Source organism: Roseateles violae (genome assembly GCF_030410485.1).
GTDB lineage: Bacteria > Pseudomonadota > Gammaproteobacteria > Burkholderiales > Burkholderiaceae_C > Roseateles_D > Roseateles_D violae.
Map to the genome: position 1 here is coordinate 221516 of NZ_JAUHHC010000004.1, position 100512 is coordinate 322027.

Sequence of the window (100512 nt, forward strand, 5' to 3'; positions counted from 1 at the left end):
CGCCGAGCGTGCGCGTCAGCGTGAACTGGGTGCTGCCGCTCTTGTTGAAGAAGGCGCAAGTACCGCCACAAAGCGTCGCATTCGAGAGCGGCGTCGTCGGTCGTTGCGACAGCGTGTAAGCGGTGGCCGTAGGCGTTCCTGTCACCTTGGTGGCCGTGGCGCCGGCGCCGGTGGCGAAGGCGCCCGTACCCGTGCTCGCCTTCAAGGCCAGCGTCGTGCCGGTGACCGGCGCCGTTGCGCTGGTAGCCGTGTTCACGTTGACGCCGTCGGACTGGAGGCTCGACGAGGCCAGGTATTGCGCAGTGTCGATCGTGTAGGTGCCGGTCCCTCCGGTGCCCGTACCCAGGGCCGTGATCGTTCCCTTGGCGGTGGCGCTGGTTCCCGCGATGACGAAGATCTTGTCGCCGAGGGCCAGGCCCGGGGTAGGCGCGGCCGTGACCGTGAGCGAGGTGCTCGGCACACCCATGGCGACCGAGGTGCTCTTGCCGTTCGCGCCGGCGGCCGGCGAACAGGATGCAGTGCTGGAGACCGTGTAGCTCGATCCAGCCGCGACGATGGTGCAGACCTTGAAGGTCGGCGTCGAGCCGATGTAGATCGTGTCGCCCACATTGAGCGATCCCGTCAGGCCCGTGATCGACAGCGAGGTGCTGTTGTTGTTGATGCTCCCTGTGAACGCCGTGCCGATATAGCCGGTCACTCGCGCACCCGAATACACGTCGGCAGCCGACAGATAGTCGCTGTTGCGCGCGTACCAGATCGACGAATAGACATTCGTCGGCGGGCCGGGCGAGGTCGTGCTCGGGTACTTGTGCTGGCCGTCGACATTGAGCAGGCTGCTCATGGCGATGTTGTTGCCGCTGCTGCTGTTGAAGGTCACCGCCGTCGTGTCCTCGCTGAGGGCCGTGGCGGCGCTGGCCAGGCCCAGCACCAGGATGTCTCCGCCATAGCACCAGGACGTGCAGCTCTGCGAACTGGCCGTGGCCGGATCGCTGCAGACCTCGGCATTCGAGTTGGTGGCCGTGCCGTCGTTGGTCGTGCCGGTGGATCCGGCCGGCTGTTTCTGCTGGGTGCCGCCAGCCCAGTACGCGGCTCCATTGAGCGTGCCGGCGGCGGTGGTGCGCCGCCCGGTCACCGTCGGCGCGGCGCTGTTGCCGCGGAACAGCACGCCGACCTGGGCCAGGTTCTCGGTGACCTGGGTCTGGTAGATCGCATAGCTGCCGTTGGCCGGGATCGTGACGATATTGCCCATGCTCTCGATGGAGTTCTGACCATTCATCGAGTTGTCCCAGGCCAGTGCGCAGGCCGAGCCGGCCGAGCACACGGCGCCGCTGGACTGCCCCTGGTGCAGGGCCGCCAGATTGAACAGCGCCACCGCCGGCACGGCAAAGGGGTTGCGCAGGTTCAGCTTCCAGTTGACGGTGGGCGTGTTGTCGCAATCGGTCGTGGCCGCGTCGCAGGTCGCGCCGCTCAGGGTATTGAGCGAAAGCCCCGAACTCAGGATGCGAGTGGCGCTGCCCACCGTGCCCGTCGATGTGAGCTGGCAGGCCGTGCAAGGCGTTCCGCCGCCGCTGTTGCAGCTCGCCGGCGTCGACACGGCGCTCAGCGTCACCGTGCCGCGTCCCAGCGAATAGCTGCCGGCCATGCCGGTGCAGACCGAGTCGGTCAGCACATTGGCCGCATTCAGAATGCCCCGGCCCTTCTCCAGGCCGCTCTCGGCCAGAAACAAGGCCGCCGTGCTGTCCGACTGCCGCACCGTGTCCACCGTGTTGGCACCTGCGATGTTATGCATCTGCGCCAGCACGAAGATCACCGTGGCGATCAGGAAGATCAGCGCCAGCACCGTGGCCAGGCCACGCTGGCCGCCGGCCGTCATCCTGAGCGAGGACATCGACGCCGGCTTCATCGTCATGAGTTCCGCAAGGCAACCAGCGTGCGCAGCGCGGTGCTCGGTCCGCTCGGATTCACCGTCAGCGTCAGTTCGACGAAACGGAGGTCGCCGGTGCCGGTCGCCACCGTCGTCGCATCGGACTGCAGATAACGCATGCTCAGCGTGGCCGGATTCGCCAGCGCAGCGCTGGCCGCCGTGGAATAGCCGAGCATCACGGCGCCGCTGCTGGGCCAGACGGTCACCGTCATGTCGCCCGTGGCGCAGCTCGAGTTGTAGCTGCTGCCGCTGGGCGTCTTCCTGAACGCCAGCGTCGTGGCGCTGAAGGGTGTGCTGACGCAGTAGACGCCGCCGGCGGTGTCGTATTTGACTTCGCGGATCTCGCGTGCCAGCCGCTCCAGCGCATAGCGCGCCTGGGCGATGCCGGCGTTGTCCGCGTCGACCAGGCGCATGGTCGCGAAGCTGTCCACCCAGATGCGCGAACCGGCACCGGCCAGCAGCCCGAGCAGCGCCACCGAGATGATCAGCTCGACCAGGGTGTAGCCGCGGATCCGCTCGCGCTGGCGTGCCATCTCAGTAGTTCGACAGTTGCAGGGTCAGCGCCGGCAGGCTGCTGCTTCCCTTGGTGATCGAGATCGTGGCCGTGCAGCTCGCGCTGGAACAGCTCGTCACCACGCTGTTGGCCGCATCGCGCAAGACCACGCCGGGCGCCCCGAATCCGTAGCCGCCGAGGCCGCTGCAGATCGTGGCGCTGTCGATGGCGGCATAGCCGGCTCCATTGCGACGGGTAGCCAGCAGCTTCTCGGCGCACTGCTGCTGCAGTTGCAGGCCCACGACCCGGTCGCGGTTCGTTGTCTGACGGCTGAACAGATCGCGCTGCAAGCTCAGGATGCCACCCGCCGCCATCGCCAGCAGACCGGCTGCGATAAGGGTCTCGAACAAGGTGAAGCCGCGTTCGCGGTGCAGCAGGCGGGCGTGGCGGCCTTGGCTCATGGCCCCACCGTGACGCGGCCGGTCTGCGCCGCCACGCTGACGGTCGTGCTGACGCCGCCAACGCTGACCGAGTAGCTGGTGCTGCTGCCCAGGGGGATGCCATTCACATTGCTGGGCTGGCCCAGGGTGTTGAAGTAGAGCGCGCTGCCCGAGCCCAGCGATGCGCCCTGCGACAGCGCACCGGTGAAGTCGCTGCCGCAGGGCGTGCTGCCGGTCGTGCAGGCGACCGCGTAGCTGCCGTTGGCACCGCTGCTGGTGATCGAAAAGCGCATGCGCCGGCCCGAGGTATAGGCCAGCGCCTGCGCGCGCCGCAGATCGCTGGCCAGGGTCTCGGCCTGCGAGCCGCGGGTCAACGCGGCCGGCGAGCTGATCTTCATCACCGCATAGGCGCTGAGGATGCTCAGCAGGCCTAGAGCCAGCGTCATTTCGAGAAGGGTGTGGCCGGTCAGGCTAATGCGGCGCATATCGAGTCCCGGCGGACACGTAATGAATGACAGGACTTTGACGAGGCAACGACTAGCGCAAAGCGCCAACCGTGGCCTCGAACACGATGACTCAGGTCGCGCCGTAGGCCTTGAAAGTGACCGTTGCGCCACCTGTGATCACTACGGTGCAACTGCCCTGAACACCGTTGGCCAGCGCGGCCGTGGGAATCGTGTACAGCACGGGGTCCGGGTTGTCGATCAACGCCGCCAGGTCGTCGCACTTCGTGACAGCGACTCCGCCAGGAGGCGAGTTCTGCCGCAGCGCGTAATTGGTTGACGAAGCCGAGGCGGCCGCGGCTGCAATACCGTTAGCTACACCCTTCTTCGCCTCATCCGACATACCGGTGAACTTCGGAATCGCGACCGCGGCCAGGATGCCGAGGATGACGATCACGATGATCAGCTCGATAAGCGTGAAGCCCGCTTGCGACGTCTTGCGAAGAAACGAATTCATATGAATCTCCATCCAATATTCAGACAGGTTTAAGACAGGTTTCCGACAGACAAATCAGCCGTTATGTCGACCACGACCTTGTGGTCCAGCGCAATGTAGTCACGTGAATTTCTGCACGCAATACCCGACTCCCCCGACCAAAGGGTGCTCAGGGTTTTCCTCTCGCCCGAAGCAGCCATCGTCGCTAGCATGAATTGGATCTAGGCCCCGCGCATGGCGCATGCAGCGCGGAAGGCAGCAAGGCAAGGACCAAAATACATGCGACTCGGTGGGGTGGGCATCAGAGTGGGAACCGGGACCTGGGCGGCAATCGATGCCGGCCCCGGTGCCCAGGCCTTGGGCGTCTGCGTGCGGCGCGGCCTGCGGGCCGGCAGCAAGCCGCAGGTCCTCAGCTGCGCCCGGCTCGACGCGCTCAAGGCCGACGACGCCGGCGCGCTGGCCGAGCTGGCCAAGAAAATTCATGTGCTGGGCGCCTCGCTGGCGCTGACGCTGGGGCGCAGCGACTACCGGATGCTGGTCGTCGCCGAGCCACCCGTCACCGCCGAAGAGATGGCCGGCAGCATGCGCTGGGCCGTCGGGCCCCTGCTGGACATGCCGCTGGACGAAGTGGACCTCGCCTGGATGAGCATCCCGACGGCCGAGCATTTGCCGTCCCGCGCGCGCCAGATGTATGTGGCCGTGGCCCAGCAGGTCTTGCTGAACGAGCAGGCCGCGCTGTTCCAGCGGAAGGCCGGCCTGACGCTGAAGGCCGTCGACGTGCGCGAGAGCGCGCAGCGCAATATCGCGGCCCTGCTGGAGCGCGAGGGCGAAGGCCTGGCCCTGCTCCATGTGGGCACACAGGGCGTCAGCATCAGCTTCACCTTCCAGGGTGAGCTCTACCTCGATCGTTTCATCGAACAGCCGCTGGCCGAATGGGAGGCGGCCGATGCCGCCGCCAGGCTGAAGATCCATGAGCGCATCGCCCTGCCGCTGCTGCGCTCGGTCGACTTCATCAACCGCAACCTGCCCTTCATGCCGGTGTCGCGCGTGGTGCTGGCGCCGCTGCCCGCCGCGCTGGAACTGCAGGCCTACCTGGCCGAGCATCTGCCGCTGCAGGTCGAACAGCTGGACCTGGGCACGGTCTTCGATCTGTCGAAGACCCCCGAGTTGCGCGAGCCGACCGAGCAGGCGCGCTACTTCACGGCCCTGGGTGCGGCGCTGCGCGGCGGCGCGCGGGCCGGCCAGCGGCAGCAGCTGAATCTGCTCGACCGCGTCAAGGAACCCGTCAGCCTGGCCATCTGGGGCATCGCCCTGAGCCTGCTGACGCTGATCGGGCTGACGCTGTGGGGCCTGAGCCTGCGCAGCGATCTGGCGGCGCTCGAGATGCAGGCCCAGCAGGGCAAGCGGCAGATCGAGCGCACCACGGCCGAGATGGAGACCATGCGACAGCGGGCCGGCTCCGACCAGGAGGCGGCGGCGCTGAAGGCCGAGGTCGACGCCCTCAAGCCGAAGGCGGCCGCGGTGCAGTCGCTGGTGGACTCGCTGCGCACGGCCCGCTTGGGGCGGCCGGAGGGCTATGCGGACTACTTCAACACGCTGGCCGGCGTGGCCGAGCAAGGCCTGTGGATCACCAGCGTGTCGGTCGGCGAGACGGGCAAGGGCCTGGCGGTCTCCGGACGTGCCCTGCGCAACGAATCGGTGCTGAGCTATGCCAAGCGGCTGAACCAGAGCTTCGCGGCCCAGGGTGTGCAGTTCAACTCGGTGGAGATGACACCCGATGCCCAGCCGGGCAGCCAGGGAGGCCCTGGGACGGCAGCCGGCCCCAGCATGATTTCGTTCAAGCTCTATTGATCCGACCATGAAGAAGATCAAGCAGATCCTCAAGCGCTTCGATGCACTGTCCCTGCGCGAAAGGCTGCTTGCCGTGCTGGCGCTTCCGGTCCTGCTGGGCCTGGCCTTCCAGTTCTTTGTGTTGGACCCGACGGCGGCCAAGTCCAAGACGCTGAAAACCCAGCTCGCGCGCCAGCAAACCGAATATGCGGAGCTGAGCAAGCTGGCCGCCGAGATGGCGGTCAAGCGCCCGGTCGATCGACTCAGCAAGGCCCGCGCCGAGCGCGACGAGCTGCAGGCGCGCGTCGACGAGGCACAGTCATTCATCGACAAGGCCACCGACAACGCGCCGCTGGCGCGGGTCATACGCGCGATGGTGGCCGCCACGCCTGGGCTCAATCTGCTGTCGCTGAAGACGCTGCCGGTGGAGGTCTTCTTCAAGCCCACGACGCCGGGCACGGCCAAGCAGGACCCGGCCACGCCGACGCCGACGCTGTACCGCCACGGCGTCGAGGCCTCGATCAAGGGCCGCTATGCCGCCCTGATGCCTTATCTGCAGGGTCTGCAGCGGCATTCGAACCGGCTGTTCTGGGGCAGCGTGAAGCTGGAAGTCGCGGGCTATCCGGACGCGATCCTGAGGCTGACGATCTACACGCTGAGCGATCAGCAGGAAGCGCCGCTGAGCTGAGGGAAACGATGAGACAAGTCCACACTTGCCGCCTCTCGATGCTCGTCCTGCTGGCCTGCCTGGGCCATGGGGCGATGGCGCAGCCTCAGCCGCCGGCCGAAACCTCCCGTTCCAGCGCCGACTGGCTGACCCCGCAGCCGGGCGCCTTCGGCATGCCGGGCACCGGCAGCAGCAGCGACGCAGCAGCGGGCGACGCCGGAGCAGGCTTGCGCGTCACGCTCGTTGGGCCGACGCGACGCCTGGCCGTGATCGACGGTGAAACCCTGAAGATTGGGAATATTCACAACGGCGCCCGACTGTTGGATATACGCAGCAACGGGGTGGTGCTGCTGAAGGACGGCCAGCGCGAAACGCTCAGCATGAGCCCCGCGGTGGTGAAGACACCGAAGGCGTCAGCGGGCTCCAAGCCCGGCGAGACGGCCCGGGCCAGGAAATCAAACGAGAAAAAAGCACCGGGCGCGGTGCGCAAGGGGGAGGATCAATGAAGCCAGTGCTGTTGTTGTCGTCGGTCGCGATGCTGTTGAGCGCCTGCGACACGCTGAACCCGCCCAAGGACGTTTCCACCCAGAAGCGCATCGGCGAGGAACTGCGACAGGCCGCCGAGCCCAGGCCCAGGCAGGCGCCGGCCCCTACCACGGCCGCGCCGCCGCAGGCCGTCAGCAATGCGCTGCTGCCGCCGCTGCGCTCGTCGGCCATGCCCAAGGCCTCGGCCAAGCAGCTGGAGCAGCGCTTCGATCTGGTCGTGACCGATGCGCCGATCAGCCAGGTCTTGACGGCCATCGTCAGCGACACGCCCTACAGCATTCTGCTGAGCCCCAAGATCAATCCGCCGGGCATGCACGGCGCGGCCCAGGGAGAGCCCGCAGCGCCGAACGCCTTGCAGCCGGGCGGCGTGTCGGCACCTGCGGCCCTGGTGCGCCAGCAGGAGCTGCTGACCGTGCGCCTGAAGGACGTGACGGTGTTCGAGGCGCTGGACTCGGTGCGCGAGCTCTATGGCTATGAATACCAGGTCGAGGGCACGCGCATCTATGTGCGCCCGCCGGAGTTGCGCTCGAAGCTGTACCAGGTGAACTACATCCTGGGTCAGCGCCGCGGCGTCAGCGATCTGCAGGTCATCGGCGGCGCGTCGACGGGATCCTCGTCGGGCGGCGGATCGGGCGGCGGCGGCTCTGGCGGCTCGTCGGGCGGCAGTGGCGGCGGTGGAGGCTCTTCATCCGGCAGCAGCTTCTCGGCCATCCAGGCGAGCGCGCTGAGCACGATCTCCAAGTCCGACATCTGGAGCGAGGTGGAGGATTCGCTGCGCACCTTGCTGGGCTGCCAGATCTCGCGCGTGCAGGCCCCCAAGGCGACGACCTCGGGCAGCTCCGGCTCCAGCGGGTCGGGCAGTTCGGGCGGCGGCAGCCGCGCCGACGTGTCCTTTGTCGGCGATGCCTTGCAGGGCGAGCGTCAACGCGGCGTCGACGGTTGCAGCGAAGGCCGGGCGATGACGGTCAACCAGATGAGCGGCACCATCCTCGTGCGCGGCATGCCGCGCGAGCTGCGTCAGGTCGAAAGCATGCTGCGCACGATGCAGCTGAACATCGAGCGCCAGGTGATCATCGAGGCCAAGATCATCGACGTCGAACTGAACACCGACGCCCAGCAGGGCATCAACTGGGCCGCCTTCCCCAACCACAATCTGCACCGCGCCTCGGTCGGTCTGGACCCGAACCAGATCGTCGGCAATGGTTCGCAGATCGGTGGCACGGGCGCCGTCCCGCCCGGCGGCGCCCAGGCGAACACCAGCCTCGCCTCGCTGCTCGGCGCCTCGCTGGTCGGTGCCGGCGCATCGAACGCCTTCACGGCCGGTCTGGGCATCGCGATCCAGACCTCGCAGTTCGCCGCACTGATCAACTTCCTGCAGACGCAGGGCGAGGTCCATGTGCTGTCCAGCCCGCGGATCGCGACCTTGAACAACCAGAAGGCGGTGCTGAAGGTGGGCGCCGAGGAGTCCTTCGTCACCAGCATCAGCGGCGGCACCACCACCGTGACCAACGGCATCTCGAACAGCAGCCTGCCGACGCTGAACTACCAGCCCTTCTTCTCCGGCATCGCGCTGGACGTGACGCCGCAGATCGACGAGAACGATCGCATCACCTTGCATGTGCATGCGATGGTGAACTCGATCATCGAGCGATCGAAGGTGGCCCTGCTGACGCCGAACGCACCGACGGTGCCCTTCGCCGTCAACAGCATCAGCGAGACCGACAGCGTCGTGAAGACCCTGGACGGCATGATGGTGGTGATCGGCGGCCTGATGACGGAAAGCACGACCGACAACCGCTCCAAGATCCCCGGCGCGGGCGACGTGCCGGTGGCGGGCGCCCTGTTCCGCAAGAACGGCCAGGCCAGCACCAAGCGCGAACTGGTGATCCTGCTGAAGCCGACGGTGATCAAGGACGAGAGCACCTGGGCGCGCGAGATTGCCGCCACCGAGGGCCGGCTGTCGACGCTGTCGCAGGGCACGGCCAAACCCTGACGGCGCAGCCCGAGGCAATCCACCATGTACCTCGATCATTTCGACCTGAAGGAATTCCCGTTCGGGATCACGCCCGACACGAGCTACTTCTTCTCCTCCGGCGCCTCGCAGGAGGCGCTGAACACCTTGCTGATCGCCGCCCGCACCGGCGAGGGCTTCATCAAGATCACCGGAGAAGTCGGCACCGGCAAGACCCTGCTGTGCCGCAAGCTGATGGCCAGCCTGGGGCCCGACTTCGTCGTGGCCTACATCCCGAACCCCTATCTCGAACCGACGGCCCTGTTCCTGGAACTGGCCTCGGAGCTGGGCCTGGACACCAGCATGCTCGCCCACTACCAGGGCCATCAGCAGCAGCATCTCTTGCTGAAGGCGCTGAGCCTGAAGCTGGTGGACCTGACGATGGAGGGGCGGCGCGTCGTCGTGTGCCTGGACGAGGCGCAGGCCATGCCGATCGAGACGCTGGAGGCGCTGCGCCTGCTGACCAATCTGGAGACCGAGAAGAACAAGCTGCTGCAGGTGGTGATCTTCGGCCAGCCGGAACTGGAGGAGAAGCTGAACCATCCGTCGATCCGGCAGCTGAAGCAGCGCATCACCTTCGACTATCACCTCGGCCCCCTGTCGCACGCCGAGCTCAGCTACTACCTGCATCACCGCATGATGGTGGCCGGCTACCGCGGCGGCCAGTTGTTCAGCGCGACGGCAATGTGGCTGCTGAAGCGCAAGACCAAGTGCATTCCGCGCTTGATCAATATCGTCGCCCACAAGACCTTGCTGAGCGCCTTTGGCAAGGGCAAGCAGTCGGTGGACATCTGGGATGTGCTCGCGGCAAGCAGGGACACCGCCTCCCTGCGCAACGAGCGTGGAATCGAGAAGGCGGCGGCAGCCTTCCTGCTGTTCGTGCTGCTCGGCATCTGTGTCGCCGCCTATGGATGGATGAATCGACTATGAGCGTCATCAACCAGATGCTGCAGAACCTGGACCAGCGAAAGTCCACGGTGGTGCGCAAGGACCCGCTGGCCGGCGAAGTGCGCACGGTCGCCGCGCAGCGAGCCTCACCGCCCGCGATCCGCATCCTGGGCCTGCTCGGGCTTGGCCTGGCCACCGCCGCGGCGGGCTGGATGCTGATGGCGCCCAAGACCGCGGTGCCCATGGGCGTCAAGACACAGCTCGCCGCAGAGCCGATCTCGGCACCGCCGCCGCCACTCGCGCATCCGCCCTCTTCTCCCGCTGCCGTCGAGCCGACGCCACCGACGATGCTGGCCGCCGCGGCGGTCAAATCGGAAGCGCCGGCGAAGCCGTCGGCGCTGGCGCCCCAAGCGCAGCCCCAAGCGCAGCCCCAAGCGCAGCCCCAAGCGCAGCCGCAAGCGCAGTCGCAAGCGCAGCCTCAAGCGCAGTCGCTTGCGGCGCCACAGATGCCGCCGCAAGCGGCCGATGCCGAGGCGCGCGCGGAGGCGGGCAGGAAGCCCGGCGCCGGCCCGACGCTCGCGGCACGCGACGAGCCCGAGGCCCGGCCGGCTGCAACACCGGGCTTTCAGAAGACGGTCAGCCGCAAGACGCTTTCGGAAAACCTCTACAAGCAGGCCGTCGTCGAATTCCAGCAAGGGCGCAACGCGGATGCCAAGGCCAATCTGCGCAAGTCGCTGGAGGCCGATGCCGGCAATGCGCCCGCACGCCAGATGCTGGCCGGCATGCTGGTTGACGCCAACCATTTCGATGAGGCGACCGGCCTGCTGCGCGAAGGCCTGAAGCTGCAGGCGGGAAACAGCGACTTCGCCATGGCCCTGGCACGGCTGCAGCTCGAAAAGGGCGAGACCGCCAACGCCCTGCTCACCCTGGAGCAAGGCCTGGTCGCGGCCGGCGAGGATCCGCAGTACCACGCCTTCTATGCGGCCCTGCTTCAGCGCGCGCAGCGCCATGAGGATGCCGTCGGGCATTACCTGGTGGCCCTGCGCAGCGATCCGGCGATGCCGACCTGGCTGATGGGCGTGGGCATCTCACTGCAGGCCCTGGGCAAGCGCGCCGACGCGGCCGAGGCCTTCCAGCGCGCGCGGGACGGCGGACTGCTGCCGCCGGGCCTGAACGAATTTGTCGAGCAGCGGCTGGCGCAGGTGCGGCCTTGATCGCCCGGCAAACGGAACCGAGCCTTGCAAGCAAACAAGGGACGAGCAGCTTTGTCGCTGGGCAAGCCTGCTTATGGGGGGGACCATGCATCGATATCTAGCGCAGTTCCTTTTGATACTCGCGGCGGGGCTGTCCGGCTGCGCGACGGTGGTCGACGGCGCGAACCAGTCGATCGCCATTGAAACCAGCAGCGGGGGCAGGCAGGTCAGCGGCGCTCGCTGCCTGCTGGTGAACGAGTTCGGGGAATCTCGGGTGGTGACGCCGGCGATGGTTTCGGTGTCCCACGGCCACGGCGATCTGACGATTCGATGCCAAAAGCCGGGCTTCGAGGTCGCCGAGAACGTCATCAGGCCGGGACCGAATATGAAGGTGCTGGGCAATATCCTGCTCGGCGGCGCGATCGGTTTCGGGCTCGACGTTGCTAGCGGCGCCGTCTATACCTATCCGCCCCTGATCTCGGTGGACCTGATCGAGATGGCCGAGGTGAAAGCGGCGAGCGTCGTGCAGCCCGTTCCGGCCATCCCCGACGACGAGATCCGCACGGTCGAACTGCTGCGCCGCACCTCCTGCACGCCGCTGGCCCGCCCTTCGCTGCTGGACAAGGAGCAGGGAGTCAGCCAGTACCTTGCCTATTGCCAGGACGGCCGCACCGCGCGGACCGTATGCCAGCAGTCGGAATGCCGGTTCAAGACGCGCGACGATTCGTGAGCAGGCGAATGGCCGCCGATCCTGCTGCCGCCAACAATTCGAAATCGGGGGAGTTGTAGATGGGATACAGAAGCACCTTGCTCGCTCTGCTGGCGAGTGCCGCGATGGCCGCTTGCGGCGGCGGCGATATCGCCACCGGCGCGCTCAGCGGCAATGACAAGCAATCGTCGAACACGGCGCCCAGCAGCCCTGCAGCCTCTTCGCCAACGCCAAGCGTCATAGCTTCAAAACTGGAGCTGGCTGACGCGCAAGGGGCGGCCTTGAGCACCCCGACCCTGTCGCAAACCGAGACCCGTTATCTCAAGGTTACCGCCCAGAATTCACAGCCTTACAAACGCGTGGAGGTCTCTCTCGACAGCACCGCGCTGGCCGTCGTGACCCCATCGTCCCGGCTGACCGATGAAAAAGGCGTTGCCCTGTTCACCATCGCACCGGCCTCTACCTCGTCCAACGGCGCCATCAAGGTCACGGCCAAGGTGGATACCGACGGCGCTCAGGTCACCAACACGCTTGATCTCCAGGTCGTGCCGGCGTCCACGCCGCCGGTCACCGCGGCGAAACTGGAATTCGTCGATGCCCAGGGTTTGGCTTTGACCACACCCAACCTTTCGCAGACCGACGCCCGTTATCTCAAGATCACAGCCCAGAATTCCCAGGTGTCCAAACGCGTGGAGATTTCTCTCGACAATGCCCTTGCGGTCGTGACTCCGACGGCGAAGCTGACCAGTGAGAATGGCGTTGCGCTGTTCACCATCGCACCGGCATCTGCTTCCGCCAACGGTGCAGTCAGGGTCACCGTCAAGGTGGACACGGACGGAGCCCAGATCACAAAAACGCTCGATCTTCAGGTGATTCCGGCGGCTCAGACACCCGTTGTCGCTTCGAAGCTGGAACTCATTGACGCTCAGGGCAAGGTCTTGAGCAACCCCGGCCTTTCTCAGACCGAGCCGCGTTCTCTCAAGGTCACCGCCCAGAATTCTCAAGCCTTCAAGCGCGTGGAGATTTCTCTTGACAATGCCTTGGCCGTCGTGACTCCTTCGTCGAAGCTGACCGACGAGTTTGGCGTTGCGCTGTTCACCATCACGCCGGCATCCATCGCCTCCAATGGCGTCGTCAAGGCCACCGCCAGGGTGAATACGGACGCTGCACAAGTTACGAATGCGATGGACCTCCAGGTCACGCCGGGCAAGGTGTCGCTGACAGGCTTGTCTGCAACACCGATGTCCGTCCAGCTGGGCCAGGCGATTACGGTCGGCGTCAATGCGCAGATCGACGGAGTAGCCGCTCCGCAGAACAGCGTCTCGGTCGCCTTCAGCAGTTCCTGCGGGACGGCGACGCCGGACGTCGTGCGTGTAGATGGCACGGGCAAGGCAAGCACCGTCATTCAGACCCAGGCGGCAGGCGCTTGCACGGTACAGGCCAACACGACCGGTCTTTCGGCGCCCCTGTTAGCCGGCTATGCCGTTACCCCTTTGCCGACGCCATCGGCGTTCGGATTGAAGTTCGTCAAGGCCGACCCGCAAATCATCTATATGAAAGACTCGGTCGGCCCGAGGACGTCGCTGCTGACCTTCAAGGTATTCGACTACAACGGCACAGGCGTGGCAGGGCAAAGGGTCTCCTTCGGTTTCCTCAATTCGAAGGCCGTCGACTTCTGCGGCATCGCCGGCAACCCGGTCGGCTCGACGGGCAGCAACGGTGAGGTGTCCGTCCGGGTCTGCAGCGGTGTGCAGCCGAGCACGGTACAGGTGCGCGCGACCGTCGACGGAAGCACGATCAGTGCAGACTCCAATCTGCTGACCGTGCAGTCCGGCCTGCCCTCGCAGCGGTTCTTCGACCTGGGTGCGGCGCAGCTGAATTTCTATGTCGGCGCAGGATTCACCGACCGGTTCAGCGGGTTGACCGTGCCGATCACCGTCTTCGCGGCCGACCGGCAAGGCAATCCGGTTCCGGATGGCACGCCGGTGATCTTCGTCGCCGAGGGCGGGCAGATCAACTCGAATGGCCAGAGCAGTTGCATCATCAGTGCAGGCCGGTGCTCGGTCGATCTGATCGGCCAGGATTACCGGCCGCTGGGATCGAGGATCACCGGCGGGGATCCGCGGCCGGGGCGCGTCACCGTGCTGGCCATGGCCGATGGCGAAGAGCATTTCATCGACAAGAACGACAACAACGTCTACGACGAAGGCGTCGACGAGTTCGAAGATCTGGGACGCCCATTCCTCGACAAGGACGAGGACGGCATATTCACCGCCTCGTACAAGAATCTCCAGACCGATACCTTGGACGGCGACGCCAGCTATGCCATGGTCGGCGAAGCTGAGGGAACGAAAGACTGCCCCAACAATACGAACAGAGGCTTGTCGGTCGCCAATACCTGCAATGCAACCTGGAACGGGTCGGGCGTCAGGGCCGATGGGCGTTTCTACACGCCGACCAAGGTGCGGCGCGCGATCGTCATGGTGTTCTCCGGAGGCGAGATCGCATATCCCAATTCATCGACCGTGCCCCTGACATCGGCCTGCGGCCATAGCGCCGATTCGCGGTCCTATGACTCGACCATTCCCAGCAACAAGAGGACCGCACTCATCAATTGCGCTCGCAACGAAATGAAGGTTCAGTTGGCCGACAGGAACGGCAACCCGCTGCCGGCCGACGCCGCGCTGAAGGTCGCCGTACGGCAGACCAGCTCGACCGGGACCTGCACGGCCAGCCTGGGCGGTAGCGGAACCGTCGTCGGCAACAGCACCGAGCCGACGCTGCACCAGATCCTGCTGAAGGACTGCAGCGGTGGCGAATTCGTCGATCTCTCGGCGACCGTCAAGGCCAAGACAACGACGTTCACGATCGCCGTGCCCTAGCCTGCGTCCAGCAGCGACCGCCGTCAGGGAGCGCGCTTCCCCCGGAGTTCGGCTGCTCAAAACAAGGCCCTCCACGGAGGGCTTTGTCGTTCTCGGCCTTCCTTACCCTCACCTGGCGACGGCTGCCTCGTTCAAGCCGGCCCGATCGACGTCGACCTGATAGCCGGCCATCGGCAGCAAGCCGCCGTCGCGCGCTTCGAAGATGGTCAGCAGCGTCGTCGTCCCCTCGCGCCAGCCGACGCCGCCACGGCCGACCACGGCGAGCCACCAGCGCCCGTCCAGCCACAGGGCCAGATGGCGCAGCTCGACATTGGCGTAGTTAGTCCTGAAGACATCGCGCTGGCGCGGATCAAGGCCGAAGATCGGAAAGTCGGGCGGCGAGCGCGGGTCGGCGCGATCGAGGGCAGCCAATACTTCGGCGCTCGGCTGCCCTGGCGACGCGAAGCTCAGGGGCTCCAAGGGCGCCCCGCCATGGCGGTCGGTCTCGTAGGCCGCGGCGATCTCGGTCGCCATGGCGCGACCGGCCTTGCACAGCGAGGAGGCCTCGTCGCGGCAGAACTGGCCGGCGACGCTCAGCGCCCTGCGAAAGGACAAGGCCAGCGTGCAGGCCGGTGCCCAGCCGCGGCCGGTCCAGGGCACGACCGTGTAGCGCTCGCCGAGCGTGATCCGGTCGATCGCCTTGACGACGAAGGCCGGCCGGGCGAAGACCCGGCCGAAGCCGCTGTGACTTCCGCAGGGCACCTCCGCTCCCGGCTCCGCGATCTTTCGCCAGGGACGACCCGGCCGGGCCTCGACGAAGACCGAGGACTGGCAGTTGGCCGTGCCCTGGATGGTCGAGACGCGGTAGACATCGCTGCCGGCCAGGCGATCGACACCGACCACGCCGGAGTCGAGCGCATACAGCGCGGCCCTCAGCTCGCGGTCCTGCGCCAGCTCGCCTTGCAGCGCGGACGGCGGCGGCCCGGCCGGCCGCGTGTCGATCCGCAGCCAGGGCGCCAGCGGCTCCCGGCTGGCCGCCCAGGCCGAGTCCGGCAAGCTCCGGGCCTCGGCCGCCAGCTGCTCGCAGTCCGAAGGCCGTTCCGCGGCCACCGGGCCCGCGCTTGCCAGAGCCAGCAGGCCCAGCAGCAGGCCGGCGATCCTTCGTTCGCGTTGCATCCTTGCTTTCCTCCCTTAGGAAACGATAGCAGCCCCGCCCGCTTAAACTAGCAAGCCGCTCGCAAAGCCCTCTGCCGAGGGCTTTGTTGTTCATGTTGAGATCCCGATGACCCAGACCCCCGACTTCAGCGCCCACACCCCGGTCATGCAGCAGTACTTCCGCCTGAAGGCGGAGCATCCGGACGTGCTGGTGTTCTTCCGCATGGGCGACTTCTACGAGGTCTTCTTCGACGACGCGCGCAAATGCAACGCGCTGCTGGACATCACCCTGACCAGCCGCGGCCAGAGCGGCGGCAACCCGGTCGTGATGGCCGGCGTGCCGGTGCATGCGCTGGAGAGCTATCTGGCCAAGCTGATCAAGCTCGGCGAGGCGGTGGCAATCGCCGAGCAGGTGGGCGATGTGGCGACGAGCAAGGGGCCGGTCGAGCGCAAGGTGGTGCGCGTGGTCACGCCGGGCACCGTCACCGACAGCGAGCTGCTGGCCGACAAGCAGGACTCGGTGCTGCTGGCCGTCGTCGCCCAGGGTTCCAGGGCCAGCACGACGCTGGGCCTGGCCTGGTTGTCGATGACCCAGGGCCAGCTGGGCCTGGCCGAATGCAGCGAGCGCGAGCTGCCCTCCTGGCTGGCGCGCCTGAGCCCGGCCGAGGTGCTGGTCGATCGCGAGAAGCAGCCGGCCGCGGTGCTGGCCGCACGCGCGCCGATCACCAACCGCCCGAGCTGGCAGTTCGACTCGGCGCTGGGCGCACGCAAGCTCTGCGAACAGCTGGCCGTCGCCGGCCTGCAGGGCCTCAATGCGGACAAGCTGCCGGCCGCCCACGCCGCCGCCGCCGCGCTGCTCAGCTATGCCGAGCACACGCAAGGTCGCGCGCTGGCCCATGTGAAGAGCCTGCAGGTGCATCGCAGCTCCGAGCTGCTGGACCTGCCGCCGGCGACGCAGCGCAATCTGGAGCTGACCCTGACCCTGCGCGGAGAGACCGCGCCGACCCTGCTCTCGCTGCTGGACAGCTGCCGCAGCGGCATGGGCAGCCGCGCGCTGCGCCACTGGCTGCTGCATCCGAGGCGCGAACGCGGCGAGGCAATCGCGCGGCACGAGGCGATCGCCGCGCTGCTGGACGGCGGCTACGAGCCGCTGCGCGAGGCGCTGCGCGGCGTGTCCGACGTCGAGCGCATCGCCGCCCGCACCGCGCTGCGCCAGGTGCGGCCGCGCGAGCTGACCGGCCTGCGCGCGACGCTGCAGGCGCTGCCCGAGCTGCTGCGCACGCTGCCGGCCGGCAGCGCGCTGATCGACGGCCTGGCCGCCGGCCTGCGCGCCTCCCCGCATATCGAGGAGCTGCTGCGCCATGCGATCGCCGAGGAGCCGGCCGTGCTCTTGCGCGACGGCGGCGTGATCGCCGACGGCTTCGATGCCGAGCTGGACGAGCTGCGCGGCATCCAGAACAACTGCGACGCCTTCCTGCTTGACCTGGAAAGCCGCGAGCGCGCGCGCACCGGCATCGCCAATCTGCGCGTGCAGTACAACAAGGTGCACGGCTTCTATATCGAGGTGACCCAGGGCCAGGTCGACAAGGTGCCGATGGACTACCAGCGCCGCCAGACCCTGAAGAATGCCGAGCGCTACATCACGCCCGAGCTGAAGGCCTTCGAGGACAAGGCGCTGTCGGCGCAGGAGCGATCGCTGACGCGCGAGAAATACCTGTACGAGCTGCTGCTGGACCAGCTGCTGGAGGAGCTGCCGACGCTGACGGCGCTGGGCCGCGCGCTGGCCAGCCTGGACGCGCTGGCCGCCCTGGCCGAGCGGGCGGCGATGCTGAACTGGTGCCGGCCCGAGTTCGTCAACCAGCCGGCGATCGACATCACGGCGGGACGGCATCCGGTCGTAGAGGCGCGGCTGCGCGAGACCGGCGCGGGCGAGTTCATGGCCAACGACTGCCGGCTCGACGCGCGCACCCGCATGCTGGTGATCACCGGCCCGAATATGGGCGGCAAGTCGACCTTCATGCGCCAGGTGGCGCTGATCGCGCTGCTGGCGGCGATCGGCAGCTATGTGCCGGCGACGGCCTGCCGGCTCGGGCCGATGGACGCGATCCACACCCGCATCGGCGCGGCCGACGACCTGGCCAATGCGCAGTCGACCTTCATGCTGGAGATGACCGAGGGCGCGGCCATCCTGCACGGCGCGACCGAGCAATCGCTGGTGCTGATGGACGAGATCGGGCGCGGCACCTCGACCTTCGACGGCCTGGCCCTGGCCAGCGCGATCGCCAGCCATCTGCACGACAAGACCCGCGCGTTCACGCTGTTCGCCACCCATTACTTCGAGCTGACCGAGTTCCCGGCCAAGCATGGTCAGGCCTTGAACTGCCATGTGTCGGCGGTCGAGAGCGGCGAGGACATCGTCTTCCTGCACGAAATCCAGCCCGGGCCGGCCAGCCGCAGCTATGGCGTGCAGGTGGCGCGCCTGGCCGGCATGCCGGCCTCGCTGGTGCGCCAGGCCCGCGCGACCCTGGAGGCGTTGGAATCGCGCGCGCTGGAAGGCCAGGCGCAGATCGATCTGTTCGCCGCGCCGCCGCAGGCGGAGGCCGCTACGGCGCTGGCGCCGAGCGCGCTCGACGAGGCAATGGCCGCCGTCGACCCCGATGCCTTGTCGCCGCGCGAGGCGCTGGAACTGGTCTACCGGCTGAAGAAGCTGAGCCTGCAATGAGCAAGCACGCCGGCACCATCGTCTTCTCGCATGCCAACGGCTTTCCGGCCGGCTGCTACCGCGTGCTGTTCGAGATCTGGCGCGCGGCCGGCTGGGAGGTCCATGCCCTGCCCCGCTTCGGCCATGACCCGGCCTATCCGGTCACCAGCAACTGGCGCCATCTGCGCGACCAGTTGATCCACTTCATCGAGCGCGAGGTCCGGCCTGAGGGCCAGGTCATGCTGGTGGGCCATTCGCTGGGCGGCATCCTGAGCCTGCTGGCCGCCAGCAAGCGCCCCGATCTGGCCGAGGGCCTGCTGCTGCTGGACAGCCCCATCGTCGCCGGCTGGAAGGCGCACAGCGTGCAGGTGATGAAGGCGACTCGGCTGATGCACCGCGTCTCGCCGGGCAAGATCTCCAGCCAGCGCCGCCACGAATGGCCGGACCGCGCGGCCGTGCACCAGCACTTCGCCAGCAAGCACAAATTCGCCCGCTGGGACCCGCGCGTGCTGCAGGACTATGTGGACAGCGGCTTCGAGGAGCGCGAGGACGGCCGCGTGCATCTGAGCTTCCGCCGCGAGGTCGAGACGCGCATCTACGACACCCTGCCGCATCATCTGGAAGGCCTGCTGCGCCGCCATCCGCCGCGCTGTCCGGTCGGCTTCGTCGCCGGCACGCAGTCGGAGGAATTGCGCCGCGCCGGCGCGGCCGCGTCCAAGGCCCTGGCCCGCAAGCACTTCGCCTGGATGGAGGGCAGCCACCTCTACCCCTTCGAGCGCCCCGACGACACGGCGGCGCTGGCGCTGCAGATGCTCGAGGCCTTCCGGGCCGAGCGGCATGAGGGTGGCGAACAAGCCGCCTCGCTATAATCGCAATTTCCCACCACAGCGCCCTTAAGGACCACCGGAACGGGCGCTGCAAGACATGACCAAATACGTCTTCGTCACCGGCGGTGTGGTGTCCTCTCTCGGCAAGGGCATCGCATCGGCCTCGCTGGCTGCCATCCTCGAATCGCGCGGCCTCAAAGTCACCCTCATCAAGCTCGATCCCTATATCAACGTCGACCCGGGCACGATGTCGCCGTTCCAGCATGGCGAGGTCTTCGTCACCGACGACGGCGCCGAGACCGACCTCGATCTGGGCCATTACGAGCGCTTCATCACGACGCGGATGAAGAAGAGCAACAACTTCACCACCGGCCAGATCTATATGTCGGTGCTGGAGAAGGAGCGCCGCGGCGACTATCTCGGCAAGACGGTGCAGGTGATCCCGCACATCACCAACGAGATGCAGGACTTCATCCGCCGCGGTGCCGGTCACGGCACGCCGGAAGCGGTGGACGTGGCGATCGTCGAGATCGGCGGCACCGTCGGTGACATCGAGTCCCTGCCCTTCCTCGAGGCCGCACGCCAGATGAGCCTGAAGATGGGCCCGACCAATGTCGCCTTCGTCCATCTGACCTATGTGCCCTGGATCGCCGCCGCCGGCGAGCTGAAGACCAAGCCGACCCAGCACACGGTGCAGAAGCTGCGCGAGATCGGCATCCAGCCGGACGCGCTGATCTGCCGCGCCGACCGCCGCGTGCCCGACGACGAGCGCGAGAAGATCTCGCTGTTCACGAACGTGCCCGAGTACGGCGTGATCTCGATGTGGGACGTCAACACGATCTACAAGGTGCCGCGCGTGCTGCACGAGCAGGGCCTGGACCAGCTGATCTGCACCAAGCTGCAGCTGAACACCAAGAGCACCGACCTGAAGCGCTGGGACAAGCTGGTGCACGAGGTCGAGAACCCGGCCCGCCAGGTGACGATTGCGATGTGCGGCAAGTACACCGATCTCAGCGACAGCTACAAGTCGCTCAACGAGGCGCTGCGCCATGCCGGCATCCACAACCATGCCGGCGTCAAGATCGAGTACGTCGACTCCGAGTTGCTGAACGCCGACAACATCGATCAGCTGGCCCAGTACGACGCGATCCTGGTGCCGGGCGGCTTCGGCAAGCGCGGCGTCGAGGGCAAGATCCTGGCCGCCAAGTACGCCCGCGAGCACCAGACGCCCTATCTGGGCATCTGCCTGGGCATGCAGGTCGCGACGATCGAGTACGCGCGCAACAAGGCCGGCCTGACCGGCGCGAACTCGACCGAGTTCGATCCGCAGACCCAGCACCCGGTGATCGCCCTGATCGACGAGTGGCAGGACGCCGATGGCACGATCCAGAAGCGCGACGAGAAGAGCGACCTCGGCGGCACGATGCGCCTGGGCGCGCAGAGCTCGGACGTCAAGCCGAACACCCTGGCCCACGACATCTATGGCGATGTCGTCACCGAGCGCCATCGCCACCGCTACGAGGCCAACGAGCATTACCTCGACCGCCTGCAGGACGCCGGCCTGGTGATCTCGGCGATCACGCAGCGCGAGAAGCTGACCGAGATGGTCGAGCTGCCGCGCGAGGTCCATCCCTGGTATGTCGGCGTGCAGTTCCACCCGGAATTCAAGTCGACGCCCTGGGACGGCCACCCGCTGTTCACCGCCTTCATCAAGGCGGCGCTGGATCACAAGGCCAAGGCCGCCTGAGTCAAGCTTAAAAGCCCACTACCATGCCCGCCGCCTACATCATCGCCAACGTCCGCGTCACCAACCCGCAGCAGTACGAGGAATACAAGAAGTTCTCGTCGGCGGCCTTCCTGGCCCACGGCGTCGAGGTGCTGGCGCGCGGCGGCCAGGTGGAGGTGCTGGAGGGCGACTGGACGCCGGACCGCATGGTGCTCTTGAAGTTCCCGAGCACCGCGGCCGCCCGCGCCTTCTACGACTCGCCCGAATACAGTCGGGCCCGCCAGGCCCGCGAGGGCGCGGCACTGATGCGCATGGTGATCCTGGACGGCATTTGAGCCACGCCGCCTGCGTCTTGTTCAGCGCGGGTAACAAAAGCCCGGCACCATCTGCGCCTACCGAATTCACAACCTCCTGGAGACCCTTGAATGAGCGCCATTGTTGACATCGTCGGCCGCGAGATCCTCGACAGCCGCGGCAACCCCACCGTCGAATGCGACGTGCTGCTGGAAAGCGGCGTGATGGGCCGCGCGGCCGTGCCCTCGGGCGCCTCGACCGGCTCGCGCGAAGCGATCGAGCTGCGCGACGGCGACAAGAGCCGCTACCTCGGCAAGGGCGTGCTGAAGGCCGTCGAGCACATCAACACCGAGATCTCCGAGGCCGTGCTGGGCCTGGACGCCTCCGAGCAGGCCTTCCTCGACAAGACCCTGATCGACCTGGACGGCACCGAGAACAAGAGCCGCCTGGGCGCCAACGCGATGCTGGCCGTCTCGATGGCCGTCGCCCGTGCCGCCGCTGAAGAAAGCGGCCTGCCGCTGTACCGCTATTTCGGCGGCATGAACGGCTGCCAGTTGCCGGTGCCGATGATGAACGTCATCAACGGCGGCGCCCACGCGAACAACTCGCTGGACCTGCAGGAGCTGATGATCATCCCCGTCGGCGCGCCTTCGTTCCGCGAAGCGCTGCGCTGGGGTGCCGAGGTCTTCCACGCGCTGAAGAAGATCCTGCACGACAAGGGCATCTCGACCGCCGTCGGCGACGAGGGCGGCTTCGCCCCCAGCGTCGAGAGCCATGAGGCCGCGATCCAGCTGATCCTGGAAGCGATCGACAAGGCCGGCTACACCGCCGGCGAGCAGATCGCCCTGGGCCTGGACTGCGCCGCCAGCGAGTTCTACAAGGACGGCAAGTACGTGCTGGAAGGCGAAGGCGGCATCCAGCTGACGGCCGAGCAGTGGACCGACATGCTGGCCACCTGGGTCGACAAGTACCCGATCATCTCGATCGAGGACGGCATGGCCGAAGGCGACTGGGACGGCTGGAAGCACATCACCGAGAAGCTCGGCGCCAAGGTGCAGCTGGTCGGCGACGACCTGTTCGTCACCAACACCAAGATCCTGCAGGAAGGCATCGAGAAGGGCATCGCCAACTCGATCCTGATCAAGATCAACCAGATCGGCACCTTGACCGAGACCTTCGCCGCGATCGAGATGGCCAAGCGCGCCGGCTACACGGCCGTGATCTCGCACCGCTCGGGCGAAACCGAGGACTCGACCATCTCCGACATCGCCGTCGGCCTGAACGCCGGCCAGATCAAGACCGGCTCGCTGTCGCGCTCGGACCGCATGGCCAAGTACAACCAGCTGCTGCGCATCGAGGAAGATCTGGGCGACATCGCGAGCTACCCGGGCCGCGCCGCCTTCTACAACCTCAAATAAGCCCTGCCGAAAGCCCTGGCCCGCCGTCGCGCGGGCCGCGGCTACACTCCTGCCGTGCGCGCCTTAAGCATCATCCTCGCGGCCTTCCTGGTCGGCATCCAAGCCCAGCTCTGGCTGGGCAAGGGCGGCCTGCCGCGCGGGGTGCAGCTGCGCGCCGAGCTGGCCCGCGCCCAGGCGGCCAACGAGCAGGCGCGTGCGCGCAATGCGCAGCTGGAGGCCGAGCTGCGCGATCTGCGCGAAGGTCTGGAGATGGTCGAGGAAAAGGCGCGGCTCGAGCTGGGCATGATCAAGCCCGACGAGATCTACGTCCAGGTCCAGCGCTGAGCCCGCCCGCATGGACGCGCTGCTGCAGCTGCTGCACCCCCTGTTCGCGCCCGCCTTCACGCTGCTGGGCAGCCCGATCAGCTGGACCGAGCTGATCGCCTTTGCCTTGGCGCTGTGGATGGTCGTCTGCAATATGCGGGTGCGCCCGCTGGCCTGGCCGCTGGCCCTGCTCAGCTCGCTGCTCTACTTCCTGCTGTTCTGGGATGGCAAGCTCTATGGCGAGGCCTCGCTGCAGCTGCTGTTTGCCGCCTTCGCGCTCTGGGGCTGGTGGCAATGGCTGCGCGGCAAGGGCGCGGACGGCGAGAAGCTGCGCGTGCGGCGCCTGGACCGGCAAGGCCTGGCCCTGGCCCTGCTGCTGACCCTGGCCGCCTGGCCGGTGCTGGGCCTGTTCCTGCAGCACCAGACCGATTCGCCGCTGCCCTACTGGGACGCCTTCCCGACCGTGACCAGCCTGCTGGGCCAATGGCTGCTGGGTCGCAAATACCAGGAGAACTGGAGCGTCTGGGTGCTGGTCAACGTGGTCAGCGTCGCCCTGTTCGCCTACAAGGGCTATTGGCTGACCGTCGTGCTCTACGCGGTCTTCATCCCGATGTCGGTGGCCGGCTGGCGTGCCTGGCAGCGCCAGCTGCAGCCCGCTCTGGCGGCCTGAGGCGATGAGCGGGGCGCTGCGGATCGCCATCGTCGGTGCCGAAAGCACCGGCAAGACGGCGCTGGCCCTGGCGCTGGCCGAGCAACTGGCCGACAGCACCGGCCTGCGCTGCGTTGCCGTGCCCGAGCTGCTGCGCGCCTGGTGCGAGCGCGAGGGCCGCACGCCGCGGCCCGAGGAGCAGGCCGCCATTGCCGCCGCACAGACAGCAGCGATCGACGACGCCGCGCAGACGCATGAGCTGGTGCTGTGCGACACCACGGCGCTGATGACGGCGATCTACAGCGAATTCCTGTTCGCCGACCGCAGCCTGATGGCGCCCGCGCTGGCGGCCCACCGCGGCTACGACCTGACCCTCTTGACCGCGCTGGACCTGCCCTGGCAGGCCGACGAAGGCATGCGCGACGGCGCGCATGTGCGCGAACCGGTCGATGCGCTGATCCGCGCCGCCCTGCTCGACGCAGGCCTGTCCTGGTCCATCGTGTCGGGCCAGGGCCAGCGGCGCGTCGATGCGGCGCTCGACGCCATCACCCCGCTGCTGGCCGGCCGCGCCCTGCCCCGCCAGGGCCTGTTCACCCGCATGGCCCGGCGCCAGGCCGCCCTGCCCGAATGGCGCTGGACCTGCGATTGCGACGTGCCCGAATGCGAGCACGCGATGCGGCAGCGCAGCGCCTGAGATGAAACCGCCCCTCGTCCAAGGACTAGCTTGTCCGGTCCCCCGCGGGGGCGGCGATGCTTGCCGGATCGACCGGCAAGCACATCGCCGGCGCGGGCCGGCTTGGGAGCGGCCCGGCGCTCGGCCCGAGTACCGACGGAATGGAAACTGAGATAGCAAGGTTCCTCACGATGTCCAAGCTCAAGACCGGCCTGCTTGCCGCCACTCTCGCCCTGCTGCTCGGGGCCTGTGCGCAGCCGCCGACGCCGCCCGCGCCGCTCCAGGTCAAGCTGCTGGCGATCAATGATTTCCACGGCAATCTGCAGCCGCCCGGCGAGGGCCTGCGCATCCGCGATCCGCAGAATCCGGCCAAGACGCTGACGATCGCGGCCGGTGGCGCCGCGCATCTGGCCAGCGCCGTGCGCGAACTGCAGGCGCAGAACCCGAACCATGTCTTCGTCGCCGCCGGCGATCTGGTCGGCGCCAGTCCGCTGCTGTCGGCGCTGTTCAATGACGAGCCGACGATCGAGTCGCTGAGCCGCATGGGCCTGGCGATCAGCGCCGTCGGCAACCACGAGTTCGATCATGGCAAGGTCGAGCTGCTGCGCAAGCAGCATGGCGGCTGCCATCCGGTCGAGGGCTGCAAGGGCCCGCGCCCCTTCACCGGCGCCGGCTACCACTACCTGGCCGCCAGCACCTGGGATCTGCAGACCGGCAAGACCCTGCTGCCGGCCTATGAGATCCGCCGCTTCGAGGGCGTGCCGATCGGCTTCATCGGCCTGACCCTGAAGGACACGCCGGGCATCGTCACGCCCAGCGGCGTCGCCGGCCTGCGCTTCGACGACGAGGCCGAGACCGTCAACCGTCTGGTGCCCGAGCTGCGCGCCCAGGGCGTCGAGGCCATCGTCGTGCTGATCCACGAGGGCGGCTACCCGAGCGGCGACTACAACGAATGCCCGGGCATCTCGGGGCCCATCGTCGATATCGTCAAGAAGCTAGACAAGGCGGTCGACCTGATCATCAGCGGCCACACGCACCGCGCCTACAACTGCCGCATCGACGGCCGCACGGTCACCAGCGCCGACAAGTACGGCACCGTCCTCACCGACATCGACCTCAGCCTGGACCGGCGCAGCGGCGACATCACCGCGATCGCGGCGCAGAACCGCATCGTCAGCGCCGAGCGCTATGCGGCCGATGCGGCGCAGGCGGCCTTGATCGCCGAGTACGACGCGCTGGCCGCACCGCTGGCCAAGCGCATCGTCGGCCGCATCAGCGAGACCATCTCGCGCAGCGAGAACGCCGCCGGCGCGACGGCCATGGGGCAGTTGCTGGCCGATGCCCAGCTGGCGGCGACGCGCGCCCCCGAGCGCGGTGGCGCCCAGATCGCGCTGACCAATATCGGCGGCGCCCGCGCAGCGCTCAACTTCCAGGGCCAGGGCGAGGTCAGCTATGGCGATGCCTTCAGCGTCCAGCCCTTCTACAACCAGCTGCTCACGCTGAGCCTGACGCCGGCCGAGCTGCGCCAGGTGCTCGAGCAGCAATGGCTGAACCAGCCCAAGCCGCGGCCGCTGCAGGTCTCCGAGGGCTTTGCCTACCAATGGGATGCCGCCCGGCCGGTCGGCCAGCGCGTTGTCGCCGACAGCCTGCGCCTGAACGGTCAGCCGCTGCGCGAGGACGCGCTCTACCGCGTCACCGTCAGCGCCTTCCTGGCCGCCGGCGGCGACGGCTTCGCGGGTTTCGCCGAATTCGGCGTCGGCCGCGAGCGACGCATCGGCATCATGGACATCGAGGCCCTGGTCGAGTACCTGCAGGCGCGGCCGCTGACCCGGCCGCCGGCGCTGGACCGGGTCATCCGTCTTAACTGACATGCCTCAACTGACGCCTCACCAGGCCAGGCTCAGATAGTCGAGCAACTGCGCGCCGCCGGCGCCGCCCAGCGGCACCAGCATCGCCTTCAGCATCGGCTGGTCGAACAGGCCCGCGAAAGCGCCGCTATGCATGGTCCTGACCTCGTCCCTCAGCGACTCGAAGGGCTTGGCCAGCGCGCCCATCGGACCGCTCTGGCCCTTCAGCCAGCGCAGGTCGGCGGCCATCGCCGCGAGCGTGTGCTCGCGCGTCCGCTCCACCGCGCGCTTGAGCAGAGCGCCCAGCGCGATCAGCACCAACAGATAGGCGCTGGCAATCAGCGCGATCGCCGGCGTCAGCGACCAGTTGTCGAATACCCGGCTGCGCGCCAGCAGCACGATGCCCAGCACGGTAAAGGGGCCGATCACCATCGGCGAGATGTGCTCGGTGCGGCGGGCCACCAGCTGCATGTCGATCCAGCCGTCGAGCAGCGAATGGCGTGCCGGCGCCGTGCCGTCGCTGCGCCGCTCGGGCTCGGCAGCGATCGGCGTGCACCAGAGTTCGGCGCAGGCCGGGTCGCCCAGCGCATCGGCGAAGCGCTTCAGGCAGCTACGGGGATAGACGCTGCGTCCGCAGTTCAGATGGCTGACAAAGCGGTAGACCAGCAGGGTGGCGTCCGAAACCGCCAGGATGGCCAGCGGCAGCAGGGCCAGCACCAGGGCCAGGGCGCTGAACACCACCGCACGGTGCCGGGCGCCGCGCACCGGGATCTCGAGGATGCGGCTGTCGCCCCAGCCCGACTGGCCGGTGCCCAGCATCCACAAGAGCCACAGCCCGATCCCCATGGTCAGCAGATAGATCATCAGCACCCGCAACGCGCGCGGGCGGCCGGCCGCGCGCAGCACGTATTCGCGCCACAGGCTCGCGATGTCGCAGCTGAAGCCCGCCGGCCGCGTCCAGCGCAGCAGCGAGATGCGCGGCAGACTGGCCAGCCAGCCCGGTCGCTGCCGACCCGACTCGGGGTCGTCGCCCAGCGCCAGCCAGTGACCGTCCTGCGACAGCGTGTGCACGCCATGCTCCCAGGCCACGTCGATCGAGCCAACGATCACCACCAGGGCCAGCAGGTGCAGCAGATGCGAAGGCCAGGCGCTGACGCCTTCGAACCAGGCCACCGGCTCGCAGTTGTCGCAGGCGCCGGTGCCCTGCTGCGTCCAGACCAGCAGCATCAGCACCAGCGCCGACCCGAGCACCAGCAGGTAATAAGGCGCAGCGGCAAGCTTGGGCACGGCGGCCCCGCTGCGCTCGCGGCGGCGATCCAGCCACACGGCCAGGCTGGCCGGCGCGAGCACCAGCATGGCCAGCGCCACCGGCTGCCAGAGGGCCAGGCCACGCGGATTGAGAAATTCCAGCACCGTTACGTACATAAAGGCCAGCACGGCCAGTTGCGCGGTGGCCAGCAAAGCGGTCGCCGGGCCGAGCCGGCTTTTCGCCTCGGCATCGGCGGGATCGAAACGGACCAGGCGCGCGCGGAGCTTTCGCAGCGACGGCGTCGAGGGCCACAGCAGCAGCGCCACCGACATGAAGCCCAGCAAGATGCCGGCAACAAGCCCCTGCCCCTGATCGGCCCGGCCGACATTCAGTGCCACGCCCCCCCTGCCCTCCAGCCAGATCGGGCGCGTGCGGCCGATCTCGTAGAGCCAGGGGTTGTCGATCAGATCGTCGGCCTTTTCACGTTCGACATCGCGGCAGCGATCGCTCTTGCAGCCGGCCTGGCGCGCGGCCAGGTAGGTGGCGCTCTGATAGACATCGCGGAACGGCGCACCACCGGCACGCAGGTCCAGCGGGCGCGTTCTGGCCCTCGACGGCATCTCCAGCGGCAGGCTGGTCGCCACGATCAGGTTGCGCGTGAAGGGCAGCGCCCGCGGGTGCAGCAGGCGCGCATCCATATCGGTGGTCATGAAGATGCGGTCGGCGAAGTTGTCGTGCAGGGCCTGCATGACCAGCAGCTTGTCGTGCACGTCGAAGCCGAATATGCCGAGCGCCCCGATCGGCGCCTGATCGGGATCCGACTCGCTTTGCTGCAACGACAGCGCCATGCGGCGCAGATAGTCGAGCTGGTCGCGCGACTCGGGCCATTCGATCTTGCGGCTCTCGTCCTGAGGGTCCTTGCCCGGCTTGGCCACGGCAGCGGCGGCGGTGGCCGCTTCGCGCGTGGTCACGCCGTCGATGCCGCGGAAATAATAGGCCGCCACGACTTCCAGCCAAGGCATCTGCCGCTTGAGCACCACGGTCAGCTCGCGCACCAGCGATTGCGCATATAGCGAGTCCCGCTCGGCGATGAGAACGATGCGCCGCCGGCGCTCCTCGGGCAGGCGGCGCTGGAGTTCGATCACCAGCTTGTCGATCAACAGATCGTCGGTACTGATCGTGCGCACGAAGCTGATGTCTTCCTCCCTGACGGGCCCGAACACCGGCTCGACGACCTCGTTGAACTGCTTGAACAGGAATTGCCAGATCGTCTGGTTCTGCAGCTCCGGCAGATAGCTGGACAAGGCGGTCGAGAAGGGATTAAAAAAATAGGCCTTGGACAGGCGCCAGTAGCCGAGTTGCAGATCATTGGGCCGCTTGGCCGCATGGACATCCGCGGCAAGGCAGCCGCCCTGCTTGGTATAGCCGCGGTAGCTGGCCGCGATATCGTTGGCACGGCCGAGATCGGTCAGCGCCACGCGCAAGGCATCGGTCGACGAGGGACCGATCACCGCCAGGCCCGGCAGGCTGTCCGCCCGATAGCCGCCCTGCGTCGTTTCGGCCGCGACCTGGCAGGCCCATTCGCCCAGCAGCTGGGTCACCAGCAAGGCCATGGCATCGAGCTTGGGGGTCGGCAACGCGTTCTCGTCGACCCACAGCAGCAGCACGCGCCCGTAGCGCAGGAACTCGGTCTGCTCGCCGCTAAGCTGGCCGGACGGGTCGCGATGCAGCAGTTCGTAAGGCACGTTGTAGGTGCTCTCGGGCTGGCTGTCGCCGACGGACACGAGCGACTTGCGCGGCAGCGCCAGCAGGCCCAGGTGCTCGGCATCGTCGGGCAGGAAGCCGGTCGCCTGCAGACCGGCCAGAACGGCATAGCGGGTGCGGCGCCGGCTTTCCTCGGCGCCGACGAAAGGATTGCCTGGCACCATCGCGGCCAGCACCAGCGTGTCCTCGGCATCGGTGCCGCCACCCATGCGGCGCACCACATGGGTCGGCAACTGGCGCTGCGCATCGGCGCCCTTGCAGCCCTGGACCGCGGCCGCATCCTTGAAACTCTTTTCGCAGCGATCGTTGCGCTCGGCCTCGTAACGGCGCAGCGCGATGAACGGGTCTTCCCACAGCCGCGCGTCGATCGGCAGCGCCGCCTCGACCATGGTGGCCTGCGCGCGCTCCTTCTCGGGCGGGCGCAGCGCCTCGAAGGCGCGGGGAACGAGCTGGGTGCTGGCGACGAAGGCCGCCAGCACGGCCACACTGGCCCAGGGGAATCCCCCGGTCGAACCCGATGATGAATCGGCCATGCAACCTCCCGAGCGCTGCTGCCATCGGAGCCGGCAACGCGGGCCGGCACTGCCGCGACAGTCTCAGCTTGCGCCCGCGCGGTCAAGATCGCGGCAGTTGCAGCTTTAGGGAGGTAAGGGAGGCCAAGGGGGAGGCCGTCGCCTTTTGCCGACAGTCCTGGCGTTGCCGGGTCAAGCCCCGGCCCTGCCTTGCCTACTGCACCGTGCCGCTGCCGCCGGCCTGGGCCAGCTGGGCGGAGAACAGCTCGCCGATGTCCACCGCATCGAAGTGGTACTGCAGGCCGCAGAACTCGCAGCCGATCTCGACATTGCTGCCGCGCTCGGCCAGCACCTCGTCGACCTCGCCGCGGCCCAGGCTCTTGAGCATCTGGCCAACCCGTTCGCGCGAGCAGCTGCAGGCAAAGCGCGGATTGCGCGGCTCGAAGCGGCGCACCGTCTCCTCCCAGAACAGGCGGCGCAGGATGGTGTCGGCATCCAGGGTCAGCAGTTCCTCGGCCGTCAGGGTCGCGGCCAGCATGCTGATGCGGTTGTAGTCCTCGGACTCGCCGATGCGGTCCTCGTTGCGCTCGCCCGCCTCGCTGCCCTCGATATTGCCCTCGCCCTTGACCGGCAGGCGCTGGATCAGCAGACCCGCGGCGATCTGGTCGTTGGCGGCCAGCACCAGTTTGGTATCGAGTTGCTCGGACTGCAGCATGTAATGCTCCAGCACCTCCGAGAGCTTCTGCAGCGGCTCGCGGCGGTCGCCATGCAGCGGCACCACGCCCTGGTAGGGCTGCTGGCCGGGGAACTTGTCCTTCGGGTCCAGCGTGATCGCGCAGCGGCCCTGGCCGTGCACATTCAGCATCGCCTCCAGGCCGGCGCCCGCGGGCACCTCGCCGACCTGCTTGGCCGTAGCGCGGAAGCTCAGGTCCGGCTGCACCTCCGTAACGGCCAGCTTGACCGGGCCGTCGCCGAAGATTTGCAGCACCAGCGCGCCGTTGAACTTGATATTGGCCTGCATCAGCACGCCGGCGGCCGCCATCTCGCCCATCAGCGCGCGCAGCTCGGGCGGATGCGCGCCGACCGCCTCGCGGCGGCGCAGCACCTCCTGCCAGCCATCGGTCAGGCGCACCAGCATGCCGCGCACCGGCAGGCCCTCGAACAGGAATTTATGCAGTTCACTCATTGCTTGCTTACTTGATCCGCTTCAGCCCGCTCGAATAGCGGCGGGCATTCTCTATGTAGTGCTGGGCGCTCAGTTTCAAAGCCTGGATCTGCTCCGGGCTGAGCTCCTTCACCGCCTTGGCCGGCGCGCCGATGATCATCGAACCATCGGGAAACTCCTTGCCCTCGGTGACCAGGGCGCCGGCGCCGACCAGGCAGCCCTTGCCGATCCTGGCGCCATTGAGCACCACCGCGCCGATGCCGATCAGCGAATGGTCGCCGATCGTGCAGCCATGCAGCATCACCTGGTGGCCGACGGTGACGCCCTCGCCCACCGTCAGCGGCGAGCCGTGGTCCGAATGCAGCACCGAGCCGTCCTGGATATTCGTGCCGCGGCCGATGCGCATCAGCTCGTTGTCGCCGCGCAGCACCGCGTTGAACCAGATGCTGACGTCCTCGGCCAGTTCGACCCGGCCGATCACCTCGGCGCTGTCGGCGACCCAGGCCGATTCGGCGATATCGGGGCTTTGCTCGCCCAGTTGGTAGACAGCCATTGCGCGGCAACTTTCTTGCTGTGCCCGCTGGCGGGCGAAGCGGCGATTTTAGGTGGCGCCGAAATCCCGCGCCGGGCGGCGAAAATGCCGCCCCATGGAACTCCGTCAGCAGTCCCTTGCCATCCTGCGCATGCCGGAGCCGGCCGCCAAGGCGGCGGCCGCCCGCGGGCTGCAGACCGCGGCCGAGCGCATGGAACTCGATACCCAGCGCACGATCGAGCGCCCCGAGGGCCTGCCCGGCCGGCCCGAGCGGCCGCGCCTGGTGCCAACCCTGCAGGTGCCCAAGCGCTCGCCGTTCACGACCGAAGGCCGCGCCGCGCTGATCCATGCGATCGCCCATATCGAGTTCAATGCGATCAATCTGGCGCTGGATGCGGTCTGGCGCTTTGCCGGCATGCCGGCCGAGTTCTACCGCGACTGGCTGCGCGTCGCTGCCGAGGAGGCCCTGCATTTCGGTCTGCTGCACGAGCATCTGCGTGGCCTGGGCTTCGACTACGGCGACTTCGACGCGCACGACGGCCTGTGGACCATGGCCGAGCGCACCGCCGGCGACGTGCTGGCCCGCATGGCCCTGGTGCCGCGCACCTTGGAGGCGCGCGGCCTCGACGCGACGCCACCGCTGCAGGCCAAGCTGGCGCGCGCCGGCGACCAGCGCGCGGTCGAGATCCTCGATGTGATCCTGCGCGACGAGGTCGGCCATGTGCAGATCGGCAACCGCTGGTACCGCCAGCTGTGCCGCGAGCGCGGCCTCGATCCGATCGCGCTCTACCCGGCGCTGGTCGCCCGCTACGAGGCGCCGCGGCTGCGCCCGCCCTTCAATCTGGCGGCGCGCGAGGCGGCCGGCTTCAGCCCCGAGGAAATCGCCTACCTGAGCGCGTCCATTTGAGCGGCGGAGATAATCGAGCGCTGTGCCCGAAGGAAGTCCGCCGTGAACCGTGTCCAAGCCAATCTGCTGCTGCTCGTCGTTGCCCTGATCTGGGGCTCGGCCTTCGTCGCGCAGAGCCAGGGCATGGCCGAGGTCGGGCCGATGCTGTTCACCGGCGTGCGCTTCCTGATCGGTGCCCTGGTCGTGGCGCCGCTGGCCTGGCTGGAATGGCGCGGCCTGGCGCGGCGCGAGCGCGCCCCGGCGCGGCGCGACGGCGCCAAGATCGCCGGCCTGGGCGTGCTGATGCTGCTGGGCGCGGCGATGCAGCAGATCGGCATCGTCCATACCTCGGTCACCAATGCCGGCTTCCTGACCGCGCTCTACGTGCCACTGGTGCCGCTGCTGTCCTGGCTGCTGCTGCGCCAGCTGCCGCACTGGTCGGTCTGGCCGGGCGCGCTGGCCTGCCTGGTCGGCGCCTTCCTGCTCTCGGGCGCGCACGAGCTGAACATCGGCGTCGGCGATCTGTGGGTGATCGCCTCGGCAATTCCCTGGGCCTTCCATGTGCTGATCGTCGGCCGCATCGCCGACCGCATGGCCGCGCCCTTCCTGGTCGCCAGCGGCCAGTTCCTCGTCTGCGGCCTGCTCTCGCTGGCCTGGGCGCTGGCGATGGAGCCGGTCAGCCTGGCCGGTCTGCAAGCCGCCGCCGGCCCGATCGCCTACACCGGCGTGCTGTCGGTGGGCGTCGCCTTCACCGCCCAGGTGCTCGCCCAGCGCCATGCGCATGCGTCCGACGCGGCCATCATCCTGTCCGCCGAAACGCTGTTCGCCGCCGTCTTCGGCTATCTGCTGATGGGCGACCGGCTCTCGGCCGCCGGCCTGCTGGGCTGTGGCCTGATCCTGGCCAGCCTGCTGGTGATCCAGCTCCTGCCGCTGCTGAACTGGCGCCGCCGTGCCGTCGCCGCGGCCTAGAGCGCCTAGCGCGGCCTAGAGTTCGAAGGCCGTCGTCTTCTTGACGGTGCGCAGCACCAGCATCGAGTTCGAGCGCGCCACCTCGGGCAGGTGCATCAGCACCTGGCTGTGCATGCGCTCCAGGTCCTCGGAGTCGCGGTAGGCGAAGCGGATCAGGTAGTCGTTGCTGCCGGCGACATAGAAGCAGTCGAGGATGTCGGGGCTGTCGCGCACCGCCTGCTCGAAGGCGGCAAGCGCCGCCGGGCTGACCCGCTCCAGATTGATGATGGTGTAGCTCAGGCCCTGCTTGCCGACCGCCTTCGGGTTGACCAGGGCGACATACTGAGCGATCACGCCGGCGTCTTCTAGCTGCTTGACCCGCCGCAGGCAGGCCGAGGGCGACAGATGGACCTGCCGCGCCAGCTCGATATTGGAGAGCCGGCCATTCTGCTGCAGCGCGTTCAGGATGGACCGGTCGATGGCATCGAGTTGCGGTTCTGCGGCCATTCTTGAAATTTTCTGCGGTTCAAAGCCCCAACTATCGCATGCGATTGCCATAACGCGGGTAATCCCATGGCCATTGCGCACGCACATTGCGCCGCGCCCTGTCTAGACTGGGCCGATCTGCAAAGGAGTTGTACCATGAGCCCAGACACCCCCGCGATGGACGCCTACTGGATGCCGTTCACCGCCAACCGCCAGTTCAAGAAGGCGCCGCGCCTGCTGACCCGCGCCGACGGCATGTATTTCACCGACGACAAGGGCCGCCAGGTGCTGGACGGCATCGCCGGGCTGTGGTGCGTCAATGCCGGCCACAACCGGCCGCGCATCGTGCAGGCGATCCAGCAGCAGGCGGCCGAGCTGGACTTCGCTCCGCCCTTCCAGATGGGACACCCGAAGGCCTTCGAGCTGGCCGAGCGGCTGACCCGCATCATGCCGGCCGGGCTCAACAAGGTCTTCTACACGAACTCCGGTTCCGAATCGGTGGACACGGCGCTGAAGATGGCGATCGCCTACCACCGCGCGCGTGGCGAAGGCACGCGCACCCGGCTGATCGGCCGCGAGCGCGGCTACCACGGCGTCAATTTCGGCGGCATCTCGGTCGGCGGCATCGTCGCCAACCGCAAAATGTTCGGCACCATGCTCGGTGGCGTCGACCATATCCGCCACACGCATGACCCGGCCCGCAATGCCTTCAGCGTCGGCCAGCCGGTCCATGGCGCCGAGTTCGCCGACGATCTGGAAAAGCTGGTCGCCCTGCACGACGCCTCGACGATCGCCGCCGTCATCGTCGAGCCGGTGGCCGGCTCGACCGGCGTGCTGATCCCGCCCCAGGGCTATCTGCAGCGCCTGCGCGAGATCTGCGACAAGCACGGCATCCTCTTGATCTTCGACGAGGTCATCACCGGCTTCGGCCGCACCGGTTCGCCCTTCGCCGCCCAGACCTTCGGCGTCACGCCGGACCTGATGACGGTGGCCAAGGGCCTGACCAACGGTTGCGTGCCGATGGGCGCCGTGTTCGCCGCGGCCAAGATCCACGACGCCTTCATGAACGGCCCCGAGCACCTGATCGAGTTCTTCCACGGCTACACCTATTCGGCCCATCCGCTGGCCTGCGCGGCCGCCTTGGGGACCTTGGACACCTATGCCGAAGAGGGCCTGCTGACCCGCGCGGCCGAAATGCAGGGCTATTTCGCCGAATGCCTGCACAGCCTGCGCGGCGAGCCCAATGTGATCGACGTGCGCAATATCGGCCTGGTCGGCGGGGTCGAGCTGGCGCCGATCGCCGGCGAGCCGGGCAAGCGCGCCTTCAACGTCTTCCTCGACTGCTGGGACCAGGGCGCGCTGATCCGGACCACCGGCGACACGATCGCGCTGTCGCCGCCGCTGATCATCGAGCGCGCACAGATCGACCAGCTGATCGACACCCTACGCGGCGCCCTGAAACGGGCGGCCTGATTTCAGGGCATGATGGGGCCAACGACGTTGGCCCTTGTCTTTTATGAAGCAGCCAAGCAAGAAGTCCCGAAAACCGCTGGTGCTGGTGCCGGCCTGCAACCGGATGATGGGGGACCACCCCTTCCAGATGGCCGGCAAGAAGTACATCGACGCGGTGCGCCTGGCCGGCTGCCTGCCGCTGATCGTGCCGAGCAGCAGCGCGGACGAGGTCGACGAGTTGCTGGACCATGCCGAGGGCGTGTTCCTGACCGGCTCCAAGAGCAATGTGCACGCCAGCCACTATGGCGAGACGACGCGGGACGAATCGCTGCCGCAGGACCGCGTGCGCGACGACTGGGTGCTGCCGCTGATCCCGAAGGCAATCGCGCGCGGCCTGCCCATCCTGGGCATTTGCCGGGGCTTCCAGGAGGCCAATGTCGCGCTGGGCGGCAGCCTGCACCAGGCGGTGCAGGAACAGCCCGGCCTGGCCGATCACCGCGCCGGCCCCGGCACGCCGGACGAGCAATACGCGTTTGCGCACGAGGTCGATGTGCAGGCCGACGGCCTGCTGGCCGGCCTGCTCGACGCGCCGCGCATCCGCGTCAATTCGCTGCATGGCCAGGGCATCAAGCGCCTGGCCGAGGGCCTGCGCATCGAGGCAAAGGCCGACGACGGCCTGGTCGAGGCCTTCAGCGTCGAGGGCGCGCGCGGCTTCGCGCTGTTCGTCCAATGGCATCCCGAATGGCAGGCCGCCAGCAACCCGGTCTCGCAGCGCATCCTCGCCGCCTTCGGCCGCGCCTGCATGGACTACCAGGGACGCGATCCGGAGACCTAGCGCCCTGCCCCACCGCAAGCCCCCCAAATCAAGCAGCAATGATGATGAGGTGTTCCGATGGTGGTCAGCCGAGACAATTTCACCTTTAGCGAACTCGATCAATGGCTGCGCGAGCATCGCGTGACCGAGATCGAATGCCTGGTGCCCGATCTGACCGGCGTCGCGCGCGGCAAGATCCTGCCGCGTGAGAAGTTCAGCGAGGAGCGCGGCATGCGCCTGCCCGAGGCGGTGGTGGCGATGGGCGTGACCGGCGAGTTCCCCGAGGAAGGGCCTTACTACGACGTCATCAGCCCCAACGACATGGACATGCATCTGCGCGCCGACCCGACGACGGTGCGCCTGGTGCCCTGGGCCGCCGACCCGACCGCGCAGATCATCCACGACTGCTTCGACCGCGAGGGCCGGCTGGTGCCTTATGCGCCGCGCTCGGTGCTGCGCCGCGTCTGCGGCCTGTTCGCCGAACAAGGCTGGCAGCCGGTCGTCGCGCCCGAGCTGGAGTTCTACCTGGTCGCGCGCAACACCGACCCCGACATGCCGCTGAAGCCGCCCATCGGCCGCAGCGGCCGCGCCGAGACCTCGCGCCAGGCCTATTCGATCGACGCGGTCAACGAGTTCGACCCGCTGTTCGAGGACATCTACGACTACTGCGAGAAGATGGAGCTGAGCGTGGACACCCTGATCCACGAGATCGGCGCCGGCCAGATGGAGATCAACTTCTTCCATGGCGAGCCGCTGGCCCTGGCCGACGAAGTTTTCTTCTTCAAGCGCACCGTGCGCGAGGCGGCGCTGCGCCACGATATGTTCGCCACCTTCATGGCCAAGCCGATCGCCGGCGAGCCGGGCAGCGCGATGCATGTGCACCAGAGCATCTCGCGCGCCGAGGACGGGCAGAACCTGTTCAGCCTCGCCGACGGCTCGGCCAGCCCCGAATTCCGCTGGTATATCGGCGGCCTGCAGCGCTATGTGCCGGCCGCGATGGCGCTGTTCGCGCCCTATGTGAACAGCTACCGGCGCCTGGCCCGCAACACGGCCGCGCCGATCAATATCCAGTGGGGCATCGACAACCGCACGGTGGGCATCCGCGCGCCCTTGGCCGCCGCGGCCAACCGCCGCATCGAGAACCGCGTGATCGGCGCCGACGCGAACCCCTATGTGGCGCTGGCCGCGACCCTGGCCTGCGGCTATCTGGGCCTGAAGCAGCGCATCGAGCCGACGCCCGAATGCAAGGGCGACGCCTATCTGGGCGACTACCAGCTGCCGCGCAGCCTCGGCGACGCGCTGGACCTGCTGCGCGGCGCCAGGGAGCTGGCCGAGGTGCTGGGCGAATCCTTCGTCACCGTCTACACCGAGATCAAGGAGATCGAGTACGCCGAGTTCATGAAGGTGATCTCACCCTGGGAGCGCGAGCATCTGCTCTTGCATGTGTGAGATATGAAGTCCCTCGCCCAAGGAGTACCTTGGCCGGTCCCCCGAGGGGACGGCGATTCTTGCGGCATTGAGCCGCAAGCACATCGCCATGGCGGGCCGGCTTGGGGCGGCCCGGCGCTCGGCCCGCAGCAAAACAACTGAGGAGGACGCGCAGATGACGACAAGCCAAACGCCCCGCATCGAGACCCGCAGCACGCAGGAATGGCAGGCCGCCGATGCGCGCCACTTCCTGCATCCCTTCACCGACCACAAGGCGCTGGCCGCCAAGGGGGCGCGCATCATCGAGCGCGCCGACAACATCTACCTCTGGGACAGCAACGGCCAGAAAATCCTCGACGCGATGAGCGGGCTGTGGTGCGTCAACGTCGGCTACGGCCAGCGCGCGCTGATCGAGGCGGCGACGCGGCAGATGAGCGAGCTGCCCTTCTACAACGCCTTTTTCCAAACCGCGACGGTACCGGCGATCGAGCTGGCCGAGGCGCTGGCCGCGATCGCGCCGCCCGGCTTCGAGCGCGTGTTCTACACCTGCTCCGGCTCCGAGGCCAACGACACCATCGTGCGCATGGTGCGCCGCTTCTGGGACATCGAGGGCCGGCCGCAGCGCAAGAAGATCATCGGCCGTGTCAACGGCTACCACGGCTCGACGATGGCCGGCGCCTCGCTGGGCGGCATGAGCGCGATGCATGCGCAGGGCGGCCTGCCGATCCCGGACATCCACCATATCCAGCAGCCGCACTGGTTCGAGCTCGGCCGCCATGTCTCGCGCGAGGACTTCGGCCTATTGGCCGCCGGCTGGCTGGAGGCCAGGATTCTCGAGCTGGGCCCCGAGAACGTGGCCGCCTTCATCGGCGAGCCGGTGCAGGGCGCCGGCGGCGTGATCGTGCCGCCGGCCAGCTACTGGCCCGAGATCGAGCGGATCTGCCGCCGCTACGACATCCTGCTGGTCAGCGACGAGGTGATCTGTGGCTTCGGCCGCAGCGGCCAGTGGTTCGGCTGCGAGACCCTGGGCTTCACGCCGGACCTGATCGCCTTCGCCAAGGGCGTCAGCTCCGGCTACATCCCGCTGGGCGGCGTGCTGGTCGGCGAGCGCGTCGCCCGCGCGCTGGTCGACGAGGGCGGCGAGTTCGAGCATGGCTTCACCTACTCCGGCCATCCGACCGCCTGCGCGGTGGCGCTGGCCAATCTGCGCCTCTTGCGCCAGCTGAACCTGCCGCGCCAGGTGGGGCACGAGACCGGCCCCTATCTGGCCGAGCAGTTCGCCGCGCTGGCGGCCGAGCATGCGCTGGTCGGCGAGGCGCAGAGCTGCGGCCTGATGGGCGCGCTGCAGCTGGTGCGCGACAAGGCGACGCTGGCCCCCTTCGCCGCTGCGCGGGCCGTCGGCATGCTGTGCCGCGGCCATTGCTTCGGCAACGGCCTGATCATGCGCGCCGTCGGCGACCGCATGATCGTCGCGCCGCCGCTGGTGATCACGCGCGCGCAGATCGACGAGATGATGGCGCTGATCCGCCGCTGCCTCGATCTCACGCTGGACGAGTTGCGCACGCGCGGCTGGCTAGGAGTCTGAGCGGCAGAGCGCCTTGAAACAAGGATGGCCGCCGCCCTGGGCGAGGATTAGACTGGCCCGGCCAACCCGAAAGGAGCCGCCATGTCGGACGCTTCTGCTAGCAAGCTCGTCGTGATCTTCCGTTCCCGGCTGCGCCAGGATGCCGATCTGGCGGCGCTGGAGCCCCTGGGCATGCGCATGTACGAGCTGGCCAGCGCGATGCCGGGATTCCTGTCCTACAAGGACTTCGCCGCCGCCGATGGCGAGAACCTGAGCCTGGTCGAGTTCGCCGACGCCGACTCGCTGCGCGCCTGGCGCCTGCACCCCGAGCATGTCGCGGTGCAGGAACGGGCCCGGCTCGAGTTCATGGCCGAGTACCAGATCGACGTCTGCCGGCCCGAGCGCTCCTATGCGTTCAAGGCCGGCGCCTGAGCGGGGAGCCCAGGTCATGGATCCGGTCAGCATCGCCGCCTCGGTCGTCGCCGCCCTCGGCCCCTATCTGGCCAAGGCCGCCGGCAAGTTCGCCGAATCGGCCGGCGAGGCCGCGTTGGAACAGGGCGGCAAGCTGTTCGAGAAGCTGAAGGCGCGCTTCGCCGGCGCGCCGGTCGAGAGCCGGCAGCTGCAGAAGCTGCAGGACGATCCCGACAATGCGAAGAACCGCACCGTGCTGGAGGCGCTGCTGCTCGACGCCTTGCAGGAAGACCCGGCCTTTCTGGCCGAGATCGCCGCGCTGCTGCCGAGCGAGGCCGGCGGCGGCCAGCACAACCAGTTCAAGGTCAAGGCCGACCGCATCGACAACGTCACCAGCGTGGGCGTCCTGCATGGCGGCCTGCATATCGGCGGGCGGGACGGCAAGGCATGAAGACCGACACCCGGGCCAGCAGGATCAAGAACCTGATCCAGATCGGCGAGCTGCACGGCCCGCTGGAGCTCGGCGAAGACGAGGAGGACGAGGAGCCGATCCCCGAACCCGAGTTGCGCCAGCCCCTGCACGACATCGTCGGCCGCAGCCCGCTGGTGGCCGAGGTGCTGGCCGGCATCGATGCGGGCCAGCGCGACTTCGCCTTCGAGTTCCTGGCCGGCGTCGGCAAGACGACGCTGGCGGCCGAGCTGATCCGCGACCCGGCGCTGCGCAGCCGCTTCGACGGCGTGCTGTGGGCGCATCTGGGCCAGACGCCCGATGTGCGCAGCGAGCTGCTGAAATGGGCCGAGGCGGTCGGCCTGGACGAGACGGCCGTCGCCAAGCGCAAGACCGATGGCGAGCTGGGCCGCGCGATCGCCAGCAGGTTCGGCAAGCGCCGCCTGCTGCTGATCATCGACGACGTCTGGACCTCCGAGCATGGCCAGCTCTTCATGCTGGGCGGCAAGGAGGTGCGGCGGGTGCTGACCTCGCGCAAGCGCGGGGTCGCGCGCGAGCTGAGCCCCAATGCGCGGGTGCTGGTCGTGCCCAAGCTGTCGCCGGCGGACAGCCTGCTGCTGCTGCGCGCGCTGGCCCAGGACGTCACCGAGACGGCCGAGGCCGAGGACCTGGCCGCCCTGGTCGAGCGCGTCGACGGCCTGCCGCTGGCCCTGGTGATGATGGGCAAGATGCTGCGCAATATGGCCGAGGAGGAGGCGCCGGTGCGCGCGCTGCTGGCCTCGCTGCGCGACATCGGCCAGATGTTCAAGGAAAAGAAGCCGATCGAGTTCACCGAGAACCTGAGCCGGCCCATGGCCGAGGTGATCGAGGCCGGCTACGAGCAGCTCGGCAGCAGCGGCCTGCTCGACTCCGAGCAGCTCGACGGCGACATGCTGCGCGCGGCGGTCACCGCGCTGTCGGTGCTGCGGCCCGACCCGCAGTGGTTCGACGAGACGCTGGCGCAGGCGGTGACCGGCGTGTCGCGGCTGGCGCTGTGCCAGCTGGCCCAGGCCGGCATGATCGAGCGGCGCCAGTCGGCCGAGGGCCAGCCGCCACGCTACACCATGCACCGGGTGATCGCCGAATTCCTGCGCAGCAAGCTGGAGGAGGAGCAGCTGAAGGCGCTGAACACCCGCGCCGCCGACTACTTCCTGGCCCAGCTGAGCGAGATCGAGGAGGTCTACCAGAAGCGCACGCAATACCTGGCCCTGTACCGCTACGAGAACCCGGTCTGGCGCGAGGCGCAGGACAACTGGCTCTACCACTTCGCCCAGGCCGGCTACAACCCGCGCGCCAGCCTGGCCTTTCTGCGTGTCTGGCTCACCGCCTTCTGGTGGTGGAGCTGCTTCACCGACAAGGGCTTCGACTTCTGCGACCAGCTGCTCGATGAATGGGAGCACCGGCTGGCGCTGTCGGCGCCCGAGACGGCCAGCGCCGCCGCCGGCGGCGCGCCGCTGGCTGCGCAGAGCGGCGAGCGCATCCACCGCCTGCGCGAGGGCCTGGAGCTGCTGCGCCGCTTCAAGAAGCATTACCCGAAGGAAACCGCCCACGACCGCGGCGGCGAGGGCTGGACCGCGGTTCAGGAGGTGCTGGACGAAATGCGCCAGCGCACCGGCCTGGCCGGCGATCCGCCCGAGCCCGCCAATGTCGACGGCTGCGTCGTGCGCGGCTTCAGCAGCATCTTCCTGGCCGAGGCGGCGCGCTTCGGCCGGCGCGATTTCGAGACGGCGCTGGGCCATTACGCCGATGCCCTGGCCTGCTTCGAGGCGATCGGCGACGCCTGGAACAGCGCCTGGGTCAACTACCACCAGGCCGATATGCTGGCCGGCTGCGGGCGGCTCGACGATGCCAAGCCGCTGTGCGAGCAGGCGCTGCAGCTGGGCACGGACCAGGGCGACCCCGAGGTGATCGCGCTGGCGCAGCGGGTGCTCGGCGACATCGCGCTGAGCGCCGGCGACATCGCCGAGGCCGGTCGGCGCTACCAGGCTGCGGTCGAGAACGCCTACCGCTTTCAGATCGAGCCGGAACCGCCGGACGACTACACCATAGGCTTCTATCCCGAGCTGGCCGAGGACGTCGCCGCCGCGCTGCTGCGCCTACACGGCGAACGCCCGGCCGAGGCGCAGGCGCTGGCCCAGGCCTTGCGCGAACCCTGGCTGCGGGTGGCGGCGCTGCCGGCCGCCGGCGCCGCCGGCAGCGCCCCCTTCGACGCCGACGCGCGTTCGCTGGCAGCCTGGCTGTTCCCGCCGCCGCTGGACAGCGACCAGCTGGCCGACAGGGGGCAGGATTATGGCGAGCGCGTCGGCGCGCACCTGGCGCTGCTGCCGCTGAAGACCGGAAAGACCCCATGAACGCTCCACACCCGATCGACTGGCATGCGCGCGCCGCCGCGCTGACGCCCGACGGCCGCGCCTTCATCGGCGGCGAGCGCGTCGCCGGCCGCAGCGGCGAGACCTTCGCCAAGCGCTCGCCGGTGGACGGCCGCCTGCTCGGCGCCATCGTGCGCGGCCAGGCAGCCGATATCGATGCCGCGGTGGCCGCCGCGCGCGCCGCCTTCGACGACGGCCGCTGGTCGCGCCGCTCGCCGGCGCAGCGCAAGAAGCTGCTGCAGCGCTTTGCCGAGCTGCTGCTGGCCGCGCGCGAGGAACTGGCGCTGCTGGAGACCCTGGACATGGGCAAGCCGATCCAGCATGCGCTGGCGGTCGACGTGCCGGCCGCCGCGCGCTGCATCGCCTGGTATGCGGAGGCGATCGACAAGCTCTACGACGAGATCGCGCCGACCGGACAGAACGCGCTGGCCCTGATCCAGCGCGAGGCGATCGGCGTCGTCGGCGTTGTCGTGCCCTGGAACTATCCGATGATCATGGCGGCCTGGAAGTTGGGGCCGGCGCTGGCGACCGGCAACTCGGTGGTGCTCAAGCCCAGCGAGAAATCGCCGTTGACGGCGCTGCGCCTGGCCGAGATCGCCGTGCAGGCGGGCCTGCCCCCCGGCGTGTTCAATGTGGTGCCCGGCTTCGGTAACGAGGCCGGCGAGGCGCTGGGCCTGCACCCGGACGTCGATGCGATCGGCTTCACCGGCTCGACCCGCACCGGGCGGCGCATGCTGGACTATGCCGGCCGCTCCAACCTGAAGCGGGTCTACAACGAGCTGGGCGGCAAGTCGGCCTTCCTGGTCTTCGACGATTTCGACGATCTGGCGCGCGCCGCCCGCACCGTCGCCGGCGCGATGTTCTTCAACCAGGGCGAGAGCTGCAACGCGCCCTCGCGGGTGCTGGTGCAGGACAGCATCGCCGAGCGCTTCGTCGAGCTGGTGGCGGCCGAGGCGCCGAAATACCAGCCCGGCGATCCGCTGGCGGCCGACACGGTGATGGGCGCGATCGTCGACGAGCTGCAGCTGCACACGGTGCTCGGCTATATCGAGGCCGGCCACAGCGAGGGCGCGCGGGCCGTCGTCGGTGGCCGCCAGACGCGCCAGGACAGCGGCGGCTTCTTCGTCGAGCCGACGATCTTCGACGGCGTCGACAACCAGATGCGCATCGCCCGCGAGGAGATCTTCGGCCCGGTGATGAGCGTCTTGCGCTTCAAGACCGAGGCCGAGGCCGTCGCGCTGGCCAACGATTCGTCCTACGGCCTGCAGGCCAGCGTCTGGAGCAGCCATATCGACCGCGCCCACCGCGTCGCCCGCGCCTTGAAGGCCGGCACGGTGCACGTCAACCAGTACGACGAGGACGACATCACCGTGCCCTTCGGCGGCTACAAGCAGAGCGGCAACGGCCGCGACAAGTCGCTGCACGCCTTCGACAAGTACACCGAGCTGAAGACGACCTGGCTGCGGATCAACCACAGCCCCAGCTTTGACTAGCTCTTTTGTTCGCTGCTGCTGCTGCCGCTGCGCAAGGCCTTGCCGGCTCGCGCGCCCAGGTGCCGGCCGTTCTCGACCGTCAGCACGCCGTTGACGATGACGGCGTCGAAGCCCGCCGACATCTGGTGCGGGTTCTCGAAGGTGGCGCGGTCGCGCACCGTCTGCTCGTCGAAGACGACGATGTCGGCCGCGTAGCCGACGCGCAGCAGGCCGCGGTCCTGCAGGCGGAAGCGCTGCGCGGCCAGCGAGCTCATGCGGCGCACCGCCTCCTCCAGCCGCATCACCCGCTCCTCGCGCACATATTTGCCAAGCACGCGCGCATTCGTGCCGTAGCTGCGCGGATGCGGCATGCCGGCGCCGCTCTGCACGCCGCCGTCGGCGCCGACCATGCTGAAGGGGTAGGCCATGATGCGGCGCACGTCCTCCTCGCTCATGCCGTGGAAGGTCATCTGCGCGCCGCCGGCGGCGAGCAGCTCCAGCATGGTCTCGACCTCGGCCTGCATGGTCGCCGGCCGGCCGCGCTGGCGGTTGATCTCGCTGATATTGCGGCCGTTCAGGGCCGGCTCGGCCGCGTGGCGGGCGACGACCGCATAGGAGAAGTCCGTCCGCTTGTGGCGCTGCGCGCCCTGCACGATCTCGGCATTGATGCGGGCGCGCGTCGGCGCATCGGCCAGACGGGCCGCGATGGCCTCGCGACCGCCCTCGACCGCCCAGTCGGGCAGCATCACCTGCAGCGAGGTGCTGCTGGCGGCATAGGGGTACTGGTCGATGGTCACGTCCAGCCCCTGCTCGCGCGCCTGCTCGATCAGCACCAGCGTCTCGCGCGAGCGGCCCCAGTTGGCCGGCGCGCTGACCTTGAAATGCGAGATCTGCACCGGCAGCTGCGCCTGCCGGCCGACGTCCAGCGCTTCCTGGATCGCCTCGACCACCTTGGCCGCCTCGTCGCGGATGTGCGAGGCGTAAAGCCCCTGCTGGCGCGCCGCCGCGCGGGCCAGGCCGACGACCTCGGGCGTGTCGCTGTAGAGGCCGGGCAGATAGATCAGGCCGGTCGAGAAGCCGACCGCGCCCTCGCCCATCGCCTGCTCGACCAGGGCCTCCATGCGCTGCTGCTCGGCCGGCGTGGCCTTGCGATTGGCCAGGCCCAGCACCTGCTGGCGCACCGTGTTGTGGCCGACCAGCGAAGCGACGTTGATCGAGGCACCGTCGCGCTCGATGCGCTCGAAGAAGCCCTTGAGTCCGCCTTCGGCCGAGGCGCCGCAGTTGCCGGTGATCACCGTCGTCACGCCGTCCTGGACGAAATTGTCCGCCGTCGGCTTGTCGAACAGATTGCCTTCCAGATGGCCATGGGTGTCGATGAAACCGGGCGCGACGATATGGTCGCGCGCCTCGATCACCCGCTTCGCCGGCAGCCTCAGCGCCGGCGCAATGGCGACGATGCGGCCGGCACGCACGGCGATATCGCCGCGCACCCAGGCATTGCCGCTGCCGTCGACGATGCGGCCACCACGGATCAGCAGGTCGACCGGCTCGTCAACTTTTGCTGCGGGGGACGGCGCGTGGCCGCAGGCGCTCAAGAGCAGGCCGGCCAGGGCCAGATTCAGGGCTAGTTTCGGGGCCAGTTTCGGGCGGCGAGGCAGGTGCATCGGCCGATTATCGAAAGCAGGCGGTGCGTCGGCAGGCGAGCTTCCCCGCGGTTCGCAGGCCGGCTTGTGCATCGCCCATAACCGCAGGCAATGCCAGTTGCAGCTGAACTGGCTGTTCGGCCGCAGGCCGCTACCTCGCGGCGGTCTGCGCCAGCAGCTTGGCCAGCTCGTCCTGCCACAGCGAGGCCAGCGTGTGCGAGCCATGGCCGCGGGTGGCCGGCGACAGCGGCAGCACGATCGCGCGCCCCTTGGCGACCTTCTTGATGCCGTCCTCGAGGATCTGCAGCTCGGGCGGATTGATCAGGTCGTCGGCCGTGTTCAGCGCCAGCAGCGGTGCCTTGATGCGGGCAAGACCCGGCGCCGGGTCGTAGTCGCGCGAGGACTCGAGCTGATAGAGGAAGTCGTTCGCGTCCATGCTCTTGTAGGCCGCGGCGACGGCCGCGTCGATCGCCGCGTCGCTGGCGGCCACCGTCGGCATCTGTTGCTGACGCAGCGGCGAATTGCTGGACATAAACATCAGCATCTCGCTGGCCGTCGTCAGGCTGGGCGGCTGCTGCTGGTAGTTGCCGCCCTGCCAGGCCGGGTCCTTGCGGATCGCGTCGATGACGACGCGGCGCCAGATGCGGTTGCGGCCCGAGATCTGCGTGGGCAGGCTGGCCAGCGGGAACAGCGCATCCATGAAGTCAGGGTAGCGCGCGCCCCACAGCCAGGTCTGCATGCCGCCCATCGAGGTGCCCACACCAGGCGCAGATGGTCGATCTTCAGGCCCTCGCTGAGGAGCAGATGCTGGGCGCGCACCATGTCCTCGTAGCCATAGCGCGGGAAGCCGGCGCGCAGGCCATCGCTGGGCTTGCTGGAGCCGCCGTGCCCGATCGCATCGGGCAGCACGATGTAGTAGCGGCCCGCGTCGAGCACGCCGCCGGCCTTGAACAGCTCGCCCGAGAACTCGGGCCGGATGAATTGCGCGCCGCTGCCGCCGGTGCCGTGCATGACCAGCACCGCGTTCGTCACCCGGCCCTGCGCGTCGCGCTGCGGCCTACCGACCGTGCGGTAGTGCAGGCGCAGTTCGGCCAGGGTCTCGCCGCTGTCGAAGCGGAAGCTGCGGGCGATGTGATCGCCCTCGGCGACCTTGAGCTCGTCGGCGGCGCGGGCCGGCGCCAGCAATGCGAGGCCGAGCAGCAGGCCACCGAGCAGGCGGGCAAAAAGAGGTGGATGCATCATGGCTGTGGGCGGTTGGGGGTTCAGCGCTCGACCTCGGCGGCGGGCGCCGCGACGCGGGTGATCATCACCTGGTCGACGCGGTGGCTGTCGACGTCGACGACCTCGAAGCGCCAGCCTTCCCAGATGAGCTGGTCGGTGCGCTTGGGGATGCGGCGCAGCATCACCATCAGGAAGCCGGCCAGCGTGTCGTACTGGCCCGGATGCGGCAGCGATTCCAGTTCCAGCGCGCGCTGCACATCGGGGATGGGCGTGATGCCATCGGCCAGGAAGCTGCCGTCCTCGCGGCGCACGATCTGCTCCTCGTCGTAGGAGGCGACCAGATTGCCCATCACCGTGCTCATCACGTCGTTCAGGGTGATCACCCCGACCACCAGGCTGTATTCGTTGACGATGACGGCGAAGTCCTCCAGCGCCTGGCGGAACTGCGCCAGCACCTCGGACAGGGTCAGCCGGTCTGGCACGATCAGCACCTTCTTGACCAGCCCAGGTGCGCGCAGATCGATGGCCTCGTCGCGCAGCACGCGCTGGAACAGATCGGTCGCGTCCACATAGCCGACGATCGCATCGATCTCGTCGCCGTCGCAGACCAGATAGGTCGAGTGCGGCTGCTCGGCGATGCGATTGCGAATCAGCGCATCGTCGTCGCCGAGCGAGAAGAAGACGATGTGCTCGCGCGTCGTCATCGCGCTCTCGACGCGGCGGGTGTCGAGCTCGAACACGTTCTCGATCAGTTGCTGCTCGGCCACGGCGACGCTGCCGGCCTGCTTGCCGGCTTCGGCCAGCGCGAGGATGTCGTGATGGGTGATCGTGTTGTCGCGCTCGGCCGGCAGGCCCATCATGCGGATCACGCCCGAGGCCAGGCCGTTGAAGGCCCAGGCCAGCGGCTTCAGCACAGCGACCAGGCCCAGCATTGGCGAGACCACGGCCATCGCCAGGCGCTCCGGCTCGTTCATCGCCAGCCGCTTCGGGAACAGATCGGCCAGCACGATGAAGAGACCGGTGATGCAGACGAAGGAGAGGCCGAAACCCAGCGTCTGCGCCCGCTCGGGGCCGGTCACATAGGCGAGCGCGGCCTCGAAATGCGGGGTCAGCGCGCCCTCGCCGACGATGCCGCCCAGGATGGCGACCGTGTTGACACCGATCTGCACGACGGTGAAGTAATGGCCCGGCTGCTCCTGCACGGCCAGCACCTTGTCGGCGCGCGCATCGCCCTCGTCGGCCAGTTGGCGCAGCTTGAGCCGGCGCGAGGCGGCCAGCGACAGTTCGGCCACCGAGAAGAAGGCACTGGCCAGGATCAGCAGGCCAATCAGCAACAGGCTTGTCGTCATGCGCGGCAGTGTAGGGCCTGTCAAGGCCACGTAAACGGGTCGCGTTGTGATCGGCAATGCCGCAGCAGCCTTGCCGATCACAACCCTGCGGGAAGGCGCGCCATCACGAGCCACTCGTCGTTGCGACACTTGCCCGCACGCGAGTGCGGGCAGCGCGCCGCGCCTAGATTGGCCCGCTATGGCGGCCTTCGCGCCCCATTCCCGCAGCCTTAACAGGCCCTCGCCGCTCTCTCGTTCTCAGCTAAATAGCCGCCGCGCGGCCAGGCTGCCGGCGGCCAGGTCGCGCGCGCTCAGCGCGCGGTAGAGTTGGGCCAGGCTCTGGTCGATCGCCGCGAAGGCGTGCAGATTGAGGATCTGGCCGCGGTCGTCGCAGATATCGGCCTCGATGTCCCGGGCCAGCGCGCGCGCCGATTCCTGCCAGGCGGCGAAGGGCTCCAGCGCCTCGGGCGTCTGCGGCACGTCCAGCGCCAGCGAGAGCTCGCGCAAGGACGAAGCCTGCGGGTTCTCGGCCAGCGCCGCCTGCGATTCGAAGCTCAGGCTCAGGATGGGCGGAGCGCCCTCCTCCGCGGCCGCCAGCACCAGACGGCCCGGCATCGCGCCGGGCACGAAGCCCTGCTTGGCCGCCATCTGCAGCACATAGCCCAGGGTCCACGCGGCCGCGCGCGGGCGCAGCACCACGGCCAGCTGCGCATCGTGCTCGCTGGCGAACTGGTCCAGCTCGCGCGCACGCGCGACCACGTCCAGCATGTCGGGGAACTGCGCGAGCGCGCCGACGCCCTCGGCAAAGGCCTGCACCTTCTGCACGAATTCCGAGTACTCGATCTCGTTCAGCGCGCCGCTGCGGTTGGCCATCTGCACGCCGGCCTGGAACTCGCCATAGCGCTGGCCCGGCACGGGCAGTTCCCAGTCGCCGCTCTCGGCGTTCAAGCCCTCGATATGGAAGGGCTTGGTGCCGGCGCGCCGGCTCGGCGGCAGCTGCGACAACGCCAGCTCGCCGCTGATCGGCTGGTCGAGATTGATGGTGGCGATCGCGTCGATCAGCGCATCGATGCGGGCCGAGGGCTTGCGCGGCTGGCGATTGACCACCGGCAGCGTCTCGTCCAGCGCCGGCGCGGTGGCCGTTGCGGCAGGGGCCAGCTCACCGAGGCCGGGCTCGACGCGCTGTTGAGCGTCGAGCTGCGGCTCGACCGCCTGCGGCAGCGGCTTGCGCGGGCCGGCGCGGCGCGCGGTCCAGGCGCCGTGCGCAATGACGGCGGCCAGCACCAGGCCGCCGAGGATGGCCAGCATCACTGTGAGCGTCATGCCGCCTCCGCCATGCTCAGCGCCTTGTCCATGTCCACCGCGACGATGCGCGACACCCCTTGTTCCTGCATCGTCACGCCGATCAGTTGTTGAGCCATTTCCATTGCAATCTTGTTGTGCGAGATGAACAGGAACTGCGTGCCCGCGCTCATCTCCGACACCAGCTTCGCGTAACGCTCGGTATTGGCGTCATCGAGCGGCGCATCGACCTCGTCCAGCAGGCAGAAGGGCGCCGGGTTCAGCTGGAAGATCGCGAACACCAGCGCGATCGCGGTCAGCGCCTTTTCGCCGCCCGAGAGCAGGTGGATGGTCGCGTTCTTCTTGCCCGGCGGCTGCGCCATCACCTGCACGCCGGCGTCGAGGATCTCGTCGCCGACCATGTTCAGCCGGGCCTGGCCGCCGCCGAACAGGGCCGGGAACATGCGGCCGAAATGCTCGTTGACCTGGTTGAAGGTGGCCGAGAGCAGCTCGCGCGTCTCCAGATCGATCTTGTGGATCGCATCCTCCAGCGTCTTCATCGCCGCCAGCAGGTCGGCGTTCTGCGCGTCGAGGAATTGCTTGCGCTCGCGCGCGGCGGTCAGCTCGTCCAGCGCCGCCAGATTGACGGCGCCCAGCGCGGCGATGTCGCGGTTGATGCGGTCGATCTCGCCCTGCAGGCCCCAGAGCTTGACCTGGCCCTCCTCGATCGAGCGGGCCAGCACCTCTAGATCGACCCCGGCCGCGCTCAGCTGCTCCATGTACTGCGCGCCGCCCAGCTGGGCCGCCTGCTCCTCCAGCTGCAGCTTGGTCAGGCGCTCGCGCAAGGGGTCCAGGCTGCGCTCGAACTCCAGCCGCTGCTCCTCGGCCTTGCGCATGCGCAGGCTCAGGTCGTCGTAGCCGCTGCGCACGGCGGCCAAGGCCTGCTCGCGCTCCAGCTTCAGCGCCAGCGCGTCCTGCAAGCCGGCCTGGGCGGCGGCGTCGTTGAGCGTCTCCATCTCGCGCTGCAGGCTCTCGGCCGAGGCGGTATTGGTCTGCACCTGCTGCACGGCCGTCTCGATCGCGCGCTGCAGCTCGCCGCGGCGCGAGGCCAGCGAGCGGGCGCTGAACTGCGCCTCCTGCGCGCGGCGCTCCAGCGCACGCAGCTGTTCCCGGGCCTCGCCGAGGCGGCGCTCCGCTTCGATGACGGCATCGTCGAGCTCGGCATGGCGCTCCTGGGTGGTCGCCAGCTGCATATCGAGTTCCTCGAAGCGGGCCTCGCCGGTGATGCGGCGCTCCTGCAGCTCCTCGGCCTGGGCATCGATCTCGCCGAGCTCCTCTTCCAGCTGCGTGCGGCGGCTGCTGGCGGCCTCGGCCTGTTGCGACAGGCGCAGCAGCTCCACATGCAGCTGGTGCGCGCGCGTCTGCGTTTCGGTGGCCTCGCGGCGCAGGTTCGCCAGCCGCTGCGAGGCCTCGCTATAGGCCGCCTCGGCGCGCACCAGCCGCGTCTTGGCATCCTCGGCGATCAACGCCTGGGCGCGCAGCTCCAGCACCAGCTGCTCGATCTCCTGCGCGCGGGCCAGCATACCGGCCTGCTCGGAGTCGGGCGCGTAGAAGGCGACGGCGAACTGGCTGACCGCATGGCCTTCCGGCGTCATGATCAGCTCGCCATGGGTCAGCTTGTCGCGGTTGGCCAGGGCCTCGTCGATCGACCCGGCCGTGTAGACGCCTTCGAGCCAGTCGTTCAGCAGCGCCTTTAGACCGGCGTCGTCCAGGCGCAGCAATTCGCTGAGCCGCGGCAGGGTCTCGTGCGTGTTCGCGATGGCCGCCGACGGCGCCGAATAAAAGGCCAGCCGCGCAGGCGGCGCGTCCTGCGCGAAGGCGCGCACCGTCTCCAGCCGGCCGACCTCCAGCGCGCCCATCCGTTCGCGCAAGCTCGCCTCCAGCGCGTTTTCCCAGCCCGGCTTGATGTGCAGCCGGGTCCACAGGCCCTGCAGGCCGTCGAGGCCATGCCGGGCCAGCCAGGGTTTCAGCTTGCCCTCGGTCTGCACCTTTTCCTGCAGCGCGCGCAGCGCATCGAGCCGCGCCGACAGCTCGCTCTGCCGGGCCAGCTGCGCATTGGTGTCCAGCTGCGCGGCGCGGCGTGCCTCGTCCTGTTGCGGCAGCTGTTCCTGCAGCTCGTGCAGGCGCGCCTCGGCCAGATCGCGTGCCTCGTCGGCGGCGGCGCTCTGCTCCTTCAGCTCGGCCAGGCGCTGCTCGTCCGGCGCGGCCAGGCCTTGGCGCTCGGCGGCCAGGCGCTCGCGGCGGGTGCGCAGCTGGCGCGACTGCTCGTCGATATTGCGGCTCTCGGCCGCCAGCACCTGGATCTGCTGCTGGACCTGGGTCACGGCCAGGCGCTGCTCGTTGGCGCGGCCTTGAGCCGCGCGCACCGCGTCCTCGGCATTGGGCAGCTGGGCCGCCTGCTCCTCCGCCTGGGCGGCCAGGATCTCGCTCTGCTCCTCGGCCATCGCAATCTGGGCCGCGATCGTCTCCATCTCGTCCTGCGCCTGGACCGAGCGCTCCTGCCATTGATGGTTCTGCGCCTGCAGCTCGATCAGCCGCGCCTCGACGCGCTGGCGGCCTTCGACGACATAGCGGATGCGCTCTTCCAGGCGGCTGACCTCCAGCTGCGCCTCGGCATAGCGGCCTTGCGAAGCATGCAGCTCGTCGCCGGCCGCGTAATGCGCCTGCCGTATCGTCTCCAGCTCGGCCTCGACATGGCGGAGCTCGGCGACACGCGCCTCCAGCGCATTGACCGCCTGCAGATGCTCGCCCTTGACGCGCGCCGCCTCGCTGCTGGCGTCGCGGTGCTTCAAGAACCAGAGCTGGTGCAGCTTCAGGGTGCCGGCGTCCTGCAGGCCCCGGTAGCTGGCGGCGACCTCGGCCTGCTTCTCCAGCTTCTCGAGGTTGTTGTTCAGCTCGCGCAGGATGTCGTCGACCCGGGTCAGGTTCTCGCGCGTGTCCTTCAGCCGGTTCTCTGTTTCCCGACGGCGTTCCTTGTACTTGGAGACGCCGGCCGCCTCCTCGAGGAACATGCGCATCTCTTCCGGCTTGCTCTCGATGATGCGGCTGATCGTGCCCTGGCCGATGATGGCGTAGGCGCGCGGCCCTAAGCCGGTGCCGAGGAACACGTCCTGCACGTCGCGGCGGCGCACCGGCTGGTTGTTGATGAAGTAGCTGCTGGTGCCGTCGCGGGTCAGCACGCGCTTGACGGCGATCTCGGCGAACTGGTTCCACTGGCCGCCGGCGCGCGCGTCCTCGTTGCTGAACACCAGCTCGACGCTGGCGCGGCTCGCCGGCTTGCGGTTGCCCGAGCCGTTGAAGATCACGTCCTGCATGGACTCGCCGCGCAGCTCGGAGGCCTTGCTCTCGCCCAGCACCCAGCGCACCGCGTCCATGATGTTGGACTTGCCGCAGCCATTGGGCCCGACCACGCCGACCAGCTGGCCCGGCAGCTGGAAGGTGGTCGGCTCGGCAAAGGACTTGAAGCCGGAGAGCTTGATCGAGTTCAGACGCATGCGCGTTCTTCGTAAGCCGTTGATTTATCTAGACAAAAGCGCCCGAAAAAGGCGCTTCGCAGGGCGCGGATGATACCATCGGGACTTCCCCCATTCTGACGCCCGTCCCGGCCTCGCGGCCGGCCGCGCCGCACCGAATTCATGGCCACCAAGAACAGCCCCACCGCCTCCTCCAAGACCCGCAAGAGCGCCGCCGCCGCGCCCAAGATGCGCAAGGACACCGAGGTCGCGCCCAAGATGCGCGACATGCCGCCCAACCCGCCCTCGGCGCCGAGCAAGGAGATCCATGTCTTCCCCAACCCGGCCCCGCAGCGCGACTATGTGATCCAGTTCCAGGTGCCCGAGTTCACCTGCCACTGCCCGCTGACCGGCCAGCCCGACTTCGCCCATTTCACGATCGACATGATCGCGGACAAGTATTGCGTCGAGCTGAAGAGCCTGAAGATGTACTTCTGGAGCTACCGCGACGAGGGCGCCTTCCATGAGAAGGTGACCAACACCATCATGGAAGACATCATCAAGGTCACCAACCCGCGCTATATCCGCATCACGGCCAAGTGGTATGTGCGCGGCGGCATCTACACCAATGTGGTGACCGAGCACCGCAAGAAGGGCTGGAAGCCGCTGCCGGCCGTCGAACTGCCGGCGCATGGCTTCGAGTCGGGCCTGCTGCGCTGAGGCGCTGAAACCCTGACATCTATCTTGGCCCTTGCCGCCCATCCGGCCCATCAGTTCGTCGCCGTGGCGGTGCGGCGCAGCCGCATCGACGGCTTCGGCGTGTTCGCCGCCGAAGCGATTGCTGCCGAGGCGGCGATCGGCGACCTGACCGGCGAGGCGGTCAGCGTCGCCGAGGGCCGGCGCCGGGTGCAGGGCCGGCGGCGCATCATGCTGGTCGAGCTGTCGGCACGGCGCGCGATCGACGCCACGCACTCCAGCGATCCGATGCGCTTCACCAACCATTCCTGCCGGCCGAACGCCCGCATCGCCGTCGAGGCCGGCAGCACGGTGCGCTTCTACGCGCTGCGCGAGATCGCCGTCGGCGAGGAGATCACCGTCGACTACGGCGCCACCCATCACGAAGGCCAGCTGGCCTGCCGCTGCGGCCAGCCGGGCTGCATCGGCTGGCTATGATGCCCGCACCATGAATCCGCTGCTCGACAAGCTCCACCCCTACCCCTTCGAGCGCCTGCGCGCGCTGACCCAGGACATCAAGCCCAACCCCGCCTACCGGGCCATCAGCCTGGGCATCGGCGAACCCAAGCATCCGGCGCCCCAGCTGGTCGAGGACGCGCTGGTCGGCAGCCTGAAGACCTTGGCCGCCTACCCGGCCACCGCCGGCGAACCGAAGCTGCGCGAGGCAATCGTCGGCTGGCTCGAGCGCCGCTATGGCCTGCGGCTTGACGCGGCCAGCCAGGTGCTGCCGGTCAACGGCTCGCGCGAGGCGCTGTTCGCGCTGGCGCAGACGGTGATCGACCCGAGCCAGCCCGGCGCCACCGTCGTCTGCCCGAACCCCTTCTATCAAATCTATGAGGGCGCGGCCCTGCTCGCCGGTGCGCAGACCGCCTTCGCCAACAGCGACCCGGCGCGCAATTTCGCCGCCGACTGGTCGCAGATCGATGAAGCCACCTGGTCCAGGACCCAGCTGCTCTACTGCTGCTCGCCGGGCAATCCGACCGGTGCGGTGATGCCGCTGGGCGAATGGGAGACCTTGTTCGCGCTGAGCGACCAGCATGGCTTTGTGATCGCCTCGGACGAGTGCTATTCGGAGATCTATTTCCGCGAGGAGCCGCCACTGTCGGGGCTGGAGGCCGCGGCCAAGCTCGGCCGCCACGACTTCCGCAATCTGATCGCCTTCACCAGCCTGTCCAAGCGCAGCAATGTGCCGGGCATGCGATCGGGCTTCGTCGCCGGCGACGCCGCCCTCATCAAGAAGTTCCTGCTCTACCGCACCTACCATGGCAGCGCGATGAACCCGATGGTGCAGGCCGCCAGCATCGCGGCCTGGAACGACGAGGCCCATGTGATCGCGAACCGCGAGCAGTACCGCGCCAAGTTCGCCCAGGTGACGCCGGTGCTGGCCGCCGAGCTGGACGTGGCGCTGCCGGACGCGAGTTTTTACCTCTGGGCGGCCGTGCCCGGAGGCGACGACATCGCCTTCGCCCAGCAGCTGCTGGCTCAATACAATGTCACGGTGCTGCCGGGCAGCCTGCTGGCCCGCGAGGCGCATGGTGTCAACCCGGGCGCCGGCCGCATCCGCCTCGCCCTCGTGGCCGAAAAGGCCGAATGCCTCGAGGCCGCCCGGCGCATCGCCGAATTCACCCGTTCCTTCAAGCAATCCCTCCTTTGAATTTCATCGCCATGACGACGACGCAACTGCAGACCACCATCGAACAGGCCTGGGAAGACCGCGCCTCCCTGAACACCGGCAGCACCGGCGCCGTGCGCGAGGCCGTCGACCATGTGATCGCCGAGCTCGATGCCGGCCGCCTGCGCGTCGCCGAGCGCCAGGGCGTCGGCCAGTGGACCGTGCACCAGTGGGTGAAGAAGGCGGTGCTGCTGTCCTTCCGTCTGAACGACAACCAGCTGATGGGCTCGGGCGAACTGACCTTCTTCGACAAGGTGCCGAGCAAGTACGGCCAGATGGACGAGGCGGCGATCCGCGCCAGCGGCGTGCGCGTCGTGCCGCCGGCCGTCGCCCGCCGTGGCAGCTACCAGGCCAAGAACGTGATCCTGATGCCCAGCTACGTGAACATCGGCGCCTATGTCGACGAGGGCACGATGGTCGACACCTGGGCCACCGTCGGCAGCTGCGCGCAGATCGGCAAGAACGTGCACCTCTCCGGCGGCGTCGGCATCGGCGGCGTGCTGGAGCCGCTGCAGGCAAACCCGACCATCATCGAGGACAACTGCTTCATCGGCGCCCGCTCCGAGGTGGTCGAGGGCGTGATCGTCGAGGAGAACTCGGTGATCTCGATGGGCGTCTACATCGGCCAGAGCACGCCGATCTACGACCGCGAGACCGACACCGTCAGCTACGGCCGCGTGCCGGCCGGCTCGGTCGTCATCAGCGGCTCGCTGCCCAAGAACGAGGGCAAGTACAGCCTCTACGCTGCCATCATCGTCAAGAAGGTCGACGCCGGCACCCGCGCCAAGACCAGCATCAACGACCTGCTGCGGGCCTGATCGAGCGCGGACAACAACACAGCGAGGGGGAGCCCGGCATGAGCAGCGGAAACATGGAACGGATCCTGCGGCTGATGGCCGAGAAGCGGGCGTCCGACGTCTATCTATCGGCCAATATGCCGGTGCTGATCCGCATCAACGGCCAGATGGTGCAGTTGTCGGACCAGTTGCTAAGCCCCTCGCAGCCGCGCCAGCTGATCGCCGAGGTGGTCGAGCCGGCGCAGCTGGCCGAGCTGGACCAGAGCGGCGAGCTGAACCTGGCCGTCTCGGTCAGCGGCGTCGGCAGCTTCCGGCTCTCGGGCTTCCGCCAGCGCGGCACGATCGCCGGCGTGTTCCGCCACATCCCGCACAACATCCCGACGCTGGAAAGCCTGAACCTGCCGCCGCTGCTGGGCAAGCTGGTGACCGAGAAGCGCGGCCTGATCCTGATGGTCGGCGCCACCGGCACCGGCAAGAGCACCACCCTGGCCTCGATGCTCGAGCATCGCAACCAGAACATGCCCGGCCATATCCTCACCATCGAGGACCCGCTGGAATACCTGTTCAGCAACAAGCGCTCGGTGGTCAACCAGCGCGAGGTCGGCCGCGACACGGCCTCCCTGCAGATCGCGCTGAAGAACGCGCTGCGCCAGGCGCCCGACTGCATCCTGATCGGCGAGATCCGCGATCGCGAGACGATGACGGCGGCCATCTCCTATGCGCTGTCCGGCCATCTGGTGCTGGCCACCCTGCACGGCAACAACAGCTACCACGCGCTGAACCGCATCCTGTCCTTCTACACGCCGGAGTCGCGGCCCGCGCTGCTGAACGACCTGGCGGCCGGCCTGAAGGCCGTCGTCTCGCAGCGCCTGCTGCGCGCGACGGCCGGCGGCCGCGTGCCGGCGATCGAGATCCTCCTGAACACCAAGTTGATCGCCGAACTGATCGAGAAAGGCGATTTCGGCGGCGTCAAGGAGGCGATGGAGAAATCGATCGCCGAGGGCTCGCAGTGCTACGAGGAGCATTTCGCCAAGCTGATCCTGGACGGCACGATCAGCCGCGACGAGGGTCTGGCCTTTGCCGACTCGCCGACCAATCTGCTCTGGCGCCTGCAGAACGAGGCACCCGGCCAGAAGAGCGCCGCGCCCAAGGCCGAGGAACGCGCCAGCGACGACGCCAGCTTCACCGAGATCACGCTGGACGTGCATACGGAATGAGCAACGCCACGCTGGGCCTGCTGGAAGCGCTGATCGCGCGCCCCTCGGTAACGCCTGGCGACGCCGGCTGCCAGCAATTGATAGGCGAACGGCTGCAGCGCCTGGGCTTCGAGATCGAGGCCATGGACAGCGGTCCGGAGAACTTTCGCGTCAGCAATCTGTGGGCGATCCGCCGCGGCACGGCCGCCGATGGCCCGGTGCTGCTGTTCGCCGGTCATACCGATGTCGTGCCGCCGGGCCGGCTCGAGGCCTGGGGCTCCGATCCCTTCGTGCCCAGCTACCGCGAGGGCCGCATCTACGGCCGCGGCGCGGCGGACATGAAGGGCTCGCTGGCGGCCATGGTCGTCGCGGCCGAGGAGTTCGTCGCCGCCCATGCGGACCACCGCGGCAGCCTGGCCTTCCTGCTGACCAGCGACGAGGAAGGCCCGGCCGTCGACGGCACCGTCGTCTGCTGCGAGCAGCTGCGCGCGCGCGGCCAGCGCCTGGACTACTGCATCGTCGGCGAGCCGACCTCGCTGGAGGCCGTCGGCGACATGGTCAAGAACGGCCGCCGCGGCAGCCTGTCCGGCCGGCTCAAGGTCAAGGGCGTGCAAGGCCATGTCGCCTACCCGCATCTGGCCCGCAACCCGGTGCACCAGGCTGCCGCCGCGCTGGCCGAGCTGGTCGCCATCGACTGGGATGCCGGCAATGCCTATTTCCTGGCCACCAGCTTCCAGATCTCGAACATCAATGCCGGCACCGGCGCCGGCAATGTGATCCCGGGCGAGATGATGGTCGACTTCAATTTCCGCTTCTCGACCGAGTCGACGCCGGAAAGTCTGAAGAGCCGCGTCCATGCGCTGCTGGCCCGCCACGGTCTCGAATACGCGCTCGACTGGACCTTGGGCGGCGAGCCCTTCCTGACCCCGGTCGGCACGCTCAGCGACGCGGTCAGCGCGGCGATCCGGGCCGAGACCGGCCTGACGACTCAGCTGTCGACCACCGGCGGCACCTCCGACGGCCGCTTCATCGCCAAGATCTGCCCGCAGGTGATCGAACTCGGCCCGATCAACGCGACCATCCACAAGATCGACGAACACCTGCCGGTCGACAATCTCGAACCGCTGAAGAACATCTACCGGCGCACGCTGGAAACGCTGCTCGCCTGAGTACAAACCCCGGGCGCGAAGGCCCGGGACTCCCTTTGCGCCTGGCATACAGTTGCGCGAAAGAAAAGGGAGCGGTGATGAACGAGAACAAGAAGCCCATCGCGGCAGGCCTTGCCGCGAGCATCCGGCGTGCCCGTAGGCTGTGCCTTTCAGGGGCCATGCTGCTGGGCCTGGCGGCCATGACGGACCCGGCCGCGGCGGCCTGCAAGCTCAGCGCGCTCGAGATGCCGATTACGATGGTCGGCTCGCGCGCCGTGGCGACGCTGGGCATCAACGGCAGCAAGGTGCCGATGATGGTCGACAGCGGCGCCTTCTACAGCATGCTGAGCCATGCCGCCGCGCAGCAGCTGCAGCTGAAGCTCGACAACCTGCCCTGGGGGCTGCGGATCGAGGGCATCACCGGCGAGATCGAGGCGCGGCAGGCGACGGTGAAGCGCCTCCAACTGCTTGGCGGAGAGATCCCCGACATCGATTTCATCGTCGGCGGCAACGCCGATCTCGGCAATGGCACGATGGGCCTGATCGGCCGCAACATCCTCGCCTTCACCGACATCGAGTACGACCTCGCCAACGGCGTGATCCGGCTGATGTTCCCGAACGATGATTGCGGCGACAAGGCGATGGCCTACTGGGCCCGCGACAAGCCCTTCTCGGTGCTGCCGCTGTTGCGCGACGAGAGCCGATCCAAGACGCCGGCCATCCGGGCGCTGGCCAAGCTGAATGGCAAGACGATCAGCGTGCTCTTCGACACCGGCGCGCAATCGCTGGTATCGCTGCAAGCGGCCAAGCAGGCCGGCATCGGCGATATGAAGCCGGCCGGCAAGATTCACGGCGCCGGCCGCGGCGAGGCCGATCGCTGGACGGCGACCGCCGGCCGCTTCGAGCTCGGGGATGAAGCGATCTCCAATATCGGCATCGCCGTCGCCGACTTCAAGCTCAAGGACGAGGACATGCTGCTGGGCATCGACTTCTTCCTGTCGCACCGGATCTACGTCTCGAAGAAGCAGCGCCGGATGTACTTCACCTACAACGGCGGGCCGGTCTTTGCACTCAGCAGCTCGGACGGTGCGGCGCAGGCGGCAGGCGAGGAGGCTGGCGAGCCGCCCAGCGATGCGGCCGGCTATGCGCGCCGCGGTGCCGCAGCCGCCGCGCGCCGCGACTATGCCCGCGCGCTGGCCGACCTCGATCGCGCCTGCGAGATGGCGCCCGAGGTCGCCGACTACCTGGTACGGCGCGGCGCGGTGCATGAGCGGATGCGCAAGGCGAAACTGGCACTCGCGGACTACGAGCGCGCCTTGCGGCTCGAACCCACGCAGGCGGAGGCGCGGCTGCGGCGCGTCCGCCTGCGCACCGCACTCGGCGAGCGTTCGGCGGCCCTCGAAGACCTGCAGGCGCTGGACCGGCATCTCGCGCCGCAGGCGACCCAGCGGCTGGAGATGGCGCAGCTCTACTACGAACTCGGCCAGAGCCAAGGCGCCATGAACCAATGGGCCCTGTGGATCAGCGCCCATCCGCACGATATTGCACTCGGCAGCGCGCTGAACAGCCGCTGCTGGGCCCGCACCATGCTCAATACCGAGCTGGATGCGGCGCTGGCCGATTGCGACAAGGCGATCGATCTCGAGGAGAAGAACGGCGCCTATTACGACAGCCGTGGCTGGCTGCGCCTGCGCCGGGACGAGTTGCGCAAGGCCGTCTCCGATTTCGACCGTGCGCTGAAGCTCAAGCCCGATTCCGCCTGGTCGCTGTACGGCCGCGGCATTGCCCGGCGCAAGCTCGGCGACTTGGGCGGTGCTCAGCTCGATCTCGATGCGGCCCGCAAACTCGACCCCGCCATCGACGAGGCAACCGGCAAGCACGGCCTGGCCGCCGATCCGAAGCCAGCCGCGCCGACGGCTGCCGCATCGGCCGCAACATCCGCCGGCGGCTAGCGGGCGGAAGGCGGCCGCGCATCGGCGACAATCGGGCCCAATCCCGATTCCGCCGCCATGAAGTTAATAGATTGCATAGAAGCCCAGGCCGCCCGCTTGACCGAAGCGGGCGTTTCGTTTGGGCATGGCACAACCAAGGCCTTCGACGAGGCTGCCTGGCTGGCGCTGTGGCGCCTGGGCCTGGCGCTCGACGCGCTCGACGAGCACGAGCAGCAAGAGCTGACCCCGACGCAGCAGGCCGAGATCGCCGCCCTGGTCGGCGAGCGCATCGCGACGCGCAAGCCGGCCGCCTACCTGACCCGCGAGGCCTGGCTGCAGGGCGTGCCCTTCTATGTCGATGAACGGGCAATCGTGCCGCGCAGCTTCATCGCCGAGCTGATCGCCGACGCCAGCATCGATGCCTGGCTGTCGGAGCAGACCCGCCGCGTGCTGGACCTGTGCACCGGCAACGGCAGCCTGGCCGTGCTGGCGGCGCTGGCCTGGCCCGAGGTGGAGGTCGATGCGATCGATCTGAGCCCGCAGGCGCTGGAGGTCGCGCGCATCAATGTCGACAAGCACGGCCTGCAGGAGCGCATCCGCCTGCTGCAGGGCGATGGACTGGCGCCCGCGGCGGACCAGGTCTACGACCTGATCCTGTGCAACCCGCCCTATGTCAACAGCGGTTCGATGGCCGCCCTGCCCGCCGAATACCGCGCCGAGCCCGAGCTGGCCCTGGCCGGCGGCGCCGACGGCATGGACTTCATCCGCCAGTTGCTGGCCGAGGCGCCGGCATTCTTAAGCGAACACGGCGTACTGGTGCTGGAGATCGGCAACGAGCGCGAGTTCTTCGAGGCGGCCTTCCCCTCGCTCGAAGTGGCCTGGATGGAAACCTCGGCCGGAGAAGATCAGGTGCTGCTGGTCACCAAGGAAGCATTGAGCGCATGATCACCCTACGCAATATCACGCTGCGCCGCGGCACCAAGATCGTTCTCGACGACGCCAGCGTCACGCTGCAACCGGGCGAGAAGGTCGGCCTGGTCGGCCGCAACGGCGCCGGCAAGTCCAGCTTGTTCGCGCTCTTGACCGACCGCCTGCAATCGGACAAGGGCGAGGTCGACATTCCGCGCCAATGGGCGGTCGGCGAGGTCGCGCAGAACATGCCCGAGACCGACATGCCGGCGACCGAATTCGTGCTGGAAGGCGACACGCGGCTGATGGCCGCTCGCCGCGCGCTCGAAGCGGCCGAGGCGGCCGAGGACGGCCATGCGATGGCCGATGCCCATGGCCTCTTGATGGACGCGGGCGCCTTCGACGCGCGGCCGCGGGCGCAGGCGCTTTTGATGGGCCTGGGCTTCAAGGGCGAGCAGGTCGACGCGCCGGTGAACAGTTTCTCCGGCGGCTGGCGCATGCGCCTGCAGCTGGCGCGCGCGCTGATGTGCCCGGCCGATCTGATGCTGCTGGACGAGCCGACCAACCACCTGGACCTGGACGCCCTGGTCTGGCTGGAGGCCTGGCTGCAGCGCTATGACGGCACCTTGATCATCATCAGCCACGACCGCGAGTTCCTCGATGCGATCACCAAGGTGACCCTGCATCTGGACGAGGCCAAGCTGATGCGCTACGGCGGCAACTACACCGCCTTCGAGGCGATGCGCGCCGAGCGCATGGTGCTGCAGCAAGCCGCCTACGAGAAGCAGCAGGACCGCATGGCCCATCTGCAGAAGTTCATCGACCGCTTCAAGGCCAAGGCCAGCAAGGCCAAGCAGGCGCAGAGCCGCGTCAAGGCGCTGGAGCGGATGGAGAAGCTGGCGCCGGTGCTGACGGCTTCGGACTTCAGCTTCGAATTCCGCGAGCCGGTGTCGCTGCCGAACCCGATGCTGATGTTCGACGAGGTGGCCTGCGGCTACGACACCGAGGAGGGCGAGAAGATCATCGTGCGCGGCATCGACCGCTCGGTGCTGGCCGGCCAGCGCATCGGCATCCTCGGCGCCAACGGCCAGGGCAAGTCGACGGTGGTGAAGACGGTGGCGCGCATGCAGCGCGCGATGGCCGGCAAGATCACCGAGGGCAAGGGCCTGTCGATCGGCTATTTCGCCCAGCAGGAAATGGACGTGCTGCGGCCCGAGGAAGGGCCGCTGTCGCACATGATTCGCCTGGCCAAGGAGGTCAGCCCCAGCGCCCGTGAGCAGGAGCTGCGCGACTTCCTCGGTCAGTTCCGCTTCGTCGGCGATATGGTCAACCAGCCGGTCGGCAGCCTGTCCGGCGGCGAGAAGGCGCGCCTGGTGCTGGCCATGCTGGTCTGGCAGCGCCCCAACCTCTTGCTGCTGGACGAGCCGACCAACCACCTGGACCTGCAGACCCGCGAGGCGCTGTCGATGGCGCTGAACGAGTTCGAGGGCACGGTGATGCTGGTCAGCCACGACCGCGCGCTCTTGCGCGAGGTCTGCGACGAGTTCTGGCTGGTGACCCAGGGCGGCGTCGGCCCCTTCGACGGCGATCTGGACGACTATCAGAAGTGGCTGCTGGAACAGTCCAAGGAAGCGGCCAAGCTGGCCAAGGAACAGGCCAAGAAGGCCGCGGCCTCACCCGTCGCAGCGGCCCCCGCGCCCGCCCCGATCGCTGCGCCCGCGCCCATCGCCTCGCGCGAGGACCGCAAGGCCAGCGGCCAGGCCCGCATGCGCCTGGCCGAGCAGACCAAGCCGCTGCGCAAGCAGATGGACGGCATCGACGCCAAGCTGAACCAGCTGGCCGACGAGCGCACGGCGCTGGAAGCCCGGCTCGCCGATGGCGCGACGCCGCCGGCGCAGATCGCCGAGATCGGCAAGCGGCTGAAGGCCATCCATGACGAGCTGGAGGCGGCCGAGTTGCGCTGGCTGGAGCTGAGCGCCGAGATCGACGCGATGCACGCCGCCGCGGCCTAGCCCCAGTTTCATCAGCGCATCAGCAGCGCGCCGATGGCCAGCAGCGCCGGCAGCGCCTGCACATAGAGGATCTTCCTGCCCACCGTGGCCGCGCCGAACAGGCCGGCCACGAGCACGCAGCCGAGGAAGAACAGCTGGATGCGTGCCTCGCCTAGGCACAGGCCCCAGACCAGACCAGCGGCCAGGAAGCCGTTGTAGAGGCCCTGGTTGGCGGCCAGCGTCTTGCTTGCCTCGGCGAACTCGGGCTCGAGCCGGAAGACCTTGCGCCCCAGCGGCCGGGTCCAGAAGAACATCTCCAGCACCAGGAAGTACAGATGCAGGGCGGCCACCAGGGCCACCAGCAGGCTCGCGATCATCGTCATGGCAGCGCCTTTGCTCGTCGTAGCGGAATAACCATTTAAATTGTGCGCTATTAAATTGCCATCTACATTATCGACCATGGCACGCAGCAAGCAACCCGGCCCCGACAGCGCGAACGACAGCGGCGGCGAATGGCTGCGCCTGGACCGGCAGCTGTGCTTCGCGCTGTATTCCAGCTCGCTGGCGATGACCAAGCTCTACAAGCCGCTGCTGGAGCCGCTGGGCCTGACCTATCCGCAATACCTCGTGATGTTGGTGCTTTGGGAGCAGGACAACATCAGCGTTTCCACCCTGGGCCAGCGGCTTTCGCTGGACTCGGGCACCCTCACCCCCTTGCTGAAGCGGCTGGAAACGGCCGGCCTGATCGAGCGCCGCCGCGCCGCCGACGACGAGCGCCGCGTCGACATCCGGCTCAGCGCCGCCGGTACGGCGCTGCGCGCCGCGGCCCAAAGCATCCCGTCCCGGCTCGCCTGCGCCAGCGCCTGCACGCTGGACGAGCTGACGACGCTGACCCAGCGCCTGCACAGTCTGCGCACGCAGCTTGCCGATGCCGCCATTTCCCCGCCGACCTCCAACTGAAAGGAAAACCACCATGGCCCTTGAAAAAGTCCTCTACACCGCCCACGCCACCTCGACCGGCGGCCGCGAAGGCAAGTCCCAGTCCAGCGACGGCGCGCTGAACGTCACGCTGTCCACGCCCAAGGAACTCGGCGGCGCCGGCGGCCCGGGCACCAATCCCGAGCAGCTGTTCGCGGCCGGCTATTCGGCCTGCTTCATCGGCGCGATCAAGGCGGTCGCCGCCAAGCAGAAGATCGCCGTGCCGGCCGATGTGTCCATCAGCGCCGATGTCGGCATCGGCCCGATCCCGGCCGGCTTCGGCATCCAGGTCGCGCTGCACATTAATCTGCCCGGCATGGAGCGCGCCGCCGCCGAGCAACTGGTGGCCGCCGCGCACCAGGTCTGCCCCTACTCGAACGCGACCCGCGGCAATATCGACGTCGCGCTGAACGTGGTCTGACCGAAGGCCGCCAGCCTTGCGCCGCACAAGCCCCGCTCAGACGGGGCTTTTTTTCGCACCTGCCCCGCCCAAGCGGGGCTTTTTTTCACACCAGCCCCGCCCCGGCGGGGCTTTCTCATGGCGCCGGCGCCTCGCTGCCCCGCCGCAGGCGGCCGGACTGACCCAGCGCCCGGCGCACCTCGGCGGCAAAGCGCCCTTCCTGCAGCTCGTCCTTGCTGAGCAACTCCCAGACCTTGCCGCTGAGCCGCTGGCGATCGGCCAGGCCGAGCTCGCGCGCGGTGACGATCATCACCGGGATGTCGGCGCTGCCCGGGTCCTGCTTCAGCGCCTCCACCACCTTGAAGCCATTGACCTCGGGCATCTCCAGATCAAGCAGGATCAGGTCCGGCCGGCAGCGCCGCACCAGCTCGATGCCTTCGGCCCCGCCATAGGCGCGCAGCACGACGCAGCCGAGCTGGTGCAGTTGCCGCGCCAGCAGTTCGACGGCCTTCGCATCGTCGTCGATGACCAGGGCGGTCAAGCCCGCCGGCTGGCCCGGACGCGGCACGATGCGCTGCAGGCCGCGGCGCAGAGCCTCCAGCGAGACCGGTTTCTGCAGGCTCAGCGAGGCGCCCAGCGCATAGGCGCGTTCGCCGTCGTCCCGCACCGAGACCACGACCACCGGCACCTCGGACCATTGCGGCAGCTCCTTCATCCGCGCCAGGAACTCCCAGCCGTCCATGCCGGGCAGCAGGATGTCCAAGGTGATCAGGTCCGGCCGCAGCTCGCCGGCGATGGCCAGCGCCTGCTCGGCCGAGCCCACGCGGTAGCTGCGAAAGCCCTGCGCCTGCAGCTGCAGGCGCAGCAGCGCCGCCGCGCCGTCGTCATCCTCGATGATCAGGGCCAGGCCTTGCTGCGCCGTGCCTGGCTCGATGGCTTCGGGGCGGGATTCTTCTTCGCGCCAGGGCAGCCAGAGGCTGAAGCAGCTGCCTCGCTCCGGCGCGCTGCTGACCGCCACGGCGCCGCCATGCAGCTCGGCCAGGCGCTGGACCAGGGCCAGGCCCAGACCGGTGCCTTCCTGGTTGCGCGTCGTCGCGTTGCTGATCTGCGAGAAGGGCTGGAACAGCTTGTCCAGATCCGCGGCGGCGATGCCGATACCGCTGTCGCAGACGCTGATCTCGAGGAACTGCTGGAACTCGCTGGCGGGCAGCGCGCTGCGACGCCCGCTGCCGAAGCCGGCCTGGCGCGGCAGCCCTTGTGCCGCGCGCTCGCGCCCGACGCGCGCGGCCCGCAGTTGCACCGAGCCGCCGGCCGGCGTGAATTTGACCGCGTTCGACAGCAGGTTGTAGAGGATCTGGCGCACCCGCCGCGCATCGAGCCGCATGCGACCGTGCAGCGCGGCGGTGAGCGCGGGATCGGGCCGGTAGTCGATCTGCAGCTGCTTGCTGCGCGCGCGCTCCTCGATGATGGGCAGACTGTCGGCCAGCAGCGCGCCGGGCTCGACCGGCTCCAGACCCAGTTCGACCTTGCCCGCCTCGACCTTGGACAAGTCGAGGATGTCGTTGATCAGGGCCAGCAGATGCTGGCCGCCTTCGAGGATGTGGCGCAGATAGTCGCGCTGGCGCTCCGACAGCGGGCCGGCGATGCCATCGTGCAAGATGTCGGAGAAGCCGATGATCGCGTTCAGCGGCGTGCGCAGCTCGTGCGACATGCTGGAGAGGAACTGCGACTTCTGCCGGCTCGCCTCTTCCAGCAGCTGGTTCTTGATCGCGATCTCGGTGTTGACGCCCTCCAGCTCGCGCGCGAGCCGGCGCAGATGGGCCTCGCTGGCGTGCAGTTCCTCGTTGCGACGCTGCAGTTCGGCATTGGCCCGGGCCACCTCCTGCGCGCGCTGGTAGACCTCCATCTCCACCCGTTCGACCCGGCCGCGCAAGGCCTCGGCAAGCTGCCCTTGCTCCGCCTCGCGTCGGCGCAGCAGCACGAAGTCGGTGACGTCCTCGACGCGGTGGATGAGATGGCGCAAGGCGCCGTCGGCGCCCAGCACCGGCACGTTGTAGGGGCTCCAGTAGCGCTCGGTGAAGCCGCCGCCCTCGCTCTCGGGCCGGCGGATATCGTATTTCTGCAGCGGCATGCTGTCCGGACGAAGGCTCTCGATAACGCGCTGCAGCGAGGCGCCCAGATGCCTGACCCCCTGCGCCTCCGGATCGGCCGGGTTGTCCGGGAAGACCTCGAACAGCGCACGCCCGAGGATCTGCCCGCGCTGCGTCATCGTCGCCTGCAGGTATGCGTCGCTGACCGCGACGATGCGCAACTGCGGATCCAGCACCAGGTACAACCCCGGTGCCGATTCGAACAGGGCGCGGAAATCCGGCGCCTCGGTCTCGTCCATCTCGGCCCTCCCGGCCCCGCTTCAGGGGCACAGTCTTGTGATCGTGCTCAGCAGCTCCCGATAGTTGAAGGGCTTGGCGAGGTAGGCGGCGCAGCCGGCCTCCAGCGCCCGCTCCCGATCGCCCTTCATCGATTGCGCGGTCAGCGCGACAACAGGGATCGAACGCGTCAGCGCATCGCCCTTCAGCTCGCGCGTGGCCGCCAGGCCGTCCTGGCCAGGCAACTGGATGTCCATCAGGATCAGGTCGGGCTTCTCGCGGCGCGCCAGCGCGATGCCGCTGGCCGCATCGACGGCGCCCAGCATCAGATGGCCGGCCGACTCCAGGATGGCGCCAACCAGGCTCAGATTCGCCGGCGTGTCTTCGATCACCAGTATTCGCAGCATCGTCTTTTTTTCCGCGAAGCCTCCCTGAATGCATCGCGCTGGCAACCGCGACGCACGCGAGCAGAATACGTGCAAACCCGGCCGGAGCCAAATGCCCGGCCGGCGTGGCGCCGCGGCCGCAGGGTCAGGTCTGGCCCTGACGGCTCATTCGCGCAGCAGTTCGAGCAGCAGTTCGATGCGCGCCTTGACCGGGCTCAGGGCGCCGGCGCTGGGCAAGGCCTCGTTCGAGGCGATGACCGGGCCGGCGTCGCTGCGCGTGCTGCGCAGCACGCGCACGCCGCTGGCCTGCGCCTCGCGCAGCGCATGCTCCAGTGCCGTGGACAGCGTGCCATTGCCGGTGCCGGCAACGACCAGGCCGTCGACGCCCTGCGCCAGCAGCGCGCGGACGATGGTGCCGTCGGCGCCGACATGGTTCAGGACGATCTGCACGCGCGGCCAGTTGGCCACCGGCCGCGCGATGCGCGCCAGACCCAGGCCTTCGCTCAGCATCGCCTGCGCCCACCAGCGCACCCGCCCTTCCTCGACCACGCCGAGCTTGCCGCCATCGGCCGAGGCAAAGGCATCGACGCGGTAGCTGTGCACCTTGCGCACCTGCTCGGCCGTGTGGATCGCGCCGGCGAAGACGACCAGCACCCCGCGCGCCAGCGCGTCGTCGGCCACCTGGACCGCATCGAGCAGGTTCTGCGGCCCGTCGCTCTGCAGCGCGGTGACCGGCCGCATCGCCGCGGTGATCACGACCGGCTTCGTCGGCGCCAGCACGCGCTGCAGGAAGTAGGCGGTCTCCTCCAGCGTGTCGGTGCCATGGGTGATGACGATGCCGGCGACCTCGGGCCGAGCCAGCTGCGCGGCGACGCGCTGCGCCAGCCGCTGCCAGGTGGCGAAGTCCATGTCCTTGCTGTCCAGCTGCGCGACCTGCTCGGTCTCCAGCCGGCGCGTGGCCAGCGGCGGCACTGCCTTGACCAGTTGAGCGACGCCCACCTGGGCGGCGGTGTAGCCGACGTTGTCGGCCACATCGGTGGCGGTGCCGGCGATCGTGCCGCCGGTTCCCAGAATCACGATCAGATCAGCCTTGCCGTTTTGCAATTTTTCTCAACCTGGATGAAAATACAGTTACTGGATAGATATTCAGGCAACCCGAGGAGAGCCCGTGGACGATAGCAGCAGCCCGAAACTTACCGCCCGCCAGCAGCAGATCCTCGACCTGGTGCGCGATGCCATCGAACTTACCGGCGCCCCGCCGACGCGCGCCGAGATCGCCGCCGAACTCGGCTTCCGCTCCGCCAATGCGGCCGAGGAGCATTTGCAGGCGCTGGCGCGCAAGGGCGTCATCGAACTGCTGGGCGGCACCTCGCGCGGCATCCGGCTGAAGTCTGACACATTGCGCGCGGTGAACGAGGCCCGCGAAGCCCGCGAAACACGTGAAAGCCGCGAGATGCGCGGCGGCGGCTTCGCCAAGCAATTCTCGCTGCCCATGGCCGGCCTCGCCCAGCTGACCCTTCCCCTGGTCGGCCGCGTCGCCGCCGGCCAGCCCATCCTGGCCCAGGAACATATCGAGCAGAGCTACACGGTGGAGGCCGGCATGTTTGCCAAGAAGCCCGACTTCCTCTTGAAGGTCAAGGGCATGAGCATGAAGGACATCGGCATCATGGACGGCGACCTGCTGGCCGTCGCCAAGACCAGCGAGGCGCGCAACGGCCAGATCGTCGTGGCCCGCATCGGCGACGAGGTGACCGTCAAGCGCTTCCAGCGCGGCAAGAGCGGCATCGAGTTGCTGCCGGAGAATGCCGACTTCGAACCTATCCGCGTCAGCCAGGGCGACGACAGCTTCTGCATCGAAGGCCTGGCAGTCGGCCTGATCCGCGGACAGATGTTCTCGTGATCGCGGCGACGATGCGCAAGGCCAGCCATTGGGAGGACTGCCAGAGCCTGGAGCAGATCCCGAACATTGGCCCGGCGGTTGCCGCCGATCTGCGCCTGCTGGGCATCGCCCGGCCGCAGGACCTGCGCGGCCGCGACGCCTTTGTGCTCTACCAGCAACTGTGCGGAATTACCGGCCAACGCCATGATCCCTGCGTGCTCGACACCTTCATGGCCGCGGTCGATTTCATGCGCGGCGCGGCGCCAGCGCCCTGGTGGCATTACACGCCGCAGCGCAAGGCGCTTTACGGGCAGCTGGCCGGATAGTAAGTCGTCGTTTACGCGGCAAACGGCCAGCCAATATGCCGCGGGCAAGTGGCGTTGATATGGCGCAAAGACAGGCGACAAAGAAAAAGCCCCGGAACTTTCGTTCTCGGGGCTTTTGAATATTGGCGGAGTGGACGGGGCTCGAACCCGCGACCCCCGGCGTGACAGGCCGGTATTCTAACCAACTGAACTACCACTCCAGATGCGTCGAAATTATTACCGACGCACATGACCGAATAAGTTGTGCAACGCTTGTGGCGTTGCCAAGCCTTATCGAGCTTGCCGTCTTGCGACGGATTAACAAGTTTCCTTTGCAATCCTGTCCGGATGAGCAAGAAATCTTGGCGTCCCCTAGGGGATTCGAACCCCTGTAGTCACCGTGAAAGGGTGGTGTCCTAGGCCTCTAGACGAAGGGGACTAAACCTTCTCATACCTGAACCGCGCGCCACCGTTTTGGTGGAGGTAAGCGGGATCGAACCGCTGACCTCTTGCATGCCATGCAAGCGCTCTCCCAGCTGAGCTATACCCCCGTTGTTCCAATGAACTCGGGCAGCGCGCCGTTCAAGCGTCAAACCAACTTCACAAATACATACGGCCAATTTCTTGGCCGTTTTTCGATACTGCCGCGGCAATATCAAGAAAACCTTGGCGGAGTGGACGGGGCTCGAACCCGCGACCCCCGGCGTGACAGGCCGGTATTCTAACCAACTGAACTACCACTCCGCAGTGGGATAATTTAATTATCGCCAAAATTGATTGTATATCATTTTCAGCAATAACCAAGCTTATCAAACTTGGCCGTCTTTCGACGGATTGCCCAGCTTTCTTTGGCAATCCATATCGGATTGCCAAGAAATCTTGGCGTCCCCTAGGGGATTCGAACCCCTGTAGTCACCGTGAAAGGGTGGTGTCCTAGGCCTCTAGACGAAGGGGACTAATCCTTCTTCATACTTGAACTGCGCGCCACTCAATCAACAGATTGCTCTGAGGATTTGGTGGAGGTAAGCGGGATCGAACCGCTGACCTCTTGCATGCCATGCAAGCGCTCTCCCAGCTGAGCTATACCCCCTCAGGATCTGCAAGCTTCTTTAAACCCAAGCCTGCGATTCTTTGTGTATCGCGCTGTTCAAGCGAGACATAGATTATAGGATGATTTTTACAAGGAGCGCAAGCGTTCGATGACAATTTCTTTATCGAACAGTTCCAGCACCGCGTCGACCGAGGGCGTCTGCGCGCGGCCGCAGACGAGCACGCGCACCGGAATCGCCAGTTGCGGCATCTTCAGGCCCTGCTCGGCAATCGTCTCCTTGATGGCGGACTGGATCGCCGCCTTGTTCCATTCGATCGCGGCGAAGCGTGCGGCCAGCGCGGCCAGCGCCGGCTTGACCGCCTCGCTCACATGCGACGCCAGATCCTCGGCGCTGGGCGTCACCGGCGCGAAATACATCGCCAGCCAGTCGGCCAGCGCCACCGTCGTCACGCAGCGATCCTTGAACAGCGCGCACATCGCCGGCAGCTTGGCGGTCTCCGCTTGAATACCGCGTTTGGCCAGTTGCGCCGCGACCAGGCCGGCCAGACGGCCGTCGTCAGCCTGCTTGATGTACTGGCCGTTGACCCAGTCCAGCTTGGCCGGATCCCATTGCGCCGGGCCCTTGGTCAGATGCGTGCCGTCGAACCAGGACACCAGCTGCTCGCGGCTGAACAGCTCGTCGTCGCCATGGCTCCAGCCCAGTCGCGACAGATAGTTCAGCAGCGCCTCGGGCAGATAGCCGCCCTCCTCGTAATTGCCGACGCTGACGGCACCGCGGCGCTTGCTCAGCTTCAGGCCGTCGTTGCCGAGGATGACCGGTATATGGCCGTACTTGGGCAGCGGCGCGCCGAGCGCGCTGAGGATATTGATCTGCCAGGGCGTGTTGTTGACATGCTCGTCGCCGCGGAAGACATGGGTGATGCGCATGTCCCAGTCGTCGACGGCGACCGCGTAGTTGTAGGTCGGCACGCCGTCCGGGCGGCGGATGATCAGGTCGTCGATCTCGCGGTTGCCGACGCTGATCGGCCCCTTGACCACATCGTCCCAGGTGACGACGCCATCGATCGGGTTCTTGAAGCGCACCGCCGGCGTCACGCCGGCCGGGATCGGCGGCAGCGTCTTGCCCGGTTCCGGACGCCAGGTGCCGTCGTAGCGCCGCTTCTCGCCTCGCGCCTCCTGCGCCGCCTTCATCGCCTCGACCTCCTCCACCGTGCAATAGCAGGGGTAGGCGGTGCCGGCGGCGATCATCTGCTCGATGACCTCGTCGTAGCGCTCCAGGCGCTGCATCTGATAGAACGGTCCCTCGTCGTAGTCGAGGCCCAGCCAATGCATGGCCTGCAGGATCTGGTCCACCGAATCCTGCGTCGAGCGGGCGACGTCGGTGTCCTCGATGCGCAGCACGAAAGTGCCGCCGTAATGGCGTGCGAAGGCCCAGGAGAACAGCGCCGTGCGGGCGGTGCCCAGGTGCAGAAAGCCGGTCGGCGAGGGCGCGATGCGCGTGCGAACCGGGGTGTCAGGTGTTGCTTCTTGCTTCATTGTTCTTGACCCTTGCTCAGCGTGGACAGACCGCGCAGAAGATCGTCGCCGATGTCATCCGGATGTTCGAGTCCGACGGCCAGCCGTACCAGGCCCTGGCCGATGCCGGCGGCCTGGCGCTGCGCCTCGCTCAGGCGGCCATGCGAGGTGGTGGCCGGGTGCGTGATTATCGACTTGGTGTCGCCCAGATTGGTAGCGATCGAGAGCACGCGGGTGCTGTCGATCACATGAAAGGCCGCCGCGCGCGCCGCCTCCGGCGTGTCGCCGCGCAGGTCGAAGGACACGACCGGACCGCCCTGCCCACCCTGCTGGCGCATGGCCAGCGCGTGCTGCGGATGCGAGGCCAGTCCCGGGTAGTAGACGCGCGCCACCTCGGGCCGGGTCTCCAGCCATTGCGCGATCTTCAACGCGTTCTCGCAGTGCGCCTTCATGCGCAGGCCCAGGGTCTCCAGCCCCTTCAGCACGACCCAGGCATTGAAGGGCGCCAGGGTCATGCCGGCGGTGCGGATCACCGGGCCGAACACGTCCTTGATCAGCTTCTCGGGCCCGCACAGCGCACCGGCCATCACGCGGCCCTGGCCATCCAGGTACTTGGTGCCCGAGTGCATCACAAGGTCGGCACCCAGCGCGGCCGGTCGCTGCAAGGCTGGCGAGCAGAAGCTGTTGTCGACCACCAGCAGCGCGCCATGGGCATGGGCCAGCTCGGCCAGCGCGGCGATGTCGCAGATATCGGTCAGCGGGTTGGTCGGCGTCTCGGCAAAGAAGAGCCGGGTCGTGGGCTTGATCGCCGCGCGCCACTCCTCCAGATCGGTCTGCGAGACGAACGCCGTCTCGACGCCGAACTTGGCGAACTCCTTGGCGAACAGATTGATGGTCGAGCCGAACACCGAGCGCGAGCAGACCACATGGTCGCCGGCCTTCAGCAGGCCCATGATCAGCAGCAGGATGGCGCTCATGCCGGTGGCCGTCGCGACGGCGGCCTCGGTGCCTTCCATGGCCGCCAGGCGCTGCTCGAAGCTGCGCACGGTCGGGTTGCTGGTGCGCGAATAGGTGAAGTCCTCGGAGGCGGCAAAGCGCCGCGCCGAGACCTCGGCATTCGGCTGCACATAGCCGCTGGTCAGGAACAGCGCCTCGGAGTTCTCGCCATGCTGGCTGGGCGCCAGCGCGCTGCGCACGGCCAGGGTCTCGGGGCGCAGGCCCTCGGGCAGCCGGGCGCGCTCGATGCGGTCTCGTTCGTCGTCGCTCATTGGTCAGCCCTCGCCGCCGCTTTGCAGCGCCAGGCGCGTGCGCGCCGGCCCCTCTTCCTCTTCGGCGCCCTTGCCCTGGCTCTCGCGCTGTTCCTTCAGCGTCGCAAAGTCCTCGGCCGACACATCGCCGGTGATGTAGCGGCCATCGAAGCAGGAGGCCTCGAAGCCGTCCAGTCCGGGTCGCAAGGCGCCGACGACGCGCTTCATCGCATCGACATCCTGGTAGATCAGCGCATCGGCGCCGATGTACTGGCGGATCTCCTCGATCGAGCGGTTGTGCGCGATCAGTTCCTCGCTGGTCGGCATGTCGATGCCGTAGACATTGGGGAAGCGCACCGGCGGCGCGGCCGAGGCCAGATAGACCTTCTTGGCGCCGGCCTCACGGGCCATCTGCACGATCTCCTTCGAGGTCGTGCCGCGCACGATCGAGTCGTCGACCAGCAGCACATTGCGGTTCTTGAACTCGAGGCCGATCGCATTGAGCTTCTGGCGCACCGATTTCTTGCGCACGCCCTGGCCCGGCATGATGAAGGTGCGACCGACATAGCGGTTCTTCACGAAGCCCTCGCGATAGGGCTTGCCGATCTTGTGCGCGAGCTGCATCGCCGAGGGCCGGCTTGATTCGGGGATCGGGATCACCACATCGATATCGCTGGGCGGCATGGTCGAGATCAGGCGCTGGGCCAGGGTCTCGCCCATGTTCAGGCGCGCCTGGTAGACCGAGATGCCGTCCATCACCGAGTCCGGCCGCGCCAGGTAGACGAACTCGAACATGCAGGGATTCAGGCTCGGGCTGTCGTTGCACTGCTGGGTGTGGACCTGGCCATTCATGTCGATGAACAGCGCCTCGCCCGGCGCCACGTCGCGGACCAGCTTGTGGCCCGTGCCCTCCAGCGCGACGCTTTCGCTGGCCACCATGAACTCGCCGTTGTCGGCCTGGCCGAAGCACAGCGGCCGGATGCCGAAGGGATCGCGGAAGGCCAGCAGGCCATGGCCGGCGATCAGCGCGATCACCGCATACGAGCCCTTGATGCGCTTCTGCACCGCGGCGACGGCCTTGAACACCGCCTCCGGCGTCACCGGGACCTCGCGCGCCGCGCGCTCGAGTTCGTGAGCGACGACATTGATCAGCACCTCGGTATCGCTCTCGGTGTTGATGTGACGGCGGTCGACGTCGAACAGCTCCTTCTTCAGCGCATGCGCATTGGTCAGATTGCCGTTGTGCACCAGCACCAGGCCGAACGGCGCGTTGACATAGAAGGGTTGTGCCTCTTCCTCGCTATAGGCATTGCCGGCGGTCGGGTAGCGCACCTGGCCCAGGCCGATGCTGCCCGGCAGCGCGCGCATATTGCGGGTGCGGAACACATCGCGCACCATGCCGCGCGCCTTGTGCATGAAGCACTTGTTGCCCTGCATCGTGACGATGCCGGCGGCATCCTGGCCGCGGTGCTGCAGCAGCAGCAGCGCGTCGTAGATCAGCTGGTTGACCGGTTGCTTGGAAATCACACCGACGATGCCGCACATGGCAGGAATCCTTCTTCAGTACTACATGAGGCCGGGCTTGCGATCAGCCTCGGCCGGAATCAGTTTGACCACCGCGTCCGGCAGCACCGGCCGCAGACCCAGCAGCAGCTCCTGCAGCCAGGGCGCCAGCTGCGAGGCGGCCCAAGTCGGCGAGGCGACGGCCGGCGTCATGCTGACGACGACGACCAGCAGCAGGCAGACCAGCAGGCCGCGCAGCACGCCGAAACCGGCACCCAGCAGGCGGTCGATACCGCTCAGCGGCGTCGCGCGCAGCAGCGCGCGCAAAAGCTTGGCCGCCAGGCCCCAGATGATCAGGATCAGGATGAAGGCCAGCACCAGGCCGGCCAGATGGACCAGGTTCGGCCCCAGGCGCTCGGCCGGCAGCCAGCCGCCGACGATGGGCGCCAGATAGGGACAGCCGAAATAGGCGACGATCCAGCCGGCGATCGCCAACAGCTCGAACATCAGGCCGCGCCACAGGCCGAGCAGCACCGAGGCCGCGAGCAGGCCCGCCAGCACGAGGTCGACCCAGCTGATGGCCCAGTCCATAGGCGTCAGATCGTCAGCACCGCCGTCGACAGGCCGCCACCGCGCACCTTGGCCGCCACCTTGTCGGCCTCGTCGCGGCTGGCGAAGGGACCGACGCGCACGCGGATGCGCTTGCCGTCGGCCGTGTCGACCGCCTGGGTATAGGTCTTCAGGCCCATCCGTTCGACCTTCGTCCGCGCCTCCTGCGCGGCCTTGCCATCGGCATAGGCACCGACCTGGACGATGAAGCGGGCGCCGGCCACGTCGCTGGCCTTCTTGTCGGCCGGCTTGCCGTCCAGCAGCGCCTGCACGCGGGCGGCCTCCTGGTGGCTGGCCTTCTCGGACTTTTCCGATTTCTCGACCGCCTTTTCCGCAACCGGCTTCTTCTCGATCGCCTTTTCGACCGGCTTCTCGACGGGCTTCTCGGCGACGGGCTTTTCCGCCACCGGCTTCTCGACGATCTTGTCGGCTGCCTTGTCCGCGGCCTGCTCGGTGATCACCGGGCGCGCCGGCGGCGCCGCCGGGCCATGCTCGGCGGCCGCCTCGGCGACGATCGTCGGGGCCGTCGGAGTCCTCGTGGGGCTGGTCGCGATTTGCGGCGCAGGCAGCGGCACCAGCGGCGGAGCCACGCCTTCCTTGCGCGGGATCTCGATCGGCAGGTCGACCGGAATAGGCCGCGGCTGGGTCTCGAAGACCAGGGGGAAGCCGATCACGCCGATGCCCACCAGCACCGCCGCGCCGATCAGCCGCCGGCGGGCGCGCAGGCGCAGCTGCTGCACCGCATCGGCCGAATCGGCCACCGGCTTGGCGGCGGGAGCGGCGGCACCGCGTTTGAAGAAGGACATCAGACCCATGGCAGCGGTGAAGGGCAGCTCGTGCCGCGATTGGATGATCTTGGGGTTGAGTGAAAAGGCCCGGCAATCAGGCCCGGGCCACGACGATGATCACTGCGATTTGGACGCCGCCGAATGCTGCAGCCGCGGCACGCCATTCTTCAGCACGCCACCCACGGTGTAGAAGGAGCCGAAGACCAGAATTCTATCAGCCGGGTCGGCCGCGGCAGCCGCTGCGGACAGCGCCGCCAGCGGCTCGGCATGCTGGTGGACCTGGACCGTCGGCGGCGTCTTCAGGGCCCCATCGGCACGCAGCACCTCGAAGCGCTCGGCCAGCGCCTGGGCGCTCGCCGCACGCGGGATTTCCAGGTCGCAGAAATGCCAGGCATCGACCAGCGGCGCGATCTTCTGGAAGATCGCCGCCAGATCCTTGTCGGCCATCGCGCCGAACACCGCATGGGTGCGCGGGAAGAAGCCCATCTGGTCCAGGTTCTGCGCCAGCGCAGCAACCGCATGCGGGTTGTGCGCCACGTCCAGCACCAGGGCCGGCTGGCCCGGCACGACCTGGAAGCGCCCCGGCAACTCGACCAGGGCCAGGCCGGTGCGCACCGCCTGCGCGCTGATCGGCAGGCGCTGGTAGAGCGCCTCGAACACGGCCAGCACGCCGGCGGCATTGAGCAGCTGGTTGACGCCGCGCAGCGCCGGATAGGCCAGACCCGAGAAGCGCCGCTCGCGGCCGGCCCATTGCCATTGCTGGCGATCGCCACCGTAGCTGAAGTCGCGGCCGAGCTGGCGCAGGTCGGCGCCGATCGCGGCCGCATGGGCGGCGATCGAGGCCGGCGGCATCGGGTCGCTGACGACGACCGGCCGGCCCGGCCGCATGATGTGGGCCTTCTCCCGGCCGACCGATTCGCGGTCCGGTCCCAGGTATTCGGTGTGGTCGAGGTCGATGCTGGTGATCACGCTGCAGTCGGCGTCAACGCAATTGACCGCGTCGAGCCGTCCGCCCAGGCCCACCTCGAGGATCACCAGATCCAGCGGCTCCTGCGAAAGCCGGCGCATGATGGCCAGGGTCGTGAACTCGAAATAGCTCAAGGTCATCTCGCCGCGCGCCGCCTCGACCGCCTCGAAATGCGGCAGCAGCGACTCGGCCGCGACCGGCGCGCCGCCAACGCGGCAGCGTTCCTCGAAATGCACCAAATGCGGCTTGATGTAGAGGCCGACGCGGTAGCCGGCCTGCAGCGCGATAGCTTCCAGCATCGCGCAGGTCGAGCCCTTGCCATTGGTGCCGGCCACCATCACGACCGGCGTGTCGCCGAAGGCCAGGCCCAGGCGATCGCGCAGTGCGATCACGCGGTCCAGGGTCATGTCGATGGTCTTCGGGTGCAGGCGCTCGCAATGGGCGAGCCAGTCGTCTAGCGTCATATCGGTTCCGCAAAAACAAGACGGCCAGACCTTGCGGGCCTGGCCGTTCGGGTCTCAATCGCCGAAGCTCAGGCCACGGCGTCGGCGCTCTGCCGCTGCAGCATGGCCAGTTGGCGGGCAATCGTCTCGCGCAGCTGGCGGCGGTCGACGATCATGTCGACGGCCCCCTTCTCCAGCAGGAACTCGGCGCGCTGGAAGCCCGGCGGCAGCTTCTCGCGCACGGTGTTCTCGATCACGCGCGGGCCGGCAAAGCCGATCAGCGCCTTCGGCTCGGCAATGACCACGTCACCGACAAAGGCGAAGGAGGCCGACACGCCGCCCATGGTCGGGTCGGTCAGCACGCTGATATAGGGCAGCTTGGCCTTGGCCAGCTTGGTCAGCGCCGCATTGGTCTTGGCCATCTGCATCAGGCTTAAGAGGCCTTCCTGCATGCGGGCGCCGCCGGTGGCGGTGAAGCAGATGAAGGGCGTCTTCTGCTCCAGCGCCGTTTCGACGCCGCGCACGAAGCGCTCGCCGACGACCGAGCCCATCGAGCCGCCCATGAAGTCGAACTCGAAGCAGGCCGCGACGACCGGGATGCTCATCAAGGCGCCGCCGATGACGATCAAGGCATCGGTCTCGCCGGTGTTCTCCAGCGCTTCCTTGAGCCGGTCCGGGTACTTCTTGCTGTCCTTGAACTTCAGCGCGTCGACCGGCAGCACCTCCTGGCCGACCTCGTAACGGCCTTCGCCGTCGAGGAAGGCGTCCAGGCGCGCGCGCGCGCCGATGCGGTGGTGATGGCTGCACTTGGGGCAGACATTGACGTTCTGCTCCAGATCGGTCTTGTACAGCACCGTCTCGCAGGACGGGCACTTGATCCACAGGCCTTCCGGCACCGTGCGCCGGTCGTTGGGATCCTGTTGCTGCATCTTCGGCGGCAGCAGCTTTTCAAGCCAACTCACAAGCAGACTCCTTTATTCGATGGGCGCGCTACGCATCGAGCGCGGCGCGGATCTCGCGGATGAACTGGCCACCCGTCAAAGCGACATTATCGCGTGACTGGACCTCCAGCAGTTCGACCAGGCGCGAACCGATGACGACGGCGTCCGCATGCTCGGCCACCGCGCGCGCCGTGGCCGCATCCCGGATGCCGAAACCGACGCCCACCGGCACGGTCACATGGCGGCGTATGCGCGGGATCGCCTCTCCAACGGCCGCGGTGTTCAGATGCCCGGCGCCGGTCACGCCCTTCAGCGAGACGTAGTAGACATAGCCGCTGGCCAACGCGCCGATGCGGGCCATGCGATCCTCGGTCGAGGTCGGCGCCAGCAGGAAGATCGGGTCGAGCTGCTGTGCCTTCAGCGCCGCGGCAAAGGCCTCGCATTCCTCGGGCGGGTAGTCGACGATCAGCACGCCATCGACGCCGGCGGCCTTGGCGTCGGCGACGAAGCGCTCGATGCCGTAGCGCTCGACCGGATTCGCATAGCCCATCAGCACGACCGGCGTGCGCTCGTCGTGTCGGCGGAACTCGGCCACATAGGCCAGCACCTGCGGCATGCCGATGCCTGCCTTCAGCGCCCGCTCGCCGGCGCGCTGGATCACCGGGCCGTCGGCCATCGGGTCCGAAAAAGGCACGCCCAGTTCGATCACGTCGGCGCCGGCTGCGGCCATGGCCAGCATCAGCTCGACGGTGGCTTGCGGGTGCGGGTCACCGGCGGTGACGAAGGGAATCAGCGCCTTGCGGTTTTCTGCCTTCAGGGCGGCGAAGGTGGCGGCTATCCGTCCAGTTACAGGGCTCACAGCACGGCCCCCTTCACCTGGTGGCCGGCCTGCGAAGGCTGGTCGTAGACCTTGGCGCCGGACAGGTCGGCGACGGTGCCGATGTCCTTGTCGCCGCGACCGGAGAGGTTGACCAGCAGCACCTGCTCCCTGGGCAGGGTCGGCGCCAGCTTGATCGCATGGGCGACCGCATGGCTGGACTCCAGCGCCGGGATGATGCCCTCGGTGCGGCACAGCCGGTGGAAGGCCGCCAGCGCCTCGGCGTCGGTGACGCCGACATATTCGGCGCGGCCGATGTCCTTCAGATGCGCATGCTCGGGGCCGACGCCGGGATAGTCCAGGCCGGCCGAGATCGAATGCGTCTCGATGATCTGGCCGTTTTCGTCCTGCAGCAGATAAGTGCGGTTGCCATGCAGCACGCCCGGGCTGCCGGCCGACAGGGTCGCCGCGTGCTTGCCGCTGGCGATCCCCTGCCCCGCCGCCTCGACACCGATCAGGCGCACGTCCTTGTGCTCGATATACGGGTAGAAGATGCCGATCGCGTTCGAGCCCCCGCCGACGCAGGCGATGACCGCGTCGGGCTGGCGGCCGACCAGGGCCGGCATCTGCGTCAGGCACTCGTCGCCGATGATGCGCTGGAAGTCGCGCACCATCATCGGATACGGATGCGGGCCGGCGACCGTGCCGATGATGTAGAAGGTCGACTCGATGTTGGTGACCCAGTCGCGCATCGCCTCGTTCAGCGCGTCCTTCAGGGTCTTGCTGCCCGACTCGACCGGCACGACACGGGCGCCGAGCAGATTCATCCGGTAGACATTGGGCGACTGGCGCTTGACGTCCTCGCTGCCCATATAGACCACGCATTCCATGCCGTAGCGGGCACAGATCGTCGCGGTCGCCACCCCATGCTGGCCGGCGCCGGTCTCGGCGATCACGCGCTTCTTGCCCATGCGGCGGGCCAGCAGGGCCTGGCCGATGGTGTTGTTGACCTTGTGCGCGCCGGTGTGGTTGAGGTCCTCGCGCTTCAGGTAGATCTGCGCGCCGCCGAGTTCGCGGCTGAGCCGCTCGGCGTGGTAGATCGGGCTGGGCCGGCCGACAAAATGGGCCAGCTCACGCTCGAACTCGGCGACGAAGTCCGGGTCCTTGCGGTAATGCTCATAGGCCGCGCTCAGCTCGTCCAGCGCATGGACCAGGGTCTCGGCCACGAAGCGGCCGCCATAGGGGCCGAAATGCCCGCGTGCATCGGGCTGTGAATAGCTTTGCATGGTCTTCGGATTCTCAGGTTTGCAGATCGGCGATGCGCGCGTCGGCTTCGCGCACGGCATCGCAGAACTGACGGATCAGGGCGGCGTCCTTCAGGCCCTTGGCCTCCTCGACGCCGGAGCTCACGTCAACGGCCCAGGGCCGTACCCGCAGAATCCCTTCGGCCACATTTCCGGCATGCAACCCACCAGACAAAACGACTGGAGAGTGCACGTTTCTTGGAATGAGGGACCAATCGAAGACCTTTCCGCCGCCGCCATAGCCGTCGACATGGGCGTCGAGCAGGATGGCCTGGGCGTTCGAATACTGTTGGACGAAGTCTAGCAAATCGAAGCCCGGCTCCATGCGCGCCGCGCGCAGAAAGGGCCGGCCGGGCCGCTCGCAGTCGGCCGGGCTCTCGTCGCCATGGAACTGGACCAGCATATTGGGCAATGCCGCCAGGCCCTCGGCCAGTTGCGCCTCGCTGGCGTTGACGAACAGGCCCACCGGCGTGACAAAGGGCGGCAGCCGCCGCGCCAGCTCGGCCGCGCGCTGGGGCGTCACATGGCGCGGGCTCTTCGCATAGAAGACGAAGCCGATCGCATCGGCACCGGCCGCAACGGCGGCGTCGACGTCGGCCTCGCGGGTCAGGCCGCAGATCTTGATACGGGTTCGGCTCATCGCGTTCACGGCAACCAGTCCAGCGCGGCAACGCGCTCGGGGATTCGATGGCGCGCATCGTAGTACGGGCCGACGAAGTAGAGGCCGTCGGGGGCAAAGGTGGGCGCGGCGACCTTGCGGTCGCGCGCGTCGAGCACCTCGGCCAGCCAGTCCACCGAGCGCGTGCCGCTGCCGACGGCCAAGAGGCAGCCCATGATGTTGCGCACCATATGGTGCAGAAAGGCCGAGGCGTCGAACTCGAAGCGCCAGTAGGCGCCACGCCGGCTGATCTCGATCGCGCGCAATATCTTCACCGGCGAGGCAGCCTGGCATTCGGCCGAGCGGAAAGAGCTGAAGTCGTGTTCGCCGAGCAGCAGCGCCGCGGCCGCCTGCATGCGCTCGAGCTCGAGCGGGCGGAACACCCAACCGGCCGAGCCGCTTTCCAGCGCCGGCCGCACGGCCGACTCCAGCAGCAGATAGGCGTAGCGGCGGCCCTGGGCGCTGTTGCGGGCGTGAAAGTCGTCGCCCGGGAAGGCGCTCCACTGGATCGCGATATCGCTGGGCAGGTAACGGTTGACGCCCCGCACCCAGGAGAACGGTTCGCGCTCGACCTCGCAGTCGAAATGGACGACCTGGTTGAGGCCATGCACGCCGGCGTCGGTGCGACCGGCGCACAGCGTGCGGATCTCGCGGTCGGCAAACTGGCCCAGCGCCCGCTCGAGCGCGTCCTGCACCGTGCGCCGATCCGGCTGGCTCTGCCAGCCGTGATAGGCCTGGCCGCGATAAGACACTCCCAGCGCAACGCGCATCCGCCAACACTCCGCTCTAGCAAATGAAAAAAGGCGCCCGTGGCGGGCGCCTTCTGGACAGGCTTCGATTATCGGCGCTTCTGCTCAGCGCAACTCGGCCAGCATGCGCTGGGCACGGTCCTTGACGCTGCCGCCGGCCTTGGCGATCAATTCCTGCAGCACCTCGCGGGCCCCTTCGGTATCGCCGATCTGGCGGAACTCGTCGGCCAGCTCGAGCTGACGCAGCAGCGGATCGCCGTCCTCGTTGCCAAGCGCATCCAGCGCCTGGGCCAGTTCGTCGGTGCCGGGCAGCTCACGATCCAGGGTCAGCGTGCGCTCCAGCGGCATCGCCGCCGGCGCCGTCGCCTCGGGCAGGTCCAGGTCGATCGAGGACAGGTCGAAGTCCAGCGCATTGCCCGCATCGGCGGCTGCGGCGGCCGGCTCGTCGAGCGCGTCGAGATCGAAGGGCATCTCGTCGGTATGGATCTCGGCCGGCGGCGTGGACAGGTCGAAATCCATCGCCAGCGGCGCCTGCTCGACCGTGGTCGCCAGCACCTGGGTCGCGTCCATCGCATTCGGCGACACGGTGGCCGGCGGCGGGCTGTCCAGATCGAGATCGAGGTCCATGTCGTAGCCGCTGACCGGACCGGTGTCGACCGCCACCGCGCTCAGGCCGACCGGCTCGGTCGCCAGATGCGGGGCGATGAAGGCGGCGCTGGCTGCCGTGCCGGCGGCCACGGTGGCCGGCATGGTGCTGGCATCCATGGGCTCCGGATGGATGCCCTGGCCGCCGCTCGACTGGCTCGGCGCACCGCCGGGCTGGTAGAGCGGATTCTCGGCATCAATCTGCCGGCCCAGCTCCTGGGCGCGCGCCCAGTCCTCGCCCTGGCCATGGGTCTCGGCAAAGAGCTGGATCGCCAGTTGCTCGAAGCCCTTGGTATCGCGGCGCTTGGCATAGACCTCGAGCAGCTTGAGCCGGATCGCCAGGCGCTCCGGATTGCCGCGCAGCGCCTCCTTGAGGATCTCCTCGGCCTGCAGATCGCGGCCATAGGCCAGGTAGACATCGGCCTCGGCAACCGGATCGACATCGCCGATCGCGTCCAGCTGGCTCAGCGAATAGCTCATCGACGAGGGGCCGTTGGTGCTTGCGTCGCGCGTGTCGACGCGCTGGCCGCCGGTGGCGCCGAAGAAGGAATCGGGCTGCATCCGGCTCTCATGGAAGCCGGTGTCGGCCTTGCCGGAGCTGGTGCTGCGCTTGCGCAGCCGGTTCACGCCCAGCGCCGCCAGCGCCGCCAGCAGCAAGGCGCCCAGCGGCAGCAGCGGGTTCTCGATCAGTTGATCGACGATGCCGGGCTCGGCGGCCGGCGCGGCGGCGGGCACGGCGCTGGCCGGCGCACGCGCGGGGCTCGGCGCCGAGGCAGCAGCGGGCTTGGGCTTCGGCGCCTCGGCCAGCACGGTCGGCGCCGGCAGCGGCGCCGGGGCGGCCGAGGCGGCGGCGACCACGGCGGGGGCCGGTGCCGGCGTCGGGGCGGCGGTCGACGCGCTGGACGACAGCTTCTTCAGCTCCTCGACATTGCGGGTCAGCTCGGCGACGCGGGCGGCGGCGTCCTTCTTCTCGGTGTCCTTGGAGACCTTGGCCTCGGGCGCCGCGCTGGCGGCCTTGCTGAGGGTCAGCTTGTCCGGCATTGCCGCGGCGGCCGGCTTGCGGTCCTCGACGGCGGCCTGCACCTGGCCCTTGGCCTGGCGCTCGCTCTCCTCCTGCTTCAGCGCCGGGGCGACGCCGGCAAGACGCTGGCGATAGGCATTGAAGTCGGCGCTCTGCGCCTGGATGATCTGGCGCGCCTCGCCGGTGCTGACGCTGGCCAGCGCATCGCTGGCGGGCACCTGCAGCACCGAGCCGGCCTTCAGCCGGTTCATATTGCTGTCCACGAAGGCGTCCGGGTTGCTGCGGAACAGACCGACCAGCATCTGGTCCAGCGAGATGCCGGCCGGCTGCGTCTTGGCGGCGATGCGCGACAGCGTGTCGCCGGGCCTGACCGGGTATTCGGAGGCGCCGGTGCTGGGCATCGGTGCCTGAACGGAGGCCGGTCTCGGCGCCGGCGCGGCCGGCGGGACAGCTGCCGGCGCCTCGGCCCGGACCTCGGGTTTGGGGCGGGCCGGCGGCGCGGCGACCGCAGGCCGCGAGGGCGGCAGCGCGGCGGCGACGGCCGGCGGCGGGGCCTGCACCGGCGCCGTCTCGGGCGCGGCCGGCGCGATCACCGGCGCGGCGGCGATGGCCGGGGGCGCGGCGACCGGCTTGGGATTGCTCGGCGGATCGAACAGCAGCGTGTATTCGCGCACCAGGCGGCCGCTGGCCCAGGACAGCTCGAGGATCACGTCGACGAAGGGTTCCTGCACCGCGCGGTCGCTGCTGACCCGCAGCACCGTGCGGCCGTTGTTGCGCACCACATTGACCTGGGTGCCCATCAGCACCGCGTTGTATTCGACACCGCTGGCGCGGTAGGCCTCCGGGGGCGCGACGCGTACCTTCAGCGTGCCGGCTTCCTCGGGGCTGAGGCTGGTCACGTCGATCTCGGCCTTGAGCGTCTCGCCGAGCGCCGACTGCACCGACAAGCGACCCAGGCCCAGGGCCCAGCTATTGCTGCCGAGCATGCCCAGGGTCAAGGCGGCCGCAGCGGCCACATGGCTCAGGGCAAAGCGTCCCGATGCGCTGGATTGAATATTCAAGGCGTCCCCCCAAACGACAAGGCGGCCACCATCCGGTGTCCGCCCGTTCCGACGATTATTGTTTCTGCTGACACAGCGCTCACGATGCTGTCCTCACCCACGCCGGCGGCACGGAAATCACAACAGCAACAAGCATATACGCTGCACCGCTCATGCAAAGCGTGAATAGGGGGCGAGCGCCCCGCCATTCACTCCCCGTTACCGAAGCCTGTCGTTCGCCGGCAACGGCCCTCAGGGATACTACCGAGCCAGCAAAATCCGCAGCATGCGACGCAGCGGTTCGGCCGCTCCCCACAGCAGCTGATCGCCAATGGTGAAGGCGCCCAGATACTCGGGGCCCATGGCCAGCTTGCGGATGCGGCCGACCGGAATCGTCATCGTGCCGGTCACGGCCACCGGGGTCAGGTCGTGGATCGTCGCCTCGCGCGTGTTCGGCACCAGCTTCACCCACTCGTTGTCGGCGGCGATCATCGCCTCGATATCGGCCAGCGGCACGTCCTTCTTCAGCTTGAAGGTCAGAGCCTGGCTATGGCAGCGCATCGCGCCGACGCGCACGCAGAAGCCGTCGACGGGGATGCCTTGAGCCGATCCATTGCCGAGGATCTTGTTGGTCTCGGCCATGCCCTTCCATTCTTCCTTGGATTGGCCATTGCCCAGATCCTTGTCGATCCAGGGGATCAGCGAGCCGCCGAGCGGCACGCCGAAATTGGCCGTCTCGGCGGCGCTGAGATTGCGCTGCGTTGCGATCACCTGGCGGTCGATCTCGAGGATGGCGCTCTTCGGGTCGTCGAGCAGCGCCTTCACCGAGGCGTTCAAGGTTCCATATTGCGTCAGCAGTTCGCGCATATGCTGGGCGCCGCCGCCCGAGGCTGCCTGGTAGGTCTGCGTGCTCATCCACTCGACCAGGCCGGCCTTGTAGAGCGCGCCGACGCCCATCAGCATGCAGGAGACCGTGCAGTTGCCGCCGACCCAGTTGCGGCCGCCCTTAGCCAGCGCATCCTTGATGACCGGCATATTGACCGGGTCCAGCACGATGACCGCGTCATCGGCCATGCGCAAGGTGGAGGCGGCGTCGATCCAGTGGCCGTTCCAGCCGGCGGCGCGCAGCTTGGGGAAGACCTCGCTGGTGTAGTCGCCGCCCTGGGCCGTGATGATGATCTCGCAGCGCTTGAGCTGCTCGATGTCGAAGGCATCCTGCAGCTTCGTCTCGTTCTTCGCCTGGGCCGGGGCAGCGCCGCCGGCATTGCTGGTGCTGAAAAAGAGCGGCTCGATCAGATCGAAATCGCGCTCGGCCGCCATGCGGTCCATCAGCACCGAGCCGACCATGCCGCGCCAGCCCACCAGTCCAACCAATGTCGTCATCATGAGTTCCTTAATCGCCTACAAAACAAACCCTGGGGTCCTTGCCCGGCTCGCTTCGCCGGGTTTGTAGGGGCGAGACGAACCGGAGCTGAACTAGCCCTTAATGGTTTTGGTCGTGGTGATGGCCGACTTCAGCGCAGAAGCGACCGCATCACCCATCTCGCGCGTGCCCACCTTCTGGGTGCCCTCGCTCCAGATGTCCGCGGTACGCAGACCCAGGGCCAGCACGGACTGCACCGCGGCCTCGATACGGGCGGCGGCTTCGGGCTGGTTGAGGGAGAACTTGAGCATCATGGCAGCTGACAGGATTGTAGCCAGAGGATTGGCGATTCCCTTGCCGGCAATGTCCGGCGCGCTGCCGTGGCTGGGTTCGTACAGGCCCTTGTTGTTCTTGTCCAACGAGGCCGAGGGCAGCATGCCGATCGAGCCGGTCAGCATCGCAGCCTCGTCCGACAGGATGTCGCCGAACATATTGCCGGTGACGACGACGTCGAACTTCTTCGGTGCCTTCACCAGCTGCATCGCCGCGTTGTCCACGTACATATGCTCGAGCTCGACGTCCGGGTACTGCGCATGGACTTCGGTGACGACGTCCTTCCAGAACTGGAAGGTCTCCAGCACGTTCGCCTTGTCGACCGAGGTCACCTTCTTGTTGCGCTTGCGGGCGGCCTGGAAGGCGACATGGGCGATGCGCTCGATCTCCGGGCGCGAATAGCGCATCGTGTCGAAGGCCTCCTCGGCGCCGGGGAAATGGCCGTCGACGGCCGTGCGGCGGCCGCGCGGCTGGCCGAAATAGATGTCGCCGGTCAGCTCGCGGATGATCAGGATGTCCAGTCCCGCCACCAGCTCGGGCTTCAGGCTGGAGGCATGGGTCAGTTGCTCGTAGCAGATCGCCGGGCGGAGGTTGGCGAACAGGCCCAGAGCTTTCCGCAGCCCCAGGATCGCCTGCTCGGGACGCAGCGCCCGCTCGAGCTTGTCGTACTTCCAGTCGCCGACGGCGCCGAACAGCACCGCATCGGCGTCCTTGGCCAGCTGCAGGGTAGCCTCGGGCAGCGGATGGCCGGCGGTCTCATAGGCGGCGCCGCCGACCGGCGCCGTCTCCATCTCCAAGGGCAGGTCCAGCAGCTTCAGCACCTTGACCGCCTCGGCGACGATCTCGGTGCCGATGCCGTCGCCGGGCAGGATTGCGATTTTCATGATTTCTCTTTCTTTATCTTTCGGCTCAGCCCAGCAGGCGCTTGTCCAGCCAGGGCTTGGTGGCGATCCGTTCGGCCTCGTAAGCCTTGATCTTGTCCGCATGACGCAAGGTCAGACCGATGTCGTCGAAGCCGTTCAGCAGGCAGTACTTGCGGAAGGCCTGGACCTCGAAGGGCAGCTCGGCGCCGTCGGGCTTGACGACGACCTGGCGCTCCAGGTCCACCGTCAGCTGATAGCCCGGGAAGGCAGCGACCTCGTCGAACAACTTCGCGACCTGGGACTCCGGCAGCACGATGGGCAGCAGGCCGTTCTTGAAGCAGTTGTTGAAGAAGATGTCGGCGAAGCTCGGCGCGATCAGCGCGCGAAAGCCGTATTGCTGCAGCGCCCAGGGCGCGTGCTCGCGGCTGGAGCCGCAGCCGAAGTTGCTGCGCGCGATCAGCACCGAGGCGCCCTGGTAGCGCGGCTGGTTCAGTACGAAATCCGGATTCGGCTTGCGCGAGGCCGGGTCCTGGCCGGGCTCGCCCGGATCCAGATAGCGCCACTCGTCGAACAGATTGGGGCCGAAGCCGCTGCGCTTGATCGACTTCAGGAACTGCTTGGGGATGATCGCGTCGGTGTCGACGTTGTCGCGATCCATCGGCGCGACCAGCCCTTTGTGGATGGTGAACTTGTCCATGCTTAGGAAATCCTGCGAACGTCGACGAAATGGCCTTGCATCGCGGCCGCGGCGGCCATGGCCGGGCTGACCAGATGGGTGCGTCCTCCCGCCCCCTGCCGCCCTTCGAAATTGCGGTTGCTGGTGGAGGCGCAGCGTTCGCCCGGCTCGAGCCGGTCGGCATTCATCGCCAGGCACATCGAGCAGCCCGGCTCGCGCCACTCGAAGCCGGCCGCCTTGAAGACCTGGTCCAAGCCTTCGGCCTCGGCCTGCTGCTTGACCAGCCCCGAGCCCGGCACGACCAGGGCCAGCTTGACGTTGCCGGCGATCTTGCCGCCGATGCGGCGCACGACGGCAGCCGCCTCGCGCATGTCCTCGATGCGGCTGTTGGTGCAGGAGCCGATGAAGACCTTGTCGATGCGGATGTCGTTGATCGCCTTGTTCGGCTCCAGCGCCATGTATTGCAGCGCGCGCTCGATCGCGCCGCGCTTGACCGCATCCTTCTCCTTGTCCGGATCGGGCACGCGATCCTCGATCGACAGCACCATCTCGGGTGAAGTGCCCCAGGTCACCTGCGGGCGGATCTGTGCGGCGTCGAGCTCCACCACCGCGTCGAACTGCGCACCGGCATCCGAATGCAGCGTGCGCCAGTACTGCACGGCCTGCTCCCATTCGACGCCGCTCGGCGTGAACGGCCGCCCCTTCACATAGTTGATGGTCGTCTCGTCGACGGCGATCAGGCCCGCGCGCGCGCCTGCCTCGATCGCCATATTGCAGACGGTCATCCGCCCTTCCATCGACAGCGCGCGGATGGCCGAGCCGCCGAACTCGATCGTGTAGCCGGTCCCGCCGGCCGTGCCGATCTTGCCGATGATGGCCAGCACGATGTCCTTGGCGCCGACGCCGGGCATCACCTGCCCCTCGACCTTGATCAGCATGTTCTTGGCCTTCTTGGCCAAGAGCGTCTGCGTCGCCAGCACATGCTCGACCTCCGACGTGCCGATGCCATGGGCCAGCGCACCAAAGGCGCCGTGCGTCGAGGTGTGGCTGTCGCCGCAGACGACGGTCATGCCCGGCAGGGTCGCGCCCTGCTCCGGGCCGATCACGTGGACGATGCCCTGGCGCTTGTCGTTCATCTTGAACTGCGTGATGCCGGCGCGGTCGCAGTTCTTGTCCAAGGTGTCGACCTGCAAGCGCGACACCGGATCGGCGATGCCCTGGCTGCGGTCGGTGGTCGGCACATTGTGGTCGCTGACGGCCAGATTGGCCGACAGGCGCCAGACCTTGCGCTGCGCCAGATCGAGGCCTTCGAAGGCCTGGGGGCTGGTGACCTCGTGGACCAGATGGCGGTCGATATAGAGCACGGTCGTGCCGTCGTCCTCGGTGTGGACGACATGCTCGTCCCAGAGCTTGTCGTAAAGCGTTCGAAAGACTGAACTCATGGCTTTTTACTTTCCTCAGGACAGAGTGCATCGACAAAGCGCTGCACCACGGTGGGCAGGCGCTCCTGGCGCAGCACCCCCAGACAATAGTCGCGCGCGGCCCAGGCTTCATCGAGCTCGAGCAGTTGGACCGCGAACACGCGCGAGAAACGTTCGGCCGGCCCGGCCGGCAGCACGGCAACGCCCAGGCCCGCCTCGACCAGCTGTGCGATCGCATCGAAGCCGCGCACCTGCAGCCGCGCATTGAGCGTGCGGCCGCGCGCCAGCGCCTGCTCGCGCATCAGCTCCTGCGCCGAGGCGCCGGCATGCAGGCCGATCAGGTCGTAGTCGAGCAGGTCGGAGAACGTCACCTTGGCACGACCGGCCAAGGCATGGTCCTTCTCCACCAGCACCGCCAGCCGGCTCTTCGCGTAGACCCAGTGCTGCAGCCGGTTGTCCAGCAGCGGCGGCGTGAACACGCCGACATCGGCCCGGCCATCGGCAACGGCCGCCTGCACGTCGGCGCTGGTCAGGTCCTCAAGGCTGATGCGGATCTGCGGATGATTGTGGCTGAAGGCGGCCAGGTCGACCGGCAGGCATTCGGCGATCGCACCGGCATTGGCGGCGATGCGCAGATGGCCCTTGATGCCGCGGGCGAATTCGACCACCTCGCTCTCCAATGCATGCAAAGACGCATGCAGCGAGCGGATATGACGCACCAGCGCCCGGCAGGCCTCGGTCGGTTCGACGCCGCGCGCGCGACGCTCGAACAGCTGCACGCCCAGCCGCGCCTCCAGATCGGACACCCGCTTGCTGGCAGCCGCCAGCGCCAGATGCTCGCGCGCCGCCCCACGGGTGATCGAGCGGGTCTGCTCGATCGCCAGCACGAGATTCAGGGTGGTGAGGTCCAGGCGCATCGGAGCAGCGATCGAGAACTTGGGGGCGGTTGCAGAGGCGGCGGCTCGCCGACTCCAAGCGGCGAGTCGCTACTGTAACGTTCGCAATCCAAGACAGCAAACGCCAAATTCAAAAGAACGCTTCTCTATTTGCGAAGCATGCATCTGGACGCAAGCCGTCGACTTTCTTTACACCCCCAAACCTTAGGGAGATCAACAGCTCAATAAGTCATTGATTTTCAATGAACCACCGCCTAGTGGCACGGATTCTGCTCAAGTGGAGGGGGCAATACAAACTGGAGGGGGAATCCCGATGAAGATGATCACTAAACTGGCCGCCATGCTCGGCCTGGTCGGCGCGATGGCTGCCGCACAAGCCTCGACCGTGACCTTTGATGTGACGCCGCTGTCCTTCACGCCGGGTGGCGGCTACGGTCAGGAAACCGAAAACGCGAACGGCATGGGCGGTACGCTGCTCGACGTTCTTTTCGCCGTCTCGAACACCGCCCAGCATTTCAACCTGGCGCCGGGCGGCCTCTCGTCCCCCTTCGCGTTCGGCCTGGTGACCCTCAACGAAAAGTCGATCGATGAGGCCGAGTTGGACGGCCTGGGCGTGAAGGCCACGTTCAAGTTCGTCAACCCGCTGACCGGCACGCAGGAGGTTTCGGCCACCGGCACGGCTTTCGCGGGCCAGGTCAATGACGGCGCGATCGATCTGAAGATCGTGTGGAATGACGTCACCGTCGCGTTCGGCAGTGCCGGCAGTTTCATCATCAAGATGGACCCGCTGTCCTTCATTGAGCGGGGCGAAACGCTGACCCAGAACTTCACGATCCAGTTGGTGGCGGACGCGAATGGCGACCAAACCAGCCCGGCTGCCGCCGCCGTGCCGGAGCCCGCCTCGCTGGCCCTGGTTGGCCTGGCGCTGACCGCCTTTGGCATCAGCCGCCGCCGTTCCAAGCGCTGAGACTCAGCCCCCCAATGAAAACGGCCGCTTCGCAGCGGCCGCTTTCTTTTGATAAAGAGTGTCTCAGCCCAGCGCCGCCACTACCTCCGGCGGCGCCTGCACCAGCTCGATCAGCACGCCCTCCCCGGCGATCGGGAACTCGTCGCTGCTCTTCGGATGGATGAAGCAGATGTCAAACCCGGCCGCGCCCTTGCGGATGCCGCCCGGCGCGAAGCGCACGCCGTTCGCCGTCATCCACTCGACCGCCTTGGGTAGGTCGTCGACCCAGAGGCCCACATGGTTCAGCGGCGTCGCGTGCACGGCCGGCTTCTTCTCCGGATCCAGCGGCTGCATCAGGTCGACCTCGACCTTGTGCGGACCTTCACCGATCGCGCAGATGTCCTCGTCGACATTCTCGCGCTCGGAGACGAAGTTGCCGGTGACCGTCAGGCCCAGCACGTCGACCCAGAGCTTGCGCAGGGCGGCCTTGTCCGGGCCGCCGATCGCGATCTGCTGGATGCCGAGGATCTTGTAGGGCTTGCTCATTCAAACCTCAGAATCGGTTGGTCGACCGACAGGCTCTCGCCCGTTTTCGCCAGCACCTCGGCGACCTTGACGTCACGCTCGGCGACCAGGATGTTCTCCATCTTCATCGCCTCGATCACGGCCAGGCGCTCGCCGGCCTGCACGGTCTGGCCCGGCTGGGCGGCGATGTGGACCAGGAGGCCCGGCATCGGCGACAAGAGGAACTTGCTGGTGTCCGGCGGCGCCTTGTAGGGCATCAGCTGATGCAGCTCGGCGGCACGCGGCGACATCACGGTCACCTCGAGCGCCCGGCCGTTGTGCTGGATGCGGTAGGCCAGCGGGTTCTTGGCCGTACCGCGCTCGGCTTGGGCGGTGAAGGGCCGGCCGTTGACCGTGCCGCTGATGCGGGTGTCGTTCAGCCGCGACTGGCTGACGATGCGGTAGCTCCACTTCTCGGTGCCGTCGACGACATCGATCAGCGCCTCGCCCTGGCTGCCGCTGAATTCGTAGATGTGCAGCGGATGGCGCTCGAACTCGCCATGGCCCTCGTTGACGACGGCGACATAGTCGTGCTCGATCTTGACTTCATGGCCGGGCAGCTGGCCGCTGATGCCGGCCTCGCGCTCGCGTGCCTTGCGGCGGATGAAGCCGGCCAGCGCGACCAGGAACAGCGGGTCGTCGTGCGGCACGTCCTCAGCCAGGAAGCCGCCGGCGTAGTTCTGCGCAATGAAGCCGGTGTTGAACTTGCCCGAGGCAAAGTCCGGGTGCGCCAGCAGTGCCGACTGGAAGGGGATGTTGCTCGAGATGCCGCGGATCACGAAGCCGTTCAGCGCCTCGCGCATCATGCGAATAGCTTCCTTGCGGTCGCGGCCATGCACGATCAGCTTGGCGATCATCGAGTCGTAGAACATCGGGATCTCGCCACCTTCGTAGACGCCGGTGTCGACGCGCACGCCGAAGCGCTCGGGTGCGGCCTGCTCCATCGTCGTCTCGGGCGGCTGGTACCGCACCAGGCGGCCGGTCGAGGGCAGGAAATTGCGGAACGGGTCCTCGGCATTGATCCGGCACTCGATGGCCCAGCCCTCGCGCTTGATGTCTTCCTGCTTGAAGGAAAGCGCCTCGCCGGCTGCGACCTTGATCATCTGCTCGACCAGATCCAGGCCGGTGATGCATTCGGTCACCGGGTGCTCGACCTGCAGCCGGGTGTTCATCTCAAGGAAGTAGAAGCTCTCGTCCTTGCCGACGACGAACTCGACCGTGCCGGCGCTCTGGTACTTGACCGCCTTGGCCAGGGCCACGGCCTGCTCGCCCATCGCCTTGCGCGTCGCCTCGGAAATAAAAGGCGAAGGCGCTTCCTCGATCACCTTCTGATGCCGGCGCTGGATCGAGCACTCGCGCTCCCACAGATAGACGACGTTGCCCTGCGAGTCGCCGAGCACCTGGATCTCGATATGGCGCGGCTCCTCGACAAACTTCTCCATGAAGACGCGGTCGTCGCCGAAGCTGTTGCGCGCCTCATTGCGGCAGCTGGTGAAGCCCTCGAAGCACTCCTTGTCGTTGAAGGCCACGCGCAGGCCCTTGCCGCCGCCGCCGGCGCTGGCCTTGATCATCACCGGGTAGCCGATCTTCTGCGCGATGCCGACGGCCTCGTCGGCCGACAGGATGGGCTCGTTGTGGCCGGGGATGGTGTTGACCTTGGCCTCGTTGGCCAGCTTCTTCGAGGCGATCTTGTCGCCCATCGCGGCGATCGAGTAATGCTTGGGGCCGATGAAGGCAATGCCCTCCTCCTCGACCCGGCGCGCGAAGTCCTCGTTCTCACTCAAGAAGCCATAGCCCGGATGGATGGCCTGGGCGCCGGTCTGCTTGGCGGCCGCGATGATCTTGTCGGCAACGAGATAGCTCTCACGCGAGGGCGCCGGGCCGAGCAGCACGGCCTCGTCGGCCAGTTCGACATGGCGGGCGTCCTTGTCGGCCTCGGAATAGACGGCCACGGTCTTGATGCCCAGCTTCTGGGCCGTCTTGATGACGCGGCAGGCGATCTCGCCCCGGTTTGCAATCAGGATCTTCGTAAACATCGTTTTTCTCCTAGCGCCTGATTACAGAGGGATGTTGCCGTGCTTGCGCCACGGGTTCTCGAGCTTCTTGTCTTTGAGCATCACGAGCGAGCGGCAGATGCGCTTGCGCGTCTCGTGCGGCTGGATCACGTCGTCGATGAAGCCGCGCGCGCCGGCGACGAAGGGGTTGGCGAAGCGGGCCTTGTACTCGGCCTCCTTGGCCGCCAGCTTCTCCGGGTCGCCCTTGTCCTCGCGGAAGATGATCTCGACGGCGCCCTTGGCGCCCATCACGGCGATCTCGGCATTCGGCCAGGCAAAGTTGACGTCGCCGCGCAGGTGCTTGGAGGCCATCACGTCGTAGGCGCCGCCATAGGCCTTGCGGGTGATCACCGTCACCTTCGGCACCGTGCACTCGGCATAGGCGTAGAGCAGCTTGGCGCCATGCTTGATGATGCCGCCGTACTCCTGGCTGGTGCCGGGCATGAAGCCCGGCACGTCGACAAAGGTGATCACCGGGATGTTGAAGGCGTCGCAGAAGCGCACGAAGCGCGCCGCCTTGATCGAGCTCTTGATGTCCAGGCAGCCGGCCAGCACCAGCGGCTGGTTGGCGACGATGCCGACCGTCTGGCCTTCCATGCGGGCGAAGCCGGTGATGATGTTCTTCGCGTACTCGGGCTGCAGCTCGAAGAAGTCGCCATCGTCGACCGTCTTCAGGATCAGCTCCTTCATGTCATAGGGCTTGTTCGGGTTGTCCGGCACCAAAGTGTCCAGCGACAGGTCGAGCCGGCTGCCCGGGTCGCCACTGGGGCGGGCCGGCGCCTTCTCGCGGTTGTTCAGCGGCAGGTAGTTGAAGAAGCGGCGCAGCATCAGGATCGCCTCGACGTCGTTGTCGAAGGCCAGATCGGCAACGCCGCTCTTGGTGTTGTGGGTGGATGCGCCGCCGAGCTCCTCGGCCGTCACCTCCTCGTGCGTCACCGTCTTCACGACCTCGGGACCGGTGACGAACATGTAGGAGCTGTCCTTCACCATGAAGATGAAGTCGGTCATCGCCGGCGAATAGACGGCACCGCCGGCGCAGGGGCCCATGATCATGCTGATCTGCGGGATCACGCCCGAGGCCAGCACGTTCTTCTGGAACACGTCGGCATAGCCGCCGAGCGAGGCCACGCCCTCCTGGATGCGAGCACCGCCCGAGTCGTTGAGGCCGATCACCGGCGCGCCGACCTTCATCGCCTGGTCCATCACCTTGCAGATCTTCTCGGCATGCGATTCGCTCAAGGCGCCGCCGAAGACGGTGAAGTCCTGGCTGAAGGAGAAAGCCAGGCGGCCGTTGATCATGCCGTAGCCGGTCACGACGCCGTCGCCGGGGATCTTGTTTTCGGCCATGCCGAAGTCGACGCAGCGGTGCTCGACGAACATATCCCATTCCTCGAAGGTGCCCTCGTCGAACAGCAGCTCGAGCCGTTCGCGCGCCGTCAGCTTGCCCTTGCCGTGCTGGGCGGCGATGCGCTTTTCGCCGCCACCGAGCCGCGCCTTGGCACGCTTCTCTTCGAGCATTTGTTGGATGTCATGCATGGTCATTTTCTCCAGAAAATTTCGCTAAGAGCCGGCGCGCGGCCGTCGAGGCGGCCAGCGTGCCATTCAATACTTGTGCAGTCGTCTCCGCAAGCACCGCGCGCACGGCCGGCGCCTCGGCGAAGCGCTGGCGCAGGCCGGCCTGGATGCGCTCCCACATCCAGGCCTGGGCCTGGGCCTGGCGCTTGGCGGCCAGCCGGCCATTGGCGGTCTGCAAGTCGCGGTATTCGCTGACGGCGGCCCAGAAGCTGTCGATGCCGTCGGCCTTCAGGGCACTCAGCTGCATCGCGCGCGGGTGCCAGATCGTGCGGTCATGGTGCGCATGGTCCGGATGGCCCAGCTGGCCGAACAGGCGCAGTGAGGATGCGATCTGCGCCTGCGCCCGCGTCGCGGCCGCGGCGTCGATATCCGCCTTGTTGATGACGACCAGATCGGCCAGTTCCATCACGCCCTTCTTGATCGCCTGCAGATCGTCGCCGGCATTGGGCAGCTGCAAGAGGCAGTACATGTCCGTCATACCGGCCACGGCCGTCTCGCTCTGGCCAACACCGACCGTCTCGACGATGACGACATCGAAGCCGGCCGCCTCGCAAATCAGCATCGCCTCGCGCGTCTTCTCGGCCACGCCGCCCAGGGTGCCGCTGCTGGGGCTGGGGCGGATATAGGCCCGCTCGTCCATCGAGAGCCGCTCCATCCGCGTCTTGTCGCCGAGGATGGAACCACCGGACACGCTGGACGAGGGGTCGACAGCCAGCACGGCGACGCGCAGACCTTGGTCGATCAGGAACAGGCCCAGCGCCTCGATAAAGGTGCTCTTGCCCACGCCCGGCACGCCCGAGATACCCAGGCGCAGCGCCCGGCCGGTGTGCGGCAGCAACTCGGTCAGCAGCGCATCGGCCTGCTGGCGATGGTCGGTGCGGGTCGATTCGAGCAGCGTGATCGCCTTGGCGATCGCCCGGCGCTGGACCGGACCGGGGCCACCGAGCAGCGCGGCAGCCAGGCTCATGCGGCGGCCTTCCATCGGTATTCGATCTCGAACTCGCCCTCGCCGACCGGCTCAAAGCCGTGGCGCAGGTAGAAGCGGTTCGAGTCGCTGAGCTTCAGCGCGCTGAGGGTCAGGTCTTTGCCGTGGGACTTGGCCTGCTCCAGCACCCATGCGCCAACGCCGCCGCCCTGGGCGCCCGGCCGGATGAACAGGTGGTCGATGTGCAGGTGGTCATCGACCGGCTTCAGCTTGGTGAAGCCGATGCGCTTGCCGTCCAGCAAGATCCATTGCATCCACGCGGGCTCGAACTGGCCGGTGAAACGGGCCAGGCTGCGCTGCCCGTCGCCCAGGCCCAAACGGGTCAGGCTTTCCTGCATCGCGGCCATGCGCAATGCGAACAGCGCGTCGAAGTCTTCGGCCACCACGGGCGCGAAGCTCAGAACCCTCACGCAGCCACCGCCTTGCGGATCTGCTCCAGCACGTCCTTGGCGCTGGCCGGAATCGGCGTGCCGGGGCCGTAGATGCCCTTGACGCCCGATTCGTACAGCATCTCGTAGTCCTGCGCCGGGATCACGCCTCCGACGAAGACGATGATGTCGTCGGCGCCTTGGGCCTTCAGCGCCTCGATGATGGCCGGCACCAGGGTCTTGTGGCCGGCGGCCAGGGTCGAGACGCCGACCGCGTGCACGTCGTTCTCGATCGCCTGGCGCGCGCACTCCTCGGGCGTCTGGAACAGCGGGCCCATGTCCACGTCGAAGCCGAGGTCGGCATAGGCAGTGGCGACGACCTTGGCGCCGCGGTCATGGCCGTCCTGGCCCAGCTTGGCGATCATCACGCGCGGGCGGCGGCCCTGGTCTTCGGCAAAGCCCTTGATCTCCTCCTGCAGCTTGGCCCAGCCCTCGGCCGAGTCGTAGGCCGCGGCGTAGACGCCGGTGACCTTCTGCGTGTCGGCGCGGTGGCGGCCGTAGACGGCCTCCAGCGCATCGGACACCTCGCCGACGGTGGCGCGCAGGCGGATCGCCTTGATGCTCAGGTCTAGCAGATTGCCGTCGCCGCTCTTCGCCGCGGCGGTCAGCGCGGCCAGCGCCGCCTGCACGGCCGCCGCGTCGCGCTTGCTCTTGATCGTCTTCAGGCGGGCAATCTGGCCGTCCCGCACCTTGACGTTGTCGACGTCGAGGATCTCGATCGCGTCCTGCTTGTCCAGCTTGTACTTGTTGACGCCGACGATCACGTCCTTGCCCGAGTCGATGCGGGCCTGCTTCTCGGCCGCGCTGGCCTCGATCTTCAGCTTGGCCCAGCCCGAGTCGACGGCCTTGGTCATTCCGCCCATGGCCTCGACCTCCTCGATGATGGACCAGGCCTTGTCGGCCATGTCCTGGGTCAGCTTCTCCATCATGTAGCTGCCGGCCCAGGGGTCGACGACATTGGTGATGTGGGTCTCTTCCTGGATGATCAGCTGGGTGTTGCGGGCGATGCGGGCGCTGAACTCGGTCGGCAGCGCGATCGCCTCGTCCAGCGAGTTGGTGTGCAGCGACTGCGTGCCGCCGAAGACGGCCGCCATCGCCTCGATCGTCGTGCGCACGACGTTGTTGTACGGGTCCTGCTCGGTCAGCGACCAGCCCGAGGTCTGGCTGTGCGTGCGCAGCATCAGGCTCTTCGGGTTCTTGGCGTCGAAGCCCTTCATGATCCGGCACCAGAGCAGGCGCGCGGCCCGCATCTTGGCGATCTCCAGATAGAAGTTCATGCCCACGGCCCAGAAAAAGGACAGGCGGCCGGCGAACTCGTCCACATTGAGGCCCTTGGCCAGCGCCGTCTTCACATACTCCTTGCCGTCGGCCAGGGTGAAGGCCAGTTCCAGCGCCTGGTTCGCGCCGGCCTCCTGCATGTGATAGCCCGAGATCGAGATCGAGTTGAACTTCGGCATGTTCTTGGCCGTGTACTCGATGATGTCGCCGATGATCTTCATCGACGGCTCGGGCGGGTAGATATAGGTGTTGCGGACCATGAACTCCTTGAGGATGTCGTTCTGGATGGTCCCCGAGAGCTTGTCCTGCGGCACGCCCTGCTCCTCGGCGGCGACCACATAGCCGGCCAGCACCGGCAGCACCGCGCCGTTCATCGTCATCGACACCGAGACCTTGTCCAGCGGGATGCCGTCGAACAGGATCTTCATGTCCTCGACCGAGTCGATCGCCACGCCGGCCTTGCCGACGTCGCCGGTCACGCGCGGATGGTCGCTGTCGTAGCCGCGGTGCGTGGCCAGGTCAAAGGCGACCGACACGCCCTGCCCGCCGGCGGCCAGCGCCTTGCGATAGAAGGCATTGCTTTCCTCGGCCGTCGAGAAGCCGGCGTACTGGCGGATCGTCCAGGGCCGCACCGCATACATCGTCGCCTGCGGGCCGCGCAGAAAGGGCTCGAAACCGGGCAAGGTGTCGGCATGCGGCAGGTCCGCCGTGTCGGCCGCCGTGTACAGCGGCTTGACGGTCAGGCCCTCGGGCGTCACCCAGTTCAGCGCCGCCACATCGCCGCCGGGCGCCGACTTGGCGGCGGCCTTCAGCCATTGATCGAGCGTGGCTTGCGGGAACTCTTTGGACGAATCGGACATGGTGAATCAACTCCTGTGAACCCTCGCATCATAGCCCATCAATTATTCATAATTATAAATTCCTAATCCATTACACTAGGCGCATGACCGCCCTGCCCAGCCTTGCCCCCCGCGCGCTTTATGAAGAAGTGGCCGAACGCCTGCGCCAGCAGATCTTCGGCCGCGAGCTCGAGCCGGGCAGCTGGATCGACGAGCTCAAGCTCTGCGCGGAGCTGGGCATCAGCCGCACGCCCTTGCGCGAGGCGCTGAAGGTGCTGGCCGCCGAGGGCCTGGTCACGATGAAGGTCAGGCGCGGCGCCTATGTCACCGAGATGTCGGAACGCGACGTCCGCGAAGCCTATCAACTGCTGGCCCTGCTGGAAAGTGACGCCGCCGCCCAGGTCGCCTCGCGCGCCAGCGAGGCCCAGTTGCAGGAACTCGCCCGGCTGCACGAGGCGCTGGAGCGCGAGGTCGGCCAGCACGACGCCTTCTTCGCCGCCAACGAGCAGTTCCATATGCGCCTGCTCGAGATCGAGGGCAACCGCTGGCGCCAGCAGATGATTACCGACCTGCGCCGCGTGATGAAGCTCAACCGCCACCACTCGCTGTTCAAGCAGGGCCGGCTGCAGGAGTCGCTGCAGGAACACCGCGCGCTGCTGGCGGCGCTGCTCCGGCGCGACGCTGCCGCCAGCGCGGCGCTGCTGCGCGAGCATTTCGAGAACGGCCTGGCGGCCGCCATGCCGCCCGAACCGGCCGCCGCCCCCTCGGCCGGCTGAGCCGGCCGGGCTATCCGCTTCGCGCACACCGCCGGGTTCGGCGCCCGGCGCGTGAACTATTGCCAGCGCCAAAAAGCTGTGCCAGCTCCGGCACATATCAAGGGTTGTCACTTAGACGACATCCCCTGGTTTTTCGGCCATTCGCGGCTGTTGTATCGCCGCCGACGCTCGCGCCTGTCGGCACTGAAAGCGTGAACTGAAGCTCGTATTGCTGGTTTATGTCTGCTTACAAATTGGCTGCGACCCCTACAGTGCAACCCCATGAATGAGTTATTGCGCCCGGGATCCGTCCGCATTACCGCTCCGCTGACAAGCCGGGCGGAAGCCGCTTGCGCTCAAGTTCGTCTTCAGGCGACCGAAATCCGACCCATGGCGGTCCGTTCATGACCGAGCGAGCGCCCCGTCAGCAAGAAAACCTTCGCCGAGCCCTGGTGGGCCCGGTTTCCCGAGTCACCCGCGCCTATGGGCGCCTATGCCCATAAGCCAACGGAGTTCCAGATGGCATCCCTGATCACGAACCTGACCACCAGCCAAGTTGCGGCTCTGTCGACCAGTACGTTGTCGCGACTGACCAGCGATGACTGGGCCGCCTTCACCACGGAACAGTTTCAGGCGCTGACGACGGCGCAGTTCGCATCACTGAACACCAGCGCCGTTTCGCTCTTCACGACCGCCAACATTGCAGCGATTCAGAGCGACGATTTGCGCGCACTTAGCACGGCAGCCATCCGCATCATGACGTCCGAAGACCTGGGCGCCTTGAACTCTGTACAGATCGGCAACCTCAGCACCGACCAGATCAAGGCGCTCAGCTCGGCCCAGATCCGCAGCCTGGGCAGCGACGACCTCAACGCGCTGACCAGCACCCAGATCGCTCAGCTCAGCTCGGCCCAGATCGCGGCCATC

General features: G+C 67.7%; 84 protein-coding genes, 6 tRNA genes and 1 pseudogene (1 of these 91 running past the window's edge). 43 read left to right on the forward strand and 48 right to left on the reverse strand.

Annotated elements, in window-relative coordinates; all coding sequences use genetic code 11:
* The 5 genes from QWJ38_RS15440 to QWJ38_RS15460 all read right to left on the reverse strand — a co-directional run.
* On the reverse strand, nt 1–1888 hold the 5' portion of the coding sequence (locus QWJ38_RS15440) for a hypothetical protein (RefSeq protein WP_290360002.1). The gene continues 116 nt to the left of window position 1, outside the view; only the first 1888 of its 2004 coding nucleotides appear in the window; its start codon is at nt 1886–1888; the stop codon falls past the left edge of the window.
* Nucleotides 1889–1905: 17 nt separating this feature from the next.
* Nucleotides 1906–2457 (reverse strand): prepilin-type N-terminal cleavage/methylation domain-containing protein, encoded by a 552-nt coding sequence (locus QWJ38_RS15445; protein ID WP_290360003.1) that lies wholly within the window; start codon nt 2455–2457, stop codon nt 1906–1908.
* A 1-nt stretch (nt 2458) separates the two neighbouring features.
* Nucleotides 2459–2878, reverse strand: coding sequence for a type IV pilus modification PilV family protein (locus tag QWJ38_RS15450; protein ID WP_290360004.1), 420 nt, complete (start codon nt 2876–2878; stop codon nt 2459–2461).
* Nucleotides 2875–3303: a hypothetical protein gene (locus QWJ38_RS15455; protein WP_290360005.1), complete on the reverse strand. Its 429-nt coding sequence runs from the start codon at nt 3301–3303 to the stop codon at nt 2875–2877. Before QWJ38_RS15455 ends, QWJ38_RS15450 begins: the two co-directional genes overlap by 4 nt.
* 130 nt (nt 3304–3433) lie before the next feature.
* A complete protein-coding gene (locus QWJ38_RS15460) occupies nt 3434–3817 on the reverse strand; it encodes a prepilin-type N-terminal cleavage/methylation domain-containing protein (protein WP_290360006.1) in 384 nt (127 codons plus the stop codon).
* A 285-nt stretch (nt 3818–4102) separates the two neighbouring features.
* Between QWJ38_RS15460 and QWJ38_RS15465 the strand changes: the two genes are divergently transcribed.
* The 8 genes from QWJ38_RS15465 to QWJ38_RS15500 all read left to right on the forward strand — a co-directional run bounded on the left by QWJ38_RS15465 (nt 4103) and on the right by QWJ38_RS15500 (nt 14522).
* A complete protein-coding gene (locus tag QWJ38_RS15465; protein ID WP_290360007.1) occupies nt 4103–5647 on the forward strand; it encodes a PilN domain-containing protein in 1545 nt (514 codons plus the stop codon).
* Nucleotides 5648–5654: 7 nt separating this feature from the next.
* Nucleotides 5655–6314 (forward strand): hypothetical protein, encoded by a 660-nt coding sequence (locus QWJ38_RS15470; RefSeq protein WP_290360008.1) that lies wholly within the window; start codon nt 5655–5657, stop codon nt 6312–6314.
* 38 nt (nt 6315–6352) lie between these two features.
* The gene (locus QWJ38_RS15475; RefSeq protein WP_290360009.1) at nt 6353–6799 is read left to right on the forward strand and encodes a hypothetical protein; all 447 of its coding nucleotides are present in this window, start codon (nt 6353–6355) and stop codon (nt 6797–6799) included.
* Nucleotides 6796–8832 carry a secretin GspD/PilQ domain-containing protein gene (locus QWJ38_RS15480; RefSeq protein ID WP_290360010.1) on the forward strand — a complete coding sequence of 679 codons (2037 nt, stop codon included), beginning with the start codon at nt 6796–6798 and terminating at the stop codon, nt 8830–8832. The genes QWJ38_RS15475 and QWJ38_RS15480 overlap by 4 nt, the downstream gene beginning before the upstream one ends.
* 24 nt (nt 8833–8856) lie before the next feature.
* On the forward strand, nt 8857–9780 hold the full coding sequence (locus QWJ38_RS15485) for an ExeA family protein (RefSeq protein WP_290360011.1): 924 nt from the start codon (nt 8857–8859) through the stop codon (nt 9778–9780).
* Complete coding sequence (locus QWJ38_RS15490; RefSeq protein ID WP_290360012.1) at nt 9777–10952, forward strand: tetratricopeptide repeat protein; 1176 nt, start codon at nt 9777–9779, stop codon at nt 10950–10952. Before QWJ38_RS15485 ends, QWJ38_RS15490 begins: the two co-directional genes overlap by 4 nt.
* Before the next feature lie 85 nt (nt 10953–11037).
* Nucleotides 11038–11661 carry a hypothetical protein gene (locus QWJ38_RS15495; RefSeq protein WP_290360013.1) on the forward strand — a complete coding sequence of 208 codons (624 nt, stop codon included), beginning with the start codon at nt 11038–11040 and terminating at the stop codon, nt 11659–11661.
* A gap of 77 nt (nt 11662–11738) precedes the next feature.
* On the forward strand, nt 11739–14522 hold the full coding sequence (locus QWJ38_RS15500; protein ID WP_290360014.1) for a hypothetical protein: 2784 nt from the start codon (nt 11739–11741) through the stop codon (nt 14520–14522).
* Nucleotides 14523–14630: 108 nt separating this feature from the next.
* Here QWJ38_RS15500 and QWJ38_RS15505 read toward each other — a convergent pair whose 3' ends face one another.
* A complete protein-coding gene (locus tag QWJ38_RS15505) occupies nt 14631–15677 on the reverse strand; it encodes a hypothetical protein (protein WP_290360015.1) in 1047 nt (348 codons plus the stop codon).
* Between the two features lie 106 nt (nt 15678–15783).
* On the opposite strand from QWJ38_RS15505, the gene mutS reads away from it, so the two are divergent.
* The 9 genes from mutS to QWJ38_RS15550 all read left to right on the forward strand — a co-directional run bounded on the left by mutS (nt 15784) and on the right by QWJ38_RS15550 (nt 26115).
* Nucleotides 15784–18378, forward strand: a complete 2595-nt coding sequence (mutS, locus tag QWJ38_RS15510; protein ID WP_290360016.1) for a DNA mismatch repair protein MutS — start codon at nt 15784–15786, stop codon at nt 18376–18378.
* Nucleotides 18375–19226 (forward strand): alpha/beta hydrolase, encoded by an 852-nt coding sequence (locus QWJ38_RS15515; RefSeq protein ID WP_290360017.1) that lies wholly within the window; start codon nt 18375–18377, stop codon nt 19224–19226. The genes mutS and QWJ38_RS15515 overlap by 4 nt, the downstream gene beginning before the upstream one ends.
* A 55-nt stretch (nt 19227–19281) precedes the next feature.
* Nucleotides 19282–20931 carry a CTP synthase gene (pyrG, locus tag QWJ38_RS15520; RefSeq protein WP_290360018.1) on the forward strand — a complete coding sequence of 550 codons (1650 nt, stop codon included), beginning with the start codon at nt 19282–19284 and terminating at the stop codon, nt 20929–20931.
* Between the two features lie 23 nt (nt 20932–20954).
* On the forward strand, nt 20955–21245 hold the full coding sequence (locus tag QWJ38_RS15525; protein ID WP_290360019.1) for a DUF1330 domain-containing protein: 291 nt from the start codon (nt 20955–20957) through the stop codon (nt 21243–21245).
* A gap of 90 nt (nt 21246–21335) precedes the next feature.
* A complete protein-coding gene (gene eno, locus QWJ38_RS15530) occupies nt 21336–22622 on the forward strand; it encodes a phosphopyruvate hydratase (RefSeq protein WP_290360020.1) in 1287 nt (428 codons plus the stop codon).
* 54 nt (nt 22623–22676) lie between these two features.
* Nucleotides 22677–22946: a septum formation initiator family protein gene (locus QWJ38_RS15535; RefSeq protein WP_290360021.1), complete on the forward strand. Its 270-nt coding sequence runs from the start codon at nt 22677–22679 to the stop codon at nt 22944–22946.
* Between the two features lie 10 nt (nt 22947–22956).
* Nucleotides 22957–23595, forward strand: a complete 639-nt coding sequence (gene pnuC / locus QWJ38_RS15540) for a nicotinamide riboside transporter PnuC (protein ID WP_290360022.1) — start codon at nt 22957–22959, stop codon at nt 23593–23595.
* 4 nt (nt 23596–23599) lie between these two features.
* Complete coding sequence (locus QWJ38_RS15545) at nt 23600–24268, forward strand: AAA family ATPase (RefSeq protein ID WP_290360023.1); 669 nt, start codon at nt 23600–23602, stop codon at nt 24266–24268.
* 170 nt (nt 24269–24438) lie between these two features.
* The gene (locus QWJ38_RS15550; protein WP_290360024.1) at nt 24439–26115 is read left to right on the forward strand and encodes a bifunctional metallophosphatase/5'-nucleotidase; all 1677 of its coding nucleotides are present in this window, start codon (nt 24439–24441) and stop codon (nt 26113–26115) included.
* 18 nt (nt 26116–26133) lie between these two features.
* On the opposite strand, the gene QWJ38_RS15555 is transcribed toward QWJ38_RS15550, so the two are convergent.
* The 3 genes from QWJ38_RS15555 to QWJ38_RS15565 form a co-directional block, all read right to left on the reverse strand.
* Nucleotides 26134–29640, reverse strand: a complete 3507-nt coding sequence (locus QWJ38_RS15555) for a hypothetical protein (RefSeq protein ID WP_290360025.1) — start codon at nt 29638–29640, stop codon at nt 26134–26136.
* A gap of 193 nt (nt 29641–29833) precedes the next feature.
* Entirely contained in the window at nt 29834–30805 is a 972-nt protein-coding gene (hslO, locus tag QWJ38_RS15560; RefSeq protein ID WP_290360026.1) for an Hsp33 family molecular chaperone HslO, read from the reverse strand.
* Nucleotides 30806–30812: 7 nt separating this feature from the next.
* Entirely contained in the window at nt 30813–31337 is a 525-nt protein-coding gene (locus tag QWJ38_RS15565) for a gamma carbonic anhydrase family protein (protein WP_290360027.1), read from the reverse strand.
* Nucleotides 31338–31431: 94 nt separating this feature from the next.
* Here QWJ38_RS15565 and QWJ38_RS15570 point away from each other — a divergent pair, with 94 nt between their 5' ends.
* Both QWJ38_RS15570 and QWJ38_RS15575 read left to right on the forward strand, forming a co-directional pair.
* Nucleotides 31432–32223, forward strand: coding sequence for a ferritin-like domain-containing protein (locus tag QWJ38_RS15570; RefSeq protein ID WP_290360028.1), 792 nt, complete (start codon nt 31432–31434; stop codon nt 32221–32223).
* A gap of 42 nt (nt 32224–32265) precedes the next feature.
* Complete coding sequence (locus tag QWJ38_RS15575; protein WP_290360029.1) at nt 32266–33171, forward strand: DMT family transporter; 906 nt, start codon at nt 32266–32268, stop codon at nt 33169–33171.
* A gap of 15 nt (nt 33172–33186) precedes the next feature.
* Here the strand turns inward: QWJ38_RS15575 and QWJ38_RS15580 are convergent, their stop codons facing one another.
* The gene (locus tag QWJ38_RS15580; RefSeq protein WP_290360030.1) at nt 33187–33657 is read right to left on the reverse strand and encodes an Lrp/AsnC family transcriptional regulator; all 471 of its coding nucleotides are present in this window, start codon (nt 33655–33657) and stop codon (nt 33187–33189) included.
* Between the two features lie 135 nt (nt 33658–33792).
* Here QWJ38_RS15580 and aptA point away from each other — a divergent pair, with 135 nt between their 5' ends.
* The 8 genes from aptA (at nt 33793) to QWJ38_RS15620 (ending at nt 43654) form a co-directional block, all read left to right on the forward strand.
* Nucleotides 33793–35109: an omega-aminotransferase AptA gene (aptA, locus tag QWJ38_RS15585; protein ID WP_290360031.1), complete on the forward strand. Its 1317-nt coding sequence runs from the start codon at nt 33793–33795 to the stop codon at nt 35107–35109.
* Between the two features lie 43 nt (nt 35110–35152).
* Nucleotides 35153–35923 (forward strand): gamma-glutamyl-gamma-aminobutyrate hydrolase family protein, encoded by a 771-nt coding sequence (locus QWJ38_RS15590; protein WP_290360032.1) that lies wholly within the window; start codon nt 35153–35155, stop codon nt 35921–35923.
* A gap of 57 nt (nt 35924–35980) precedes the next feature.
* Entirely contained in the window at nt 35981–37351 is a 1371-nt protein-coding gene (locus QWJ38_RS15595) for a glutamine synthetase family protein (RefSeq protein ID WP_434063987.1), read from the forward strand.
* 154 nt (nt 37352–37505) lie between these two features.
* Complete coding sequence (locus tag QWJ38_RS15600; protein WP_290360033.1) at nt 37506–38915, forward strand: aspartate aminotransferase family protein; 1410 nt, start codon at nt 37506–37508, stop codon at nt 38913–38915.
* 81 nt (nt 38916–38996) lie between these two features.
* On the forward strand, nt 38997–39326 hold the full coding sequence (locus tag QWJ38_RS15605) for an antibiotic biosynthesis monooxygenase family protein (RefSeq protein ID WP_290360034.1): 330 nt from the start codon (nt 38997–38999) through the stop codon (nt 39324–39326).
* Between the two features lie 16 nt (nt 39327–39342).
* Nucleotides 39343–39756 (forward strand): hypothetical protein, encoded by a 414-nt coding sequence (locus QWJ38_RS15610; protein ID WP_290360035.1) that lies wholly within the window; start codon nt 39343–39345, stop codon nt 39754–39756.
* Nucleotides 39753–42143 carry a tetratricopeptide repeat protein gene (locus QWJ38_RS15615; RefSeq protein WP_290360036.1) on the forward strand — a complete coding sequence of 797 codons (2391 nt, stop codon included), beginning with the start codon at nt 39753–39755 and terminating at the stop codon, nt 42141–42143. The genes QWJ38_RS15610 and QWJ38_RS15615 overlap by 4 nt, the downstream gene beginning before the upstream one ends.
* On the forward strand, nt 42140–43654 hold the full coding sequence (locus tag QWJ38_RS15620) for an aldehyde dehydrogenase (protein ID WP_290360037.1): 1515 nt from the start codon (nt 42140–42142) through the stop codon (nt 43652–43654). The genes QWJ38_RS15615 and QWJ38_RS15620 overlap by 4 nt, the downstream gene beginning before the upstream one ends.
* On the opposite strand, the gene QWJ38_RS15625 is transcribed toward QWJ38_RS15620, so the two are convergent.
* From QWJ38_RS15625 to smc, 5 genes are all read right to left on the reverse strand, one after another.
* Entirely contained in the window at nt 43651–45297 is a 1647-nt protein-coding gene (locus QWJ38_RS15625; RefSeq protein WP_290360038.1) for an N-acyl-D-amino-acid deacylase family protein, read from the reverse strand. The two genes, QWJ38_RS15620 and QWJ38_RS15625, sit on opposite strands and share 4 nt — an antisense overlap.
* A 537-nt stretch (nt 45298–45834) precedes the next feature.
* Entirely contained in the window at nt 45835–46515 is a 681-nt protein-coding gene (locus QWJ38_RS23990) for an alpha/beta hydrolase family protein (protein ID WP_341850503.1), read from the reverse strand.
* 23 nt (nt 46516–46538) lie between these two features.
* A complete protein-coding gene (paeA, locus tag QWJ38_RS15635; protein WP_290360040.1) occupies nt 46539–47846 on the reverse strand; it encodes a polyamine export protein PaeA in 1308 nt (435 codons plus the stop codon).
* 237 nt (nt 47847–48083) lie between these two features.
* Nucleotides 48084–49148, reverse strand: coding sequence for a cell division protein ZipA C-terminal FtsZ-binding domain-containing protein (locus QWJ38_RS15640; RefSeq protein ID WP_290360041.1), 1065 nt, complete (start codon nt 49146–49148; stop codon nt 48084–48086).
* Nucleotides 49145–52660, reverse strand: a complete 3516-nt coding sequence (gene smc, locus QWJ38_RS15645) for a chromosome segregation protein SMC (RefSeq protein ID WP_290360042.1) — start codon at nt 52658–52660, stop codon at nt 49145–49147. The genes QWJ38_RS15640 and smc overlap by 4 nt, the downstream gene beginning before the upstream one ends.
* A 246-nt stretch (nt 52661–52906) precedes the next feature.
* On the opposite strand from smc, the gene queF reads away from it, so the two are divergent.
* The 9 genes from queF (at nt 52907) to QWJ38_RS15690 (ending at nt 63018) form a co-directional block, all read left to right on the forward strand.
* On the forward strand, nt 52907–53338 hold the full coding sequence (gene queF, locus QWJ38_RS15650) for a preQ(1) synthase (RefSeq protein ID WP_290360410.1): 432 nt from the start codon (nt 52907–52909) through the stop codon (nt 53336–53338).
* A gap of 24 nt (nt 53339–53362) precedes the next feature.
* A complete protein-coding gene (locus tag QWJ38_RS15655) occupies nt 53363–53791 on the forward strand; it encodes an SET domain-containing protein (RefSeq protein WP_290360043.1) in 429 nt (142 codons plus the stop codon).
* Nucleotides 53792–53801: 10 nt separating this feature from the next.
* A complete protein-coding gene (dapC, locus tag QWJ38_RS15660; protein ID WP_290360044.1) occupies nt 53802–55007 on the forward strand; it encodes a succinyldiaminopimelate transaminase in 1206 nt (401 codons plus the stop codon).
* Nucleotides 55008–55018: 11 nt separating this feature from the next.
* Nucleotides 55019–55843, forward strand: coding sequence for a 2,3,4,5-tetrahydropyridine-2,6-dicarboxylate N-succinyltransferase (gene dapD, locus QWJ38_RS15665; protein ID WP_290360045.1), 825 nt, complete (start codon nt 55019–55021; stop codon nt 55841–55843).
* A gap of 38 nt (nt 55844–55881) precedes the next feature.
* Nucleotides 55882–57039 (forward strand): PilT/PilU family type 4a pilus ATPase, encoded by a 1158-nt coding sequence (locus QWJ38_RS15670; RefSeq protein WP_290360046.1) that lies wholly within the window; start codon nt 55882–55884, stop codon nt 57037–57039.
* Nucleotides 57036–58187 (forward strand): succinyl-diaminopimelate desuccinylase, encoded by a 1152-nt coding sequence (dapE, locus tag QWJ38_RS15675; RefSeq protein WP_290360047.1) that lies wholly within the window; start codon nt 57036–57038, stop codon nt 58185–58187. Before QWJ38_RS15670 ends, dapE begins: the two co-directional genes overlap by 4 nt.
* Before the next feature lie 77 nt (nt 58188–58264).
* Entirely contained in the window at nt 58265–60118 is a 1854-nt protein-coding gene (locus QWJ38_RS15680; protein ID WP_290360048.1) for an aspartyl protease family protein, read from the forward strand.
* Nucleotides 60119–60175: 57 nt separating this feature from the next.
* Entirely contained in the window at nt 60176–61042 is an 867-nt protein-coding gene (gene prmB, locus QWJ38_RS15685) for a 50S ribosomal protein L3 N(5)-glutamine methyltransferase (RefSeq protein WP_290360049.1), read from the forward strand.
* Nucleotides 61039–63018 (forward strand): ATP-binding cassette domain-containing protein, encoded by a 1980-nt coding sequence (locus QWJ38_RS15690; RefSeq protein WP_290360050.1) that lies wholly within the window; start codon nt 61039–61041, stop codon nt 63016–63018. The genes prmB and QWJ38_RS15690 overlap by 4 nt, the downstream gene beginning before the upstream one ends.
* A gap of 11 nt (nt 63019–63029) precedes the next feature.
* On the opposite strand, the gene QWJ38_RS15695 is transcribed toward QWJ38_RS15690, so the two are convergent.
* Entirely contained in the window at nt 63030–63380 is a 351-nt protein-coding gene (locus tag QWJ38_RS15695) for a DUF1304 domain-containing protein (RefSeq protein WP_290360051.1), read from the reverse strand.
* Between the two features lie 76 nt (nt 63381–63456).
* Here QWJ38_RS15695 and QWJ38_RS15700 point away from each other — a divergent pair, with 76 nt between their 5' ends.
* Both QWJ38_RS15700 and QWJ38_RS15705 read left to right on the forward strand, forming a co-directional pair.
* On the forward strand, nt 63457–63957 hold the full coding sequence (locus QWJ38_RS15700) for a MarR family winged helix-turn-helix transcriptional regulator (protein ID WP_290360052.1): 501 nt from the start codon (nt 63457–63459) through the stop codon (nt 63955–63957).
* 13 nt (nt 63958–63970) lie between these two features.
* Nucleotides 63971–64396 (forward strand): organic hydroperoxide resistance protein, encoded by a 426-nt coding sequence (locus tag QWJ38_RS15705; protein WP_290360053.1) that lies wholly within the window; start codon nt 63971–63973, stop codon nt 64394–64396.
* A gap of 115 nt (nt 64397–64511) precedes the next feature.
* On the opposite strand, the gene QWJ38_RS15710 is transcribed toward QWJ38_RS15705, so the two are convergent.
* From QWJ38_RS15710 to QWJ38_RS15720, 3 genes are all read right to left on the reverse strand, one after another.
* Nucleotides 64512–66764 carry a hybrid sensor histidine kinase/response regulator gene (locus tag QWJ38_RS15710; RefSeq protein ID WP_290360054.1) on the reverse strand — a complete coding sequence of 751 codons (2253 nt, stop codon included), beginning with the start codon at nt 66762–66764 and terminating at the stop codon, nt 64512–64514.
* 21 nt (nt 66765–66785) lie between these two features.
* On the reverse strand, nt 66786–67148 hold the full coding sequence (locus QWJ38_RS15715; protein WP_290360055.1) for a response regulator: 363 nt from the start codon (nt 67146–67148) through the stop codon (nt 66786–66788).
* A 144-nt stretch (nt 67149–67292) separates the two neighbouring features.
* Complete coding sequence (locus QWJ38_RS15720; RefSeq protein WP_341850504.1) at nt 67293–68204, reverse strand: asparaginase; 912 nt, start codon at nt 68202–68204, stop codon at nt 67293–67295.
* 91 nt (nt 68205–68295) lie between these two features.
* Between QWJ38_RS15720 and lexA the strand changes: the two genes are divergently transcribed.
* Nucleotides 68296–69027 carry a transcriptional repressor LexA gene (lexA, locus tag QWJ38_RS15725; RefSeq protein ID WP_290360056.1) on the forward strand — a complete coding sequence of 244 codons (732 nt, stop codon included), beginning with the start codon at nt 68296–68298 and terminating at the stop codon, nt 69025–69027.
* Between the two features lie 11 nt (nt 69028–69038).
* On the forward strand, nt 69039–69332 hold the full coding sequence (locus QWJ38_RS15730) for a helix-hairpin-helix domain-containing protein (protein WP_290360057.1): 294 nt from the start codon (nt 69039–69041) through the stop codon (nt 69330–69332).
* A 123-nt stretch (nt 69333–69455) separates the two neighbouring features.
* Here QWJ38_RS15730 and QWJ38_RS15735 read toward each other — a convergent pair.
* The 23 genes from QWJ38_RS15735 to QWJ38_RS15845 form a co-directional block, all read right to left on the reverse strand.
* Nucleotides 69456–69532, reverse strand: a tRNA-Asp gene (locus tag QWJ38_RS15735).
* Between the two features lie 142 nt (nt 69533–69674).
* Nucleotides 69675–69750: transfer RNA gene (locus QWJ38_RS15740), tRNA-Glu, on the reverse strand.
* 36 nt (nt 69751–69786) lie between these two features.
* A tRNA-Ala gene (locus QWJ38_RS15745) sits at nt 69787–69862 on the reverse strand.
* Between the two features lie 116 nt (nt 69863–69978).
* Nucleotides 69979–70055, reverse strand: a tRNA-Asp gene (locus tag QWJ38_RS15750).
* A 136-nt stretch (nt 70056–70191) separates the two neighbouring features.
* A tRNA-Glu gene (locus tag QWJ38_RS15755) sits at nt 70192–70267 on the reverse strand.
* A gap of 58 nt (nt 70268–70325) precedes the next feature.
* Nucleotides 70326–70401: transfer RNA gene (locus QWJ38_RS15760), tRNA-Ala, on the reverse strand.
* An 87-nt stretch (nt 70402–70488) separates the two neighbouring features.
* On the reverse strand, nt 70489–71898 hold the full coding sequence (gene gltX / locus QWJ38_RS15765) for a glutamate--tRNA ligase (protein ID WP_290360058.1): 1410 nt from the start codon (nt 71896–71898) through the stop codon (nt 70489–70491).
* Complete coding sequence (locus tag QWJ38_RS15770; protein ID WP_290360059.1) at nt 71895–73145, reverse strand: O-succinylhomoserine sulfhydrylase; 1251 nt, start codon at nt 73143–73145, stop codon at nt 71895–71897. The genes gltX and QWJ38_RS15770 overlap by 4 nt, the downstream gene beginning before the upstream one ends.
* Nucleotides 73146–73148: 3 nt before the next feature.
* Nucleotides 73149–74669 (reverse strand): amidophosphoribosyltransferase, encoded by a 1521-nt coding sequence (gene purF, locus QWJ38_RS15775; RefSeq protein ID WP_290360060.1) that lies wholly within the window; start codon nt 74667–74669, stop codon nt 73149–73151.
* Nucleotides 74670–74690: 21 nt separating this feature from the next.
* Nucleotides 74691–75218, reverse strand: a complete 528-nt coding sequence (locus QWJ38_RS15780) for a CvpA family protein (RefSeq protein WP_290360061.1) — start codon at nt 75216–75218, stop codon at nt 74691–74693.
* A gap of 5 nt (nt 75219–75223) precedes the next feature.
* Nucleotides 75224–76042, reverse strand: a complete 819-nt coding sequence (locus QWJ38_RS15785) for an SPOR domain-containing protein (RefSeq protein WP_290360062.1) — start codon at nt 76040–76042, stop codon at nt 75224–75226.
* A 99-nt stretch (nt 76043–76141) separates the two neighbouring features.
* Nucleotides 76142–77455, reverse strand: coding sequence for a bifunctional tetrahydrofolate synthase/dihydrofolate synthase (gene folC, locus QWJ38_RS15790; RefSeq protein WP_290360063.1), 1314 nt, complete (start codon nt 77453–77455; stop codon nt 76142–76144).
* A gap of 68 nt (nt 77456–77523) precedes the next feature.
* Entirely contained in the window at nt 77524–78396 is an 873-nt protein-coding gene (gene accD / locus QWJ38_RS15795; protein ID WP_290360064.1) for an acetyl-CoA carboxylase, carboxyltransferase subunit beta, read from the reverse strand.
* Between the two features lie 28 nt (nt 78397–78424).
* Complete coding sequence (gene trpA, locus QWJ38_RS15800) at nt 78425–79234, reverse strand: tryptophan synthase subunit alpha (protein ID WP_290360065.1); 810 nt, start codon at nt 79232–79234, stop codon at nt 78425–78427.
* Nucleotides 79231–80478, reverse strand: a complete 1248-nt coding sequence (gene trpB, locus QWJ38_RS15805) for a tryptophan synthase subunit beta (protein WP_290360066.1) — start codon at nt 80476–80478, stop codon at nt 79231–79233. Before trpB ends, trpA begins: the two co-directional genes overlap by 4 nt.
* A 13-nt stretch (nt 80479–80491) precedes the next feature.
* On the reverse strand, nt 80492–81136 hold the full coding sequence (locus tag QWJ38_RS15810) for a phosphoribosylanthranilate isomerase (protein WP_290360067.1): 645 nt from the start codon (nt 81134–81136) through the stop codon (nt 80492–80494).
* Between the two features lie 5 nt (nt 81137–81141).
* Nucleotides 81142–81924, reverse strand: a complete 783-nt coding sequence (gene truA / locus QWJ38_RS15815; protein WP_290360068.1) for a tRNA pseudouridine(38-40) synthase TruA — start codon at nt 81922–81924, stop codon at nt 81142–81144.
* 84 nt (nt 81925–82008) lie between these two features.
* Nucleotides 82009–84630: a motility hub landmark protein FimV gene (locus QWJ38_RS15820; protein ID WP_290360069.1), complete on the reverse strand. Its 2622-nt coding sequence runs from the start codon at nt 84628–84630 to the stop codon at nt 82009–82011.
* A gap of 240 nt (nt 84631–84870) precedes the next feature.
* Nucleotides 84871–85992: an aspartate-semialdehyde dehydrogenase gene (gene asd / locus QWJ38_RS15825; RefSeq protein ID WP_290360070.1), complete on the reverse strand. Its 1122-nt coding sequence runs from the start codon at nt 85990–85992 to the stop codon at nt 84871–84873.
* 93 nt (nt 85993–86085) lie between these two features.
* Nucleotides 86086–87189 (reverse strand): 3-isopropylmalate dehydrogenase, encoded by a 1104-nt coding sequence (gene leuB / locus QWJ38_RS15830; protein WP_290360071.1) that lies wholly within the window; start codon nt 87187–87189, stop codon nt 86086–86088.
* Between the two features lie 25 nt (nt 87190–87214).
* On the reverse strand, nt 87215–87865 hold the full coding sequence (gene leuD / locus QWJ38_RS15835; RefSeq protein ID WP_290360072.1) for a 3-isopropylmalate dehydratase small subunit: 651 nt from the start codon (nt 87863–87865) through the stop codon (nt 87215–87217).
* A 2-nt stretch (nt 87866–87867) separates the two neighbouring features.
* Complete coding sequence (gene leuC / locus QWJ38_RS15840) at nt 87868–89286, reverse strand: 3-isopropylmalate dehydratase large subunit (RefSeq protein ID WP_290360073.1); 1419 nt, start codon at nt 89284–89286, stop codon at nt 87868–87870.
* A complete protein-coding gene (locus QWJ38_RS15845; RefSeq protein WP_290360074.1) occupies nt 89283–90182 on the reverse strand; it encodes a LysR family transcriptional regulator in 900 nt (299 codons plus the stop codon). The genes leuC and QWJ38_RS15845 overlap by 4 nt, the downstream gene beginning before the upstream one ends.
* A 292-nt stretch (nt 90183–90474) precedes the next feature.
* Here QWJ38_RS15845 and QWJ38_RS15850 point away from each other — a divergent pair, with 292 nt between their 5' ends.
* On the forward strand, nt 90475–91128 hold the full coding sequence (locus tag QWJ38_RS15850; protein WP_290360075.1) for a PEP-CTERM sorting domain-containing protein: 654 nt from the start codon (nt 90475–90477) through the stop codon (nt 91126–91128).
* Nucleotides 91129–91191: 63 nt separating this feature from the next.
* On the opposite strand, the gene QWJ38_RS15855 is transcribed toward QWJ38_RS15850, so the two are convergent.
* Genes QWJ38_RS15855 through scpA form a run of 6 tightly spaced genes read right to left on the reverse strand, consistent with a single transcriptional unit; the run spans nt 91192 to nt 98851 of the window.
* Nucleotides 91192–91653: a VOC family protein gene (locus tag QWJ38_RS15855; RefSeq protein WP_290360076.1), complete on the reverse strand. Its 462-nt coding sequence runs from the start codon at nt 91651–91653 to the stop codon at nt 91192–91194.
* Nucleotides 91650–93707, reverse strand: a complete 2058-nt coding sequence (accC, locus tag QWJ38_RS15860; protein ID WP_290360077.1) for an acetyl-CoA carboxylase biotin carboxylase subunit — start codon at nt 93705–93707, stop codon at nt 91650–91652. Before accC ends, QWJ38_RS15855 begins: the two co-directional genes overlap by 4 nt.
* A gap of 21 nt (nt 93708–93728) precedes the next feature.
* Nucleotides 93729–95261 carry an acyl-CoA carboxylase subunit beta gene (locus QWJ38_RS15865; RefSeq protein ID WP_290360078.1) on the reverse strand — a complete coding sequence of 511 codons (1533 nt, stop codon included), beginning with the start codon at nt 95259–95261 and terminating at the stop codon, nt 93729–93731.
* Entirely contained in the window at nt 95254–96267 is a 1014-nt protein-coding gene (gene meaB, locus QWJ38_RS15870) for a methylmalonyl Co-A mutase-associated GTPase MeaB (protein ID WP_290360079.1), read from the reverse strand. Before meaB ends, QWJ38_RS15865 begins: the two co-directional genes overlap by 8 nt.
* Nucleotides 96264–96695, reverse strand: a complete 432-nt coding sequence (locus tag QWJ38_RS15875) for a GNAT family N-acetyltransferase (RefSeq protein WP_290360080.1) — start codon at nt 96693–96695, stop codon at nt 96264–96266. The genes meaB and QWJ38_RS15875 overlap by 4 nt, the downstream gene beginning before the upstream one ends.
* Nucleotides 96692–98851: a methylmalonyl-CoA mutase gene (gene scpA / locus QWJ38_RS15880; RefSeq protein ID WP_290360081.1), complete on the reverse strand. Its 2160-nt coding sequence runs from the start codon at nt 98849–98851 to the stop codon at nt 96692–96694. Before scpA ends, QWJ38_RS15875 begins: the two co-directional genes overlap by 4 nt.
* 83 nt (nt 98852–98934) lie before the next feature.
* Here scpA and QWJ38_RS15885 point away from each other — a divergent pair, with 83 nt between their 5' ends.
* Nucleotides 98935–99606: a GntR family transcriptional regulator gene (locus QWJ38_RS15885; RefSeq protein WP_290360082.1), complete on the forward strand. Its 672-nt coding sequence runs from the start codon at nt 98935–98937 to the stop codon at nt 99604–99606.
* 498 nt (nt 99607–100104) lie between these two features.
* Nucleotides 100105–100512, forward strand: a pseudogene (locus QWJ38_RS15890) (heme utilization protein); the annotation flags it as partial.

Excerpts from the sequence above, each read along its gene's own strand:
- QWJ38_RS15690 (WP_290360050.1), top strand. The coding sequence starts at position 61,039 with ATGATCACCCTACGCAATATCACGCTGCGCCGCGGCACCAAGATCGTT.
- QWJ38_RS15555 (WP_290360025.1), bottom strand. The coding sequence starts at position 29,640 with ATGGCCGATTCATCATCGGGTTCGACCGGGGGATTCCCCTGGGCCAGT.
- QWJ38_RS15605 (WP_290360034.1), top strand. The coding sequence starts at position 38,997 with ATGTCGGACGCTTCTGCTAGCAAGCTCGTCGTGATCTTCCGTTCCCGG.
- QWJ38_RS15705 (WP_290360053.1), top strand. The coding sequence starts at position 63,971 with ATGGCCCTTGAAAAAGTCCTCTACACCGCCCACGCCACCTCGACCGGC.
- eno (WP_290360020.1), top strand. The coding sequence starts at position 21,336 with ATGAGCGCCATTGTTGACATCGTCGGCCGCGAGATCCTCGACAGCCGC.
- QWJ38_RS15450 (WP_290360004.1), bottom strand. The coding sequence starts at position 2,878 with ATGAGCCAAGGCCGCCACGCCCGCCTGCTGCACCGCGAACGCGGCTTC.
- QWJ38_RS15455 (WP_290360005.1), bottom strand. The coding sequence starts at position 3,303 with ATGACGCTGGCTCTAGGCCTGCTGAGCATCCTCAGCGCCTATGCGGTG.
- QWJ38_RS15710 (WP_290360054.1), bottom strand. The coding sequence starts at position 66,764 with ATGGACGAGACCGAGGCGCCGGATTTCCGCGCCCTGTTCGAATCGGCA.
- QWJ38_RS15445 (WP_290360003.1), bottom strand. The coding sequence starts at position 2,457 with ATGGCACGCCAGCGCGAGCGGATCCGCGGCTACACCCTGGTCGAGCTG.
- QWJ38_RS15490 (WP_290360012.1), top strand. The coding sequence starts at position 9,777 with ATGAGCGTCATCAACCAGATGCTGCAGAACCTGGACCAGCGAAAGTCC.
- gltX (WP_290360058.1), bottom strand. The coding sequence starts at position 71,898 with ATGAAGCAAGAAGCAACACCTGACACCCCGGTTCGCACGCGCATCGCG.
- scpA (WP_290360081.1), bottom strand. The coding sequence starts at position 98,851 with ATGTCCGATTCGTCCAAAGAGTTCCCGCAAGCCACGCTCGATCAATGG.
- QWJ38_RS15715 (WP_290360055.1), bottom strand. The coding sequence starts at position 67,148 with ATGCTGCGAATACTGGTGATCGAAGACACGCCGGCGAATCTGAGCCTG.
- aptA (WP_290360031.1), top strand. The coding sequence starts at position 33,793 with ATGAGCCCAGACACCCCCGCGATGGACGCCTACTGGATGCCGTTCACC.
- leuB (WP_290360071.1), bottom strand. The coding sequence starts at position 87,189 with ATGAAAATCGCAATCCTGCCCGGCGACGGCATCGGCACCGAGATCGTC.
- folC (WP_290360063.1), bottom strand. The coding sequence starts at position 77,455 with ATGACGCTAGACGACTGGCTCGCCCATTGCGAGCGCCTGCACCCGAAG.
- QWJ38_RS15590 (WP_290360032.1), top strand. The coding sequence starts at position 35,153 with ATGAAGCAGCCAAGCAAGAAGTCCCGAAAACCGCTGGTGCTGGTGCCG.
- QWJ38_RS15625 (WP_290360038.1), bottom strand. The coding sequence starts at position 45,297 with ATGCACCTGCCTCGCCGCCCGAAACTGGCCCCGAAACTAGCCCTGAAT.
- dapD (WP_290360045.1), top strand. The coding sequence starts at position 55,019 with ATGACGACGACGCAACTGCAGACCACCATCGAACAGGCCTGGGAAGAC.
- QWJ38_RS15525 (WP_290360019.1), top strand. The coding sequence starts at position 20,955 with ATGCCCGCCGCCTACATCATCGCCAACGTCCGCGTCACCAACCCGCAG.
- smc (WP_290360042.1), bottom strand. The coding sequence starts at position 52,660 with ATGCGTCTGAACTCGATCAAGCTCTCCGGCTTCAAGTCCTTTGCCGAG.
- dapE (WP_290360047.1), top strand. The coding sequence starts at position 57,036 with ATGAGCAACGCCACGCTGGGCCTGCTGGAAGCGCTGATCGCGCGCCCC.
- pyrG (WP_290360018.1), top strand. The coding sequence starts at position 19,282 with ATGACCAAATACGTCTTCGTCACCGGCGGTGTGGTGTCCTCTCTCGGC.
- QWJ38_RS15565 (WP_290360027.1), bottom strand. The coding sequence starts at position 31,337 with ATGGCTGTCTACCAACTGGGCGAGCAAAGCCCCGATATCGCCGAATCG.
- QWJ38_RS15545 (WP_290360023.1), top strand. The coding sequence starts at position 23,600 with ATGAGCGGGGCGCTGCGGATCGCCATCGTCGGTGCCGAAAGCACCGGC.
- QWJ38_RS15770 (WP_290360059.1), bottom strand. The coding sequence starts at position 73,145 with ATGAGCGACGACGAACGAGACCGCATCGAGCGCGCCCGGCTGCCCGAG.
- QWJ38_RS15595 (WP_434063987.1), top strand. The coding sequence starts at position 35,981 with ATGGTGGTCAGCCGAGACAATTTCACCTTTAGCGAACTCGATCAATGG.
- leuD (WP_290360072.1), bottom strand. The coding sequence starts at position 87,865 with ATGGACAAGTTCACCATCCACAAAGGGCTGGTCGCGCCGATGGATCGC.
- QWJ38_RS15570 (WP_290360028.1), top strand. The coding sequence starts at position 31,432 with ATGGAACTCCGTCAGCAGTCCCTTGCCATCCTGCGCATGCCGGAGCCG.
- QWJ38_RS15785 (WP_290360062.1), bottom strand. The coding sequence starts at position 76,042 with ATGTCCTTCTTCAAACGCGGTGCCGCCGCTCCCGCCGCCAAGCCGGTG.
- accC (WP_290360077.1), bottom strand. The coding sequence starts at position 93,707 with ATGTTTACGAAGATCCTGATTGCAAACCGGGGCGAGATCGCCTGCCGC.
- QWJ38_RS15855 (WP_290360076.1), bottom strand. The coding sequence starts at position 91,653 with ATGAGCAAGCCCTACAAGATCCTCGGCATCCAGCAGATCGCGATCGGC.
- QWJ38_RS15480 (WP_290360010.1), top strand. The coding sequence starts at position 6,796 with ATGAAGCCAGTGCTGTTGTTGTCGTCGGTCGCGATGCTGTTGAGCGCC.
- QWJ38_RS15475 (WP_290360009.1), top strand. The coding sequence starts at position 6,353 with ATGCTCGTCCTGCTGGCCTGCCTGGGCCATGGGGCGATGGCGCAGCCT.
- QWJ38_RS15810 (WP_290360067.1), bottom strand. The coding sequence starts at position 81,136 with ATGAGCCGAACCCGTATCAAGATCTGCGGCCTGACCCGCGAGGCCGAC.
- QWJ38_RS15515 (WP_290360017.1), top strand. The coding sequence starts at position 18,375 with ATGAGCAAGCACGCCGGCACCATCGTCTTCTCGCATGCCAACGGCTTT.
- QWJ38_RS15580 (WP_290360030.1), bottom strand. The coding sequence starts at position 33,657 with ATGGCCGCAGAACCGCAACTCGATGCCATCGACCGGTCCATCCTGAAC.
- meaB (WP_290360079.1), bottom strand. The coding sequence starts at position 96,267 with ATGAGCCTGGCTGCCGCGCTGCTCGGTGGCCCCGGTCCGGTCCAGCGC.
- QWJ38_RS15885 (WP_290360082.1), top strand. The coding sequence starts at position 98,935 with ATGACCGCCCTGCCCAGCCTTGCCCCCCGCGCGCTTTATGAAGAAGTG.
- QWJ38_RS15845 (WP_290360074.1), bottom strand. The coding sequence starts at position 90,182 with ATGCGCCTGGACCTCACCACCCTGAATCTCGTGCTGGCGATCGAGCAG.
- QWJ38_RS15615 (WP_290360036.1), top strand. The coding sequence starts at position 39,753 with ATGAAGACCGACACCCGGGCCAGCAGGATCAAGAACCTGATCCAGATC.
- QWJ38_RS15610 (WP_290360035.1), top strand. The coding sequence starts at position 39,343 with ATGGATCCGGTCAGCATCGCCGCCTCGGTCGTCGCCGCCCTCGGCCCC.
- prmB (WP_290360049.1), top strand. The coding sequence starts at position 60,176 with ATGAAGTTAATAGATTGCATAGAAGCCCAGGCCGCCCGCTTGACCGAA.
- QWJ38_RS15485 (WP_290360011.1), top strand. The coding sequence starts at position 8,857 with ATGTACCTCGATCATTTCGACCTGAAGGAATTCCCGTTCGGGATCACG.
- QWJ38_RS15730 (WP_290360057.1), top strand. The coding sequence starts at position 69,039 with ATGCGCAAGGCCAGCCATTGGGAGGACTGCCAGAGCCTGGAGCAGATC.
- pnuC (WP_290360022.1), top strand. The coding sequence starts at position 22,957 with ATGGACGCGCTGCTGCAGCTGCTGCACCCCCTGTTCGCGCCCGCCTTC.
- QWJ38_RS15620 (WP_290360037.1), top strand. The coding sequence starts at position 42,140 with ATGAACGCTCCACACCCGATCGACTGGCATGCGCGCGCCGCCGCGCTG.
- QWJ38_RS15695 (WP_290360051.1), bottom strand. The coding sequence starts at position 63,380 with ATGACGATGATCGCGAGCCTGCTGGTGGCCCTGGTGGCCGCCCTGCAT.
- asd (WP_290360070.1), bottom strand. The coding sequence starts at position 85,992 with ATGACGACATTGGTTGGACTGGTGGGCTGGCGCGGCATGGTCGGCTCG.
- QWJ38_RS15865 (WP_290360078.1), bottom strand. The coding sequence starts at position 95,261 with ATGCATGACATCCAACAAATGCTCGAAGAGAAGCGTGCCAAGGCGCGG.
- QWJ38_RS15700 (WP_290360052.1), top strand. The coding sequence starts at position 63,457 with ATGGCACGCAGCAAGCAACCCGGCCCCGACAGCGCGAACGACAGCGGC.
- QWJ38_RS15640 (WP_290360041.1), bottom strand. The coding sequence starts at position 49,148 with ATGACGCTCACAGTGATGCTGGCCATCCTCGGCGGCCTGGTGCTGGCC.
- QWJ38_RS15680 (WP_290360048.1), top strand. The coding sequence starts at position 58,265 with ATGAACGAGAACAAGAAGCCCATCGCGGCAGGCCTTGCCGCGAGCATC.
- QWJ38_RS15505 (WP_290360015.1), bottom strand. The coding sequence starts at position 15,677 with ATGCAACGCGAACGAAGGATCGCCGGCCTGCTGCTGGGCCTGCTGGCT.
- QWJ38_RS15460 (WP_290360006.1), bottom strand. The coding sequence starts at position 3,817 with ATGAATTCGTTTCTTCGCAAGACGTCGCAAGCGGGCTTCACGCTTATC.
- QWJ38_RS15670 (WP_290360046.1), top strand. The coding sequence starts at position 55,882 with ATGAGCAGCGGAAACATGGAACGGATCCTGCGGCTGATGGCCGAGAAG.
- trpB (WP_290360066.1), bottom strand. The coding sequence starts at position 80,478 with ATGCAAAGCTATTCACAGCCCGATGCACGCGGGCATTTCGGCCCCTAT.
- QWJ38_RS15470 (WP_290360008.1), top strand. The coding sequence starts at position 5,655 with ATGAAGAAGATCAAGCAGATCCTCAAGCGCTTCGATGCACTGTCCCTG.
- QWJ38_RS23990 (WP_341850503.1), bottom strand. The coding sequence starts at position 46,515 with ATGCATCCACCTCTTTTTGCCCGCCTGCTCGGTGGCCTGCTGCTCGGC.
- leuC (WP_290360073.1), bottom strand. The coding sequence starts at position 89,286 with ATGAGTTCAGTCTTTCGAACGCTTTACGACAAGCTCTGGGACGAGCAT.
- QWJ38_RS15600 (WP_290360033.1), top strand. The coding sequence starts at position 37,506 with ATGACGACAAGCCAAACGCCCCGCATCGAGACCCGCAGCACGCAGGAA.
- QWJ38_RS15780 (WP_290360061.1), bottom strand. The coding sequence starts at position 75,218 with ATGGACTGGGCCATCAGCTGGGTCGACCTCGTGCTGGCGGGCCTGCTC.
- dapC (WP_290360044.1), top strand. The coding sequence starts at position 53,802 with ATGAATCCGCTGCTCGACAAGCTCCACCCCTACCCCTTCGAGCGCCTG.
- QWJ38_RS15850 (WP_290360075.1), top strand. The coding sequence starts at position 90,475 with ATGAAGATGATCACTAAACTGGCCGCCATGCTCGGCCTGGTCGGCGCG.
- paeA (WP_290360040.1), bottom strand. The coding sequence starts at position 47,846 with ATGACGACAAGCCTGTTGCTGATTGGCCTGCTGATCCTGGCCAGTGCC.
- purF (WP_290360060.1), bottom strand. The coding sequence starts at position 74,669 with ATGTGCGGCATCGTCGGTGTGATTTCCAAGCAACCGGTCAACCAGCTG.
- queF (WP_290360410.1), top strand. The coding sequence starts at position 52,907 with ATGCCGCCCAACCCGCCCTCGGCGCCGAGCAAGGAGATCCATGTCTTC.
- mutS (WP_290360016.1), top strand. The coding sequence starts at position 15,784 with ATGACCCAGACCCCCGACTTCAGCGCCCACACCCCGGTCATGCAGCAG.
- QWJ38_RS15495 (WP_290360013.1), top strand. The coding sequence starts at position 11,038 with ATGCATCGATATCTAGCGCAGTTCCTTTTGATACTCGCGGCGGGGCTG.
- hslO (WP_290360026.1), bottom strand. The coding sequence starts at position 30,805 with ATGAGTGAACTGCATAAATTCCTGTTCGAGGGCCTGCCGGTGCGCGGC.
- truA (WP_290360068.1), bottom strand. The coding sequence starts at position 81,924 with ATGCGCGTTGCGCTGGGAGTGTCTTATCGCGGCCAGGCCTATCACGGC.
- QWJ38_RS15550 (WP_290360024.1), top strand. The coding sequence starts at position 24,439 with ATGTCCAAGCTCAAGACCGGCCTGCTTGCCGCCACTCTCGCCCTGCTG.